This is a genomic window from Streptomyces sp. NPDC104367, assembly GCF_055583825.1.
In genome coordinates this window covers 56,992-171,913 of record NZ_JBVJND010000024.1, presented here as the reverse complement: position 1 = coordinate 171,913, position 114,922 = coordinate 56,992, and the positions used below count along the sequence as shown (strand labels likewise).

General features: G+C 73.3%; 94 protein-coding genes and 1 pseudogene (1 of these 95 cut by a window edge). 43 read left to right on the top strand and 52 right to left on the bottom strand.

Annotated features, from left to right (window positions below):
* Positions 1 to 239 precede the first annotated feature (239 nt).
* Genes ACZ619_RS31495 through ACZ619_RS31485 form a run of 3 tightly spaced genes read left to right on the top strand, consistent with a single transcriptional unit; the run spans position 240 to position 4,163 of the window.
* Entirely contained in the window at positions 240 to 1,325 is a 1,086-nt protein-coding gene (locus ACZ619_RS31495; protein WP_469606097.1) for a homoserine dehydrogenase, read from the top strand.
* Positions 1,318 to 2,763 (top strand): aldehyde dehydrogenase family protein, encoded by a 1,446-nt coding sequence (locus ACZ619_RS31490; protein WP_469606094.1) that lies wholly within the window; start codon positions 1,318 to 1,320, stop codon positions 2,761 to 2,763. The genes ACZ619_RS31495 and ACZ619_RS31490 overlap by 8 nt, the downstream gene beginning before the upstream one ends.
* The gene (locus ACZ619_RS31485) at positions 2,760 to 4,163 is read left to right on the top strand and encodes an aspartate ammonia-lyase (RefSeq protein ID WP_469606091.1); all 1,404 of its coding nucleotides are present in this window, start codon (positions 2,760 to 2,762) and stop codon (positions 4,161 to 4,163) included. Before ACZ619_RS31490 ends, ACZ619_RS31485 begins: the two co-directional genes overlap by 4 nt.
* Here ACZ619_RS31485 and ACZ619_RS31480 read toward each other — a convergent pair.
* The 4 genes from ACZ619_RS31480 to ACZ619_RS31465 form a co-directional block, all read right to left on the bottom strand.
* Entirely contained in the window at positions 4,147 to 4,584 is a 438-nt protein-coding gene (locus tag ACZ619_RS31480; protein ID WP_469606089.1) for an Lrp/AsnC family transcriptional regulator, read from the bottom strand. The two genes, ACZ619_RS31485 and ACZ619_RS31480, sit on opposite strands and share 17 nt — an antisense overlap.
* A gap of 97 nt (positions 4,585 to 4,681) precedes the next feature.
* The gene (locus tag ACZ619_RS31475) at positions 4,682 to 5,479 is read right to left on the bottom strand and encodes a cyclase family protein (RefSeq protein WP_469606086.1); all 798 of its coding nucleotides are present in this window, start codon (positions 5,477 to 5,479) and stop codon (positions 4,682 to 4,684) included.
* Positions 5,476 to 6,945, bottom strand: a complete 1,470-nt coding sequence (locus tag ACZ619_RS31470; protein WP_469606084.1) for an amino acid permease — start codon at positions 6,943 to 6,945, stop codon at positions 5,476 to 5,478. Before ACZ619_RS31470 ends, ACZ619_RS31475 begins: the two co-directional genes overlap by 4 nt.
* 192 nt (positions 6,946 to 7,137) lie before the next feature.
* Positions 7,138 to 7,599, bottom strand: a complete 462-nt coding sequence (locus ACZ619_RS31465) for a hypothetical protein (protein ID WP_469606081.1) — start codon at positions 7,597 to 7,599, stop codon at positions 7,138 to 7,140.
* A gap of 270 nt (positions 7,600 to 7,869) precedes the next feature.
* Between ACZ619_RS31465 and ACZ619_RS31460 the strand changes: the two genes are divergently transcribed.
* Positions 7,870 to 8,622 carry an IclR family transcriptional regulator gene (locus ACZ619_RS31460; protein ID WP_469606079.1) on the top strand — a complete coding sequence of 251 codons (753 nt, stop codon included), beginning with the start codon at positions 7,870 to 7,872 and terminating at the stop codon, positions 8,620 to 8,622.
* Positions 8,623 to 8,640: 18 nt separating this feature from the next.
* Here ACZ619_RS31460 and ACZ619_RS31455 read toward each other — a convergent pair whose 3' ends face one another.
* Entirely contained in the window at positions 8,641 to 8,811 is a 171-nt protein-coding gene (locus ACZ619_RS31455; RefSeq protein WP_469606076.1) for a hypothetical protein, read from the bottom strand.
* A 149-nt stretch (positions 8,812 to 8,960) separates the two neighbouring features.
* Positions 8,961 to 9,224 (bottom strand): SHOCT domain-containing protein, encoded by a 264-nt coding sequence (locus tag ACZ619_RS31450; protein WP_469606073.1) that lies wholly within the window; start codon positions 9,222 to 9,224, stop codon positions 8,961 to 8,963.
* Between the two features lie 207 nt (positions 9,225 to 9,431).
* Here ACZ619_RS31450 and ACZ619_RS31445 point away from each other — a divergent pair, with 207 nt between their 5' ends.
* The 5 genes from ACZ619_RS31445 (at position 9,432) to ACZ619_RS31425 (ending at position 15,657) form a co-directional block, all read left to right on the top strand.
* On the top strand, positions 9,432 to 9,857 hold the full coding sequence (locus ACZ619_RS31445; RefSeq protein WP_469606071.1) for an HIT family protein: 426 nt from the start codon (positions 9,432 to 9,434) through the stop codon (positions 9,855 to 9,857).
* Between the two features lie 120 nt (positions 9,858 to 9,977).
* Positions 9,978 to 11,099, top strand: a complete 1,122-nt coding sequence (locus ACZ619_RS31440) for a sugar ABC transporter substrate-binding protein (RefSeq protein WP_469606069.1) — start codon at positions 9,978 to 9,980, stop codon at positions 11,097 to 11,099.
* 40 nt (positions 11,100 to 11,139) lie between these two features.
* A complete protein-coding gene (locus ACZ619_RS31435) occupies positions 11,140 to 11,919 on the top strand; it encodes an ATP-binding cassette domain-containing protein (protein ID WP_469606067.1) in 780 nt (259 codons plus the stop codon).
* Positions 11,910 to 13,130, top strand: coding sequence for a sugar ABC transporter permease (locus tag ACZ619_RS31430; RefSeq protein ID WP_469606064.1), 1,221 nt, complete (start codon positions 11,910 to 11,912; stop codon positions 13,128 to 13,130). Before ACZ619_RS31435 ends, ACZ619_RS31430 begins: the two co-directional genes overlap by 10 nt.
* A gap of 130 nt (positions 13,131 to 13,260) precedes the next feature.
* Positions 13,261 to 15,657, top strand: a complete 2,397-nt coding sequence (locus ACZ619_RS31425) for a SpoIIE family protein phosphatase (RefSeq protein WP_469606062.1) — start codon at positions 13,261 to 13,263, stop codon at positions 15,655 to 15,657.
* A 100-nt stretch (positions 15,658 to 15,757) separates the two neighbouring features.
* Here the strand turns inward: ACZ619_RS31425 and ACZ619_RS31420 are convergent, their stop codons facing one another.
* The 3 genes and pseudogenes from ACZ619_RS31420 to ACZ619_RS31410 form a co-directional block, all read right to left on the bottom strand.
* The gene (locus tag ACZ619_RS31420; RefSeq protein ID WP_469606060.1) at positions 15,758 to 16,669 is read right to left on the bottom strand and encodes an alpha/beta fold hydrolase; all 912 of its coding nucleotides are present in this window, start codon (positions 16,667 to 16,669) and stop codon (positions 15,758 to 15,760) included.
* A gap of 204 nt (positions 16,670 to 16,873) precedes the next feature.
* A complete protein-coding gene (locus ACZ619_RS31415; RefSeq protein ID WP_469606057.1) occupies positions 16,874 to 17,530 on the bottom strand; it encodes a glycerophosphodiester phosphodiesterase in 657 nt (218 codons plus the stop codon).
* Positions 17,531 to 17,666: 136 nt separating this feature from the next.
* A pseudogene (locus ACZ619_RS31410) lies at positions 17,667 to 18,147 on the bottom strand (LLM class flavin-dependent oxidoreductase); the annotation flags it as partial.
* 52 nt (positions 18,148 to 18,199) lie between these two features.
* On the opposite strand from ACZ619_RS31410, the gene ACZ619_RS31405 reads away from it, so the two are divergent.
* Positions 18,200 to 18,958, top strand: a complete 759-nt coding sequence (locus ACZ619_RS31405; protein ID WP_469606055.1) for a TOPRIM nucleotidyl transferase/hydrolase domain-containing protein — start codon at positions 18,200 to 18,202, stop codon at positions 18,956 to 18,958.
* Between the two features lie 129 nt (positions 18,959 to 19,087).
* Positions 19,088 to 19,513 carry an ArsR/SmtB family transcription factor gene (locus ACZ619_RS31400; protein WP_469606053.1) on the top strand — a complete coding sequence of 142 codons (426 nt, stop codon included), beginning with the start codon at positions 19,088 to 19,090 and terminating at the stop codon, positions 19,511 to 19,513.
* 4 nt (positions 19,514 to 19,517) lie between these two features.
* On the opposite strand, the gene ACZ619_RS31395 is transcribed toward ACZ619_RS31400, so the two are convergent.
* Positions 19,518 to 20,552: an LLM class F420-dependent oxidoreductase gene (locus tag ACZ619_RS31395; protein WP_469606050.1), complete on the bottom strand. Its 1,035-nt coding sequence runs from the start codon at positions 20,550 to 20,552 to the stop codon at positions 19,518 to 19,520.
* A gap of 226 nt (positions 20,553 to 20,778) precedes the next feature.
* On the opposite strand from ACZ619_RS31395, the gene ACZ619_RS31390 reads away from it, so the two are divergent.
* Positions 20,779 to 21,951 carry a right-handed parallel beta-helix repeat-containing protein gene (locus tag ACZ619_RS31390; protein WP_469606047.1) on the top strand — a complete coding sequence of 391 codons (1,173 nt, stop codon included), beginning with the start codon at positions 20,779 to 20,781 and terminating at the stop codon, positions 21,949 to 21,951.
* Positions 21,952 to 22,133: 182 nt separating this feature from the next.
* Entirely contained in the window at positions 22,134 to 23,174 is a 1,041-nt protein-coding gene (locus ACZ619_RS31385; protein ID WP_469606044.1) for a C40 family peptidase, read from the top strand.
* 7 nt (positions 23,175 to 23,181) lie between these two features.
* Here ACZ619_RS31385 and ACZ619_RS31380 read toward each other — a convergent pair whose 3' ends face one another.
* Positions 23,182 to 23,844, bottom strand: a complete 663-nt coding sequence (locus ACZ619_RS31380) for a response regulator (RefSeq protein ID WP_469606120.1) — start codon at positions 23,842 to 23,844, stop codon at positions 23,182 to 23,184.
* A gap of 7 nt (positions 23,845 to 23,851) precedes the next feature.
* Positions 23,852 to 25,111, bottom strand: coding sequence for a sensor histidine kinase (locus tag ACZ619_RS31375; protein WP_469606042.1), 1,260 nt, complete (start codon positions 25,109 to 25,111; stop codon positions 23,852 to 23,854).
* Between the two features lie 302 nt (positions 25,112 to 25,413).
* Between ACZ619_RS31375 and ACZ619_RS31370 the strand changes: the two genes are divergently transcribed.
* From ACZ619_RS31370 to ACZ619_RS31360, 3 genes are read left to right on the top strand one after another with little or no spacing between them, the layout of a single operon-like run.
* Positions 25,414 to 25,644: a hypothetical protein gene (locus ACZ619_RS31370; RefSeq protein WP_469606039.1), complete on the top strand. Its 231-nt coding sequence runs from the start codon at positions 25,414 to 25,416 to the stop codon at positions 25,642 to 25,644.
* Positions 25,641 to 26,390 carry an ABC transporter ATP-binding protein gene (locus ACZ619_RS31365; RefSeq protein WP_469606036.1) on the top strand — a complete coding sequence of 250 codons (750 nt, stop codon included), beginning with the start codon at positions 25,641 to 25,643 and terminating at the stop codon, positions 26,388 to 26,390. Before ACZ619_RS31370 ends, ACZ619_RS31365 begins: the two co-directional genes overlap by 4 nt.
* A 5-nt stretch (positions 26,391 to 26,395) precedes the next feature.
* Positions 26,396 to 28,912, top strand: a complete 2,517-nt coding sequence (locus ACZ619_RS31360) for an FtsX-like permease family protein (RefSeq protein WP_469606118.1) — start codon at positions 26,396 to 26,398, stop codon at positions 28,910 to 28,912.
* Positions 28,913 to 29,353: 441 nt separating this feature from the next.
* Here the strand turns inward: ACZ619_RS31360 and gndA are convergent, their stop codons facing one another.
* Complete coding sequence (gene gndA / locus ACZ619_RS31355) at positions 29,354 to 30,793, bottom strand: NADP-dependent phosphogluconate dehydrogenase (protein ID WP_469606034.1); 1,440 nt, start codon at positions 30,791 to 30,793, stop codon at positions 29,354 to 29,356.
* 167 nt (positions 30,794 to 30,960) lie between these two features.
* Here gndA and ACZ619_RS31350 point away from each other — a divergent pair, with 167 nt between their 5' ends.
* Together ACZ619_RS31350 and ACZ619_RS31345 are read left to right on the top strand one after the other, a co-directional pair.
* Positions 30,961 to 31,599, top strand: a complete 639-nt coding sequence (locus tag ACZ619_RS31350; RefSeq protein ID WP_469606031.1) for a M23 family metallopeptidase — start codon at positions 30,961 to 30,963, stop codon at positions 31,597 to 31,599.
* Positions 31,600 to 31,645: 46 nt separating this feature from the next.
* A complete protein-coding gene (locus ACZ619_RS31345; RefSeq protein WP_469606029.1) occupies positions 31,646 to 32,602 on the top strand; it encodes a glycoside hydrolase family 26 protein in 957 nt (318 codons plus the stop codon).
* A gap of 22 nt (positions 32,603 to 32,624) precedes the next feature.
* On the opposite strand, the gene ACZ619_RS31340 is transcribed toward ACZ619_RS31345, so the two are convergent.
* The 8 genes from ACZ619_RS31340 to ACZ619_RS31305 are packed head-to-tail and all read right to left on the bottom strand — an operon-like array spanning position 32,625 to position 40,866.
* Complete coding sequence (locus ACZ619_RS31340) at positions 32,625 to 34,034, bottom strand: zinc ribbon domain-containing protein (RefSeq protein ID WP_469606026.1); 1,410 nt, start codon at positions 34,032 to 34,034, stop codon at positions 32,625 to 32,627.
* Positions 34,031 to 34,591 carry a phage tail protein gene (locus ACZ619_RS31335; RefSeq protein ID WP_469606023.1) on the bottom strand — a complete coding sequence of 187 codons (561 nt, stop codon included), beginning with the start codon at positions 34,589 to 34,591 and terminating at the stop codon, positions 34,031 to 34,033. Before ACZ619_RS31335 ends, ACZ619_RS31340 begins: the two co-directional genes overlap by 4 nt.
* Before the next feature lie 28 nt (positions 34,592 to 34,619).
* On the bottom strand, positions 34,620 to 36,581 hold the full coding sequence (locus tag ACZ619_RS31330; protein WP_469606021.1) for a putative baseplate assembly protein: 1,962 nt from the start codon (positions 36,579 to 36,581) through the stop codon (positions 34,620 to 34,622).
* A 6-nt stretch (positions 36,582 to 36,587) separates the two neighbouring features.
* Positions 36,588 to 37,037 (bottom strand): GPW/gp25 family protein, encoded by a 450-nt coding sequence (locus ACZ619_RS31325; RefSeq protein ID WP_469606019.1) that lies wholly within the window; start codon positions 37,035 to 37,037, stop codon positions 36,588 to 36,590.
* Positions 37,038 to 37,077: 40 nt separating this feature from the next.
* Positions 37,078 to 38,991: a VgrG-related protein gene (locus ACZ619_RS31320; protein ID WP_469606017.1), complete on the bottom strand. Its 1,914-nt coding sequence runs from the start codon at positions 38,989 to 38,991 to the stop codon at positions 37,078 to 37,080.
* Positions 38,985 to 39,713: a CIS tube protein gene (locus tag ACZ619_RS31315; protein WP_469606015.1), complete on the bottom strand. Its 729-nt coding sequence runs from the start codon at positions 39,711 to 39,713 to the stop codon at positions 38,985 to 38,987. The genes ACZ619_RS31320 and ACZ619_RS31315 overlap by 7 nt, the downstream gene beginning before the upstream one ends.
* 21 nt (positions 39,714 to 39,734) lie before the next feature.
* Positions 39,735 to 40,157, bottom strand: a complete 423-nt coding sequence (locus ACZ619_RS31310; protein ID WP_469606012.1) for a phage tail protein — start codon at positions 40,155 to 40,157, stop codon at positions 39,735 to 39,737.
* A 34-nt stretch (positions 40,158 to 40,191) separates the two neighbouring features.
* Positions 40,192 to 40,866, bottom strand: coding sequence for a hypothetical protein (locus tag ACZ619_RS31305; RefSeq protein WP_469606010.1), 675 nt, complete (start codon positions 40,864 to 40,866; stop codon positions 40,192 to 40,194).
* 643 nt (positions 40,867 to 41,509) lie between these two features.
* On the opposite strand from ACZ619_RS31305, the gene ACZ619_RS31300 reads away from it, so the two are divergent.
* On the top strand, positions 41,510 to 43,609 hold the full coding sequence (locus ACZ619_RS31300) for a DNA polymerase III subunit gamma/tau domain-containing protein (protein WP_469606008.1): 2,100 nt from the start codon (positions 41,510 to 41,512) through the stop codon (positions 43,607 to 43,609).
* A 443-nt stretch (positions 43,610 to 44,052) separates the two neighbouring features.
* Here ACZ619_RS31300 and ACZ619_RS31295 read toward each other — a convergent pair whose 3' ends face one another.
* From ACZ619_RS31295 to ACZ619_RS31280, 4 genes are all read right to left on the bottom strand, one after another.
* Positions 44,053 to 44,205, bottom strand: coding sequence for a DUF6760 family protein (locus ACZ619_RS31295; RefSeq protein WP_469606006.1), 153 nt, complete (start codon positions 44,203 to 44,205; stop codon positions 44,053 to 44,055).
* Positions 44,202 to 44,681, bottom strand: a complete 480-nt coding sequence (locus tag ACZ619_RS31290) for a hypothetical protein (RefSeq protein WP_469606003.1) — start codon at positions 44,679 to 44,681, stop codon at positions 44,202 to 44,204. Before ACZ619_RS31290 ends, ACZ619_RS31295 begins: the two co-directional genes overlap by 4 nt.
* The gene (locus ACZ619_RS31285; RefSeq protein WP_469606000.1) at positions 44,681 to 45,124 is read right to left on the bottom strand and encodes a phage tail protein; all 444 of its coding nucleotides are present in this window, start codon (positions 45,122 to 45,124) and stop codon (positions 44,681 to 44,683) included. The genes ACZ619_RS31290 and ACZ619_RS31285 overlap by 1 nt, the downstream gene beginning before the upstream one ends.
* A 62-nt stretch (positions 45,125 to 45,186) precedes the next feature.
* Positions 45,187 to 46,770 (bottom strand): phage tail sheath subtilisin-like domain-containing protein, encoded by a 1,584-nt coding sequence (locus tag ACZ619_RS31280; RefSeq protein WP_469605998.1) that lies wholly within the window; start codon positions 46,768 to 46,770, stop codon positions 45,187 to 45,189.
* Positions 46,771 to 47,132: 362 nt separating this feature from the next.
* Between ACZ619_RS31280 and ACZ619_RS31275 the strand changes: the two genes are divergently transcribed.
* The 4 genes from ACZ619_RS31275 (at position 47,133) to ACZ619_RS31260 (ending at position 56,854) form a co-directional block, all read left to right on the top strand.
* Positions 47,133 to 52,313 carry a hypothetical protein gene (locus ACZ619_RS31275; RefSeq protein ID WP_469605997.1) on the top strand — a complete coding sequence of 1,727 codons (5,181 nt, stop codon included), beginning with the start codon at positions 47,133 to 47,135 and terminating at the stop codon, positions 52,311 to 52,313.
* 91 nt (positions 52,314 to 52,404) lie between these two features.
* Positions 52,405 to 53,880, top strand: coding sequence for an eCIS core domain-containing protein (locus ACZ619_RS31270; protein ID WP_469605994.1), 1,476 nt, complete (start codon positions 52,405 to 52,407; stop codon positions 53,878 to 53,880).
* Positions 53,881 to 53,979: 99 nt separating this feature from the next.
* Positions 53,980 to 55,413: a hydrolase gene (locus ACZ619_RS31265; protein ID WP_469605992.1), complete on the top strand. Its 1,434-nt coding sequence runs from the start codon at positions 53,980 to 53,982 to the stop codon at positions 55,411 to 55,413.
* 4 nt (positions 55,414 to 55,417) lie between these two features.
* Positions 55,418 to 56,854, top strand: coding sequence for an RICIN domain-containing protein (locus ACZ619_RS31260; RefSeq protein WP_469605990.1), 1,437 nt, complete (start codon positions 55,418 to 55,420; stop codon positions 56,852 to 56,854).
* A gap of 4 nt (positions 56,855 to 56,858) precedes the next feature.
* Here ACZ619_RS31260 and ACZ619_RS31255 read toward each other — a convergent pair whose 3' ends face one another.
* The 3 genes from ACZ619_RS31255 to ACZ619_RS31245 form a co-directional block, all read right to left on the bottom strand.
* A complete protein-coding gene (locus tag ACZ619_RS31255; protein WP_469605987.1) occupies positions 56,859 to 58,826 on the bottom strand; it encodes an ATP-binding protein in 1,968 nt (655 codons plus the stop codon).
* The gene (locus tag ACZ619_RS31250; protein WP_469605984.1) at positions 58,823 to 59,482 is read right to left on the bottom strand and encodes a Pvc16 family protein; all 660 of its coding nucleotides are present in this window, start codon (positions 59,480 to 59,482) and stop codon (positions 58,823 to 58,825) included. Before ACZ619_RS31250 ends, ACZ619_RS31255 begins: the two co-directional genes overlap by 4 nt.
* Before the next feature lie 127 nt (positions 59,483 to 59,609).
* Entirely contained in the window at positions 59,610 to 60,260 is a 651-nt protein-coding gene (locus ACZ619_RS31245) for a helix-turn-helix transcriptional regulator (protein ID WP_469605982.1), read from the bottom strand.
* 378 nt (positions 60,261 to 60,638) lie between these two features.
* Between ACZ619_RS31245 and ACZ619_RS31240 the strand changes: the two genes are divergently transcribed.
* Positions 60,639 to 63,377, top strand: a complete 2,739-nt coding sequence (locus tag ACZ619_RS31240; protein ID WP_469605979.1) for a LuxR C-terminal-related transcriptional regulator — start codon at positions 60,639 to 60,641, stop codon at positions 63,375 to 63,377.
* A 25-nt stretch (positions 63,378 to 63,402) separates the two neighbouring features.
* On the opposite strand, the gene ACZ619_RS31235 is transcribed toward ACZ619_RS31240, so the two are convergent.
* On the bottom strand, positions 63,403 to 64,638 hold the full coding sequence (locus ACZ619_RS31235) for an amidohydrolase (protein ID WP_469605977.1): 1,236 nt from the start codon (positions 64,636 to 64,638) through the stop codon (positions 63,403 to 63,405).
* Positions 64,639 to 64,700: 62 nt separating this feature from the next.
* Between ACZ619_RS31235 and ACZ619_RS31230 the strand changes: the two genes are divergently transcribed.
* Positions 64,701 to 65,783, top strand: coding sequence for an Lrp/AsnC family transcriptional regulator (locus ACZ619_RS31230; protein WP_469605974.1), 1,083 nt, complete (start codon positions 64,701 to 64,703; stop codon positions 65,781 to 65,783).
* A gap of 96 nt (positions 65,784 to 65,879) precedes the next feature.
* Here the strand turns inward: ACZ619_RS31230 and ACZ619_RS31225 are convergent, their stop codons facing one another.
* Both ACZ619_RS31225 and ACZ619_RS31220 read right to left on the bottom strand, forming a co-directional pair.
* Positions 65,880 to 66,809, bottom strand: a complete 930-nt coding sequence (locus ACZ619_RS31225; RefSeq protein ID WP_469605972.1) for an MIP/aquaporin family protein — start codon at positions 66,807 to 66,809, stop codon at positions 65,880 to 65,882.
* A gap of 120 nt (positions 66,810 to 66,929) precedes the next feature.
* Complete coding sequence (locus ACZ619_RS31220) at positions 66,930 to 67,595, bottom strand: SDR family NAD(P)-dependent oxidoreductase (protein ID WP_469606116.1); 666 nt, start codon at positions 67,593 to 67,595, stop codon at positions 66,930 to 66,932.
* Positions 67,596 to 67,984: 389 nt separating this feature from the next.
* Here ACZ619_RS31220 and ACZ619_RS31215 point away from each other — a divergent pair, with 389 nt between their 5' ends.
* Both ACZ619_RS31215 and ACZ619_RS31210 read left to right on the top strand, forming a co-directional pair.
* Positions 67,985 to 68,416, top strand: coding sequence for a hypothetical protein (locus tag ACZ619_RS31215; RefSeq protein WP_469605970.1), 432 nt, complete (start codon positions 67,985 to 67,987; stop codon positions 68,414 to 68,416).
* A gap of 98 nt (positions 68,417 to 68,514) precedes the next feature.
* Entirely contained in the window at positions 68,515 to 68,793 is a 279-nt protein-coding gene (locus ACZ619_RS31210) for a hypothetical protein (protein WP_469605967.1), read from the top strand.
* Here ACZ619_RS31210 and ACZ619_RS31205 read toward each other — a convergent pair.
* The 4 genes from ACZ619_RS31205 to ACZ619_RS31190 form a co-directional block, all read right to left on the bottom strand.
* Entirely contained in the window at positions 68,775 to 69,443 is a 669-nt protein-coding gene (locus tag ACZ619_RS31205) for a hypothetical protein (protein WP_469605965.1), read from the bottom strand. The genes ACZ619_RS31210 and ACZ619_RS31205 overlap by 19 nt on opposite strands.
* Before the next feature lie 84 nt (positions 69,444 to 69,527).
* The gene (locus ACZ619_RS31200) at positions 69,528 to 69,938 is read right to left on the bottom strand and encodes a DUF7144 family membrane protein (protein WP_469605963.1); all 411 of its coding nucleotides are present in this window, start codon (positions 69,936 to 69,938) and stop codon (positions 69,528 to 69,530) included.
* 91 nt (positions 69,939 to 70,029) lie between these two features.
* A complete protein-coding gene (locus ACZ619_RS31195; RefSeq protein WP_469605960.1) occupies positions 70,030 to 70,773 on the bottom strand; it encodes a DUF4232 domain-containing protein in 744 nt (247 codons plus the stop codon).
* A 161-nt stretch (positions 70,774 to 70,934) separates the two neighbouring features.
* Entirely contained in the window at positions 70,935 to 71,663 is a 729-nt protein-coding gene (locus tag ACZ619_RS31190) for a DUF6445 family protein (RefSeq protein ID WP_469605958.1), read from the bottom strand.
* Between the two features lie 250 nt (positions 71,664 to 71,913).
* On the opposite strand from ACZ619_RS31190, the gene ACZ619_RS31185 reads away from it, so the two are divergent.
* Positions 71,914 to 72,642, top strand: a complete 729-nt coding sequence (locus tag ACZ619_RS31185; RefSeq protein ID WP_469606113.1) for a DUF4142 domain-containing protein — start codon at positions 71,914 to 71,916, stop codon at positions 72,640 to 72,642.
* Between the two features lies 1 nt (position 72,643).
* Here ACZ619_RS31185 and ACZ619_RS31180 read toward each other — a convergent pair whose 3' ends face one another.
* Positions 72,644 to 74,335, bottom strand: coding sequence for a glycoside hydrolase family 13 protein (locus ACZ619_RS31180; protein WP_469605956.1), 1,692 nt, complete (start codon positions 74,333 to 74,335; stop codon positions 72,644 to 72,646).
* Positions 74,336 to 74,538: 203 nt separating this feature from the next.
* On the opposite strand from ACZ619_RS31180, the gene ACZ619_RS31175 reads away from it, so the two are divergent.
* Complete coding sequence (locus ACZ619_RS31175) at positions 74,539 to 75,507, top strand: LAETG motif-containing sortase-dependent surface protein (protein ID WP_469605953.1); 969 nt, start codon at positions 74,539 to 74,541, stop codon at positions 75,505 to 75,507.
* 105 nt (positions 75,508 to 75,612) lie between these two features.
* Here ACZ619_RS31175 and ACZ619_RS31170 read toward each other — a convergent pair whose 3' ends face one another.
* The gene (locus tag ACZ619_RS31170) at positions 75,613 to 76,575 is read right to left on the bottom strand and encodes a nucleoside hydrolase (protein WP_469605950.1); all 963 of its coding nucleotides are present in this window, start codon (positions 76,573 to 76,575) and stop codon (positions 75,613 to 75,615) included.
* Between the two features lie 102 nt (positions 76,576 to 76,677).
* Positions 76,678 to 76,890 carry a hypothetical protein gene (locus ACZ619_RS31165; protein WP_469605948.1) on the bottom strand — a complete coding sequence of 71 codons (213 nt, stop codon included), beginning with the start codon at positions 76,888 to 76,890 and terminating at the stop codon, positions 76,678 to 76,680.
* A 1,056-nt stretch (positions 76,891 to 77,946) separates the two neighbouring features.
* Between ACZ619_RS31165 and ACZ619_RS31160 the strand changes: the two genes are divergently transcribed.
* On the top strand, positions 77,947 to 78,714 hold the full coding sequence (locus ACZ619_RS31160; RefSeq protein ID WP_469605945.1) for a hypothetical protein: 768 nt from the start codon (positions 77,947 to 77,949) through the stop codon (positions 78,712 to 78,714).
* 7 nt (positions 78,715 to 78,721) lie between these two features.
* Here ACZ619_RS31160 and ACZ619_RS31155 read toward each other — a convergent pair whose 3' ends face one another.
* The 3 genes from ACZ619_RS31155 to ACZ619_RS31145 form a co-directional block, all read right to left on the bottom strand.
* Positions 78,722 to 79,567 carry a TIGR03943 family putative permease subunit gene (locus ACZ619_RS31155; RefSeq protein WP_469606111.1) on the bottom strand — a complete coding sequence of 282 codons (846 nt, stop codon included), beginning with the start codon at positions 79,565 to 79,567 and terminating at the stop codon, positions 78,722 to 78,724.
* Complete coding sequence (locus ACZ619_RS31150) at positions 79,564 to 80,568, bottom strand: permease (RefSeq protein WP_469605943.1); 1,005 nt, start codon at positions 80,566 to 80,568, stop codon at positions 79,564 to 79,566. The genes ACZ619_RS31155 and ACZ619_RS31150 overlap by 4 nt, the downstream gene beginning before the upstream one ends.
* Positions 80,569 to 80,688: 120 nt before the next feature.
* The gene (locus ACZ619_RS31145; RefSeq protein WP_469605940.1) at positions 80,689 to 82,032 is read right to left on the bottom strand and encodes a helix-turn-helix domain-containing protein; all 1,344 of its coding nucleotides are present in this window, start codon (positions 82,030 to 82,032) and stop codon (positions 80,689 to 80,691) included.
* Positions 82,033 to 82,192: 160 nt separating this feature from the next.
* Here ACZ619_RS31145 and ACZ619_RS31140 point away from each other — a divergent pair, with 160 nt between their 5' ends.
* From ACZ619_RS31140 to ACZ619_RS31130, 3 genes are all read left to right on the top strand, one after another.
* Entirely contained in the window at positions 82,193 to 82,351 is a 159-nt protein-coding gene (locus ACZ619_RS31140; RefSeq protein ID WP_469605937.1) for a hypothetical protein, read from the top strand.
* A gap of 147 nt (positions 82,352 to 82,498) precedes the next feature.
* Positions 82,499 to 83,263, top strand: a complete 765-nt coding sequence (locus tag ACZ619_RS31135) for an NPP1 family protein (RefSeq protein ID WP_469605935.1) — start codon at positions 82,499 to 82,501, stop codon at positions 83,261 to 83,263.
* Between the two features lie 201 nt (positions 83,264 to 83,464).
* Positions 83,465 to 85,438: a YncE family protein gene (locus tag ACZ619_RS31130; RefSeq protein ID WP_469605934.1), complete on the top strand. Its 1,974-nt coding sequence runs from the start codon at positions 83,465 to 83,467 to the stop codon at positions 85,436 to 85,438.
* On the opposite strand, the gene ACZ619_RS31125 is transcribed toward ACZ619_RS31130, so the two are convergent.
* Together ACZ619_RS31125 and ACZ619_RS31120 are read right to left on the bottom strand one after the other, a co-directional pair.
* Positions 85,428 to 86,510, bottom strand: coding sequence for a hypothetical protein (locus ACZ619_RS31125; RefSeq protein WP_469605932.1), 1,083 nt, complete (start codon positions 86,508 to 86,510; stop codon positions 85,428 to 85,430). The two genes, ACZ619_RS31130 and ACZ619_RS31125, sit on opposite strands and share 11 nt — an antisense overlap.
* Before the next feature lie 88 nt (positions 86,511 to 86,598).
* Positions 86,599 to 87,681, bottom strand: a complete 1,083-nt coding sequence (locus ACZ619_RS31120; protein ID WP_469606108.1) for a PP2C family protein-serine/threonine phosphatase — start codon at positions 87,679 to 87,681, stop codon at positions 86,599 to 86,601.
* A 257-nt stretch (positions 87,682 to 87,938) separates the two neighbouring features.
* Between ACZ619_RS31120 and ACZ619_RS31115 the strand changes: the two genes are divergently transcribed.
* Both ACZ619_RS31115 and ACZ619_RS31110 read left to right on the top strand, forming a co-directional pair.
* Positions 87,939 to 88,379 carry a hypothetical protein gene (locus ACZ619_RS31115; RefSeq protein ID WP_469605930.1) on the top strand — a complete coding sequence of 147 codons (441 nt, stop codon included), beginning with the start codon at positions 87,939 to 87,941 and terminating at the stop codon, positions 88,377 to 88,379.
* Positions 88,380 to 88,623: 244 nt separating this feature from the next.
* Positions 88,624 to 89,532, top strand: coding sequence for a hypothetical protein (locus ACZ619_RS31110; protein ID WP_469606105.1), 909 nt, complete (start codon positions 88,624 to 88,626; stop codon positions 89,530 to 89,532).
* Between the two features lie 295 nt (positions 89,533 to 89,827).
* On the opposite strand, the gene ACZ619_RS31105 is transcribed toward ACZ619_RS31110, so the two are convergent.
* On the bottom strand, positions 89,828 to 91,192 hold the full coding sequence (locus tag ACZ619_RS31105; RefSeq protein WP_469605927.1) for an aminotransferase-like domain-containing protein: 1,365 nt from the start codon (positions 91,190 to 91,192) through the stop codon (positions 89,828 to 89,830).
* 73 nt (positions 91,193 to 91,265) lie between these two features.
* Here ACZ619_RS31105 and ACZ619_RS31100 point away from each other — a divergent pair, with 73 nt between their 5' ends.
* Both ACZ619_RS31100 and ACZ619_RS31095 read left to right on the top strand, forming a co-directional pair.
* Positions 91,266 to 92,054 carry an alpha/beta fold hydrolase gene (locus ACZ619_RS31100; RefSeq protein ID WP_469605924.1) on the top strand — a complete coding sequence of 263 codons (789 nt, stop codon included), beginning with the start codon at positions 91,266 to 91,268 and terminating at the stop codon, positions 92,052 to 92,054.
* Between the two features lie 84 nt (positions 92,055 to 92,138).
* Entirely contained in the window at positions 92,139 to 94,085 is a 1,947-nt protein-coding gene (locus tag ACZ619_RS31095; RefSeq protein ID WP_469605923.1) for an FUSC family protein, read from the top strand.
* Between the two features lie 66 nt (positions 94,086 to 94,151).
* Here ACZ619_RS31095 and ACZ619_RS31090 read toward each other — a convergent pair whose 3' ends face one another.
* A complete protein-coding gene (locus tag ACZ619_RS31090; protein ID WP_469605921.1) occupies positions 94,152 to 96,209 on the bottom strand; it encodes a PhoX family protein in 2,058 nt (685 codons plus the stop codon).
* A 253-nt stretch (positions 96,210 to 96,462) separates the two neighbouring features.
* Between ACZ619_RS31090 and ACZ619_RS31085 the strand changes: the two genes are divergently transcribed.
* From ACZ619_RS31085 to ACZ619_RS31075, 3 genes are all read left to right on the top strand, one after another.
* Entirely contained in the window at positions 96,463 to 98,580 is a 2,118-nt protein-coding gene (locus ACZ619_RS31085) for a VWA domain-containing protein (RefSeq protein ID WP_469605919.1), read from the top strand.
* A gap of 157 nt (positions 98,581 to 98,737) precedes the next feature.
* Positions 98,738 to 100,453: a methionine--tRNA ligase gene (metG, locus tag ACZ619_RS31080; RefSeq protein ID WP_469605916.1), complete on the top strand. Its 1,716-nt coding sequence runs from the start codon at positions 98,738 to 98,740 to the stop codon at positions 100,451 to 100,453.
* 145 nt (positions 100,454 to 100,598) lie between these two features.
* Positions 100,599 to 102,089 (top strand): polysaccharide pyruvyl transferase family protein, encoded by a 1,491-nt coding sequence (locus tag ACZ619_RS31075; RefSeq protein WP_469605913.1) that lies wholly within the window; start codon positions 100,599 to 100,601, stop codon positions 102,087 to 102,089.
* Positions 102,090 to 102,196: 107 nt separating this feature from the next.
* On the opposite strand, the gene ACZ619_RS31070 is transcribed toward ACZ619_RS31075, so the two are convergent.
* Positions 102,197 to 103,549, bottom strand: coding sequence for a pectate lyase family protein (locus ACZ619_RS31070; protein ID WP_469605911.1), 1,353 nt, complete (start codon positions 103,547 to 103,549; stop codon positions 102,197 to 102,199).
* A 171-nt stretch (positions 103,550 to 103,720) separates the two neighbouring features.
* Here ACZ619_RS31070 and ACZ619_RS31065 point away from each other — a divergent pair, with 171 nt between their 5' ends.
* Positions 103,721 to 104,197 (top strand): hypothetical protein, encoded by a 477-nt coding sequence (locus tag ACZ619_RS31065; protein ID WP_469605909.1) that lies wholly within the window; start codon positions 103,721 to 103,723, stop codon positions 104,195 to 104,197.
* Positions 104,198 to 104,314: 117 nt separating this feature from the next.
* Here the strand turns inward: ACZ619_RS31065 and ACZ619_RS31060 are convergent, their stop codons facing one another.
* The 3 genes from ACZ619_RS31060 to aspS form a co-directional block, all read right to left on the bottom strand.
* The gene (locus ACZ619_RS31060) at positions 104,315 to 105,268 is read right to left on the bottom strand and encodes an intradiol ring-cleavage dioxygenase (RefSeq protein ID WP_469605907.1); all 954 of its coding nucleotides are present in this window, start codon (positions 105,266 to 105,268) and stop codon (positions 104,315 to 104,317) included.
* A gap of 211 nt (positions 105,269 to 105,479) precedes the next feature.
* Complete coding sequence (locus ACZ619_RS31055) at positions 105,480 to 106,394, bottom strand: intradiol ring-cleavage dioxygenase (protein ID WP_469605905.1); 915 nt, start codon at positions 106,392 to 106,394, stop codon at positions 105,480 to 105,482.
* A gap of 143 nt (positions 106,395 to 106,537) precedes the next feature.
* Positions 106,538 to 108,301: an aspartate--tRNA ligase gene (aspS, locus tag ACZ619_RS31050; RefSeq protein WP_469605902.1), complete on the bottom strand. Its 1,764-nt coding sequence runs from the start codon at positions 108,299 to 108,301 to the stop codon at positions 106,538 to 106,540.
* Positions 108,302 to 108,458: 157 nt separating this feature from the next.
* Between aspS and ACZ619_RS31045 the strand changes: the two genes are divergently transcribed.
* Positions 108,459 to 110,678 (top strand): SpoIIE family protein phosphatase, encoded by a 2,220-nt coding sequence (locus ACZ619_RS31045; RefSeq protein WP_469605900.1) that lies wholly within the window; start codon positions 108,459 to 108,461, stop codon positions 110,676 to 110,678.
* On the opposite strand, the gene ACZ619_RS31040 is transcribed toward ACZ619_RS31045, so the two are convergent.
* The 3 genes from ACZ619_RS31040 to ACZ619_RS31030 form a co-directional block, all read right to left on the bottom strand.
* Positions 110,675 to 111,715 carry an AI-2E family transporter gene (locus tag ACZ619_RS31040; RefSeq protein WP_469605898.1) on the bottom strand — a complete coding sequence of 347 codons (1,041 nt, stop codon included), beginning with the start codon at positions 111,713 to 111,715 and terminating at the stop codon, positions 110,675 to 110,677. The genes ACZ619_RS31045 and ACZ619_RS31040 overlap by 4 nt on opposite strands.
* A 141-nt stretch (positions 111,716 to 111,856) precedes the next feature.
* Complete coding sequence (locus ACZ619_RS31035; protein ID WP_469605895.1) at positions 111,857 to 112,834, bottom strand: pirin family protein; 978 nt, start codon at positions 112,832 to 112,834, stop codon at positions 111,857 to 111,859.
* Between the two features lie 282 nt (positions 112,835 to 113,116).
* The gene (locus tag ACZ619_RS31030) at positions 113,117 to 113,593 is read right to left on the bottom strand and encodes an SseB family protein (protein WP_469605892.1); all 477 of its coding nucleotides are present in this window, start codon (positions 113,591 to 113,593) and stop codon (positions 113,117 to 113,119) included.
* Positions 113,594 to 113,768: 175 nt separating this feature from the next.
* On the opposite strand from ACZ619_RS31030, the gene ACZ619_RS31025 reads away from it, so the two are divergent.
* Positions 113,769 to 114,922, top strand: the 5' portion of a protein-coding gene (locus ACZ619_RS31025) for an acyl-CoA dehydrogenase (RefSeq protein WP_469605889.1). The gene runs 673 nt beyond the window's last position; only the first 1,154 of its 1,827 coding nucleotides appear in the window; it begins with the start codon at positions 113,769 to 113,771; its stop codon lies off the right edge, out of view.

The following is a 114,922-nucleotide window of genomic DNA, read 5'->3' as shown; positions in this document are numbered from 1 at the left end:
CCCAGGTCATCCGTTCGACAGGGGGACACAGTCATGCCGGGCCCGGAGGCCAGCGGCCCCATTGCGGAGCCGCGAAGAACATAACGGGGGCGGGGTGGGTGCAGGGCGGGTGGTGCGGGGGCTGTGCGGATCGGCGGTGGGATTGGGCGTTTCGGCATGGCTGTGCTGACGCGGACGCGCGTGAGGCTGTGCGTGGCCGGGCCGCCAGGTGGGCGGCGCCGCTGGAGAAGGAGGACCGGATGACCCGATACGACCTCGCGCTCATCGGATTCGGCGGCGTGAACCGTGCGCTCGCGGAGCTGATCGCCGATCGCCAGGACGCGCTGGAGGCCGAACTCGGCTTCACGCTGCGGGTGGTGGCCATCACCGACCTGCGGGCCGGTTCCCTGGTCCGCACGGACGGGGACGGCATCGACCTGGCGCCGCTGCTCGCCGTCGCCCCCGGGGAACTGGACTTCTCCCCGCTGGCCGGCGGCGACCCGGAGCCCCGCAACGAGTGGGTGATCCGCGAGGTGCCCGCCGACATCGTGGCCGAGGCGACCTTCACCAACCCCGCCGACGGCGAACCCGCGCTGTCGCACGTGCGGTGGGCGATCGAGGCCGGCAAGCACGTGTGCACCACCAACAAGGGACCGGTCGCCCTGCACTGCCGGGCCCTGCGCGACCTGGCCCGGCGGCACGGCGTGTGCTTCGAGTTCGAGGGCACGGTGATGTCCGGCACCCCCGTGCTGCGCACCGCCCGCCGGATGTTCGGCGGACTGGCCGTGACCGGCTTCGAGGGCGTCCTGAACGGCACCTCCAACTACGTCCTGGGCCGCCTGGAGTCGGGCCTGTCCTTCGCGGACGCCGTCGCCGAGGCCCAGTCCCTCGGGTACGCGGAGGCCGATCCGACCGCCGACATCGAGGGCCACGACGTCCAGCTGAAGGTCATGATCCTCGCGAACGAGGTGCTGGGCGCCGACCTGACCCGCGCGGACGTGCCCTGCACCGGCATCTCCGCGCTCACCGCCGAGGACGTCCGGCGGGCCGCGGCCGAGGGGCTGCGCTGGAAGCTGGTCGGCTCCGCCGTCCGGCGTCCCGACGGCACCGTCGAGGCGCGGGTCGCCCCGGTCGCGCTGCCCGGAGGCCACCCCCTCGCCGGGGTCACCGGCCCCGTCAACACCGTCGCCTTCCACACCGACCTGCTGAGCACCGTCACCGTCGGCGGCCCCGGCGCCGGACGCACCGAGACGGCGTACGCCCTGCTGTCGGACGTCATCGGCATCCACGAGCAGAGCGGCACCACCGTCGGCGCCATGCCCCTCCAGGAGGCCCACCGTGGCTGACACCGCCCTGAGCACCGCCCTGAGCACCGAACTCCCCTCCCCCGCACAGGTCGGCGACGGCATGGCGCCCGTGCGCAACCCCTACACCGGCGAGATCATCGGCTCCGTCTGCCTGACCCCGGCCGGCGCGGTGGACGACGTGCTGCGGCGGGCCCGTACCGGCCGGGCCACGGCCCGCCGGCTCTCCCGGGCCGCCCGCGCGGCGGTGCTGGACGGCGCGGCCCGGCTGATCGAGGAGCGGGCCGAGTCGTTCGCCCGGCTGATCACCGCCGAGGCGGGCAAGACGCTGGTCCAGGCCCGCAAGGAGACCGGACGCGCCGTCAACACCCTGCGGCTGTCCGCCGCCGAGGCCCGCCGCAACGCGGGCGAGGTGGTGCCGTTCGACGCGTACGAGGGGTCGGAGGGCCGGACCGGCTGGTTCACCCGCGAGCCGCTGGGCGTCATCGCGGCCGTCACGCCGTACAACGACCCGCTGAACCTGGTCGCGCACAAGCTCGGTCCGGCGATCGCGGGCGGCAACGCGGTCGTCCTCAAACCGTCGCTGCTCACCCCGCTGTCCGCGCTGCGGCTGGTCGACACGCTGGTGGAGGCGGGGCTGCCGGAGGAGGTGGTGACCGTGGTCAACGGCGGCGCCGAGCTGGGCGCGGCCGTGGTGGCGGCGCCGGACGTGCGGATGGTGTCCTTCACCGGCGGCTTCCGCACCGGCGAGGCCATCGCCCGGACGGCGGGCCTGAAGAAACTCGCGATGGACCTCGGCGGCAACGCGCCCGTCCTGGTGCTCGCGGACGCCGACCTCGACGCGGCCGTGGACGCGTGTGTCTCCGGGGCGTTCTGGGCGGCCGGGCAGAACTGCATCGGCACCCAGCGCATCCTCGTCGAGCGCGCGGTGTACGAGGAGTTCCGGGACGCCTTCGTCGAGCGGACCCGGCGGCTGCGGGCCGGGGACCCGGCGGACGTGCGCACCGACGTCGGACCGATGATCAGCGAGGCGGCGGCCGCCGCGGCCCAGGCCACGGTCACGGCCGCGCTCGCCGAGGGCGCCCGGCTGCTGTGCGGGCACGAGCGGGACGGCGGTGTGTACGCGCCGACCGTGCTGGAGAACGTGCCGGGCACGTCGGCGCTGTGGCGCGAGGAGGCGTTCGCGCCGGTCGTCGTGGTCCAGCCGGTGGACTCCTTCGAGGAGGCCGTCGAGCGGGCCAACGAGATCGACTTCAGCCTGCACGCGGGGGTCTTCACCGGCTCGCTGGACCGGGCGATGGCCGCGGCCGACCTGCTGGAGGCGGGTGGCGTGATGGTCAACGACTCCTCCGACTACCGCTTCGACGCGATGCCGTTCGGCGGCTTCAAGTACGGCAGCATGGGCCGCGAGGGCGTGCGCTTCGCCTACGAGGAGATGACCCAGCCGAAGGTGGTCTGCCTCAACCGGGAAGCGGCGTGAGCGGGCCGGCGGCCGGTTTCCGGATCGAGTCGGACGCGCTGGGCGACGTACCGGTGCCCGCCGGGGCCTACTGGGGCGCGCACACCGCGCGGGCCCTGGAGAACTTCCGGGTCAGCGGGGTCCCGGTCGGCGCCCATCCCCATCTGGTCCGCGCGCTGGCGCGGGTGAAGCACGCGGCGGCGCTCGCCAACGGTGAGATCGGGGTCCTGGAGCCGCACAAGGTGCGGGCCGTCGCGGCGGCCTGCCGGGCCCTCGCGGAGGGGCGTCACCACGACCAGTTCCCGGTGGACGTCGTCCAGGGCGGCGCGGGCACCAGCACCAACATGAACGCCAACGAGGTGATCGCGAACCTCGCGCTGGAGCACCTGGGCCACGGGCGCGGGCGCTACGAGCACCTGGACCCGCTGGACGACGTCAACCGCTGCCAGTCCACGAACGACGCCTACCCCACCGCCCTGCGGATCGCCGTCAGCGCGGCCCTGGCCGAGCTGAGCGCCGAACTCACGCTTCTCTCCGCCGCGTTCGCCGCCAAGGGGGAGGAGTTCGCGACGGTCGTGAAGGTGGGCCGCACCCAGTTGCAGGACGCCGTGCCGATGACGCTGGGCCGGGAGTTCGCCGCGTTCGGCGTCACGCTCGCCGAGGACGTCCGGCGGATCGGCGAGACCCTGCCGCTGCTGGCCGAGACCAGCCTCGGCGCCACCGCGATCGGCACCGGCATCGCCGCCGAACCGGGCTACGCGGAGGCGGCCGTACGGCATCTGCGGGCGCTGACCGGACTCGACCTCACGCCCGCCGCCGACCTGGTGGAGGCGACCTCCGACACCGGGGTGTTCCTGCTGGTGTCGGGGGTGCTGAAGCGTACGGCGGTGAAGCTGTCGAAGGTGTGCAGCGATCTGCGGCTGCTCGCCAGCGGGCCCCGCGCGGGCCTCGCCGAGATCAGCCTGCCCGCCCTCCAGGCCGGTTCGTCGGTGATGCCGGGGAAGGTCAACCCGGTGATCCCGGAGATGGTCAACCAGATCGCGTTCGCGACCGCGGGCGCGGACGTCGCGATCACCATGGCCGCCGACAACGGGCAGTTGCAGCTCAACGCGTTCGAACCGCTCATCGGGCACCTGCTGTTGCAGCACATCGGCTGGCTCACGCACGGCTGCGAGGCGCTGCGCACCCGGTGCGTGGCGGGCATCACCGCCAACCGGGAGCACCTCGCGCGCACCGGCGCCGGCACGGTCGGCGCGGTGACGGCGCTCGCGCCGCGCATCGGCCACGAGGCCGCCGCCGACGTCTCCCGGGAGGCGGCGCGGACCGGGGCGGACGTGGTGGACGTCGTCGTACGGCGGGGGCTGCTGGACCGGGAGGGCGCGCTGCGGCTGCTGGCCGCGGGCCTCACCGGGGCCGGCTGACCACCCGGGACAGCGCCAGCGCCGTCACCGTGTCCCGTACACCGGGCATCTGGGCTATCTGCTCCCAGATGCCCTGTACGCGTTCCAGGGTGGCCGCCTCCACGCTGACCAGCAGGTCGAACTGGCCGCTGAGGACGTCGCAGGAGACCACCTCGGGGATGCGTCTGAGGGCGGCGAGGACGTCGCCGCCGCGCATCCGGTCCTCGCGGTAGACCATCACGTGCGCGGCGACCACGTGGTGGTCCGGCCCGTGGGAGGGACGGACGATCGTGTAGCCGCCGATGTGTCCCTGCCGCTCCAGGCGCTCGACGCGCTGGCGCACGGCGTTGCGGGACAGCCGTACCCGCTGGCCCAGTTCGGCGTGCGAGATCCGGGCGTTGCGGGTGAGTTCGGTGATGATCTGCTCGTCGATGGCGTCCATGGCGCGGTCCGTCTCCTCACGGTTGTCCGGACGGGTCCTTCAACAGCGAAGGCTCTGGCGGCCGGGTCGGCCGCCGGAGCCGGTCGCGGGCGGTGGTTCAGTCGGCCTGGTGCAGGGCGAAGACGCGGGCGGGGAAGCCCGAACCGCCCTGCGGCTTGGGCCAGGTGGCGACGATCAGCGCGCCCGCCTCCGGTACCCGGTCGAGGCCGGCCATCAGCTCGATCTGCCAGCGGTCCCGTTCCAGGACGTAGCGCTCCAGGCCGAAGTCCCCTGCGGAGGTGGCGAGTCCGGGGTCGGTGTCGGTCTGCTCGTGCCCGATCGCGGTGACGCCGGCCTCCTCGAAGAGGTACGTCAGGACCTCGGCGGACCAGCCCGGGTAGTGGCTGACCCCCGCCGCGTCCTTGTTGGCCATGGCGGCCGGGTCGGGCCAGCGGCGGCCCCAGCCGGTGCGCAGCGCGACGAACGACCCTTGCGGGACACGGCCGTTGCGCGCCTCCCAGGCCGCCACGTCGGCCAGGGCCGGTACCGCGTCCGGGTCGGTCTCGACGCGCTCGGTGATGTCGAGGACGACGAGCGGCAGGATCATCTCGTCGACGGGTATCGCGTCCAGGGGCCGGGCGCCGTCGACGAAGTGCACGGGCGGGTCGACGTGGGTGCCCCACTGCCCGACGAGCGTGTACAGGTGCACGTTGAAGCCGTCGCCGCGGGACATGTCGAAGGGCATCTCGCGCTTCTCGTCCGGGAAGGCCGGGAAGTGCGGCTGGCCGGGGTGGAAGGCGTGCGTGAGGTCGGTGCGGACCGTTCTGTCGATCAGCTCCCGGTGCAGGGCCCACAGGGGCGGTTCGGGGGCGGCGGCGGGGGTGGTGGCCGCGGCGGTGTCCGGGTGCGATGTCATGCGTGCCGGTCCTCTGTTTCGACGGTGTTCTCGACCGGCCGGGTGCGGCGGCCGTGGCGGAGCCAGTGGTAGAGGTAGCAGCCCGCGACGAACGGGATGCCGAAGTACAGGGCGGTCGCCTGCGCCGGGTCCAGGGCGATGCCGACCAGCGAGGCGAGGCACAGGACGAAGGCGAGGACGGGGACGACCGGGTAGAGGGGCGTGCGGTAGGGCAGCGTGGCCGGGTCGCCGCCGTCGCGGACGAAGGCCCGGCGGTGGAAGAACTGGGCGGCGACGATGGACATCCAGACGCCGACGGCGGCGAACCCGGCGATCGACACCAGCACCAGGTAGACGGTCTCGGGGGCCGCGACGCTGCTCACCAGGGAGGCGAGGCCGCCGAGCATGCTGAGCGCGAGCGCGGTCAGCGGGATGCCGCGGCGGGTGAGCCGGCGCAGCGCCTCGGGGGCCTGCTTCTCCTCCGCGAGGGAGAACAGCATCCGGGCGCAGGAGTACAGGCCGCTGTTGCCGGCCGACAGCAGCGCCGTGATGATCACGAAGTTCATGGCGTCGGCGGCGTAGGGGATGCCGAGCGAGGAGAAGACGGTGACGAAGGGGCTCTCGTCCAGGCCGACCCTGTCGTACGGGATGGTCGCGGCGATCACCGTGATGGCGCCGACGAAGAAGACCAGCAGGCGTACGACGGTGACGCGCAGCGCCTTGGGCACGGCCTCGGCCGGGTTCTCGGTCTCACCGGCGGCGACGCCGATCAGCTCGGAGCCGGAGAAGGCGTAGAACGCGGCGAGCACGGTGACCAGGACGCCGGAGAAGCCGTTCGGGAAGAGGCCGTCGGGGGTGTCGAAGTTCTGCAGCAGGAAGGGGTGCGAGCCGCCGTCGGCCAGCGGGTGGAAGCCGAACAGGGCGGCGCCGCCGAGGACGATGAGGGTGACCACGGCGACCACCTTGACCAGCGAGAACCAGTACTCGGTCTCGCCGAAGACGCGGGCCGAGAAGGCGTTCACGCCGAAGACGACGGCCGCGAAGACCACGCACCACACCCAGACGCCGACCCCGGGGAACCAGCGCTGCATCAGCAGTCCGCACGCGGTGAACTCGGAGCCGAGGGCGACGGCCCAGGTCAGCCAGTACAGCCAGGCGGTGGCGAAGCCGGTGGCGGGGCCGATCGCGCGGGAGGCGTAGACGTGGAAGGCGCCGGAGACGGGGTAGGTGACGGCGAGTTCGCCGAGGCAGGCCATCACCAGCCAGACGACGAACGCGCCGACCAGGTAGGCGAGGACGGCGCCGAGGGGACCGGCCTGGGAGACGGTGAACCCGGAGCTGAGGAAGAGCCCGGAGCCGATGACCCCGCCCATCGCGATCATGACGAGGTGGCGGGAGCGCATGGTGCGGCGCAGACCGTCGGAGGGCGGCTGGGGAGCGGGTTCGGCGGCGGCCGGAGGGTTCTCCGGTACGGCTGAGACGGACACGGCGGTCTCCTCTGCGGAGCGGGGAGGGGAGGCGGGGGCGGGGCGTGGGGGGCGATCGGCAGGGCATGGCTGAGGGGTTCGGGCCACTTTCGGGGACGAGGGGTGCGCGAGGGGGTGGCCGCGCACGGGTGGGAGCGGTCGTCCGGTGCGGACGACGGGCTCGGGGGCCGTCGGAAGCGGGCGGCGCCGGGGTCAGCCCCGGGTGACGAGGTCCATGGGGGCGGAGAGCTCGATCACCGGGACCTCCCAGGGGTGGACGTCGGTGAGGCGGGCGAGGAGCAGGGCGAGTTCGTCGTCGCCGGCCGTGGCGTCGACGTAGGTGGTCACGGCGAGCGTCGAGGAGAGGAAGCGTCCGCCGACCGAGCCGAGGGTGGGCTGGGCGCCGGTGCGCACGCTGAAGCTCTCCACGCCGAGGGCGACCTCGAAGACGTCGCCGTAGACGCCGAAGTCGCCGAGTTCGGGCGAGGCCTCCAGGACCCGCAGCAGCGGGGCGAAGGACTCGTCGGCGCGCAGTACCTCCAGGTCGCCCGCGGCGCACGCGGCCAGGGTCTGCGCCGGGACGGGCCAGTGCACCTTGATCGCGCGGACCGTGCGGCGCCGTACGGGCCCCCGGTCCGGTGCGGCGGCTTCGGGCGTGATCGTCGTCGTGGCCATGCGTCTTTCCTCGTCCTCGGCGTTCGGCGGCGGCTGGTACGAGGATGGTAGGCGTGCATTAAATGCACGGCAAGATGCAGATGCTGCACATTCCATGATCTCTTGGGAGGGCGCTAGAGTGCGCAGCGGCAGGTCACGGGGATGGTGACCCCGGCGGACGCGGGTGTCGGCACGGCGGAGGAGCGCGTGGACCCGAGCGGGAGCGCAAGCGGGAACTCGAACGCGGGCCCGGGCGCGAACTCAAGCGTGAACTCAAGCGCGAACTCAAGCGTGACGAAGGGCCTGGACGTCCTGTCGGCGCTGGCCGGCGGCACGGCCGGCGGCCGGCGGCACGGCTCGGCCGTGTCCGTCTCGGAGCTGGCCCGGCGGATGGGACGCGACCGCAGCCAGCTCTCCCGCACGCTCACCGCGATGGCCGCGGAGGAGTTCGTCGTCCGCGACGACGCCTCGGGCGGTGTCACCCCGCACTGGCGCCTCTACGCGGCGGCCCGGGACCTCACCGCGCACCGGCTGCGCACCGACGGGCTCACCGCGCTGGAGGGCATGGCCGCCGAGACCGGCGAGAGCTGCTACCTGGGCGTCCTGGTGGGCGACACCACGGTGACCATCGCCGAGCGGGTGCCGCCGGGCAGCCGCCAGCTCGGCTCCTGGATCGGCCGCCCCTACCCGGCCTACTGCAGCGACTGCGGCCAGGCGCTGCTGAGCGACGCCGACGACGACGAGGTCGCCGCGGTCTTCGCCCGCACCGAGTTCGTCCGCCACGGCCCCAACACCCCGACCGGCGTCGACGACTTCCTGCGCAGGCTGGAACTGACCCGGCAGCGCGGCTACTCCGTCGTGGACGAGGAGGCCGAGCCCGGCCTCTACTCCGTCGCCGTACCGGTGCGCGACTTCACGGGCGAGGTCGTCGCGGCCGTCCAGGTCGTCGGCCCCCGCCGCCGCCTGGAACCCCGCACCCTGATCTGCGCGACCGCCGCCCTGCGCTGGGGCCGTCACCTGGAGACAGCGCTGCGCGGGGCCTAGCGAGGGCCCCGCGTCCGGTCAGGTCCGGCCGAGGAAGCGGATGAGCGCCGCGGCCACGCGCCGGGCCGTCCGCCCGGCCAGGGACTGGGCGACCGTCTGGTTCACCTTGCGGAAGTACTCGTCGTCCGTGAGAGTGCCGGCGACCCACCGGCGCCCCGACTCGATGACCGCCTGCTCACTCTTGATCATTTCATCTCCCCCCGACTCGCCGTCACTCCGCGGCGCACCCGTGCGGCTCTGGAATATTCATCCTGTTCAGCCGTGAGGGGGGCGCACGGAAGCGCGGAACAGGCTCGGAAATCCCATGACACGCCACCTTTCTCTTGCCGAGACCGCGCTCAGTTCCTGGAGGGCCGGGGGCCGGTGTCGCGCAGGACGGTCAGCCGGCGGTGGTACTCGTCCTCGTCGATCTCACCGCGGGCGAACCGCTCGGCGAGCAGCCGCTCGGGAGGGGGCACGTACGGTTCCCGGCCGCCGGGGCGGGTCAGGGCGCGGAAGAGGACGACGGCACCGGCGACGACCAGCGCCCAGAACAGGATCGTGCCCGCCGACATGAGGAACCAGCCCCATCCGCCGACACCGTGGCCGTACCAGAACATCATCGCCGTCCACCTCCCGGGGGAGTTGCCGCCACCGATCACATCCTGCCTCCGCGGGCCAAAAAGGTCAGGGGCCGGACGGCCCGGGACCGGGGGCCGATGCGCCCCGGCCACGACCGCCGACCGGGCACCGCGGGCGGCCGCGCGGCGCACGTACGGCCCGGGTCCCCGTATCCGGGCCGCACAGGCGGGCAGGGGATACTCGCCCTCATGCCGACGCTCTTTTCCCGCATCCTCGCCGGAGAACTGCCCGCCCGATTCGTCTGGCAGGACCCCGAGGTCGCCGCGTTCCTCAGCATCGCCCCGCTGACCCCCGGCCACACGCTGGTGGTGCCCCGGCGGGAGGTGGACCAGTGGACCGACGCGGACGGCGAGACGCTGGCCCGCTGCGTCACCGTGGCCCAGGCGATCGGCCGCGGGGTGCGGCGGGCCTGGGACGCGCCCCGGGCCGGACTGGTCATCGCCGGGTTCGAGGTGCCCCACCTGCACATCCACGTCGCCCCCGCCTGGGGTCTGGGCGACTTCGACTTCTCCCGTGCCGAGGTCGAGAAGGACGAGTCCGCGCTCGACGCCGCGGCGGTGCGCCTGCGCACGGCCCTGCGCGAACTCGGCTTCGCCCACAACGTCGCGGACTAGCCACCCGGCGGCACGACTGCCCGGCTGCCCGGCTCCGGGTGACTACTCCGACGCCGAGCGTCCAGTATGGGGTGAACGGGAGGATGCTCCCGCTTCGTCGGCATACCTGAGGAACCGGTCATGGGTCTCGGTGTCGGGCCTCCGGGCGGGAGGCGCAGGTCTCTCGCCCGTGCGTGCGCCGCGGTCGCCGTCGGCGGCGGGCTGGTGCTGAGCGGGGCCTGCGGCGGGAGCGGCGGGAGCGGTGGCAGCCGGGCCGACCGTCTCAGCGTCGGTGTGCTGCTGCCGGGCGGCGGGGGCTCGCGGTTCGGGCAGTTCGACCGGCCGCTCATCGAGAAGAAGCTGAAGGAGCTGTGCCCGCACTGCCCGGCGGCGGTGGTCGCCGCCACCGCCGATCCGGCGACCCAGCGGGAGCAGCTCGACGCGATGATCACCCGGGGCGTGAACGTCCTGATCGTCGCCGTCGTCGACCCCGCCGCCCTGCGCTCCTCGATCCAGGCGGCCCACCGGGCCGGCATCCCGGTCGTCGCCTACGACCGGCTCGCGCAGGGCCCGGTCTCCGGTTACGTCACCTTCGACGGCGCGCAGGTCGGCAGGCTCCAGGGCGAGGCCCTGCTGAAGGCGATGGGCCCGAAGGCGGACGGCGGCCGGATCGTCATGGTGAACGGCGCCGCGGTCGACCCCAACGCCGGCTGGTACGAGCGGGGCGCGCTCTCCGTCCTGCGGGGCAGGGTGCGGATCGGCAAGTCGTACGACACCGCCGGCTGGCGCCCCGAGAACGCCTACACCGACATGACCGGCGCCATCGCGGCCCTCGGCGCGCACGGCATCGACGGCGTCCTGGCCGCCAACGACAGCCTCGCCGGCGCCGTGGTCTCCGCCTTCAGGGCCGCCGCGGTCCGGCCGCTGCCCCCGGTGACCGGGCAGGACGCGGACCTGGCCGCCGTCCGGCGGATCGTGGGCGGCGAGCAGTACATGACCGTCTACAAGCCCTACCGGCGGGAGGCCGACGCCGCCGTGGAGATGGCCGTCGCCCTCGGCCGGGGCGAGCCGGTCCGCCGGATCGCCACCGGCACCGTCGACAGCGCCACGGACAAGAACATCCCGTCCGTCCTACTGCCCTCCGTGCCGGTGGAGGCGGGCAACGTCAAGGACACTCTGGTGAAGGACGGTATGTACACGATCGATCAGATCTGTACGCCTAGACTCCGGTCCGCCTGCGACAAGGCCGGGCTCACCCGCTGAGCCCGCGCACGGCGCCCCGGCGACGGAAGGAGGTGGTCCCGTGGTCCAGCCGCTGCTGGCGCTGCGCGGTGTCTCCAAGCGGTTCGCCGCCGTCCGGGCGCTGGTCGACGTCGACCTGGAGGTCCGGGCCGGTGAGGTGGTCGCCCTGGTCGGCGGCAACGCGGCCGGGAAGTCCACGCTGGTCAAGGTGGTCTCGGGGGTCGGCCCGCCGGACGAGGGCGTCATCGAGTGGGAGGGCCGCCCGGTCCGGATCAGACGCCCGCACGACGCCCGGGACCTGGGCATCGCCACCGTCTACCAGGACCTCGCGATGTGCGGGAACCTCGACGTCGTCGGCAACCTCTTCCTCGGCCGCGAGATCCGGCGCCACGGCGTCCTCGACGAGGTCGAGATGGAGCGCCGCGCCCGTGAGCTGCTGCGGACCCTGCCCATCCCGATCCCCGACGTGCGGGCGCCGCTCGCCTCCCTGTCCGGCGGCCAGCGGCAGGTCGTCGCGATCACCCGCTCGCTCCTCAGCCCGCCCCGGCTGCTGCTGCTCGACGAGCCGACCGCCTCCCTCGGCCTCGAACAGACCGACCGGTTCCTCGACCTCGTCGAGGAACTCCGCGACCGGGGCACCGGGGTGCTCCTCATCAGCCACAACATGGGGGACATCAAGGCCGTCGCCGACCGGGTCGCCGTACTGCGCCTCGGCCGCAACAACGGCCTGTTCAACGTGAGCACGACCTCCCAGGAGCAGATCATCGCCTCCGTCACGGGCGCGGCGGACCACTCCGGCCGGCCCCGCCGCCCGGCCGACCCGGAGGAGACATGGCCGTGACCGGCGGGCCCGGCGGCGGGCACCGGGCACGGCTTTGGGAGTACACGGACACGGCGCGCCGCAGGCTGCGCGAGGGCGGGCTCGGCCCGGCCCCGGTGCTGCTCGCCCTCGCCGTGATCTGGGCGGTCTTCCAGAGCCTGAACGCCAACTTCCTCTCGCCGCGCAACCTCTCCGTGCTCAGCGTGGACATCGTCGGCACCGGGATGGTCGCGGTCGGCGTCGTCTTCGTGCTGCTGATCGGCGAACTCGACCTGTCGGTGGGCTCGCTGGCCGGTCTGTCGGGCGCCCTGTTCGCGGCGCTGAACGTGAACCGGGGGATGCCGGAATGGCTCGCCGTGCTCGTCGCGGTGGCGGCGGGCGGGGCCGCCGGCGCCTTCCAGGGGTTCGTCTTCACCCGGACCGGGGTGCCCGCCTTCGTCGTCACCCTCGCAGGGCTGCTGGCCTGGAACGGCGTGATGCTCTACCTGCTGGGGCCCGAGGGTTCGATCAGCTTCGCCGCGGACGGCCTGGTCGCCATGCTCACCGGCCGCTACTTCGACACCCCGCTCGCCACCTACGGCCTGGCCGCACTGGCCTGCGCGGTGTACCTGGCCGTCGGCCTGCGCGAGCGCGGGCGGCGCGCCGCGGCCGGGATGCCCTGCCGGCCGGCGGCCGGGATCTGGGTCCGTACGGCACTGCTCGCGGCGGTCTCCTTCGCCGCCGCGTCCGTGCTCGGCCGCTTCCAGGGCCTGCCGCTGGCGCTCCTGCTCCTCCTCGCGGTCCTGGTCGCCTCCGACCTGCTGCTGCGCCGCACGGCGTACGGCCGCAGGGTGCACGCGCTCGGCGGCGGCACGGAGGCGGCGCTGCGGGCCGGGGTCGACGTGTCCCGGGTCCGGATCTCGGTGTTCCTGGTGTCGGGGGCGCTGGCGGCGGTCGGCGGCCTGTTCGTCGCGTCCCGGCTCACCTCGGCGACCCAGCTGCCGGGCTCCGGGATGCTGCTGATCAACGCCATCGCCGCGGCCGTCATCGGCGGCACGAGTCTCTTCGGCGGCCGCGGCTCGACCTGGTCCGCGCTGCTGGGCGTCCTCGTCATCCAGTCCATCGCCTCGGGCATGGCCCTCCTCGGCGTCCAGTCCGCCGTCCAGTTCGTGATCACCGGCGCCGTCCTGCTCGTCGCGGTGGTCTCCGACTCCCTGACCCGCCGGGCGGCGACGACCCGGGGACAGGCCTAGAGCACGCGCCGGGCGCGGGTGCCGGACGCGGGTGCCGGACGCGGGTGCCGGTTGATCGGAGCGGGACACGGCGGGATCCTGGAAAACGGGTGAGGGTACACCCGGAGCACCCGGAGCACCCGGAGGCACCATGGAGGGTCGCGTACCGGAGGACCTGGCGGTCGTCGTCGACGCCGGCGGGGCGATCGTGGTGTGGAGCGCGGGTGCCCGGCAGCTGCTCGGCTACGAGCCCGGCGAGGTCCTCGGCCGCCCCGCCCGGACCCTGCTCGCCGCCGACCTGCCCCCGTCCGCGCGCCGGCACCTCGCCGACGGCCACCGCTGGGCCACCGACGTGGCACTGCGCCACCGCAACGGCGACCGCGTGGTCGTACGGCTCCAGGGCACTCCCCTCGCGGACACGGGCGCCCGGCCGCTGTGGCTGGTGACCGGCGCGACGGCGGTGACCGTGCCCGGGCGCGACCAGCCCGGCGCGGCGGCCCTGTGGGACCTCACGCTCGCCCAGCTGCCGATGCCGGTGGCGATCTACGACCGGGAGGCCCGGCTCGTCGCCGCCAACGACGTCATGACCCGGATCATGGGCCGGACCGTGGCCGAGATGCGGGGCCTGACCCTCTGGGAGATCCAGCCCAGCTGGCCCTTCGACGAGTACGACCGCCTCCAGCGGCAGGTCCTGCGCACCGGGAAGACCGTCTTCCACGAGCAGCACGGGCAGGCGCCCGGGGAGACCCGGGAGCACTCCTGGTCGATGTTCTTCTCGCCGCTCAGGGACGAGGGCGGCGAGCTGTGCGGGCTGTCCGCGATCGTCTTCGACACCACCGAGCAGTACTGGGCCCGCCGCCATCTGGCCGTCCTCAACGACGCCAGCCTCCGTATCGGCTCCACCCTGGACGTGGTGCGCACCGCCGAGGAACTGGCCGAGGTGGCCGTGGCCGGGTTCGCGGACTACGTCACCGTCGACCTGCTGGAGTCCGTCGCCCTGGGCGAGGAGCCGCTGCCGATACCGCCGGGCCGGCCCGTCACCGTACGCCGGGCGGCGCAGCGGTCGGTCCTGTCCGGCAGCCCGGAGGCCGTGGTCGCCCCCGGCGACCCCGTCGTCTACCCGCTGGACACACCACCGCTGCGGGCCCTGACCGCCGCCCGCGCCACCCGGCAGAGCCCCAGTGACCCCGGGATGCGCGAGTGGATCGCCTCCTACCGGGCCCGCGCCGACGTCTACGCCCGGCTCCTGGTCCACTCCGTGCTGCTGGTCCCGCTGCGCGCCCGCGGCGTCACCCTCGGGCTGGTCCACTTCCTGCGGCACCGCACCCCCGAGTCCTTCAGCGAGGACGACCAGCGGCTCGCGGAGGAGATCGTCGCGCGGGCCGCGGTGAGCGTGGACAACGCCCGCCGCTACACCCATGAGCGCCGTACCGCCCTGGCGCTCCAGCGCAGCCTCCTGCCCGGCCGGCCGCCCGGCATGGCGGCGACCGAGGTGGCGTACCGCTATCTGCCCACCGGCTCCGGCGAGGACGTCGGCGGCGACTGGTTCGACGTGATCCCCCTGTCCGGCGCCCGGGTCGCCCTGGTGGTCGGGGACGTCGTGGGTCACGGCATCCGCGCCTCGGCCACCATGGGCCGGCTGCGGACCGCGGTGCGCACCCTCGCCGACGTCGACCTCGCCCCCGACGAACTGCTCACCCACCTCGACGACCTGGTCGTCCGGCTCGACCGGGAGCAGGGCGCCCAGGCGCGCGGCCCGGTGGAGGAGCCGTCCGGCGAGGTCGGGGCGACCTGTCTCTACGCCGTCTACGATCCGGTGACCCGCCGCTGCACCATGGCCCGCGCCGGCCATCCGCCGCCCGCGCTGGTCAGCCCCGCCGGCGCCGTCCACCTCCTGGACCTGCCGGCCGGCCCGCCGCTCGGCCTCGGCGGCCTGCCCTTCGAGTCCACCGAGGTGGAACTGGCCGAGGGCAGTGTGCTCGCCCTCTACACCGACGGTCTGGTGGAGACCGCCGACCACGACATCGAGGTGGGCCTCGGACTGCTGCGCGAGGCGCTCACCGGCCCGGCCGGCGCGCTGGAGGAGACCTGCGACCGGGTCCTGCGCACAGTCCTCACCGACCGTCCGGCGGACGACATCGTCCTCCTCCTCGCCCGTACCTGTGCCCTGGACACCGCGCGGGTCCGCACCTGGCAGCTGCCCCGGCACCCGGCGGCCGTCGCCGGGGCCCGCAAGATGGCCGGTCTGCAACTGGAGGCCTGGGGACTGGCCGACGAGGTCTTCGCCACGGAGCTGATCGTCAGCGAACTGGTCACCAACGCGGTCCGTTACGGCGACAGCCCGATCACCCTGCGTCTGATCCGCGACGCGGCCCTGATCTGCGAGGTCTCCGACGGCAGCAGCACCGCTCCCCACCTGCGCCGGGCCCGGGTCTACGACGAGGGCGGCCGGGGCCTGCTGCTGGTCGCCCAGGTCTCCGAACGCTGGGGCACCCGGCAGACCCCCAACGGCAAGACGATCTGGGCGGAACAGCCCCTCCCCGCGTGACTCACCGCCCCCCGCGGAGGCAACGGAGGGTGCGGCGGAGTTCCCCGGTCCGTTCCGGTCTCGTCGTCGTGGGGTGCGGTGTGGGGGTGGAGGTGGGGGGTCAGGCGTGGTGGGCGGGGGTGGGGGCGGTGACGTGGTTGACGGCCTCGGTGACCAGGTCGGGGCGGGAGAGGTAGATGTAGTGGTCGCTGCCGGTGGCGACGGTCAGGTCGCTGTGGGGGGAGAGGGCGAGCCAGGCGCGTTCGCCGTCGGCCCAGGCGCGCTCCAGGGCGGGGCCGTAGGTGGGGATCGACTGGGCCAGGTACGGCACCCCGTGGCGGATGACCCGCACCGGGATGTCACCGGCCGGGCGGACCTTCCCGTCGGAGAAGGAGAGCATCTCCGGGTTCTGGCCCTGGGCGGCCGCGAGGTACCCGTCGCGGGCGTCGGCGCCGGGGCCGGTCGCGTCCGGGGGGACGATGCGGGTGAGGTCGGCGGCCATGGTCGACGGGGTCGCGTCGAGGAGGACCAGTCCCTTGACCCGGTCCCGGTGGTCGGGGGCGTAGCGGGCGGCGATGAGTCCGCCGAGGGAGTGGCCGACCAGCACGACGGGCCGCCGGCCGGCCACCCGGTCGAGCACCGAGGTCAGTACCTCGCCGGTGCTGTCGATGGTCTGCGGACCGGCCGGCGCGTCGCTGCCGCCCTCGCCGAGCCGGTCGTAGGAGCAGACCCGGCCCTTCGCGCTCAGCGTCTTCTGTATGCCGCTCAGGTTGTCCAGGCCGTCGCCGAGCCCCGCCATCAGCACGACGACCGGCCGGCGGGGCGCGAGCGCTCCCGTGCAGGACACGTTCACCGAACGGTCGCCGACCTCGATCCTCCCGGTACCGGTGAACAGGCCGTCGCTCCGCTTCGCGACGGGGGCCGCCGCGGCCGACGCCGCCTGCGGGAAGCCGAGCAGTGCGGCCCCCGTCACGGCACAGAGCGCGGTGGTCGCGACGGCGGCGGTGGCGGCGGACCTGAGGGTGCGGAACACGGGGGTCTCCAGACGATCGGGGGAACGGCATCGGAAGCCGGAGGCCGCACCGCACACCGGGCGGGGCGTCCTTTCTGGCGATGCGTCAGAGACTAGGTTCGGCGGCCACACCCGCCCCAGCAGGCTGACTCCCCTTCCTGTCGGGGGGTTTACCCCACCTCCGCCGGGGGGGGTGGGTGAACCCGCCGCGGGGACGGCGTCGGGTCAGGCTCCGGCGCAGGTGCGTACCAGCCCCTCGACGTCGTTGCTGATGAGCGCGTCCACACCCCAGGAGAGCAGCTGCGCACGGCGGTCGGCGCCGTCCACCGTCCAGCAGCTGACCAGGATCCCCCGCTCGTGCCAGGCCGCCACGCCCGCCTCGGACAGGAAGAGGTGCTCGGGGTTGAAGTACTGCGGGCGCACCGCGGCCAGCACGTGCCCGGCCGGCGGCTCGGTGCCGTACCAGCTCAGGAACAGGGTGACGTCCTCGTCCACGGCCCGGACCGCCGCCATCGCGCGGGCCGCGCCGCAGAACATGGCCGGCCTGCCCGCCAGTTCCGCGTGCGCCGCGAGCGCCACCTCGGGGTCACCGGTGTCCAGCACCAGCGGAAGGTCCGTCGCCTCCAGCGCCTCGGCGAGCGTGGGTATCTCGGCGGTGTGCGAACGCAGTTGGGCCAGGGTCAGGTCGGCGATCCGCTCGGCGCTGCCCCACAGCCGGCGCAGGTCGTCGCCTTGGTGCAGGACCACCACGCCGTCGGCCGTCCGCCGCAGGTCCACCTCGATCGCGTCCACTCCGGCCTTCTCGGCCAGCCGGACCGCCTCCAGCGTGTTCTCCATCGCGCCCCACGAGTCACCCCGGTGCGCCACCGCCAGCACGCTCATGCCGCTGCCTCCTCCGTCTCGCTCACCGCGTAGGACCATGCCCGTCCCACCGCCACGCACACCCGTTCGCCGGACGGCGGCGGCCCCGGTCACCGCACCACAGACGGCATGGACGACGAGCGGGAGAACACCGCGGCTACGCCCTCCGGACAGTCGGTGACCATGCCGTACGGGCCCCGTCCCGGTCCGGCTTGCCGATGAGTTCGTCGGCGACCCAGCGGGCGACGCCGTCGGGGAAGGGGGCGGGCAGGCCGAGGACGATGTGGCCGAAGCCGGCGGCGAGGGCCTCGGCGATCGCGTCCCGGGTGGTCTCGGGGCGGTCGTAGGAGACCGGGAGGTGGACGGAGCGGGTGATCTCGGCCGGGTCGCGGCCGATCTCCGTGCAGTAGCGGTCGAGGAGGGCGCCGCGGCGGACGCAGTCCTCGATGTCGCCGCCCGGGATGTTCCACAGGTCGGCGTGTTCGGCGACGACGCGCAGGGTGGCCGCGGACCGGCCGCCGATGAGGATCGGCGGGTGCGGACGCTGGACGGGCCTGGGGGTTGGCGAACGCTCCGGTGAGGTGGTGGTGGGTGCCGTGGAAGTCGAAGGGCTCGGCGGCCGTCCACAGGCGGCGGACGGCCGCCGATATTCCATGGCGTCGGCCCCGGCCGCGGGCGGAGACTCGTCCCATGGCGGACATGGGGGCGTTCGGGGCGGCGGTCGGCCGCTGGGCGGCCGGTGGTGACCACGGCGACGACGACGGCCATGGTGGACGCGCTGGGCGCGGTGGGCGCGCTGGGCGCGGTGGGCGCGCTGGGCGCGGTGGGCGCGCTGGGCGCGGTGGACGCACTGGACGCGGTGGGCTCGGTGAAGACGGGGAGCGTGCGCGGGAGCTGGCCGTACGGCTGGGCGTGCGGGGTGCCGTGCTGCTCGAAGGGCCCAGTGATGTCGCCGCCGTCGCCGCGCTGGCCGCTCGACGCGGGCGGGACCTGGCGGCCGAGGGGATCTGCGTGCTGTCGATGGGCGGTGCGATGAACGCCGCCCGGTACGCCCGGCTCCTCGGACCGCCCGGACTGGGCCTGCGCCTGACCGGGCTGTGCGACGAGCGCGAGCGCGGCTACTACGCCCGCGGCCTGGAGCGGGCCGGCGCCGCGCAGGAGGAGTTCTTCGTCTGCGCCGCCGACCTGGAGGACGAGCTGGTCCGCGCGCTCGGCCCGGCCCGGGTCATGGAGCTGGTCCGGGCCGAGGGCGACGAACGCCCGCTGCACACCTTCCTCAACCAGCCCGCCCAGCGCGGCCGCACCGCCCAGCAGCAACTGCGGCGGTTCTTCGGCACGACCGCCGGACGGAAGATCCACTACGGCCGGGTGCTGGTCGAGGCGCTGGACCCCGACCGCGTCCCCGCACCGCTCGACGGACTGCTCGACGGGCTGCCCACCCGTCTCTGACCGGCCCCGTCGCGCGATGCACGGTCCGTCGCCGGTCCGGTCCGCGCCGTAGCATGGGCCGATCCGCCGCGCGCCATGACGGAGGACGGCACCCGAACCACCGACGTTCCGACGCACCCAGGAGTCACCGTGGCCCGCCCTCGCAGCACTCCGCGGACGGTGGAACACCCCGCCCTCGTGGACGTCACCCTGCAACAGGTGCTGGAGGCGCTGGCCGACCCGGTGCGCCGTACGGTCGTCTCGCAGCTGGCCGGTGCCGGGCGGGACATCAGCTGCGGCCACTTCGACGTGCCCGTGTCCCGCTCCACGCTGACCCACCACTTCAACGTGCTGCGGGAGGCCGGACTGATCCGGCAGTACTACCAGGGCACCACCAAGATGAACACGCTCCGCGTCGACGAGATGGAGCAGCGCTTCCCGGGACTGCTCCCGGCCCTGGTGACCGCGTCCGCCGCGGAGACGTCCGCCGCGGAGACGTCCACCACGGAGACGTCCGTCGCGGAGACGTCCGTCGCGGAGACGTCCGCTGAACCCCGGGAAGCGTCCGCCCCCTGAGGCGCTAACCGGCCGTCAGGCCCAGCGCCTCCGCCACCGCCCGGTACCCCGGCAGCGGATCGGTCCCCGCGCCGGCGTCGGCACCGGCACCGGCGTCGGCACCGGCACCGGCACCGGCGTCGTCCGCGGTCAGCAGTTGCAGCGTCACATGGTCGGCCCCCGCCTCCAGATGCGCCCGCAGCCCCTTCGCCACCTCGGCCGCCCCGCCGTGCACGATCAGCGCGTCGAAGAGGCGGTCGCTGCCGCCGTCCGCGAGGTCGGCGTCGTCGAAGCCCAGGCGCCGGAGGTTGCCGACGTAGTTGCGCAGGCCCAGGTAGCGGCCGAGCGTCGGGGCGCCGATCGCGCGGGCCCGGGTCCGGTCCGTCTCCAGGACCACCTTCTGCTCGGGGGCGAGCAGCGTTCCGGCGCCCAGGATCTCGCGGGCGCCGCGGGTGTGCTCCGGGGTGACGAGGTAGGGGTGCGCGGCCGCCGTGCGGTCCCGGGCCAGGCGCAGCACCCGTGGGCCGAGGGCCGCCAGCGCGCGGCGCCCGACCGGGACGCCGCCCCGGTCGAGGACGTCGAGGTAGTCGTCGAGCGCCTGGTACGGCCGGACGAACTCCCGGGTCGCCTCCGGGTGACCGGCGCCGATGCCCAGCAGGAAGCGGCCGGGGTGGCGTTCGGCGATGCGCCGGTAGGAGCGGACGATCCGCTCGGCCGGGTTGGACCAGATGTTCACGATGCCGGTGGCGACGACGAGGCTCTCCGTGGCGTCCAGCAGCCGCTCGGCCTCGGTCAGTTCGGGGTCGGTCACGTTGCCCAGCCAGAGGGTGCCGTAGCCGAGGCGTTCCAGTCCGACGGCCAGGCCGGGCTCGGTCCTGTCGTGCCGCCACACACCGAAGGCGCCCAGATCGAGATCGATCCCGCCGGTGGTCCCGCCCGGGGTACTGCCGGTGGTCCCGCCCGGCGTCCTAGCGGTGGTCCCGCCCGGGTTCCCGCCGACGACCTCTCCCGGGTTCCCGTCTGCCGTCCTGCCTGCCGTCCCGCCGGTGATGTCGGTCATGACAGGGGCAACCCGGCGGGCCGGGACCCTTATTCCGATCGCCATCGAAATAAGGGCCGGAGTGATCCGGTCCAAACGGAAGGCACAGTCACAGTTGATCACACTCATGAACTCTTTTTATATACATGACTATTGACGCGCCCACGACACCATCCCTAGCTTCACTCAGGAAAGCGCTTTCCGCATCCGTGTGCACCTGCCCCCTGGAGACGAACGGAGACGAACGATGCATGTGAGGCCAGTCATCGCGTCCATAGGTCTGATCGCCGGCACGCTCGTCGCGCTGTCCGGCACCCCCGCACAGGCCGCGTCCACCGTGCTGTACGTGTCGCCGAGCGGCACCGACAGCGCGGCCGGCACCCAGTCGGCACCGACCACGCTCACCTCGGCGATCAGCCGCATCGCCTCCGGCGGCACGATCTACCTGCGCGGCGGGACGTACAGCTACTCGTCCACCGTGACCATCCCGGCCGGCTCCGACGGCACGTCGAGCGCGCTCACCACCCTGTCCGCCTACCCGGGCGAGACCCCCGTGCTCAACTTCTCGGCACAGAGCGAGAGCTCCTCCAACCGGGGCATCCAGCTCTTCGCCAACTACTGGCACCTGTACGGCCTCACGGTCGAGTACGCCGGTGACAACGGCATCTACGTCGGCGGCAGCAACAACGTGATCGAGCGCGCCGTGACCGCGTACAACCGCGACACCGGCCTCCAGCTCGGCCGGATCTCCTCCAGCACCGCCAGCAGCGCCTGGCCCGCCAACAACCTGGTCGTCAGCTCCGAGTCGCACGACAACGCCGACAGCGACGGCGAGGACGCGGACGGCTTCGCGGCGAAGCTGACCACCGGCACCGGGAACGTGTTCCGGTACGACGTCTCGCACAACAACATCGACGACGGCTGGGACCTGTACACCAAGACCGACACGGGCGCCATCGGTCCGGTCACCATCGAGTACTCGCTCTCGTACGGCAACGGCACGCTGAGCGACGGCAGCCAGAGCGGGGACGGCGACCGCAACGGCTACAAGCTCGGCGGCGACGACATCGCCGTCAACCACGTCGTCCAGCACGACATCGCCTACGGCAACGGGCACCACGGGTTCACGTACAACAGCAACCCGGGCACGATGACGATCTCGAACAACGTGGGCATCGACAACGCCGAGCGCAACTTCAGCTTCGACAAGGGCACGTCGGTGTTCCGGACCAACACGTCCTGCCGGTTCAGCGTCGACGGGTCGAACGACAAGACCGTCGGCGACGCCGACAGCACCAACCAGTTCTGGACGGGTACCAACGGCTCCCGGTGCTCCTCCTACTCGGGCAGCCTCGGCTGGTCCTTCGCGTCGAGCGGCAAGCTGAACGTCACCTTCGGCGGCACGGTCGTCAACCCGTAGCCCCCCACCGCCGCAACCAGGGGCCGCCGCGGTGAGCGCCAACGACCCCTGGTTGCACGGGCGTGGCCGGATCTTTTTCATGCTGAGATTTGAACTGATCATAAGAGAGTCATTAATGTCTGATACTCGTACCTCTAGTTGACCCCTTGCTCGACTCTTTCGTTCGGAAGGAGCCCACCTCCGTGGCGTCCCACCGTCGTCCCAAGCAGCCGAGCCGCGCTCGCGTCACTGTGCTCACCACCGCGGCGGCAGCCGCCGTGGTCCTCTCCTCGCAAGCGGCCGAGGCCGCGCCCGCGGCCAAGCCGAAGAAGGACGAGGTCAAGTCCCGGGTCGACAAGCTCTACGAGGAGGCCGAGCAGGCCACCGAGAAGCTCAACGGCGCCAAGGAGCGGCAGGAGAAGCTGCAGAAGCAGATATCCGCGCTCCAGGACTCGGTCGCACGCGGCCAGGACGAGCTGAACGACCTGCGGGACAGCATCGGCAGCATGGCCACCGCCCAGTACCGCAGCGGCGGCCTGGACCCCTCCCTCCAGCTGTTCCTCTCCTCCGACCCGGACAGCTACCTCGACAAGGCCTCCACGCTCGACCAGTTGAGCAGCCAGCAGGTCGAGACGCTGAAGAAGATCCAGGCCAAGCAGCGCGAACTGGCCCAGGAGCGGCAGGAGGCCACCGACAAGCTGGAGGACCTCGCCACCACCCGCACCGAACTGGCCAAGAAGAAGAAGGAGGTCCAGGGCAAGCTCGCCGAGGCGCAGAAGCTGCTCAACAGCCTCACCGCCGCCGAGAAGGCCGCCCTCGCCGCCGAGCAGGAACGCGCCAGCCGCTCCTCCAGCGCCCGCGTGGACCTCGGCAGCGACACCTCCGCCACCGGCAGGGCCGCCGCCGCGTTCGCCGCCGCCAAGACGAAGATCGGCACGCCGTACGTCTACGGCGCCACCGGCCCGTCCTCCTTCGACTGCTCGGGCCTGACCTCCTGGGCCTACGCGCAGGCCGGCGTCTCCATCCCGCGCACCTCCGAGTCCCAGTCGACGATCGGCACCAAGATCTACTCGACCTCGGACCTCCAGGTCGGCGACCTGGTCTTCTTCTTCAACGACCTGCACCACGTGGGCCTGTACGCGGGCAACGGGCAGGTTCTGCACGCCCCGCGCACCGGCACCGTCGTCCGCTACGAGTCGATGAGCACCATCGGCGGACCGTTCATGTTCGGCGTCCGCGTCTGACCCCGGGTCAGCGGGACCTGACCCGGGCGCCCTCCAGGTAGTGCAGGACCGCCGCCACCCGGCGGTCCACCCGGTCGGCGGGCGACAGGTCGAGCTTGGCGAAGATGCTGCGGATGTGCTTGTGGACGGCGCCGTCGGTGACGACGAGGCGTTCCGCGATCGCCGAGTTGCCGAGCCCCTCCGCCATCAGCGCCAGCACGTCGCGCTCACGGGGGCTGAGGCGTTCCAGGCGGGTGTCCTGCCGGGTGCGGGTGAAGAGCTGGGCGACCACCTCGGGGTCGATCGCCGTGCCGCCGCCCGCCACCCGGTGCAGGGCGTCGAGGAACTCCTCGACCCGGCCCACCCGTTCCTTGAGCAGGTAGCCGAGTCCGCCGACCCCGCCGGTCAGCAGCTGGGTGGCGAAGCTCTGCTCGACGTAGGCCGACAGCACGAGGACGGCGAGCCCGGGGTGGCGGCGCCGGGCCTCGACGGCGGCGCGGATACCTTCGTCGGTGTGGGTGGGCGGCATGCGGACGTCGAGGACGGCGATGTCCGGGCGGTGCGCGTCGATGGCCTCCAGCGCCCCCTCGGCCGTGCCCGCGGTGGCGGCCACGTCCAGTCCCTCGGCGCGCAGCAGCAGGGCGAGGCCCTCGCGGAGCAGGGGGTCGTCCTCGGCCATCACGATCCGCAGCGGCGGGTCACATTCCACAGGGCAGTTCCACTTCCAGGGTTGTCGGGCCGCCCGCCGGACTGGTCAGGCGGAGGGTGCCGTCGTGGGCCGCGACCCGGCGCCGGATGCCGGTCAGCCCGGACCCCCCGGCCGGGTCGGCCCCGCCCCGGCCGTCGTCCGTGACGGTCAGGGCCAGCAGGCCGCCGCGGGCCCGGACGGCGACCGTCGCCCGTCGCGCGCCGCTGTGCCTGGCGACGTTGGTCAGGGCCTCGGCGGCCACGAAGTAGGCGGTGGCCTCGACGGAGGCGGCGCACCGCTCGGGCGCGTCGACGTCGATCCGGCACGGCACCGGGGAGTCGGCGGCCAGCCCCGACAGGGCCCCCGCGAGCCCCCGGTCGTCCAGCACCGGCGGCAGGATGCCGCGGGAGACCGTGCGCAGTTCGGCCAGCGCCTGCTCGGCGGCGGACTGGGCGCGCTCCAGGATCTCGTCGGCGCGGGACGGGTCGCGGGCCACCTGGCGGCGGGCGGCGCCGAGCAGCACGGTGACCGAGACCAGCCGGTTCTGGGTGCCGTCGTGCAACGCCCGCTCGATGCGGCGCAGTTCGGTGGCGTGGGCGTCCAGGGCGGCGGCGCGGGTGGCGGTCAGTTCGGCGACCCGCAGGGACAGGTCCTGGTCGGGTCCGGCGGCCAGCAGACGCCGTCCGGGATCCGCCTGGAGCCGGGCCATGGCCGGGGTCAGCCCCAGGATGACGGCGAGGGCGCCGACGCCGGACATCGACACCGCGAAGGCGTCCGCCCAGGAGTGCGCCACGCCGTAGCCGAAGGAGGTGGCGGTCAGGTCCGCGGGGGCGAACCGCCAGTACAGCGGGAACGCGGTGTCCCGTACGGCGGACAGCGGCAGCCACAGCGCGGCCAGCCCGAGGAGCAGGCCGAGGGAGGCGTGGCGCAGCAGCCAGCGCAGTTCGCGCCGGGTGGTGGGGTCGTCGAGGGCGGCCCGCGGCCGGGCGGGCGGCGGGTCCGGGGCGACGACCTCGGGCCCGCGCCGGCCGAGCCGCTCGCGTTCCCGCCCGGCCAGGGCGTGCAGCGCGCGCAGCACGAAGGGCGCCAGGAGCAGGCCGGCGCCGAGCGGCGCGGTCACCGCCGTCACCGCGAGCAGGAGCAGCAGGGCGAACGCCTGGACGGCCGTACCGGCCCCGCCGGCCAGCTCGGCCAGCGCTCCGCCCGCGGCCCGCAGGGTCCGCGCGGCCACCGCCCCGCCCCCCTCGTCCCGCCCCTTCGCCCCGGCCACCGGCACTCCTTCCCGCTCCGCTGCTCGCTGCTTCCCGTGTCACCGGGAACCCCCCGACGGCCGGGACGCCCGGCGCCCGGGACCCGCGCAGCCCGGTGCTCCGGGCTCCGAGCGCCCTGGACGCGCGGGACTCCGACGCCGACGACCCTAGGGCGTGAAGGCGGTGCGTCGGCTCTCCGGGCGCGGAAAGTACAGCCTGCTGTACCTCGGACCGGGTGGTCTGCGGGATCGGCCGAGGGGGGTCGTGGTCCGTAGCGTCGCTGTCCGTAAGGCAGGACGTCAGCCCCGAGCCGGAGGTTCCCGTGGCCAGCACCGATCCCTACCGCCTCACCAGCCCGCCGCCGGGCGCGGAACCGGGCGGCGGTACGGACCTCACCCGCGCCCTGCTGTGGTCCCTGGTGGTCCTCAGCGCGGGCGCCGACATGGCGGCCTCGTACACCGGCGGCCCGTCCTGGCTGAACGTGGTGTGCGGTGCGGTGACCCTGCTCGGCTCGGGCACCCTGGTGGCACGCCGGCTGCGAGGCCGCCGATGAGCACGGCCGCGGCGGACACCGCGCGGCGCGCCCCGGCCATCGCGCTGGGACACGTCGCCAAGACGTACGCGGGCGGGGTGCGGGCCCTGGACGACGTGTCGCTGACCGTGGAGCACGGCACCTTCCTCGCCGTGATGGGACCGTCCGGCTCCGGCAAGAGCACGCTGATGCACTGCGCGGCGGGACTGGACTCGCCGACCTCCGGCAGCGTCCGCGTCGACGGCCGGGAGATCTCCGGGCTGAACGAGACGAAGCGCACCGAACTGCGCCGGGAGCGCGTCGGGTTCGTCTTCCAGGCCTACAACCTGATCCCGTCCCTCTCCGTCGAGGACAACATCACGCTCCCACTGCGGCTGGCGGGCCGCCGCCCCGACCGGGACTGGATCGCCGCCCTCGTCGAACGCGTCGGACTGACCGACCGACTGCACCACCGCCCGGCCGAGTTGTCCGGCGGCCAGCAGCAACGGGCCGCCTTGGTGAGGGCGTTGGCGGCCCGGCCGGCCGTCGTGTTCGCCGACGAGCCGACCGGCGCGCTCGACCTGCGCAGCGCCCGCCAGGTGCTCGACCTGCTCCGCGCCCTCGTGGACGACCTCGGCCAGACGGTCGTGATGGTCACCCACGACCCGGCCGCCGCGGCCCGCGCGCACCGCGCGCTGGTGATGGCCGACGGCCGGGTGGTCGAGGCCGTCGACCGGCCCGTGGCCTCGCAACTCGCCGCGCGGCTGGCCGCGTTGGGAGAGGGGTGACCGCCGTGCTGCGCTTCGCCCTGCGGATGGCCGTCCACCGGATCGCCTCGCTCGTCGCCGTGGCCTGCGCGGTCCTGGGCGGCGCCGCCCTGATCACCGCCACCGGGGTGCTGGCCGAGTCCGGGCTCCGCTCCCAGCTGCCGCCCGGCCGCCTCGGCGGCGCGGACGTCGTGGTCGCGGCCGACCAGGAGTACCACGTCTCCGGGGACCTGCCGATCGCGCTGCCCGAGCGCGCCACCGTCCCGGCCGCCGTCACCGCCCGGCTGGCCCGGCTGCCCGGCGTCACGGCCGCGGTCGGCGACATCGGCTTCCCGGCCGCCCTGACGGACGCCGGCGGCCGGCTCGTACCGGTCGCGGGCGAGGACCCGGCGACGGCGGGCCACGGCTGGTCCTCCACCAGGCTGCTGGCCGCCCCGCGGGTCACGGGTCACGCCCCGGGGGGCCCGGCCGAGGTGGCGGTGCCCGCCTCGACCGGACTGGCCGTCGGCGACGAGGTGCACGTCGTCGCGAACGGCCGTACGGCGACGGTGTACCGCGTCTCGGCGCTGGTCGGTTCCCCGGACGCGGGCGTCTACTTCACGGACGGCAGGGCGGCCCGCCTCGCCGGCCGCACCGGGCGGGGCACCGTCGACCTGGTCGGCCTGCGCACCCGGCCCGGGAGCACGGCACAGGTCGCCTCGGCGGCCCGCGCGGCCGTCTCCGGCACCGGGCTCAAGGTGCTCACCGGCGCCGACCGGGGCACGGCCGTGGCCCCCGGGACCGGTGCCGCCCGCTCCCTGCTGGTCCTGCTGTCCGGCTCGCTCGCCGGGATCGTCCTGATGATCACCGGGTTCGTGACCGCGGGCGCGCTCGGCGTGGCGATCGCGGGCCAGCGCCGGGACCTCGCGCTGATGCGGGCCGTCGGCGCGACCCCCCGCCAGATCCGGCGGCTGGCCGCGGCGCAGTCGACGGCGGTGGCGGTGGCGGCCCTGGCCCCCGGCACCGCCCTCGGCTACCTCCTCGCCGACCGCTTCCGCGCCCTCCTGGTCCACCACGACGTCCTGCCCGCGCAACTCCCCCTGGCCTTCGGCCCGTTCCCCGCCCTGGCCACGGCCGTCCTGCTGCTCGCGGTGGTACGCCTCGCGGCCCGCTGCGCGGCCTGGCGCACCTCGCGCCTGCCGGCCACCGAGGCGGTCGCCGAGTCCCGCAGCGAGCCCCGCACCCCGTCCAGGTCCCGTACGGTCACCGGTCTGCTGCTGATCTGCGCCTCCGGCGCGCTCGCCTTCGGCCCCCTGCTCCAGCGCACCGCGATCGGTGCCTCCGCCACCTCCATCGCGGGCATCGTCGCCGCGACCGGCCTGGCCCTGGCCGGGCCGGAGCTGGTCCGCCGGGCGGGCGAGGCGGCCGTACGGCGGCTGCGGCCCGGTGTCTCCGCGCCGACCTGGCTGGCGACGGCGAACGTACGGGCGTACGCGCAGCGCGTCACCGGGGTCGTCAGCCCGCTCGCCATGGCCGTCGTGTTCGTGCTGACGTACACCCTCGCGCAGACCACGGCGCTGGCCGCGACCGAGCGGGACACCGGCACCGGGACGCTCGCGCAGTACCGGCTGAGCGCGCCGGCCCTGGGCGGGCTGCCGGCGGACACGGTGGCGGCGGTGCGGCGGCTGCCCGGGGTGCGGGCGGCGGCCCCCGTCGGCACCACCACCGTGGTCTGGCCGTACCGCCGGTTCGGCGACACCGAGACCGAGTCGGCCTCGGCGACGGTGCTGACCCCGGCCGCGCGGGACGTCCTCGACCTCGGGGTGCGGGAGGGCGGGCTGGCCGGGCTGACGGGTGCGACGGTCGCGGTCAGCAGCGAGGTGGCCGGACCGCGCGACGCCGGACTCGGCGCCCGCGTCCGGCTGTTCCTCGGCGACGGGGCACCGGTCGAGGCCCGGGTCGTGGCCGTCTACGACAAGGGGCTCGGCTTCGGCCCGGTCGTCCTCTCCCACGACCTGGCCGCCGGGCACACCACGTCCGGCCTCGACCAGAGCGTGCTGGTCCGCACGGACGGCACGGCGACGGCCGCCCGCACGCTCACGGCGGCCGCCGCCGCGCACCCCGGGCTCGCGCTGTCGGACACGGCCGCGCGGGCGGGCGCGGACACCCCGCCCGAGGTGTGGGTGAACCTGGCCGTCGTCGTCGTGCTGCTCGGCTATCTGCTGCTGAGCATCGCGAACCGGCTGGTCGCGGCGACGGCCCAGCGCCGGACGGAGATCGCCGCGCTGCGGCTGGTCGGTACGACGCCGCGGCAGGTCCTCGCGATGATGCGCCGGGAGGCCGGGGTGATCGCGCTCGCCGCGCTGGTGTCGGGCACGGTGCTCTCCGCGGTGCCGCTGGCGCTGCTGGGCCAGGGCTTCCTGGGCCGGCCGTGGCCGGCGGGGCCGGGGTGGCTGGCGCCGGCGGCCGCGGTGACGGTGATCGTCACGTCGTACGTCACGATCGAGCTGCCGACCCGCCGTGCCCTGCGAACGCCTCCGGCGGAAGCCGTCCGAGCCCCGTGAGGGCCGCGGGGAACTGCACGACCGGCCACGACGGCACCGCGGGCCGCTGAGCACCACAGCACCATGCCGGTCCGCCGTGGCTCGCCGCGCAGTTCCCCGCGCCCCCAGAAGGACACCTCCGGCCGACCGAGGTTGCACGGGTGCCGCCTGACAGGGCCGAACCGCGGCACCCGTCCTGAGACCACGGGGAACTACGCGACCGGCCACGACGGCGCCACGGGCCGCTGAGCACCACAGCACCATGCCGGTCCGCCGTGGCTCGCCGCGCAGTTCCCCGCGCCCCCAGAAGGACACCTCCGGCCGACCGAGGTTGCACGGGTGCCGCCTGACAGGGCCGAACCGCGGCACCCGTCCTGAGGGCGCAGGGAACTGCGCGACCGGCCACGACGGCGCCACGGGCCGCTGAGCACCACAGCACCGTGCCGGTCCGTCCCCGCGCGCCTAGAAGGACACCTCCGGCCGGCCGGACGCAGCCCACTGGGTGTGGAAGGTGCCTTCCCGGTCCGTCCGCCGGTAGGCGTGCGCGCCGAAGTAGTCGCGCTGGCCCTGGAGGAGGGCCGCCGGGAGGCGCGGCGCGCGGAGGGTGTCGTAGTGGGCGAGGGCCGCCGAGAACGCCGGGACCGGGATGCCGCGGCGGGCCGCCGACGCGACCGTCTCCCGCCAGGGGACCTGCGCGTCGGCGATCTCGCGCGCGAACTCGTCCTGGGCCAGCAGGCTGACGAGGCCGGGGTCGGCCCGGTAGGCCGCGCGGATGCGGTCGAGGAACGAGGCCCGGATGATGCAGCCGCCCCGCCAGATCCGGGCCACCGCGCCGAGGTCGATCTTCCAGCCGTACTCCGCGGCCGCGTCCTGGATCATCGTCCAGCCCTGGTCGTAGGCGATGACCTTCGACGCGTACAGGGCGTGCTCGACGCGGGAGGCGAACCGGTCGGCCTCGGTCGCGCTGAGCGGCGGGGTCGTGCCGCCCGGCAGCCCGGCGTACGCGGCGCGCAGTTCACGGCGTCCCGAGGCCGCGCGGGCGAACGTCGCCTGGGCGATCGTGGTGACCGGCGAGGAGAGGTCGAGCGCGGTCTGCACGGTCCAGCGCCCGGTGCCCTTCTGGCCGGCCGCGTCGGCGACGACGTCGACGAAGGGCGCGCCGGTGCCGGCGTCGGTGTGCGAGAGCACCTCCGCCGTGATCTCGATGAGGTAGGAGCCGAGCCGGCCGGCGTTCCACTGCCGGAAGACGTCCGCGATCTCGGCCGGCGTGTACCCGCCGACCTGGCGCAGCAGGTCGTACGCCTCGGCGATGAGCTGCATGTCGGCGTACTCGATGCCGTTGTGGACCATCTTCACGAAGTGCCCGGCGCCGTCGGCGCCGACGTGCGTGGCGCACGGCTCGCCGTCCACCTTCGCGCTGATGTCCTCGAACATCGGCCCGAGCACGGCGTACGACTCGGCGGAGCCGCCCGGCATGACGGACGGGCCTTCGAGCGCGCCCTCCTCGCCGCCGGAGACGCCGACGCCGACGAAGTGCAGCCCCTTCGCACGCAGCGCGGCCTCACGACGGCGGGTGTCGGCGAAGTGGGCGTTGCCGCCGTCGATGACGATGTCGCCGGGTTCGAGGAGCGGCACGAACTCGTCGATGACGGCGTCGGTGGCCGCGCCCGCCTGCACCATGATCATGATGCGGCGGGGGCGTTCCAGGACGGCGACGAACTCGGCCGCGGTCCCGGCGCCGACGAACGTGCCCTCCTGCCCGAACTCCTCGATCAGCGCACGGGTGCGGGCGGGGGTGCGGTTGTGGACGGCGACCGGGTAGCCGTGCCGGGCGAAGTTCCGGGCCAGGTTGCGGCCCATCACTCCGAGGCCGGTGACACCGATGGCTGCGGATGCGGTCACGGGGGGACTCCGTTCTGCGGACGAACGCTGTGCCCGGAGGTACGGGCCGGCGGTGGGCGTCCGTTCAGCCGGGCCCGGCACCGGCCGCCGGACCCGAACGGGCGAAAGTCGCGGCGACGGGCGTGTGGGGCCGCCCTCCGGCGAGCGGATCGTCCGAGGATCCGAAGATGCGAACGGATGATCCACGACTCCTGGGCGCCGCCCTCGTCCTGCTCCTGACCGGCGCGTTCCTCACCGTGCCCGGACGAGCCGTGGCCCACCCCCGCCCCGAGCGGTGCGCCTTCGGCACCCCGAGCACCCCGCCCTCCGAGCGGCGCGGCGCGGACACCTGGACCGCGCCCACCGTCCGCTACTGGCTCTCGGCGAGCTACTCCGCCAGGGGGCCCCGCTGGCGGCACCGGCACACCGGCCAGGACTTCGCGGTCGACACCGGTACTCCGGTGTACGCGGTCGGACCCGGCGTGGTGGTGACCGCGTCCTGCGGGGACGGCTTCGGCAACCAGGTCGTCCTGCGCCACCCGGACGGCTACTACACCCAGTACGCGCACCTGTCCGTCATCAACGTCCGCGCCGGCCGGCACGTCGTGACGGGCCAGCGGCTGGGCTCCGCCGGGTCGACGGGCAACGCCTCCGGGCCGCACCTCCACTTCGAGGTCCGCACCGGCCCCCACCCGGACTCGGCGGTACCGCCGCTGCCGTGGCTGCGACGGCACGGGGTCCGGGTCCAGGGCCCCGACGGTCCGGCGCTCACCCGGCCCGCCGCACCGGCACCGCCCGGGCCGCCCCTCGCACAAAGTTCGAAGTGACGCACACCGGGCACACCGGCGCCCGGCAGCGGCAAGACTGCACCCCATGGCTTGTCTGAGGCTCGTCCTCGTCACCGTGCTGGTCGCCCTCCTGCTGTTCCCCGTCTCCCGCCCGGAGACCCCGCGCCCGGCCGCGCCCGGACCCTTCGGGGCGTACGTCGGATACGGCGCGCAGGGCGTGCGGCGGGTGGCCGCGCTCGGGGACTGGCTCGGGCACGGCGAACCCCGGGTCGGGCACACCTACCTGCCCGGGGACGTGTGGCGGAACATCGAGGGCGCCCCGGACTTCGTACGGCTGTGGGCGCGCTGGCGGCGGGCCGGACCGGACCGGCTCCTCGTCCTGAACGTGCCGATGCTGGCGGGGACCGAGGACCACCTGCCCGACGCCGAGGTACGGCGCCGGCTCCGGCTCGGGGCGGCCGGGGCGTACGACGGCCACTTCCGGGCGCTGGCCCGGCGGCTGGTGGCGGTCGGCGCCCCGGACACCGTCGTCGTCCTCGGCTGGGAGATGAACGGGGTGACGTACACCCACCGCTGCGGGCCGGACCCGGCGGCCTGGAAGGCGTACTGGACGCGGATCGTGACGGCGATGCGGGCGGTGCGGGGACAGCGGTTCCGGTTCGACTTCGCGCCGAACCGGGGGCGGGACGCGATCCCCTGGACCGAGTGCTACCCCGGGGACCGGGTCGTGGACGTCATCGGCATGGACGCCTACGACTCCCCGCGCGGGACCTCCTTCGAGGAGCAGGTCACCGAGCCGTACGGGCTGGCGGCCCAGGTCGCGTTCGCCCGCGCGCACGGCAAGCCGGTCTCCTACCCCGAGTGGGGGCTGTACGAGAACGGGGACGACCCGGTGTACCTGCGCGGGATGCTGGAGTGGTTCGCGAGCAGCCGGCCGCTGTACCAGACGATCACGGACTACTGCCCGCACGGCGTGTGGGGCTGCCGGGGCAACCCCAGGTCGACGGCGGTCTACCGGGAGCTGATGGGAAGCCCCGGGTAGGGGCTTCCCCGGCGGCGCCCGGTCAGTCGGAGCTGGCGGTCGACGGGCCGAAGAACTCGATCTCGGCGATGGCCACCTGGGTGTCGGCCGAGGCCTGGTACGAGGACTCGATGGTGAAGCGGACGGACTCGACGTTCGCCGCGCGGAAGCCGCGGGACTGGCCGCCGAGCATCTGGTCGAGGGTCAGCTCGCGGTTCTCCGTCCTGCCGTCGGCCGTCTTGATCGTCACCTTGATCCGGTGCGGCAGGGCCGACTTCTTCAGCTGCTCGTTGTGGGTCGACTCGCCCGAGGTGATGATCACGTTCAGCAGGCGGGTCGGCTCGTCGAAGCGGGCCTCGATCCACTCGCCCTCGCCGCCCTGCGTCACACCGGGGCCCCACCAGGTGTTGTTCAGCTTGTCGAAGGCCAGGTCCGGCTTGTGGCCGGCGTACGAGCGGGACGCCTTGACGCTGTCCGGGGAGACCTGGGCGCGCTTGGCGAAGTGGTCGCGGGTGGCGCTGACCGCCTTCGGCGTGTTGACCGCGAGGACCGTGACCACGGTGAGGATCAGGGCGACGCCGATCCAGGTCAGGACGCGGTCGAAGGTGCGGCGCAGACGGGGGCGGTCGCCGGCCCAGGGGGTCTCCCTGCGGCGCCAGTCGAAGAGACGGCGCCACCAGGGGCGGTGGGCCGGGAGGGCGTCGGGGCCGTCGCCGGCCATGGGCATGGCGCAGCGGGTGCAGAAGTGGCGGTCGGTGCGGTTGGGGGTGGAGCACCAGGGGCAGGGGATGCCGCCGTGGGCGCCGAGGTCCTCGCCGGGGGCGCGGACGGTCTGGGGGCGCTGCGGGGTCGGGCGGCCGGGGAGGACCGGGGCGACCGAGGGCTGCGGGGTGGGGGCGGGCTCCGAGTCCTGCACGGGGACGAGCAGCCGGCGGGCCCGGTCGTGCGCGTCGTCGGGGGCGGACGTGGGGGTGGCCTGCCTGGTGGGAGTGGTGGGGGCTTCGGAGCTGAGCGGGTCCGTGCCGGCGAGCGGGGGCTGTTCGCGCAGGTCCCCGCGCCCCTGGAGGGTCGCTGCCGTGGCCGCCGCCTGCACGTCCTCGTGTTCCTGGCGGGGCGCCGTCGCCGCCGTGCCCAGCGGGGTGCGGGGGAGGCCGACGCTGCCGTCCCGGCCCGCGAAGGCGTCCCAGGCCGGCGGCGGGGTCGGGGCCGGGGTCGGCGTGGGGACCGGGGCCGGGGCCGGGGTCGGCGTGGGGACCGGGGCCGGGGTCGGGGTCGGCGTGGGGGCCGGGCCGGGCATCGGCGTCGGCGTCGGGGTCGGCGTCGGGGTCGGCTCGGGGGCGGACGCGGTGTTGGCTCTGCTGGCCCAGCTCAGGACCCCTCCGCAGGCTTCGCAGAAGGACTGGCCCGGTTCGGCGACCGTGCCGCACTCCGTGCAGTTCCGGTTGGTCGTCATCGCTGGGGGGTCCTTTCGGCGGACGCGGTCACCTGGACCGTGTAAGGCATGTGAGCGGGGCGGGCGGCGGCCACGAGGTGTTCCAGACGGACCTCGTCGGCGGGGGTGGGAGCGGGGAGCGCGAGGTGGACGTGCAGGTGCGGGCGCGGAGTGCCGGGGAAGGCGCCGAGCGGACGCGCGGTCCAGCTGGCGCCGCCGCTCTCCGTGATCTCCGGTGTCACGCCGAAGGCCAGCCGGACCGTCTCCGACAGGCCGAGGCGGGTGCCCCGGATGCGGTGCAGGTAGGCCGCCGCCGCGACGGCGGCCCGGAGCAGCGGTTCCGCTTCCGTGCCGTCCGTCTCCGCGCCGACCCAGGTGCCCAGCCACTCCGCGAAGTCCAGCGGGGCCAGGGCCGGGTCGAAGTAACTGGGCAGGCAGTCCAGGACGTTCGGGATCGGGGCGATCACGTCGTCCAGGCCGGCGACGAAACGCAGCGCGAGATCGTCGTCGGCGAAGACCGCCGGGAGCATCGGGGCGATGGGGACGGAGGAGCCCAGCCCGTCGATCGAGCCTCTCAACGGACGTCTCCTGTCACAGGGGCGGGTCTCATTCGCCGATCACCCGGACCCGGTGGTCGTAGGAGAAGACCAGCGACGGGGCCTCCAGGTCGATGCGGTCCGTCGGGTCGCCGCGCTTGCCGGTGAGGGGGTCGGCGGGGTGCAGGATCACCTCGTCGACGAGCTCGACGCCGGGCACGCGCTGGAGCACCGCGAAGACCTCGCCGGACTGCACCGGGCGCCCGAACGGCCAGCCTTTGCCGTCCGCGCCGCCGGTCAGCGGGTCCAGGTGGCGGTAGAGGGCGTCGTGGGCCTGGCGGCGGACCCGGTCGACGTCCACCCCGCGGAAGGCGTGCACGGTGGCGACGACGGTGACGCCCTGGTAGAAGGGCGGTCCGACGGCCAGCCGGGTGCCGATCAGACGGCGCTCGTCCAGGTAGCGGGTGATCCGGTCCAGCAGGGCGTCACCGGGCACCAGCTGCTCGAAGCGGAGCCGGCCGCCGGGGTCGGCGACGGCCTGGGGCACCACCAGCACCCTTACCGCGTACGCCCCGTGCTCGCCCTCCTCGCCCTCCAGGCAGGTGATGCGGGCGGTCTCCGGGGCCGCGCGGCGGGCGAGTTCCTCGTAGTCGCGCAGGGTCACGGCCCGCTCCTGGGCGCGCAGCGTGATCGGGGCGCGGACCTTGGCCTCGGCGACCGTCTCGCCGTCCACTCCGCCGCGCGCGGCCTCGCGGTTGACGACCTCCGCGACGTACGGGATGGAGGAGCGCAGGATCTGTACGGCGCCGCGCGCCACGTTGCCCTCGCGGCCGCCGCCGGTGCGGTAGCGGCGGGCGCGGATGACCGCGCCCTTCGGGGCCACCGCGCCGTACTGGCGCAGCGAGCCGTCCGGTTCGCGCACCGCGGGGCCGAAGGCGATCTCGCCGGTGGTCGCGTCGAGGGTGATGTGCCGGTCGGCCGGTCCGGAGGCCCCGAAGTGCGGGACGACCTGCCAGTCCAGCCAGCCGGCCTCGCCGTCGTGCTCGGCGGTCTGGAGCAGCAGCGGCGGGGTGTCGCCGACGACCGGGTAGTGCGCCAGCCGCAGCCGCTGGCCGGGCAGGCCGGTGGACTCGCCGAGCGCCTCGTCCTCGACGGTCTCCGCGTGCACCGTCGCCGTGGTGCCGCCGACCGTGCAGGCCTCGACGAACCGGATGGTCGGCGAGGTGGTGTAGAAGGGCTGGTCGTTGTGCGGCTCGACGACCCGGCAGCGCAGCCAGCTCGCCTCCAGGCCGCCGTTGCGCGACAGCACATGGCCGCCGGGCACGTGCAGCACGACCTCGCCGGGGCGGTTGAGGCCACCGGTGCCGTCCCGGTCGACCTCGCACTCCTTCCAGCCGTCCTCCGTCCACGCCTCCCACACCAGCGGCGGCTGCCGCGGGTCCACGCCGACACCGTCGACCCGGCTGTCCAGGTCGAGGGCGACCGCGCAGTGCGGGACGGCCGCGGACAGGCCCAGCAGCATGCAGTCGCCCGGGTTCGGGGACTCGGTGAAGCAGAGCAGGTCCTTGCCCTCGGCGAGCTCGTGGGTGAGGTCGACGACGGCCGAGCCCTCCTGCTGCCGGAGCAGGTGCCGCAACTCGCTCGGCACGATGGTCAGTTCGCGCTCGGTCGCGAAGACCACCGCCTCCTGCGTCTCGGTGCGGCGGGTCGCCACCTCCGTGCCGACGGGCACCGGCACCGGTTCCTCCTGGGCCGCCGACAGCCAGAGGGTCACCTCCGTGCGGGCCGCCGACGGCGGGAACAGCGTGATGCCGACCAGGTCCAGGAAGGCCAGGTGGTTCTTCTCCGGGACCCGGTTGAGCCGGTACACGATCTGGTCGGCCATGTGCGCGACCGTCTCCACGAGCGTGATGCCGGGGTCGGAGACGTTGTGGTCGGTCCACTCCGGGGCGCGCTGCTGGATGTAACGCTTGGCGTCGTCGACGAACTGCTGGAAGCGTCGGTCGTCGAGGTTCGGGGAGGGCAGGGCCATCGGGGATCAGCGGTCGCTTTCCGAGGAGTCCGGGAAGTCCGGGGAGGAGGGCAGGTCCGGCTCGTCGTGGGAGGGGATGACGTAGAACGGGAAGACCAGGCTGCGCGGGTTGTTGGTGCCGCGGATCGAGTAACGCACGTCGATCATCAGCACGCTGGGGTCGGCGCCGGTGGTGACCTCGACGTCCTCGACCTCGATGCGCGGCTCCCAGCGGTCGAGGCTGACGTGCACCTCGTGCTGGATGCGGCCGGCGGTCTGCTCGTTGACCGGGGCGAAGACCAGGTCGTGGATGGCGCAGCCGAACTCGGGCCGCATCGGCCGTTCGCCGGGGGCGGTGGACAGGACGAGACGGATCGCCTCCTCCACCTCCTTCTCCCCGCTGACCAGGGCGATGCCGCCGGTGGGGCCGATCCGCAGCGGGAACGACCAGCCGGATCCCACGAATTGTTCTGCCATCAGACCCGCACCCGCCTCTCGGGGAAGACCTCGTGCCCGCTCACGCCGGTATCACCATCACGGTCAGGCCGGCCATGGTCAGGTTGCCGAGCACCGGCACCTGGGGCGCCGTGATCGCCACGGTGGCCAGGGAGCCCAGCGCCAGCGGGCCGTTGGCCCGCAGCGACGCGGCGCCGGTCGCCATCATGTTCAGCGCGGCCGCGTTCACCGAGACGACGCCCGCGGGGGACTTGATGTCGACGAGTTCCGCGCTCTGGATGGACAGCGGTCCCCCGCTCCGGAGACTGAGCGCGCCCCCCGCCTTCAGGGACAGGTTGGCGCCGGCCTCGACCGACACCGACCTGGTGCCCTTGATGGAGACGGTGCCCTTGCTGTCCACGGTGACCTCGGTCTTCTGCCGGTCCAGGAAGACGGTGAGCTTGTCGTCGCCGCTGGCCAGCCGGACGCCCTGTTTGCCGGTCCGCATGTCGAGCAGGTCCATGCGGTTGCCGACGCGGTCGGAGATCGTGTGCCGGGTGGCCCGGCCGCGCATGCCGTCGTGCAGCGGCACGTCCTTGACCCTGGTCGGCTTGTCCTTGCCGTTGTAGAGGCCGCCGATGACGTACGCGTGGTCCAGGGCGCCCCGGTCGAAGGCGACCAGCACCTCGTCCCCGACGTCCATCGGGAAGACCCCGCCGCCGCGGACACCGCCCATCTGCACGGTCCGCGTCCAGTCGCTGACGTAGGTGTCGTCCAGCCACGGGAACTTGAGCTTCACCCGGCCCTGCTGGAGCGGGTCCTGCACGTCGGTGACCAGCGCCTGGGACACGCTCAGCTGCCGGTCGGCGCCGGCCTCCCCGCTGCCGCCCGAGGCCACCCCGTACAGCGAGCGCCACTGCCGGCCGCTGACCGTCACCCAGGTCTCGTAGTGCTTGGCGTCGGCGAAGACGTGCCGGACCGAGGTGACCGTGTACTTGCCCTCGAAGGGGTCGCCGACGTCCGAGAGCGCCACCGGGACGCCCGGCCGCAGCTGCGGGTTGCCGCGCACGACGACCTCGACCTCGGCGAACCCGGACGACACGTCGGTGGAGAGGGCGTCGGCCGCGAACTTGACCTCGGACTGCTTGTCGTAGGGGGTGCGGGTCTCGACCAGCTTGGCCGCCGGGAACTTGCCGTACGCCTCGCTCGGGGTGGTCCCGATGCTGTACGCCTTCTTGTCGCTGCCGACCGTCGACGTCGCGGTGAGCGTCTTCTTCGTCGTCACGTCCCAGCCGCGGGACTCCACCTTGGCGACCTGGTCGGCGGCGGTGACCGCGGTGCGCAGCCGCAGGATGTCGTGGCCTGCCTCCAGGACGAAGGGGCTCTTGTCGCCGTCCGTGCTCGGCGGCGGCGCCCCGGAGGCGTCCTTCGGGTTGACGAACTGGAACTTGCCCTTCGCGTCGACGGACATCACCATCTCGTTCTCGTCCGCGAGCCTGGCCAGGAACTCCCAGTCGGTGACGTTGCTCTGGCTGATGAACTCGTAGACGGTCTTCGTCGAGTCGATCCGCCCGATCGGCACCCCGTCCTGACCCGCCAGCTTGCGGGCGATGTCGGAGGCGGTCTGGTTGCGGTACGCGACGATCCGGCGCTGGCGCATCAGCCGGAAGCCGTTGTCGTAGCCGCGGACCACCACATAGCTGCCGGTGCCGTCGTACTCGGCCTCCATCGCGGTGACCTCGCCGGTCAGCAGAGGCCCCGCGGTGTTCTCGCCGTCGGACATCGGGGTGAGCACCACCGGGCTGCCGAACTTGACACCCAGCTTGCCGAGCAGCTTGCGGTCCTTGTCGCGGAAGGTCAGCTGGAAGGCGGCGGGCACCCCGACACCCTGGTCGACATGGGCCTCGACCAGGGCGGAGGCGAACTCCGACTTGGAGTCCAGCTCCTTCCCGTTGACGGAGACCTTGATGATGTTCGAGTAGGCGTACTTCACCATGAGTGCCGCACCTCCTCGGCGGCGGGCAGCACCAGTTCCGTACCGGTGGGCAGGTGGTTCGGGTCGTCGATCCCGTTCGCGTCGGCGATCGTCCGCCAGGCCGACGCGTCGCCGTACTCGCGCCAGGCCAGCGCCTGGAGCGAGTCCCCGGCGACGACCCGGTGCACGCGCTGCGCGGTGAGGGCGCCCGAGGTCGGGTTCTGCCCCGGCGTCTTGGTCGGGATCTCCTGGAGTTGCAGACTGCACGTGGCCCGGATCGGCACCCCGCTGGTCCCGAACAGGGTGTAGGAGGCGTCGACGGAGGCGACGTACGCCGTGAACCGGGCCGTCGAGAAGGAACCCCACTCGAAGACCACCCACGGCGGCGACGGCCGCTTGTTCGCGATGCTCATGCTGGTGACCTCGCAGCAGGTCATCAGCGACTCGACCTTCTTCAGGACCGAGTTGGAGGTGGGCTCGTCGGACGAGTCCAGGAAGATCTCCACGCCCATGTGCCGCGGGTGCGCGCCGAGGAACTCCGGGAGCGGGCCGTCGCGTTCGATGGGCGCGTAGGACGACTTCCAGTCGGCGCGGCGGCCGATGCTGAGCTGCGCCGGGTTGAAGTCGAAGCTGAAGGACTTGATGAGAGCGCCGGGCGTGCGGCTGCCGCTCGGCGGGGGCTGGTGGATCTCCAGGGTGGCGCGCACGAGGCTCTTGCCGGCGCCCCGGCTGCTACTGGCCATCTGTCTGGGCTCTCGTCTCTCTCAGTCCGTGAATCCGTGGTGGGTGATCTCCAGGACCTCGGTGGCCACGGACGGGCTGGCCGGGTCGAGTGAGGGGCCCTGCCAGCTCACGGGCAGCACGTCGAGGAGGCCCCAGCGGGCGACCTCGGAGCCGTCGGCGCGGAGGGCGGTGATCTGCGCGGTGGGTCGCTTGATCCCGGTCTGCACGGAGGAGATCCACTTCGCGACCTTGCCGGTGTCCGGGGTCAGCGGCCGCGTCAGGCGGATGTTGGAGAAGGTGACACGGGTGGGCAGCTGCCACACGAAGCCGTTGTTGCCGCCCTCCTGCCGCCGCTCGATCTCCACCTGCGACGACAGCCCCTCGCACCCGTTGAAGTAACCGAGGCTCTCACCGTCGATCGAGAGGCTGAACCAGATCGTGGTTCCCGGGTCCTGGCGAGCCATCGGAGGCCTTTCTGTGGAGGGGGGTGGGCGGGGTTCAGGGACGGAAGTCGCGGAGCTTTCCGACGCGTTCGCGGTCGCGGCGCAGTTCCGTGCGCACGTGCCGGGTCACCCGGTCGATGATCCGGTGGACGAGCGCGTCGACCTGGAACTCGGTGAGGTCCCGCGGGTCGAACCCGCCGTCCGCGATCGCCTGGTACCCCGGCGGCGGGGCGTCCTGGGCGGTGGCGGCGGCGTACGTGGGCGGTGGCGGCGGGGGCGGCGGCGGAGGCGGTGTCTCGGACCTGGTGACGGGCGCCGGGGGGAGGACCGGGGTCCCGCCGGAATCGGCGCTCTTCTTCAGGGACTTGGTGCCACCGGCGGCGGTCGGGAGGGACAGCGGCGTGGAGAGCGCATCGCGCTGCACGGTGGGGAGGTTCAGCGGGGCCACGGGGAGCGGGGTGGCCGCGGAGTAGGCCGTGGTGGCGGGGCGCAGGGCCACGGGCGCGGACTTCACGGCCCGCTGCACGGGCAGCGCGGAGAACACCGGAGCCGCCTGCGGCACCGGGGGCGCGGCGGGCAGCGGGAAGGACGGCGGCAGGGGCGGGGCCGCCTGGGGGGCGGAGGTGAACTGCCCGGCGGCGGGCGGCAGTACGGGGGGTGCAGCGGGCGGAACGGAGGGGGAGACGGCGGACGGCGCACGGCCGCCCCCTGTCGCGGGCGGAACGGTCATGGGTGCTCCGAGACCGAGGCGGGGTGGGGTGTTGGCGGCGGGCGTGGACGCGGGAGTCGACGTGGGCGAGGACGGGGCGGACGGGCCGGACGGGCCGGACGGGCCGGACGGGGGCGCAACGGACCGCTGCACGGACGCGGTGGGCGACGCCGGTCCCTGCCCCTGCGCACGCTGCCGCGCTGCCGGGACGTCCGCCGCGGAACCGGCCGGGGACACCGGCTTCCCGGCCGCCCGCCGCTGCACGGACGGCGGCATGGCGACGGGGGCGCCGAGCCCCGGGCGGGGTGCGGCGGGGGCGGCGCCGCTCGCCGCGCGCTGGACCGGAGCGGCGGGGGCCCCGGGGGCGGCGGGTGCGGCTCCCTCGGCAGCACGCTGGACGGGCGCCGTGGGAACGGCGGGAGTCGTGCCCTCGGCCGCGCGCTGAACAGGCGCGACGGGGGCCGCGGAAGCGGTGCTCTTCGCGGCCCGCTGGACGGGAGCCACCGGAGGGGCGGGTGCGGCGGGTGCCGTGCCCTCGGCAGCACGCTGGACGGGCGCCGTGGGAACGGCGGGAGTCGTGCCCTCGGCCGTACGCCGGACCGGAGCGGCGGGAGCCGTGCCCTCGGCCGCGCGCTGAACAGGCGCGACGGGGGCGGCGGAAGGGGTGCTCTTCGCGGCCCGCTGGACGGGCGGGGTGGCGGACGGGCGCGGGGCCGACGTGGCGCCCGGTGCGCCCTGGCCGGGCTCGCGCGGCGGCTTCGCCGCGTCCGGTACGGCGGTGGGCGCGGCCCCGGTTGCCGGTGCCGGCGCCGGGGACGCCGTCTCCCGTACACCGGTTACGCCGGTGTCGACGGCGGCCGGGCTCTCCGTCGCCCTCCGCTGCACGGGAGGCCGCGGCTCCGGGCCACCGCTCGCGGAGGAGGCGGGTCGGACCGGGGGCGGGGTACCGGCGGGACCGGCGGCCGTCCTGCGCTGCACCGGCGTCGCCGGGGAAGCCGGAGCGGCCGGAGAGGCCGGAGAGACCGGAGAGGCCGGAGAGACCGGGGCGGCCGAGGAGCCGCTCACGGTCCGCCGCTGGACGGGCTGGACGGGCTGGACGGGCTGGACGGGCTGGACAGGCTGGACAGGCTGGACAGGCTGGACGGGCTGGACAGGAACGGGAGCGGACGTGGGCGCGGGCGTCGGCGCGGAAGCCTGGGCCTCGGAGGAGCCGCCGACGCTCGGAGACGCGGCGGAAGCTGAAGGCGCTGAGGACGCTGAGGGCGCGGAGGGTGCGGAGGGCGCCGTAGGTGTTGCCGGGGAGGCCGGTGTGCCGCTGCCGCTGCCGCTGCCGCTGCCGCCTGGAGCATCGCTCGTGGTCCGGCGCTGGACGGGGGCGGGACCGGAAGCAGGGGCGGGACCGGTGGCGGGAGCTTCGGGAGAGCCGCCCGCAGCGGAGGGTGCGGGAGGCGCCGTGGGCGTCGCCGAGGAGCTCTCCGTGCGGTTGCCCGAAGCGCCGCCCGCGGTCCGCCGCTGCACAGGGGCGGCGGGCGCCGCGGGGGAGGTCCGGGTGTGGGCGGCCGAGGTGCCGCTCGCCGTCTTCCGCTGGACGGGAGCGGAAGCGGGAGTCCCAAAGGAGGAGCCGCCGGCCGGAGCGGAGGGCGGCGTGGGCACGGGCGCGGAAGAAGGGGTCGCAGGGCCGGTGGCCGCGGACGGCTTCGGCGCCGGTGCCGTACCGCCGCCGGAACCCTTCACGGGCGGAGCCTGCGTCCCCGGACGGACCGCCGGACCGTCCGCGGACGCGGATCGCTGTACGACGGCGGGCGCGGGAGCGGAGCCGCGGCCGGGGTCCACACCCTGGACCGCGCGCGGAGCCGCACCGGACGCGGGGCCGCCGTCGCCACCCGTGCCGGACCGGCCCCCGCTCACGTCCGCCGGTGCCGACGTCACGGCCCCGGTCGCCGCGGTCCCGCTCCCCGCTCGGTCACCCTCGCCGGAGGGCGGCGTCGCCGTGCTCTCGCCGGCCAGGGTCCTGGGCGCCGACGGGAGCGTGCGGCGTTGCACGGCCGTCGCCGGGGTGTTGGCCGGCGCATGCGTCAGCGCGCTGCGGCGAGGCGCGACCGGAGGCGCCGGCGCGACCCGGGGGCCGGTGGCCGGAGCCGGTGCGGAGGGGGCGGGCTGGGGCGACCACGCCAGCGGTACCGCGGCCGGTCGCGAAACCGGAGCCGGTGCCGGGGAGGCGGTCGCGGAGGTGGCCGTCCGCTGGACGGCGGACGGCGCCGCCCCCTGCGAACCGGCCGGGGCGGACGGCGGGGACACCGGCGCGCCGCCCGTGCCCCGTACCGCACCGGCGCCACCGGAACCGGCCGTCCGAGCCGCGCCCGCACCGCGCCGCCCGCCCAGCGAGACCCGCTGCACGGGCGGTACCGGCGAACCCGTGGACGCCGTCCCCGGACCCGCCGTCCCGGCCGGAGCCGACGGAACACCCGGCGCGGCGGGGCCGGAAGCAACCGGACCCCCGGTCCCGGAGGTACCCGACGCGGCCGGACCCACGGACCCGGGGGCGCCGGGAGCGGCGGAACCGGCCGGTGCGGCCGGGCTCCCGGGCCCGGTTGCCCCCGGCGCCGAAGGACCGCCGGACGCGGCCGAACTCCTGGACACCGTGGGGCCGGACGCCGTGGGGCCGGACGCGGCCGTGCCGCCCCGTGCCGTGGGGCCCGGCGTCCCCGCCGGGCCTCCCACGGGCAGCGCGCGCAGCTGGACCAGGGGAACCTTCGGGCCCTGACCGCCCGTCGGAGCCCCTGGAAACGCCGGGCCGGACAGGCCGGCCGGGCCCGCCGGGGTCACCGGACCCGCCAACGGGAGGGAACCCGCCGGGCGTTCGAGGCCGGACACGGCCCCCGCGCCCGTCATGCCCGTGATGCCGCCGCCGGTCAGGCCCGCGCTCGACGCGCCGTCCAGCACGGCGTGCGAGCGCGTGCCCATGAAGGACGGGTTCTGCCAGGTAGGCAGCCGTCCGGCGAAGCCGTGGTCCGCGACCGGTCCGCCCGTGGCCAGCGCACGCTGGATCGGCGGCAGCCCGGTCCAGGCAGCCGCCACCACGGGACGCGGCGCCTCGGCGGCCGCCCCGGCGGAGACCTCGGCGGAAGCGGAGGCGGAGGCCTCGGCCCCCGCCCCGGTCTCCGGTCCGCGGCCCCGTCCTCGTACCCGATCCCACAGACCCACCGATCAGCCCTCCGCTCTGGTCACCAGAGAGGCGATCTCGGTCGTGAAGCGGCGGCGGTCCGCGTGCTCCAGGTCCAGGATGTCCTCCAGGCTCCAGTGGAAGTGGTAGGCGACGTACGCGATCTCCTCGTGCAGCCGGTCGGTCGCGTACGTCACGATTCCCCCAGGCGGCTCCCGCCGAGTTCCACCTCGAAGGGCTCCGAGCAGTGCGGGCAGTTGACCGCGGCCCGGGTGTGGCCCTCCGCGTTGATCTGGCGGTAGAAGTCCTGAAGGAACGCCAGGTCGGAGGCGAACATGTTCTCCACGATGCCGTCGTGGATGAGGGGGAGCGTGCCGAGCCGGGTGATGACCCGGCCCAGCAGCACCACCGACAGGAACGCGGGGTTCTCCTGCACCCGCACGTCCCGCAGCGGGATCAGCTCGTCCCGCGCCGTCGACAGCCGCATGACACCGTCGCGGTGGACGGTGCCCTGCTCGTCGACGTAACCGCGAGGAAGCTGGAACGGGAACTCCGTGCGCAGCACCTCGCGGGGCGCCTCCTGCTGCGGGGGCGCCGCCGTCACCTCGGGCGCGAGCGGCGCGCCGAGGCTCACGGCCGCGCCGCCCGCTCCCCTGCCGGCCGAACGCCTCATTACTCGATGACCAGTTCTTCGAACGTGATGGTCACGGACTCGGTCAGCGCGGCCGCCTCGCCCGCCTTGACCGTGCTCGTGTCGATCTTGCTGCACCAGGCGTTGCGCAGGTTGTAGCGCTTCACCGGGGTGTTCTGGAAGTCCATCATGATGATGGTGGCGTTCTTGCGGGCCGTGGTCATCTGGCCGTTGATCGACTCGTTGATCCACTGGGTGAAGGACGACGACTGGGTCATACCGCGCACGACCGTGCAGGTGCCGTTCTTCTTCACGCCCGGCAGGTTGCGGACGTGGTTCTTCCCGTCCGGCGTGTTCTGCTGGTAGGTGATGACGTCCTGCTCCATCGACAGGCCGCTGACCTCGGCGAGGTACTCGACCATCACGCCGTCGATCTGCAGGCCGAAATTATGTGATGTGAGGGCGTCACCCGGCTGGAGACTCATCTGTTACTGCCCGTTCTGCTCAAAATGCCTGACATACAAGGGGGTTGGAGGCCTCGGCCCCGCTACTCCTGGAGCTCGCCGCTGCCGCTGGAGAACTGCGCCAGCCGGAAGATGACGAACTCGGCGGGCTTGACCGGCGCGATGCCGATCTCGCAGATGACGCGGCCGACGTCCACCGACTCCGGCGGGTTGGTCTCCTCGTCGCACTTGACGTAGTACGCCTCCTCGGGCCGCTGCCCGAACAGCGCGCCACTGCGCCACTCGTTGACCAGGAAGGCGGAGATGTTGCGCCGGATACGGGCCCAGAGGTTGTGGTCGTTGGGCTCGAAGACCACCCACTGGGTGCCGATCAGGATCGACTCCTCCAGGTAGTTGAAGTACCGGCGGATGTTCAGGTAGCGCCAGGCCGGGTCGGAGGACAGGGTGCGGGCGCCCCAGACGCGGATGCCGCGGCCCGGGAAGGCGCGGATGCAGTTCACGCCGATCGGGTTGAGCAGGTCCTGCTCGCCGCGGGTGATCTGGAGCTCCAGGTCGACCGCGCCGCGGATGACCTCGTTCGCCGGGGCCTTGTGGACACCGCGCTCGGCGTCGTTGCGGGCCCAGACGCCGGCCACGTGACCGGACGGCGGGACCAGCCGGGACTGGCCGGAGGCGGGGTCGAAGGTCTTGATCCAGGGGTAGTACAGGGCCGCGTACTTGGAGTCGTAGCCGGCCGTCTCCTGGCGCCAGACCCGGATCTGGCGGGCGTTGAGGCTCGGCGGCGGGTCGATGACCGCGACCCGGTCGCCCATCAGCTCGCAGTGCGCGATCAGGCCGAGCTGGACGGCCTTGACGGCCTCCAGGTCGATCGCGCCGCGCTGGTAGGCGGCCATCAGGTCGGGCACCGCCACCATGGACACCTCGTCGACGGCCTCCAGGCCGCCGAAGCCGGTCCGGTCGGCCGAGTCACCGAGGTAGGTGGCCGGGCCGGGGTGCGAACCGGTGTCCGCGACGGGGGACTTGGCCGTCGGGGCCGGGGTGGGGGCCACCAGGGCCACCGTCTGGTTGTCCGGACGGGCCAGCTGTGCGGCGGGCGCGGCCTCGGTCACGGTGATGAGCTTGGAACGCTCCTTCACCTGGGTGACGACGTAGTTGCGGCCGCCCTTCTTGGCGGTCACGTCGAAGGACTCGACGGGCTTGCCGCCGTCCTTGACGACCAGCTTGAAGCGCTCGGAGGGACCGTCGCCGTCGGCGTCGGCGACCTCGACACTCAGGTCACCGGAGGCCAGGGCGCTCACACTGAAGGTGCCAAGCTGCTTGGCCTCACCGGGCGGCAGCGCGGCGGGCGCGGCGGAACTCCCGACGGCGGCGGGGGACTTGGTGTCCTCACCGGCGCCCTCGGCGGTGCCGCCGACACGGACGACGTAGGCGGCGGTGCCGCCGTTGTTGAAGAAGCCGTAGACGGAGTGCGCGAGGTAGTACCCGTCGGTGAACTCACCGAAGGCCGCGACGTACTGCGTCCAGTTGGTCACCAGGGTCGGCTCGTTCAGCGGACCGGTCGGGGCCAGGCCCACGAAGGCCGCCACCGAGGTGCCCACCCCCTCGATGGGACGTGAGCCGCTGGCCACCTCCTCGACGTAGACGCCGGGCGACAGGTAGGACGGCATGCTCTGCTCTCCTCGGGGTACGAGACAGGAACGCTCTCCACCCTCGCGCGCGAGGAGGCCGGCCGAAACGTCCGCCGGTACCCGGGCCGGGGCACACCCGTTGCCCCCAAGGGCAGCCCCGGGGGCATCCGCTCGCGATACGACGCTGGTCACCGGGGTGTGATCATCTCAAACACCGTTCGTTCACCGTCCCGTCCGGCGTCCTTCCCCTTGTGGCCCCCTCCTGGTCACGCGTTACCCTGCACGGCCAGGCGGGCTGCCTCCCGCCGCAGGCGCCCGCACGCGCCACCAGGACGACGCGGACGGGGCCCTCCGGTCCCGCTGGGACGAGAGGGCGCGGGATGCGGCGGACACGGAATCCGGTGTCGGGCGACGGCGTGACGGGCGGTGCCCGGGAGAAGCGCCCCGGCCGGCACGGGGCGGACGGCCCCGCCCGCGAGCAGCCGTCGGCGCCGGGCGGCTTCCAGCACGCCGCCGTGGAGATGCTGAACCTGCAGCGAACGGCGGGCAACGCCGCGGTGGCCGGCCTGGTCGAGGGCGGCCGGCAGCCCGCTCCGACCCGTACCCCGCCGCCGGTGCCCACCACGGCTCGGCAACAGCGGCCGCTCACCCTGCCGCCGTACCTGAGCGCGATGACCTCGGCGGGCCTGTCCACCGCCTCCGAGCTGACCGGCCACACCTTCGTCACCGAGGAGGTCACCCGGGTCACCGGGCAGACCGGCACCGAAGTGGACACCATCCAGTCGGAGCTGGCGGGACGCCCGGAGACCTTCTACGGCCGCGGGCGGGCCTTCGCCGTGCCCGGGCCGAAGGGGACCTCGTACGACGTCACCGTCTGCATCCGGCCGCGGGACGGGGAGGACGCGGCCGCCCTGTCGTTCGCGGACACCGCCCAGGGCGAGGACGCCGACACCAAGGTCGACCATCTGCACAACTCGGCGGGCACGATGGCCGCCGACACGGTCCGTACCCGCCAGTGGGGCACCAGCGCCTCCGGCACCGTGCTGGTCCCGACGCCGGCGCCCGGTGTCCTGGCCGGTGCGCAGATCGCCGCCGGAGCCGCCCTGACCTCCTCCCACGACATGCACGACACCCGTACCGTGTCCGAGCCCCGGACCTTCCGCAGCGGCGGCGGCACGGTCACCGCGCGGCGGCGGGTGAGCTACGTCGTGCGGATCAAGCAGCACGGCGCGCGGGGCCGGCACATCGCCAGCGGCGACGGCGGCCTGGTCATGCGGGTCCCGCACGAGCACCTGGTGCCGCACGGCACCGCACGGCCCGTCCCCGGGCCGGAGCTGAGCGAGGAACAGGCCACCTCCGTACGGCAGTCCGTGTCCATGGCGGCGATGGCCGTGGAGGACTCCGGCGGCCCGCACGGCGGCGGAGGCGGCCTGTTCGACACGGTCGCCTCGGTGCTCGCGCCCTGGGTGACCGCGCCCGGCGCGCCCGGCCGGGCCCGGCTGTTCGCGGCCACCTCCAGCACGACCGTGCTCCAGGACCTGCCGCGGCTGCTGGCGGGCTGGGTGCCCAGCGAGGACCTCCAGTCCAAGGACGGCAGCTCGGCCAGCGCGTACCGGATGCGCGCCGACATCGTTTCCCTGGCCCCCGGCTGGGGCGCGGGGCAGACCCAGCTGCGCACCCACCAGCAGAGCGCGCACGGCGCGGGCCGTACCGCCTCCAAGGGCAGCAGCGCCATGGCCGGCGCCGGTCCCGCGGTCGCCTTCGGCCCCCCGGGCACGCCGGTCGCCCGGTTCCAGGGCCTGGGCTCCGCCGCCCTGAAGAGCGCCCGCTTCTCGTCGTCCGACCAGACCGTGGCCACCCGCAAGGGCGCCGAGATCCGCGGCAACAAGGTGCTCTACCTCGGCCGGGTCCGGCTGACCGTCCAGGGCCTGGGGCCCGCGTCCCCCGCCCAGCGGGTGCACCCCGCGCTGCGCACGGCCGAGCACACCCTGGACAGCTGGGTCAGCCTGAGCGCCCAGGAGGCCCAGCACATCGGGCTGCCGCTGCCGGACGGCGCGACGGCGGACCCGCTGTACCGCAAGCCCACCGAGACCGCGCCCGACGGGACCGAGCGCGAGACCGAGCGCCATCTGCCGTTCGGCGCCGTGGGCAACAGCGTCTCCCTCACGCACCTGGACGTGCGCCCCCTCGTCGAGGCGCTGGAGCAGATGTTCGCGTCCAGTCCCGAACTCAGCGGCTACCTGCCCGACTTCGCCACCGGTGACCGGATCCGGGGGGAGGCCCCGGACAAGGACGAGGCCGAGGCGCGCATGCGCAACTACCGGGAGCTGGTCACCGTGCTGTCGGAGGCCAACCTGCGGGCGAAGAAGAACCAGCTGCTGGGGGCCGGGGTGCCGGTGCGGCTGCGCCGGAAGACCACGATGCACTCCCACGACGTGCAGATCCGGGTGCGCGGCCGGGTCGGCGAGCTCACCTATCTCGGCGACACCGACAACTGGCTGGTGCGCAGCAGTTCGGGCGTCGCCTCGGGCGGGCAGACCGGCCGGGCCACCGGCCGCCGGGCCGGTGTGCAGGGCAGTGCCAACTTCACGCTGATCCCGGGCGCGCTGTCCTTCGGCGTCGTCGCGAACGCCGCGGTGGAGAGCGCGCGCCGGGTCCAGGGCGGGCCCGCGGTCCGCAACGACTCGCTCAACAGCGGTGACGTGAAGACGAGTACGTTCGGCACCCGGCTGATGCTCGACGCCAAGATCACCATGACCACCCGGGACCGCACCCTCAAGCGCTCCCTCACCCCCGGCAGCCCGGGCCGCGAGCAGCCCGAGGCCCGGGCCGTCGCCTCCCTGGGCGACCTGGACGCCGAGGAGCCGCAGCACTTCGACGGGACCACGCAGGGGCAGGACGTGAAGCTGAGCACGCCCGCCGCGCTCACCGTGGGCGCCGACGAGCACCGCAGGGCGACCGGGCGGCGGTCCAGGCCCGCCAGGTTCCATCTGCCCTCCCAGGCCACCGGCATCAACGACATGCTCACCCGGGCGCCCGGCCTGGACGGCGAACGGCAGGTGCGGGACTGGGACTTCGTGGAGACCGTCGGCGACGGCAGGCAGTTGCAGCGGCTCGCCTACCAGCTGCTCGCGCAGGCCGCGCGCAAGGGCGACCGGGACAAGCCCGGCGACACCGCGTACGAGGCGGAGGGGCTCGCCCCGCGGCTCGCGCTGGAGGAGCGGCTCGGCCCGGAGTCCATCACCTCGGCCCTGCGGCAGGCGGTCGGCACCGGCTGGGTGGTCGGCGACCTCAGGCACGCCCGGCGCATGGCCGCGCTGAACGGCGCCGTCGGCACCCGGCTGGCCCTCACCAACCCGCGGGTCCTGCACCGCAGGCCGGAGCAGAGCGGGGTGGGCGGGGCCGGTGTCGAGAACATGGTCCTGGGCGGCCACCAGGCGTCGGGGCAGCACGCGGCGACGAAGACCAAGGCGGTGACCTTCAACGGCACCGGATCGGAGCGCGGCGACGGGTGGTCGCTGGCCGAGAGCGTGTCGCCCGCCTTCGGCGCGTCCACGACCACCACCGACACGTCGACGATCGGCGGCACGATCGAACGCAACTCCGTCCATCCGCGCTCCCGGCCGCTCTACCTCGTCCAGTGCGACCTGTCCGCGTGGATGGTGGCCGAGGTCACGGTGAACGGCCACGGCCCGTACGCGAGGTCGCAGCGGCTGACGGTGCCTGGCTCCGTCGGGCTCTGGCTCACCGAGCCGCAGCTGCGCAAGGCGGGCCTGCGGACGCCGGAGGAACGGGCCCGGGAGCAGGAGCGGGCGCTGGCAGAGACCGCGGCCAAGTGGGGGCCCGCGCCGAAGGACGGCAAGGCCACGAAGAGCGCGGAGAAGGCGACGGACCCGAAGGACCCGAAGGGCAGGCTTCCCGAGCGCGCGGCGGAGGGGTCCGGCGGCCGGGAGTCGCGGGTCGCTCCGCCCCCGGCACCGCGGGACGTGTCCGGCGTGCCGGGGCTCGCCGCCCACCTCCCGCTCGGCGCCGGCCTGGTCGGCGACCTGCCCGACTTCGTGCCGCTGCTGGGCCGGCTGCGCGCGGCGGTCCCGGACCGCAAGCTCGCGGAGGAACTCCTGCCGACGCGGGTGCTGGACGACCGGTTCGAGAACGTGCAGCGGCTGCTGCGGGTGCTGGACCAGGACGGCGCGGTCGGGCTGCTCGCCGGGGCCATGGACGGCGGCGTTCCCGTCGCGCTGCTGCGCAACAGCTCCGTCCCCGGCCGCCGGGCCACCTCGTACTGGGCCGTCTTCCACGTCCGCCGCACCGGAGCCGGCACGGTGGACGGCCCCTCCGGCAACGACCGGGAGATGGAGTTCGCGACCGTCGCGTACTCCCAGCGCGCGACGAGCAGCCAGGAGAGCAGCACCAGCGGGGTCGACGCCTCGCTGACCGGCGCCGGCAAGCCGCACGACGACCTGATCGGCAGCGCGGGCGCCGTCGCGGGCCCCGGCGTCGGGAAGAACACGGCGACCAAGCGGGCCGCGGGCGCCCGGACCCAGACCGGCCTGCGCACCATCGTGGACACCGAGCCCGACTCGGTGAACGTGCGGGTCCCCTTCAAGGCGGAACTCGAACTGCGCTCCGCCGACGGGCAGCTGGCGTCGGTGGACCTCGACGGGTCCCTGCTGCACCGCGCGCTGGAGAACGACCTCAGGGCGCTCGCCCGGGCCCGGCCGGAGCGCGCCGCGGCCCCCGCCCGGGCCAGTGGGAACCCGAGGCCCGACGCCACCCCGGCCGCCCTGGACGCATGGCGTGCGGACGGCGCGGAACTGCCCCTGGAGTGCCAGGTCAACGGCTTCCGGGGCGCACCGCAGATCCGGGACCTGATCGGCCGGGCCATGGCCCAGGCGCACGTCGGCGGCGGTTTCCGCAAGGCCGGGAACGCGGCCCACTACGCCCAGCAGGAGGCGGTGTCCACCGAGTGGCTCACGGCGGCGCTGCCGCTGCTGGCCTCGGCCGGCGCCCAGCTGCCGCCGGTGCACGTGTCCGGGGTCGAGGGCCAGGACATCTCCTGCTCCCTGCACGCGCGGCTGCGCGAGGGCGAGATCCTCGGCCGGAGCGACAAGATGACCTTCGAGGCGGTCGCGCAGAGCGGTCCGGAGGGACGTCCGGCGGCCACGGACGCGCAGCACTCCTCCCACCACGGCCGGTCCGCGCGGATCATGGGCGGCGAGGGCCCGGTCCGCGCCGACTACTCGGGCATGAACAGCGTCCCGATCACCTACGGCCGGGACGGCGGCCCCACCGACGCCGCGGGCAGCGCCGCCGGCACGGTGCCGTTGCGCAAACCGAAGGCCGCCTCGATGCTGGTGCAGTTCACCCTTCAGGTCCGGGCCGTGGCCCAGGTGCGGCACCGGCACACCGGAGCGCTGCGGGATCCGGCGCGGGCGGTCGGGGTGCAGGACTACACGCTCACCTACCCGGTGGTGATCCGGATGCCGGAACCGGCCCTGCGGCGGATGACCACCGCCGCGCGGGGCGGCCACGCGCCGGCCGACCCGCACGACGTGCTGGCCCCGGCGGACGGAGAGTCCTGAGACGTTGCCCCCGGGACTGCCCGAACGCTCCTTGTCCGCCCGGTCCCGTCCTCGTAGTTGTGGATGAGCGTCCGTCGCCGAAAGGTAGTTCATGCACGCGCAGGAGGAACACGACCAGGCCGGCCGCCCGCGGGTCGTCCGCCGCCCGGCGGAGCGGGAGGCGTCCGCCGACGCCGGCCGTACCGGCGCGACCGGCGCCGCGGCGGAGCTGCTCGCTCTCCAGCGGACGGCGGGCAACGCGGCGGTGACCCGCACCGTCGAGGCGTCACGCCACCGGCACGACGCGAGCTGCGGCCACACCCCGGCGGTGCAGCGGCAGACGGCCGGCGAGGAACTCCACGAGCACGGGGCGGGCTGCGGTCACACCACGGCGGTGCAGCGCAAGGCCCTGGTGCACCGGGTGATCGAGTCCCCCGGCCGGAGCATGGACAAGTCGCTCCAGTCGGAGATGGAATCCCGGTTCGACGGCGCGGACTTCAGCGGCGTACGGGTGCACACGGGTTCGCTGGCCGAGGAGTCGGCGAAGGAACTCGGCGCCAAGGCGTACACCACAGGCCCCAACATCGTGGTCGGCGACACCATGACGAAGGAGGACTGGGCCCACGAACTGACGCACTACAACGATCAGTTGCAGGGCCCCGTGCCCGGCACGGACAACGGTGCCGGGGTGCGCGTCTCCGACGTCAACGACTCGGGTGAACGCCATGCGGTGGACAACGCGCGCAGGGTGATGAACGGTCCGGCGCCCCAGGTGCAGCGGATGCCGGCGGACGCCGGGACGGGCGCCGCCACGGCCCGGGTGCCCGGTGCCGCGGGCCCGGTGGCGGTGCAGCGCACACTGAGCAGCGAGTTCGTGAACGGTGTCCGCGAGCAGCTGGGCATCACGGAAGGCACCGTGAAGATCGTCAAGGTGCCCAAGGGCGTGGCCGCCAGCAAGAAGTTCGGGGAGTACGAGCCGGGGTACGTCATCGGCCTGTCCGGCGCCGAGCTGGAGGAGAGCGTGGCGTCGCTCAACGGCCGCCAGGACGGGGACACCCCTGCCAGCGACGTGGTCGAGCAGGCCGGCGGCGGTGGCTACCTGCGGGAGTCCGGCATCATCCTGGTCAACGCCGATCCGCCCGCCAAGTACACCTTCGACCAGGTCGTCCAGCACGAGATGGGGCATCTCAAGCAGGTGCAGGCCGGGTTCGACGTCGACATGGCCGGCGCCAAGCGGGCCCTGGTCGAGTACCACAACATCCTGGTGAACGAGAACCGGTTCCTGACCGAGATGCGCCAGGAGTACACGGACGCCGACAACACCCTGTCCAGCAAGGCCAGGGAGCAGGCCGAGGCCAACGAGGAGACGCGTCCGTTCACGCCGTTGAGCAACCCGTGGACGTCGATGTCGCGCTACGTCGCGGCGCACGGGGGCGAGTCCCAGCAGAGCCTGCTGAGGGCGATCGAGGCCGAGCTGGCGGATCCGAAGTACGACGAGAAGGCCGGCAAGGGAAAGTTCGCGCCGACCCTGCGAGCGAAGTTCCAGCGACGCACGGCGACGATGTACTGGAACCACATGTTCTCCTAGGCCCGGGGCCGGGCGGCGCCCCAGCACTGCCTCTTGGGGCACCGGAGCTGCCCCGATGCCTCCTGCGCGGGCTCGGTACTCGGCGCTACCGTCCGGACGGTGAGCCTGTGGACCTCCCTGGAACCCGCCTCCGCGACCGTCGATCCGGGCGGCAGCACGCGCGTCCGCCTGCGGCTGCGCAACACCGGTGACGTAGTCGACGAGTACCACTTCGAACCGGTGGGGCCCATCGCCCCCTGGACGGAGATCGAGCCACGGACGCTCCGCCTCTATCCGGGGACCACGGGCACGGTCGAGCTCACCTTCTCGCCGCCGCGGACCCCGGACGCGACGGCCGGCCCGAACCCGTACGCCGTGCGCATCACGCCCACGGAGCACCCCGAGGCCGTCACCGTCCCCGAGGGCAACATCACCATCACGCCCTTCACCGAGGTCCGCGCCGAGCTGGTGCCGCCCACGGTCAAGGGACGCTTCCGGGGCCGCCCCAAGCTGGCCGTCGACAACCTGGGCAACACCAAACTCACCGCCTCCATCAGCGGCTACGACAACGGCGACCAGCTGTCGTACGACATCCACCCGAGCAACGTCCAGATCGAGCCCGGCCGCGCCGCCTTCGTCAAGGCCACCCTCAAGCCCCGGCGGATCATCTGGTTCGGGCCCAAGGAACAGCGGCCGTACCAGCTCACCGTCCAGCGGTCGGGGGTCAATCCACAGCCTGTGGACGGGACGTACATCCAGCGCGGCTTCCTGCCCCGCTGGCTGGCCACCCTCTTCGGCACCCTCCTCGCCCTCGCCATCACCTTCGCCCTGATCTGGTTCAACTACAAACCGAACTTCAAGAGCCTGGCGACGGAACAGGTCCAGGAGGCCGGCGTCAGCTCCATCGCGCCGAGCCCCTCGGTCACCCCGACCCCGCCGCCGGCGCCCAGCGTGACGCCGTCGTCGGCGCCCGTCGCGGACACCGGGAACTCCGGCAGCGGCGACGGAGGAGGCGGTGGCGGCGGCGGCGCCGCCGCGACGGCCACCGTCACCGCCAAGCCCAAGGCGGACACGGCCGCGACCGCCGTGAACCGGCTCGCCTCCTCCGACCCGGCCGGACGGCACGTCTGCTACCGGTCCTTCGTCCAGGGCACCGGCTGGCAGAAGCCCGTCTGCGACGGCACGATCTCCGGCACGGTCGGCAAGAACCTCCCGATCAAGGCCATCAACGTCGCGGTGTACGGCGCCCAGGGCACGGCGGGCAACGCCTTCGTCTACGACTCCCAGTCGACCAACGGCCAGGGCAAGTGGAACCCGAACTGGACGGCGATCGTGGCCGACGGCAAGGACAACTACATCGGCAGCACCAAGAAGGACGACCCGTACCTGGAAACCTTCACCATCAACGTGGGCTCCGGTCAGATCTGCGGCTACGCCCAGGTCCACAACGTGGGCTGGGGCGACCAGGCCTGCAGCGACGCCCGCCCCAACCTGCTCACCCTGGGCACCTGGGACAACACTCTCTGGCTCGAAGCCTTCAAGCTGACGGTGTGACACGATGACTCTCTGGACCTCCCTCGAACCCGCCTCCGCGACCGTGGACCCCGGCTCCACGACCCGGGTACGGCTGCGGCTGCGCAACACCGGTGACGTGGTCGACGAGTACCACTTCGAACCGGTGGGCCAGCTCGCCCCCTGGACGGACGTCGAGCCGCGCTCGATCCGCCTCTACCCGGGCACCACCGGCACGGTGGACCTGACGTTCTCGCCGCCGCGGACCTCCGACGCGACGGCCGGCGCGAACCCGTACGCCGTGCGCATCACGCCCACGGAGCACCCCGAGGCCGTCACCGTCCCCGAGGGCAACATCACCATCACGCCCTTCACCGAGGTCCGCGCCGAGCTGGTGCCGCCCACGGTCAAGGGACGCTTCCGGGGCCGCCCCAAGCTGGCCGTCGACAACCTGGGCAACACCAAACTCACCGCCTCCATCAGCGGCTACGACAACGGCGACCAGCTGTCGTACGACATCCACCCGAGCAACGTCCAGATCGAGCCCGGCCGCGCCGCCTTCGTCAAGGCCACCCTCAAGCCGCGGAAGATCATCTGGTTCGGGCCCAAGGAACAGCGGCCGTACCAGCTCACCGTCCAGCGGTCGGGGGTCAATCCACAGCCTGTGGACGGGACGTACATCCAGCGCGGCTTCCTGCCCCGCTGGCTGGCCACCCTCTTCGGCACCCTCCTCGCCCTCGCCATCACCTTCGCCCTGATCTGGTTCAACTACAAACCGAACTTCAGGAGCCTGGCGACGGAACAGGTCCAGGAGGCCGGCGTCAGCTCCATCGCGCCGAGCCCGACGCCCAGCGCGCCGCTCGCCGCCGCGCCGGAGCCCACCCAGTCCCAGGTCGTGCAGCAGCCGGAGAACGACACCAGCGGGCAGTCGGACACGCAGGCGGGCGGCGGCGAGCCGTCCCCCTCGGCGACGAAGAAGAAGACGCCCAAGCCGGTCGTGCCGGCCCTGAACATCCTGCTCCGCAACACCACCACCAAGAAGTGCGCGGACATCCCCGGCTACGACAAGGGCACCAGCAACGGCCCGGTGCGCGAGTACACCTGCAACGAGACCACCTCCGACAACCAGTTGTGGAACCTGGAGGTGCTCTACCCCAAGGGCGGTCCCGGCAGCGCGGCCCTCTTCCAGATCCGCAACGTCAAGGACCAGCTCTGCATGGACCTGCCCGGCGAGGGCTCGGCCCGGCTGTCCGCGCCGATCACCGAGTTCGAGTGCAAGGGCACCAAGGCTGACAACCAGCTCTGGTGGATCGACAAGCAGGCCAGCGGCGCCTACTGGATCCGCAACTTCGCCAGCAACAACCTCTGCCTGGACGTGGCCGGTTTCAGCACCGGCACCAACGACACCAACCTCACCCTGTACTACTGCTCCAACACCGACGACCAGGAGTGGCAGATCGTCCACCCGTCGTCGGACGACTAGCGGTTCACCAGGTGCCCGGTACCAGGCGGCCGGCCTTGCGGTACTCGCGGCGGGCGCCCTCCAGGAGGTCGGCCGCGGTGACGAGGTCCCCGCGGCCGGCGGCCAGGTAGGCGGCGGTGACGACGGCGCTGCGGATCGAGCCGCCGGCCAGCTCGAAGTCACGGGCGAGCGGGCCGAGGTCGAGGGGCTCCTCGCCCGGGACGTGGGCCAGACCGTGGCGCCACAGGGCCAGCCGCTGCTCCTCGTCCGGGAACGGGAAGTCGATCACCAGGTCGAGGCGGCGGGTGAAGGCCTCGTCGATGTTGGCCCGCAGGTTGGTGGTGAGCAGCGCGATGCCGTCGAAGGCCTCCAGGCGCTGGAGGAGGTAGGCCGACTCCATGTTGGCGTACCGGTCGTGGGCGTCCTTGACCTCGGAGCGCTTGCCGAAGACCGCGTCGGCCTCGTCGAAGAGCAGCACGGCGTCGGTGCGGTCGGCCTCGGTGAAGATGCGTTCGAGGTTCTTCTCGGTCTCGCCGACGTACTTGTCCACGACGGAGGAGAGCTGCACCACGTAGAGGTCGAGGCCGAGTTCGGCGGCCACCACCTCCGCGGAGAGCGTCTTGCCCGTGCCCGACTCGCCGGCGAACAGGCCGAGCACCCCGCGGCCCCGGCCGCCGCCCGCGCTCAGCCGCCAGTCGCCCAGCACCCGGTCGCGGTGCCGGGCCCGCAGCGCCAGTTCGCGCAGTTCGGTGAGGGGGCGTTCGGGCAGCACCAGGTCCCGCCAGTCGACGGCGGGCCGGATACGGCGGGCGTGCTGCTCCAGCCCGGAGGCCGACTGCTGGCGGGCGGCGAGCCGCACGTGCGCCGCGGTCAGCGGCGTACCGTCGAAGGCGGCCAGGTCCCGGGCCGCCCGCGCCGCGCGGACCAGCCGGTCGCCGCTGAGGTGGTACGGGGCGACGGTGGCCGCGAGATCGAAGCCCGTGGCGTCCGGCAGGGCGGCCGCCCAGGCGTCCAGGGCGGCGGCGCGCCGGGAGGGCACCTCCAGGACGAGCGGGTCGGTGTGGTCGCACCACTGGGGGTCGTAGGGCCTCGGGCTGGTGACCAGCACGGTGACGCCGTCCGCCGCCACGCCCAGCGCCCGTACCAGCGGGCCGGGTCTGCCGGAGCCCGCGTCGACCAGCAGCGCGCGCCCGGTGAGCCGGGCCTCGCGCAGCACCTGGGGGACGTGCTCCTCGGAGCCGGCGTAGTGCAGTGCCGTCAGGCCCGCGCGCCGCAGCGCGCCCGTGACGCAGCCGAGCGCGTCGCCCTCCCGCCGCTCCCGCAGATAGGCGAAGAGCGGCCCGGCGCCGATCCGCCCGGCCAGCAGCCCCACGAACTCCTCGTCGGCGGGTTCGCCGTCGCCGGTCACCGTCCGCAGCAGGCCCGTCAGCGCCTCGTCCGGGGTGTCGTCGCCCAGGAGGTGGGCCAGCACCCGGTCCGGGACCCGCAACGAGCGGCTGAGGAAGGGGCGTTCGGGCTCCTCGACGGTGACGAGGCCGAGCGTGGCGAGCGGGGCGGTGGAGTGGAAGCGGGCGCGGGCCTCGGCGTGGTGGGCGGGGACGCCGCACAGGTCGAGGGCGAGGCCGACGGTGGCGCGGCGGCGGCCGACGTCGTCGTTGAGGTAGCCGTAGAGCGGCTCGAAGGTGCGGTCCAGGTCGGGGGCGAGGGCGAGGAGCAGGAGCGTGGTGTCGAGCGGGGTGAGGCGCAGGCGGGCGGCGAGCGCGGCCAGCCGGTCCGGGAAGTCCTGCTCCAGGTCCGGGAGTTCGGCCGCCGTGCCGGCCGGGTCCAGCAGATGCCAGACCGCCTCGTCGGAGAGGTACAGGCCGCGCAGCGGGTCGCCGGCCGTGGGATCGTCGGCCGAGCGGTGCGCGACCAGGGCCGCGACCCGTTCGCGCAGGCCGTCGAGGCGGGCCAGCAGCGGGGCGGCCGGCTCCAGGGAGACGTCCACGGTCACGCGCGGGTCCCCCGGGCGGCCTTGGCCTCGGCGATCTGACCGGGCCGGTGGGCCCGCTGCTCCAGCACCGGGGCGTCCTCGCCCACCCCGTCGCGCACCCGTACCGCGGCACCCTCGGTGACCGGCGGACCGGCGTCGTACTCCGGGTAGGCCGGGAACGGAGCCGTGAACACCACGTCCAGGGAGGGCTTGAGCTCACCGCCGAGCGCGGACCAGATCTCCGCCAGGGAGCGGGCCTCGCTCTGGATGCCGGCGACCGACAGGGGCACCGTCAGCCCCAGTTCGCGCAGCGAGCCGGACAGTTCGCCGGCGTGGATCAGCTCTCTCGGGATCAGCGTCGCCAGTACCGCGCTGATCAGCCGGTGTTCGTCCTCGGGCCGCTTGGCCCACGCCGTCACCAGGTACGACAGCCGGAACCAGCGCGGCGGCTGGCGGCGCCTGACCACGACGTCCCGTTCGTCACGGATGTCGATGTGCCCGCGCTGACGCCGGTTCACATCCTCACGGATGTCGTACAGATAACAGTTGATCACCGGGCCGTTGCGGCGGGCCGCCCAGTCCCGGGTCGGGGCGTCGAAGGAGACGTCGATGCCGGAACCGGTCAGCGCACCGCCGGTCAGCAGCTTCTCCAGCACCTGGTCCACTTCGTGGATCACGCCGTACTCACCACCTCATGGACCTGTCCGCACTCGTTTCCCATCCTGCCCTCCACCCCGCCCGCGGCCGCAGGAACGGCCGGGCAGACCCTGCTGCCCGCGGGTCCGGTGTCGGATGCCCGTTCGATCAGATGTAGCCTTCCCTGAGGGCATGGGCCACGGCGTGGGCCCGGTTGCGCAGATGCAGTCGGGTCGTCAGCCCGTGCATGACGTTCTTGACGGTGCGCTCGGAGTAGGACAGCTTGCTGGCGATCTCACCGGTGTCGAGTCCCTCGGCGACCAGCCGCAGTACGTCCACCTCCCTGGCGGACAGCCCGGAGGCGGGCGCGCCCGGCCGTCCCGCCGCGCTCCGGTGCAGGGTGCCGACCTGGTTGATGAGCCGGCCCAACAGGTCGGCGGGCAGGTCCCCGTCGCCCCTCGCGGCCGCCAACACGGCCTGTACGAGCCGGATCTCGGTGGCCTCGTGGCGCCATACGATGGCACCGACCCCGCATTCGATGACATCGAGCAGTTCGGTCTCCCGCAGCGCCCCGACCACGAGCACGGCCCGCGCCCCCTCGCTGCGCACCACCCGGCGCAGCCGGGTCAGTTCGGGCTCGTCGAGGCTGTCACTGATGAGCAGCGCCACCGTGCCCGGCCCCGTCTCCGACTCCTCGCGCAACTCGATCTCCGGGTGCCGCCGCAGCTGGCTGATCGCGCCCTCGCGGGAGATCGGGTCCGGCGCGTACACGGTCACTGGCGTCCGCCCGACCGCAGCGAAAGAGCTGTTGCTGACCAACCGCTTCCCCTATGTGCACGTGCCCGTCACCCCTGAGGGAACCGTGACGGGCGGGATTACCCCAGCCTGGTGTGACCGAAGGGGCAGTGACAATCGTGGAGCACCACGACAGGGACCACGAGAAATGGGAGCGCGCTGTGGAGGGTGCCCCGGGCGGCCGAGGGGCCGCGGGCCGGCGGACGCCGTTCGCGCCCCTTTGGCGATGGAGGCGGTGACCCCACATTCTGGGGGCGCGCACCGCGGCGAGCGTGACCGGCCCGTATCGAATGTGCCGCCTCGGCAACAAACCCCGCGCGGACCCCTGCCCCCAAGAACTTCTCCCGTTCCCGCTCCCTCTAACCCCCCGAAACCGAACCAGTGCACCGCGAGGAGCCAGGAATGACCTGCTCGTCCTCTGAACTCGCCGACGCCGCAGCCCTGTTGGCGGAGGAAGCCGACCGCGCGAGAGCCGGCAACGGCCGCCTCGTGCTGCTCCGCGGTGCCACCGGAACCGGCCGGACCAGCGTCCTGGAGGCCGCGGCCCGGCAGGCCACCGCCCTCGGCATCCGCACGCTCCGCGCCCGCTGCTCCCTCACCGACTCCGCCATCTCCTTCGCCACCGTCCTCCAACTCCTCGGACCCGTGCCCGAGTTCGCCGATCTCGCGATCGACGGCGACGAACGGTCCACCGCCGCCGGGCTCTGGCGGGTGCTGCGCGCCTACGCCGAGGACTCCGCGCTGCTGGTCACCGTGGACGACGTCCACCTCGCCGACGCGGCCTCGCACCGCTGGCTCGTCGAGTCCGCCCGGCACATCGACCGTTTACCGATCCTCCTCGTGGTCAGTGAGCGCAGCCAGTACGACCTGGACCCGCCGGCCCCCGGCTTCGCCCACACCATCCCGCCGTCGCTGATCCGCAGCCACACCCTCGCCCCGCTCGCCCCCGAGGCCGCCGCCGGCCGCGTCCGCGCCGCCTTCCCCACCGCGACCCGGGAGTGGACCGAGGACTGCGTGCGGGCCGCCGCCGGCAGCCCGCTGCTGCTGCGCGCCCTCCTGGACGACCTCGCCGGGACCCGGCACACGGCGGTGCCCACCACCACGGCCGCGCTGTACCCGGGCGCCTACCCGGCCGCCGTGCGCTGGTGGCTGGACAGCGCGGGACCCGCGACCACCGAGGTGGCCCGCGCCCTCGCCGTACTGGAGGAGGACCGGGACCCGGACACCGCCCTGCCCGCGGACGACCTCGGCGCGCTCCTCGCCGAGCTGGCCGCCGCCGACCCCACCCGGGTGGCCGGCTGGCTGACCGCCATGACCAACCTCGGCCTGCTCACCGAGGGCCCCGACGGCCACCCCCGCTACACGCACCCGCTGCTGCGCGACGCGGTGCTCACCGGGCTGCCCGCGTCCCGGCGGCGCGCCGTGCACCTGGCGATCGCCGAGGCGATGCTGCACCAGGACGCCCCCGTCGAGTCGGTGGCCCGGCAACTCCTCGCCACCGGCCCGGTGCAGGCGCCCTGGGCACTGCCCCTGCTCCAGGACGCGGCCGAACTGGCGCTCTGCGACGAGCGCCCCGACGACGCGGTCGGCTATCTGCGCCGCGCCCTGGAGGAACCCCTCTCCGACGACCAGCGGCAGCGGCTGCTGACCGAGCTGGGCTCCCTGGAGTACGCCGCGCCCCGCTCCTCCGCGGCGATCCCCCGCCTCGCCGAGGCGCTCCGGCTGCCCGCCGCCCCGCAGGACCGGGTGCGCGCCGCCGTCGCGCTGGGCACCGCGCTCAGCGGCCGCGGCCGCACCCGCAAGGCCGTCGAGATACTGCGCTCGGTGGACGGCGAACTCGACGGCCACCCCGACCTGGCCCGCACCCTGCACACCGCGACCGCGCTCCTGTCCGACCAGGACCAGGAGGTACGGCAGGAGGTCTACGGCCGGCTCTCCGAGGCCGCCGAACGCACCCCCGAACTGGTTGGCCCGGCCGGCCGGGCACTGCTCGTACGGCACGCGGCCGGCGCGGGCCTCGTCTCGGCCCGGGACGCCATGCGCAGCCTGCGCGCCCTGCTCGCCGAGCCCAACGACCCGCTCACCGAGCCCTTCCTCGTCGGCACGGCGGCCACGGTCGCCCAGTGGGCCGACGAACTCGACGAGGCCGACCGGCTGGTGGACCGGGGCCTGGCCGGGCAGCGCCCCGACCTGCTGCACCCCATGCACCAGGCGCTGATCAACAGCCGTACCGACATCGCGGCGGCCCGCGCCGACTACGCCCACCTCACCGACTTCCCCGAGTCCGTCACCCCCACCAACACCCACGCGCACACCCTGATCGCCCTCGTGGACACCGGCCGCACCGCGCAGGCCGAGCGGCTGGTCGCCGGGATGGACCTGCGGGAGTCACCGGAATCCTGGGAGCTGAACCGGTTCCTCTACGCGCGGGGAGTGGTGCGGGCCGCCGCCGGTGACCCGGCGGGGGCGCTGCACGACTTCCTGGAGTGCGGCCGCCGCCAGACCGCCCGCGAGGTGATCAGCCCGGTGGTCACCCCGTGGCGGTCGGCCGCCGCCGAGTGCCGGCTGGCGCTCGGCCGCCCCCTGGACGCCATCGCGCTGGCCGAGGAGGAGCTGCGGCTGGCCCGGATCTGGGACACCCCGCGCACGGTGGGCCGGGCCCTGCGCGTACTCGGCACCGCGACCGGCGGCCGCCGCGGCCTGGAACTCACCGAGGAGGCCGTACGGCTGCTGCGCGACGGCGGCCCGGCCGGCACCGAACCGGTCCTCGCGCTGATCGCGCTGGGCCGCCAGCTGACCGCCGCCGGGGAGGCGAGCCGGGCCCGGGACCGTCTGCGGGAGGCCGCGGGACACGCCGAACGGCTCGGTGCCGTACGGCTGTCGGAACTCGCCGAACGGGTGCTGCGCAAGGGCGGCGCCCGCTCCCCCCGACGCCGTACCGGCGCCGCCTCGCTCACCGGCAGCGAGCGCCGGATCGCCGAACTCGCCGCCGAGGGACGCACGAACGGGGAGATCGCGGCCCTGCTCCATCTGGCCCGCCGCACCGTGGAGACCCATCTCACCCACACCTACAAGAAACTGGGCATCCGCCGGCGCGCGGACCTGCGCCCGGCGCTCGACCAGCACACGCCCCGCCCGTAGCGGCCGCCACCGGGTCCCCGGCGGGTCAGGGGGCCAGCCAGTGGCCGGCCGCCGCGAGCAGCGCCCGTACGCCCGTCTCGACGGTCGGCTCCGGGACCGGGGCGAAGCGCGGGGAGTGGTTGGAGGGGATCTGCGGCGGGATGCCGTCACGCACCAGGGCGCCCAGGTCGACGCCCTCGTAGAGCTTGTGGTCGGCGCCGCCGACGAACCAGAACACCGACGGCGCGTCCAGGGCCGTGCCGAAGGCGCCGAAGTCCTCGCTGTTGGGGACCGGGGACGTCAGCTCGAAGGTGAGCCCCGGGAACTCGGCGGCCAGCGCGGTCTGCACCGCCCCGGTCGCCGCGGGGTCGTTGTGGGTGACCGGGAAGGAGTCGATGGTGACGATCTCCGGCTCCCTCGGCGCCCCGGAGGCGGCGGCCTCGGCGCGCACGATCCGCTCCACCGCCGCCAGCACCCGCTCCCGGACGGCCGCCGTGGTGGACCGTACGTTGATCTTCAGCTCCACGGTGTCCGGGATGATGTTCTCCTTGGTGCCGCCGTGGATCGACCCGACCGTGACGACGGCCTGCTGACCGGCGGCCACCTCCCGGGAGACGATCGTCTGAAGCCGCATCACCACCGCCGCGGCCAGCACCACCGGGTCGACGGTCGCCTCCGGCGTGGAGCCGTGACCGCCCCGCCCGAACAGCGTCACCCGCATGCTGTCCGCGCCCGCCATCAGCGCCCCCGCCCGGGTCCCGACCAGCCCGGCCGGCGCGCCCGCGACATGCTGGGCCAGACACACGTCCGGCCGCGGGAACCGCTCGGCGAACCCGTCCGCGAGCATCTTCGGCGCCCCGCCCACCTCCTCGGCCGGCTGGAACACCACGACCGCCGTCCCGCGCCACGCGTCCCGCACCGCGGCCAGCTGACCGGCGGCCCCCAGCAGCCACGCCACGTGCATGTCGTGCCCGCAGGCGTGCATCACCCCGTCGGTCCTCGACGCGTACGGCAGCCCGGTCTCCTCCCGCACCGGCAGCGCGTCCATGTCGGCCCGCAGCAGCACGACCGGCCCGTCCCCGTTGGCCAGCACCCCCACCACCCCGGTGCCGCCGACGCCCTCGGTGACCTCCCAGCCCTGCTCCCGCAGCCGCCCCGCGACCACGCCGGCGGTCCGCTCCTCCTGGAAGGACAGCTCCGGGTGCGCGTGCAGGTCCTCGTAGAGCGCCCGCAGCTCGGGGAGCCGCTCGCGCAGGCCGGTCAGGAGGGGGCTGGTGCTCATGACGTCGTCTCCAGGGGTGGGTGGGTTGCTTGCCCGTCGGGTCCAGGATCAGGATCGGGCCCGTGACCGAACTTCGCTCCACAACGCCGGAAAACGACGCCCACGGGTCCCCGCCACCGGATTCCCGCGCCGGTGCCGGCTTCGCCGAGCTGGACCTGGCCCTCGTCGACGCCCTCCAGACCGCCCCGCGCGCCCCCTGGACCCGGATCGGCCGGGCCCTCGGCGTGGACGCGACCACGGTGGCCCGCCGCTGGACCCGGCTGCGGGACTCCGGCCTGGCCTGGATCACCGGCTACGACGCGGCCCGCACCGCGACCGTCGGCTACGTCGAGGTCCGCTGCCGTCCCCGTTCGGCCGCCGCGGTGAGCGCGGCCGCGGCCCGGCTGCCCTGGGTGTTCAGCGTCGAGGAGACGGACGGCACCCACGAGCTGTTCCTCAGCGTCGTCGCCACCGACCTGCCCACCCTCGGCCGGGCGGTGCGCGAGGGGATCGGCACGCTGCCGGGCGTGCGCGCCGTCCGCACCCGGCTGGGCATCACCCAGTACGGCGAGGGCAGCGACTGGCGCACCCGGGCCCTGGAACCGGCCGACCGGGCGGCCCTCGGACCGCCGCGGACACACGGCCGCACCACCGGGTACAGCACGCACATGTACGACCGTCCGGCCCCCGAGGACCAGGCCCTGCTGGCGGCGCTCGCCGAGGACGGCCGGCTCGGCTGGACCGAACTGGGCGCCCGCACCGGCACCGGCGAGCACGCCGCCCGGCGCCGGCTGGGCCGGATGCTCCGCGAGGGCACGGTGACCATCCGCTGCGACCTGGCCCGCCCGCTGGCCGGGCTGTCCGCCGCGCTGGTCTACCGCGCCCGCGTCCCGCACGGCGAACTGGACCGCACGGGCGGCGCGCTGGCCCGGATGGAGCAGGTCCGGCTGTGCGCGTCCGTCAGCGGACCGCACAACCTGCTGCTGGGCGTGTGGCTGCACGGCCTGGCCGCGGTGGGGGTCTTCGAGTCGCAACTGGCGGAGCGCTTCCCGGCGCTGGAGATCGCGGACCGGTCGGTGGTGCTGCACTCGCCGAAGCGGATGGGCCGGCTCCTGGACGAACGGGGCCGGGCACGGGGCCGGGTGCCCTTCGGCCTGCCGGAGTAACCGGGCCGGGCGGGCACCCGGCGCGCCCGGCGGACCCGGAACCGAGGGCATCGCCGGCACACGCCCGGCGATGCTCCGTACCCCGTACCCCGTTCCTCAGTCCGTCGGCCTGGTGCGGCCCGGTTCCGGCAGTTCGCCCAGCTGGAGCCGGGCGTGCAGGGTGTCGCCGATGAACAGGTCGTAGATCAGCACACCGATCACTCCGCCGATCAGGGGACCGACGATCGGGATCCACCAGTAGCCGCTGAACCACGCCCCGTCTCCCGGGAACGCGTAGCTCTTCCACCCGGCGAACCAGGTGAGCAGCCGCGGCCCGAAGTCACGGGCGGGGTTGATGGCGTAGCCGGCGTTCGCGCCGTAGGACATGCCGATGGCGGCGACCACGAGACCGATGACGAACGGTCCGAGGTTGGAGCCGACGGCCGTGTTGCGCAGGTCGATGACCGCGACGACCAGCATCACCAGGAAGGCCGTACCGACGATCTGGTCGATCAGCGGCCCCCAGGTCCCGCCGTGGAAGTACGGCGCCGGGAAGGTGGCGAAGATCGAGAAGGTCGCCTCGGTCTTCCCGTTGACCTTGGGCGGTTCGGACGCGGCGTCGAACGCGTTGATCGCGTCGTGGTAGACGAGATAGACCAGCGCGGCCCCGGCGAGCGCGCCGAGCACCTGGGACACCCAGAACGGCACGACCTTGACCCAGGGGAACTTGCGCCGCACGGCGAACGCCAGGGTCACCGCCGGGTTCAGGTGGGCGCCGCTGACGCCGCCGGCCACGTAGATGCCGAAGGTGACGGCCAGGGCCCAGCCCCAGGTGATCAGGAGCCAGTCGCCGGCGGCCAGGAAGATCGTCGTGGGGGTGGCCGCGCGGCCCGACCCGGGCAGTGCCGCGACCGCCATCGCCACGACACCGCAACCGAAGGAGATGAGGACGAAGGTCCCCAGGAACTCTGCCAGGCACTCGCCCAGCAGGCCGCCGCGGCGCCTGAGCGTGGACGGCTTGAGGAGAGGAGGTATTTCCACAGCCATTTACTGGCCCCCTTTGAGGAGCAATCAGGCCGAACACCATCTTGACGCACAAATGATGTTTACGCAGAGCGGCCCGACCGGGGTCCTGACGGGCGCGGGCCGGGGGCGCGGGCCGGGGGCTCAGCCCTCCAGGTCGTCGGCGTAGTGCCGGAACCCGTGCCGGTCGCGGTGCATCCCCCACAGCGTCTCGGCGAGCACCTCGGGGTCCTTGCGGGCGTGCCCGGCGACGATCGCCCCGGGGATGACCAGCTGCCCCACGTGGATGCCCTCGCCCGCGAGCCGGTCGTGCAGCAGATGCCCGTACGCGCTCTCGGCGGCGAAGGCGATGGAGGTCCCGGCCCGGTCGGGGTGCGGGATGACGGCGGTGCCGCCGTTGACGAACAGGATCGTCCCCCGCCCCAGCTCCCGCATCCCCGGCAGCACCTGCTGCACGGCGGCGACCGGCCCGTACACCGAGAACTCGACCGGCCCGACCAGATCGGCGTGCGTGGTCTCCAGCACCGGCCGCATGAAGTCCGGCTGCGGTACGGGGCTGTACTGGAGGATCTCGACGGTCCCGAGTTCCGCACCGGCCCGGCCCAGCGCGTCGGCGAGGGCGAGCGGATCGCGCACGTCGGCGGCGAAGGCGCGGGCCCGGACGCCGAGCCCCTCGATCTCCCGGGCGAGGGCACCGAGCCGGTCCGCGTCCCTCGCGACGAGCGCGACGTCGTACCCCTCCCGTCCGAACCGCCGCGCGACGGCGGCCCCCAGTCCGGGCCCGGCCCCCACGATGGCCACACAACTCACGACGCTCACGACTCCCGGCACTGGGACGACGGCCTTGCACCTACCACTTCACACGTACCCGCCCCCTCCGCCAGCTCCGCGCTCGGCACACGGTCCGTCGCCCCTGGACCGAACGGCGTCACGACCTCAGGAACGGCCTGCCCGGTCCGGTCGTGGCCCCCGCCCCACGCCCGGCCGTCATCGGACCGCCGAGGCCACCGGTGATCGCCGGTCGCTTCGTGTTCTCGCCCGTGTGGACAGCGCGTTCCCCCGTCCGTCATGCTGCGCGTGGCGTGAGGGGGCTGGAAGTGACGGAGCAGGCGCAGGTCGGGGCAGGGGCGTTGGGGAATGTCCGTTATCGACTGACGGCGTTGCAGCGGCTGTTGTCCGTGCTACCCGCCCTCATCGTCATGACCTTTCAGTTCCTGACCTTGCTGGGTGGGGGACTGCGCGGGCCCGGTTCTCCGCCGGTGCTCATGTGGGCGGTCATGTGGGGTGTCCTGGTGCCCCTGGGGGTGGCCGTCTCGTGGAACGCCGGGATCACGCTCACGCCGTCGGTGGCCGAGGTGCGCGCCTTCCGCCGCAGAACCATCCCGTGGTCGAACGTCCAGGCCGTCCAGATCGAGTCCCTGATGGGCAACCGGACCGTGGTGATCTACGAGGCGGGCGGCCGCCGCACCCGTCTGCGGGCGCCGATCACCGGTTTCCTCACCTGGGACGACGCCTTCGAGGCGAAGTTCCACACCATCGGCAGATGGTGGCTGGAGCACCGCGGCCCCGACTGGGTGCCGATCCCGCCACCGGGCTCGCCGTGGGGCAACCCGTACCTGCCTCCCACGTAGCCGGAGACGAGGACGGAGAACGGGACGGAGAACGGGACGGAGACGGAGACGGATCCTGACGACTCCGTCTCGTCATCCGAGCACCGCACCATGAGGCCATGCGAGTGGTGATGGCGCTGACGGCGCTCGGACTGGTGCTCGGAACGGTCTCCGCGGTGAGGCACGCCCGCGGGGGCCGGTGGCTGCGGGCGGCCGAGGTGTTCCTGCCCGCCCTCGGTGTGAACGTGATGCTGTTCGGCGGTGTGGACCGGGGCGTCACCGCGCTCTGCCTGCTGGGAATCCTGCTGATCGGCGCCGGGCTCTGCGCCGAGGTCCTCTCCTGGTGGCGCAACCGGGCTCGGGAGCGGGCCGGGCGGGCTCAGTCCTCCGGGGGCTGAGCCTCCATCAGGCGTTCCGCGATGTCGTCCGCCCAGGTCTGGGCCCAGTGGCGCAGGCCGTCGACCGAACCGGCGTCGAGACCGTGGGCGGTGAACTCGCGGTCGTCGATCCAGTCCGTGGCGGTGAGGCGGGACTGGAGGTCGCCGAGGTCGAACGTGTCCCGGGCGTGCCGGCGGCCCAGGTCCTCCAGGTCGGGCAGGGTCCAGCGGGCCGCGGCGGCGTGCACGACCAGGAGGTCGCTGGGCAGGCCGCGGTCGGTCAGGGCCCACACCCGCATGCCGACCACGTCCTCCAGGGAGAGGACCGGGCCGAGATCCGTGCCGGCCGGCGGCTGCCAGAGGGCCTCCTTCAGGATGTCGACCTCGCACTCCTCCTCCGTGACGGCGTCGGTGACGACGAGCCGCGCGGAGAGCGGGTCCGGCTCCCGGACCACGACGTGCCAGCCGCGTTCGCGCAGACCGGACGCGACCGACCCGGCGATCATCCGCATGGGCGCCGGATGCTGGGTGGCGACGTCCAGGGTCCGCCCGGCCCGGTCGACCAGACCGTGCGCCAGGGCCGCGTGGTCGCCGCTCAGGACCAGGGGGTAGACGGCGCCGACGGACAGCACGTCGGGCAGCAGGCGCCCGTGCAGCTCGGTGACGTTCACGTGACGGTCGGTGTCCCGGGTGCCGGCGGATGTGACATGGGGCGATTATCGCCGCCGGCCCGGGCGCTGTCGTCCAGAAGCGCCCTAGGACTTCACCGGCTCGTACACGGCCAGCGCCCAGATCACGAAGAAGTCGACGGCGATCATGATCAGTGACCAGAGCGGGGCGTACGGCAGGAAGAGGAACTGGGCGACCATGCTCACCGCGGCCATGAAGATGCCGAGCATCCTGGCCCAGCCGGCGCCCTTGAGGATGCCGGCGCCCGCGACGGCCGCGATCACGCCCAGGATCAGCAGGATCCAGCCCCAGCCGGTGAGGTTGATCTTGTAGACGTAGTCGTGGACACGGGCGTACACGTCGTCGGCCGCGATCGCGGAGATGCCCTGGAGAACGGCGAGGACGCCGTTCATCAGCAGCAGGATCCCCGCGAACACGACCCCGCCACTGGCCCACCCGCCGCCGCGGGCGGGTGCCGGATGCGTCTGCTGGCTCATGGGTACGACGATCCGGGCCCGCCCGGCCCGGCACCACGGGGCCTGCCCCGAACGGGTGAGCCCCGGTCCCCGGTCCCCGGCGGCGCGGGCGTCACTTGCCGACGGGGCCGACGTACGTGCCCGGGTGGGTCGCGCCGTCCTGGAGCACGATGGGGCCGTTCTGCCAGGGCAGCTCGTAGGAGGTCCGCTGGTCGGGGGCGGTGACGTACACCGTGCTCGGCGAGAACGCGTCGGAGTCGTCCGACTCCAGGTAGGTGATCGTGAAGTGGGCGGCGCCGCCGGCGGCCAGGGTGACCCGCTGCGGGGTGGCGCTGGAGCGGGTGAGCGACCACCGCTTGCTGCTGTCGGTCAGGTCGACGCCCGGGAAGCCGTACAGGGTGCAGGTGCGGCCGCTCTTGTTGGTGAGCGACACGACGGCGGACTGCTGGTCGCCCTCGACCGCGGCGGCGGCCGCGTCGCCGACGGCCCAGGTGGCGCTGAGCTGCGAGGCCTGGCAGGCGGAGACCGAACCGCCCGCGGCGGAACCGCCGGACGAGGAGGAGGAACCACCGGCGGAGGAACCGCCGGAGGACGAGCCGCCGGAGGAGGACGAGCCCGACGTGCTGCCGCTGCTGCCGGTGGCGGTCCCCGAGCCGGTGCTCCCCTTCGACGCGGCGGCGGAAGCGTCCGTCGAGCCGCTGTCCTTGGCGTCGCCGGCGGCCGGGGCGGCCGTGCCGCCGTCGGCGGTGACGGAGCCGGTCGCACTGCCGTTGCACGCGGTGAGCAGGGCCATCAGCGCGGCGGCACCGGCGAGGGCGACGGCGGAGGTGCGGCGGCGGGTGCGAAGGTTCGACATGAGGTTCCCCAGCGGCTGGTCGGCTGCCCGGCTCCCTGCCGGACACTTCCTTCGATGCCGCCCCGGACGGGGAAGTTCGGAGCCCGCCGTCACGAGCCTGTCGTGGTCGTGTCACGCCCGCTGTTACGGAACCGGCCGTCGCTCACGCAACCGGTCGCCGTTCACGCCATCCAGAAGAAGACCGCCGTCATCCGCTTCTCCTCCAGCGTCCGGCCGGCGTAACCCGTCGCGCTGTGCACGAGGTTGGCGTTGTAGAGGAGGAGGCGGTTGTAGCGGTGCGGGACCCGCACGTCCTCCTCGAAGTGGTCGCCCGGGACGAACCGTGTGCCGAGCGCCTCGACGAGGTTGTTGTGCGGGGCCTGCACGACGTTGCCGCCGAGCCGGCCGCCGGGCAGCGACTGCCGGTAGAACGCGGTACCGCAGTCCTTGGCCACGCCGGGGTTGAGGTAGAGCACCGCCGCGTACCGGCACAGCGCCCGCGAGTCCGTGTGCGGGCGCGGCTCGCTCTCGCCCTCGCCGACCACCTGGACGCAGTTGTGGTTGAGGGTGCCGCCGCCGGGCGCCTGCTGCACCCAGAGCTTCCCGGCGCCGGTCGCCTGCCGCACCAGGCCCTCCACGACGGCGAGTTCGGCCGGCTCCAGGCCGGGCATGGTGCGCAGCCCCGGCCAGGTCTCCGAGGTGTACGGGTATCCCCGGACCCAGTCGTCCTTGGCCAGGCAGCGCTCCCGCACGGCGTCCGCGTCGGGCAGGACGCCGTCGAACACCCAGTAGTCACGGCCCCTGGTGGGCTTGCGGTAGGGCAGGACGGGCAGCGCGGCGGGACCCCGGGGAGCCGCCGCGCCGGGCAGCCGGGGGACGCGGGGGGCGTGGGGGGATGGCTGTGGGGACATACGGCGAAGCTAGTCCGCACCTTTGTCATGGCCACACTCGCCAGGGGAAGTCATCACCGTCCGCTGGCCAAGACATGGGAAGCGGACGCCCCGGGCAGGGCAAGGCCTCACAAGTTCTTTGCCAAATCAAAAGGTTTCCGGCGCTTCCCGGCACGTACTTCTCTGCGTCCGACCCCCGCCCAGCGCGCGGGACCCCGAACGGCAGGAGGCACCGGTGCTCTTTTCCCGGAACGCGACGGGAGTGCTCGTCGTGGGCGGAGCCCTCAGCATGACCCTCGCGGCCCTCGCCTACCCGAGCATGCTCGGTGTGAACACCGTCTCCAGCGACACCACACGAGTGATCGCCAACACTCAGTGGGGCCCCCTGACCGAGGGCGACCGGGACTTCGTGGTGAAGGTGCGCGCGGCCGGACTGTGGGAGTACCCCGTGGGCCAGCTCGGTCTGCAGAAGGGCCAGTCCAAGGCCGTCATCACGGCGAGCAGGCACCTGATCGACGGTCACGCGGCGCTGGACTCCACCTGCCGCAAGATCGCCCCCATGCTCAACATCACCATCCCGGACCAGGCCTCCCCGCAGCAGCAGGGGTTCGTGAACACCCTGTCCGCGGACACCGGCAAGAAGTTCGACACGGACTTCGCCAACATCCTGCGCGTGACCCACGGCTCGATCTTCAACACGATCGCGAAGATCCGCTCGACCACCCAGAACACGCTGGTGCGGATCCTGGCCGACCAGGCCAACGCCACGGTCCTCGACCACATCACGGTGATGGAGCAGACCGGCCTGGTCGACTTCCCGTCGGTCCTCTTCCAGGAGACGACCGCGCCGAAGCTGCCCGCCTCCGACCTGACGCCGCCCCCGCCGGCCGCGGGTCAGCCACAGGTCGTCCTCACCCCGCCGGCGAACAGCACGACCAGCCCGCCGGCCCTGCCCGGGGAGGCGGGCGGCGCGGCCGACCCGAGCCCCAGCGCCGGCTGAGTCAGGCGCCCAGCCACACCGTGGTGTCGGGCGGCAGCGTGCCGTCGTGCGGCAACGGCGCGCTCGCCAGCAGCACTTCGCCCGGCGGCAACGGCAACGACGCGTGCGCCACGTTCGTGACGCACCGCCAGCCCTCCGACCGGGCGAAGTGCAGCACCCCGTCCGGCGCGTCCGCCCAGGTCAGCGTCTCGCCGTCGAGCAGCTTGCGGCGCAGCCTGAGCGCGGTGCGGTACATCTCCAGGGTCGAGCCCTCCGTACCCGCCTGTGCCTCGACGGCGTACGACGCGAACCACGCGGGCTGCGGCAGCCAGGCACCGCCGGACCCGAAGCCGTACGACGGGCCGCCCGTCGTCCACGGCAGCGGCACCCGGCAGCCGTCCCGGCCCTTGCGGACCCGGCCGGTCTGTTCCCAGACCGGGTCCTGGAGGACCTCCACGGGCAGGTCGGCGGCCTCCGGCAGACCGAGCTCCTCGCCCTGGTAGACGTACGACGAGCCGGGCAGCGCCAGCATCAGCAGGGTGGCCGCGCGGGCCCGGCGCAGCCCCCGGGCGGTGTCGAGCGAGGGCTCCCGGCCGCCGGACAGCAGCCAGGCGTCGGCGTCCGTGCCCGGCTCCAGCATGAGCCGGGAGGCGTGCCGTACGACGTCGTGGTTGGAGAGCACCCAGGTGGCGGAGGCCCCGGCGCTACGGGCGGTGGCGAGCGAGCCGGTGATGACCTCGCGGAGCGCGGCCGCGTCCCAGGGGGTCTGGAGGTACTCGAAGTTGAAGGCCTGGCCGAGTTCGTCCGGGCGGGCGTACCGGGCCCGGCGGGCGTCCGGGACCCAGGCCTCGGCGACGGCGGTGCGGGGCGGGCTGTAGGCGTCGAAGATCCCGCGCCAGTCACGGTAGATCTCGTGCACCCCGTCGCGGTCCCAGTAGGGGTGGGTGCCGGGCGGTACCCGCTCCAGCGCCTCCTCGCCGGTCGCGCCCAGCTCCGCCACGTCCCTGAGCGGCTCGGAGAGGTCCTTCACCAGGGCGTGGGCCACGTCGATCCGGAAGCCGTCGACGCCCCGGTCGGACCAGAAGCGCAGGGTGGCGCGGAAGTCGGCGCGGACCTCCTCGTGCTCCCAGTTGAGGTCGGGCTGCTCGGGGGCGAAGAGGTGCAGGTACCACTCGCCGTCCGACACCCGGCGCCAGGCGCTGCCGCCGAACACCGACTCCCAGTCGGAGGGCGGGAGTTCGCCGTGCGTGCCGCGGCCCGGCCGGAAGACGTAGCGCTCCCGGGCCGGGGAGCCGGGGCCGTCCCGCAGCGCCTCCTGGAACCAGGGGTGCAGGTGCGAGGTGTGGTTCGGGACGATGTCGACGATCACCTTCAGCCCGAGCCGGTGCGCCTCGGCGGCCATCGCGTCGAAGTCGTCCAGGGTGCCCAGCCGCGGGTCGACGTCCCGGTGGTCGGCGACGTCGTAGCCGCCGTCGGCGAGTTCGGAGGGGTAGAAGGGGCTCAGCCACAGGGCGTCCACACCGAGCGCGCCCAGATGGGGGAGGCGCCGGGTGATGCCCGCGAGGTCACCGAGCCCGTCGCCGTCGGCGTCGGCGAAGCTGCGCGGATACACCTGGTAGATCACGGCCTGGCGCCACCAGTCGGGGTTCCTGGAGGAGAGGTCGACCACGCGCGTTCCTTTCGGACGGGAGAAACCAACCTGAAGCCTGTCCATATTGCCGAGAAAGGGAACCTTCGCACCGCCCGGAGGGGATCGTTCCCTGTGTGAGGGAACTGTGATGAACTGCCAACGCCCCCTGTATCGGCGCAGGTTGACATGGTTCGACGCACCCAACCACCATGGGCGCACGCCGTGGCACATGTGACCAATGAGTCCGGTGTTTCTTCGCATTCCGCGAGCTCCGAGATGGGATACCCATGTCCATATCCAGACATGTCACCGCGCGCCGCCTACTGGGGACGGGCGTCGCGTCGTTCGCCCTGTGTGCCGCGTCCGTCGCCGGAGCCTCCGGCGCCTGGGCCCACGGCAGCCCCGGCGGTGACGGCTGGAAGTCCGGCGGCCAGTACAGCCCCGGCACCGGGGCCGGCACCCCGACCGGCACCGACAAGTGCCAGTTCTCCATCGACGGGTCGCACTTCTACGACTCGGTGAAGGTCGACGACCAGAACCTCAAGGTCACCGACGACGGCAAGGTCCACATCAAGGTCCGCGCCGCCGGTGACGCCGCCTCCTGCACCGCCTCGCTCGCCTCCTACCTCGCCCACGGCGCCACCTTCGCCACCTCCGGGCAGCAGGTCTTCGTCGACTTCGACTCGGTGACGGTCAAGCAGGGCCGGACCGACTCCCTCGACATCTCGGTCCCGGACGCCGGCTGCTTCGCGCAGATCGACCTCTACCGGGGCGCCGTGAAGTTCGACGGCAAGAAGGACGCCAACGACGGCTTCGAGCACGGCGACCTGCCGGCCGGCCCGGACCACACGGTCATCAAGGACAAGCTGATCGCGTCCTGGAACGGCGGCACGAAGGACTGCACGAGCACCGAGTCGTCCTCGCCGTCCCCGTCCCCGAGCGCCTCCGAGTCGCAGTCCACCCCGGCCGAGCCGTCCACCCCGGCCGCGGAGTCCTCCACCCCGGCGGCCTCGGAGAGTTCCTCGACCGCGACGGCCACCGCGTCCGCGTCCGCGCCGGCCTCGGCCTCCGCCTCGGAGTCGGCCACCGCCCCGGCGTCGGCCCCGAGCACGGACTCCGGCAGCGGTGGCGGCGACCTCGCCCACACCGGCGCCGACTCCAGCACGGGCTACATCGCCGGCGGCGCGGCCCTGCTGCTGGCCGGCGGCGGCGCGCTCGTCGTCGCGACCCGGCGCCGCAAGGCCGCCCGCGCCTGATCCCCGCACGCGTACGCCCCAGCCGCCACGGACGGCTGGGGCGTACGTATGAACGGACCCGGCGCAGTCCCCCGGGGTCCGGGCGCCGCGCGTGCGGCAGGGTGCTCAGCCGGCGACGGTGTCCAGGTACAGCCGCACGTACCGGGCCACGTCCACGTCCAGCGCGACGTCCACCAGGGCCTGTTCGCGGCTGCCGCCGTGGATCTCGGCCTCGCCGGGGCGGGGGCGGCGGTCGACGACGGTCTGCCCCCGGGCGGCGCCCGGCGCGAGGGAGACCTCGACCGGGAGCCGACGGGTGGTCAGACCGCCCGGATCGGCCACGGCGCACACCGCGCCGGCGTCACCGAGACCGCCGTCCGGGTCGTCGCCGTCCGGGTCCGGGGCGGCGGGCCGGTGCGCGAGCAGGTCACCGGCGAGCCGGGCACCGGGTTCCGCGCTCGCGCGCAGCCGCCGTACCTCCGCGCCCGGCACCACCACGCGCTGGAAGACGTCGAGGCCGTACATGGTGATCGGCACCCCGGCGGTGAGCAGCACCGCGGCGGCCTCGGGGTCGTGCCAGACGTTGAACTCGGCGACCGGGGTGGCGTTCCCGGTGGCCACCGCGCCGCCCATGAACACGATCCGCTCGATGTTGCGCGTCACCTCCGGGTGAGTACGCAGCAGCAGGGCGATGTTGGTGAGCGGTGCGGTGGGGACGAGGGTCACCGGGCGGGGCGAGGCGAGGATCTCGCGGCGCAGCAGGGTGACGGCGTCGACGTCGACGGGGCGCCTGGCGGGCGCGGGCAGCCCCAGGTCGCCCATCCCGTCCGCACCGTGCACGTGCCGGGCCGACCGCGCCGCCTCGATCAGCGGCCGCTCGGCCCCCCGCGCGACGGGAACGTCCCCGGCGCCGGCCCGCTCCAGCACGGTCAGGGTGTTCCGCACCACCCCGTCCACATCGGTGTTCCCGGCCACACAGGTGACGGCCCGCAACTCGATCCCGGGATGCCGCACGGCGAACAACAGGGCGAGGGCGTCGTCGACACCGGTGTCGCAGTCGATGATCACGGGGATGGGCTGGGTGGTCACAGGGACTCCTTCCGTCAACCGTGACCTTATGGCGTCCCGCCCGCGGACGTGCCGGACGGGCCCTCCCCCCGGAGTGGGAGAGGGCCCGTCAGAGGTCGGCCGTCAGGGGAGAACGGGGGTGCCGCTGTTCGTCGCGCTGGGCGACGGCTGGAGGTTCACCTCGACCCAGGGGTTGCCGTCGACGGTCCCGCAGTCGAGGGTGGCCGGGTGGGTGCTGTTGACCTCGGTGCAGGTGATCTCCCAGACCTGCCCCGAGGTGGTGACGACGTCGATGTCGATGGGGGAGCTGCCCTGGCTGTGGGCGTTGATCGACACCCCGCAGACACCCGCCGGATAGTCGGCGTGGGTGCTGAGGTCGGTCCACAGGAAGTCCTGGGCCGAACCGGTGCGCAGGTCGCGGATGCCGGCGTAGGTCCGTCCGCCGCTCAGTGCGGCCCGCAGCTCGAAGTCGCTGGAGTCCTGCTGGGCATCGATGTCCGCACAGGGCCCGGGAGGACCGCTGGGCCCGGGAGGGCCGGAGGGACCCGTGGAGCCGGAGGGTCCGGGAGGGCCGGAAGGGCCGGGAGGGCCGGACGGACCCGTGGAGCCGGACGGCCCGGGAGGACCGGAAGGACCCGTGGAACCGGACGGACCGGGAGGACCGGAAGGACCGGGAGGACCGGAAGGGCCCGTGGAACCGGAGGGACCCGGAGGGCCGGAGGGGCCGGGAGGACCGGACGGACCGGGAGGGCCTGAGGGACCCGGAGGGCCTGACGGGCCCACGCACTCGCCGCCGCCACCGCCACCGAGCCTCGGGTGGTGGCTCGGCTTGCACTCGTCCCCGCCGCCGGACTTCCTGGCGGTCGAGACACCCGTGGCCTGGGTGCCGGTGGCCGCGACCGCGGCCACCGGGGCGATCACGCCGGCCGCGAGGACCAGTCCGAACGAGGCCAGCATGCCGGCCTTGCCGAATCTCTTCCGGGCCCATGGCCCGTAACGGGACGTCCTGCGCTGAGGACTCATGGGAAGCTCCTTCACTCGAAGCAGTCCGGGTGTCGTCCCGGACTCCTGTGCGAGAGTGACCCGAGCGCGGACGTGTGTCGTGCATCACAGGGCGGCCACGCCGACTTGTCGCCGGATCGGATCAGAGAACCTTCAGCCGGTCGTGTACCCGCGACGCACCCCGCTGCCGATGCCCTCCCGGGCGTCCCCGGGCCTCCCCCGTGCGGTCCTGTGCGGCCCGTTCGCCCCTTCGCCCCTTCGCCCGACGGCAGGTTCCGCCTCGCCCGCGGGTCTCACCCGGACGGACCGGAGCGGTGGTGGGCGGAGGCGGGGGGTGGTGGCGTGGGAGCACTCGATCCGTTGCCGCTGTCGTTCGGGGAGGGCTCGTCCATGAGAGTCACCGCCGCCGGTCTCGCCCTGACCGGCCTCGTCGCCGTCTCCGCCTGTACGGCCGGACCGACGCCGGAGTCGTCCGCCGCCGTCTCCTCCCCGACCGCCGCCGAGCGGCCCGCCCCGGCCAGCCCCGCCTCCCCCGGCACCCCGGTGCTCACCGCCGACCAGGCCCGCGCCGCGCTGATCGGCGAGGACGACCTGGGGGTGCCGTGGACGGCGACCGACGGAACGGCCGTGTGGCGGGACGCGTTGCTGAAGGGGACCACCGCCGCGCCCGCGTGCCAGCGGTTCCTCGACGCCCTGTACGCCGACGAACTGCTCGGCGAGGAGCGCGGCCCGCACGCCGTCACGACCCTCGACGACGGCGACGACGAGGCCCAGCTGCGCTACCAGGTGGACGCCGGCCGCTCCGCCGACGTGGACCGCGCCCTGACCTGGCTGCGGTCGCTGCCCGCCGGCTGCGGGCAGTTCGCCGCGCAGACGACCCGGTACGGCGTCCAGTCCGTCCGGGTCGCCGACGCCGGACTGCCGGCCTTCGGCGACGCGCGCCAGGGACTGCGGGTCACCGTCACCGGACAGGCCTCCCCCGGCAACGACCCCACCGTCCTCACCCTGGACGTCGCCGTCGTCCGGGTCGGCGACGACGCGATCGTCCTCACCGCCGGCGCTCTCGGCACCCTTCCGTCCGACGCCACGGCACAGGCCCTGGACGTCGGCGTCCAACGGCTCGCCCAGGTCCGGGAGAAGGGCCGCGCCCAGGCCTGAGCGGCGGCTACGACGTCGTCTCGTACGGGTCCGACGGCTGCTTCACCGTCTTCAGCGACCTCGCGTCCAGCACCGGCGGCCACGCCGCGTCCGAGCCCAGCGCGCCCTTCGGGTGCCAGGTGCCGGTGACGGTCACCCAGGTGTCGGCAGGCGGCGCGTCCTCGCCCCTGATCACCACCTTGCTGGTGGTCGCGTCGGCGGCGCAGCAGGTGACCATGAGCCGGGTCAGGTACCAGGTGCCGTCGTCCGCGCCGTGCGTGACGAACCCCGTCATCCGGACCGTACGGCCCGTCAGCGAGCGCCCGCTGTCGTAGACCGCCCGCGAGCTGAACTCGGCGAGCGTCAGCTCCACCGGGTTCCCGGCCGGCAGCGCCGCGAAGGTCCCGACCCCCTGCGCGGCCCGCTGCGCCGCCTCGCGCTCCGCGCTGTACGAACCGAGGGCGGGGGGCGGGAAGAGCAGCAGGGCGACGGCGGGCAGGGCGAGCAGCCAGGCGATCCGGGGACCGTGGTGGGGGTGACCGTGATGACCACCGTGGTCGTCCCCGGTGACTGCGGTGTCCTCGGCGTGATCGGTGTCCTCGGAGTGTTCGGTGTCGTCGGTGTGATCGGTGTCCTCGGTGTGTTCGGTGTCGTCGGTGTGTTCGGTGTCCTCGGCGTGATCGGTGTCCTCGGTCGTGCGGGTGCGCAGGGCCGCCGTCGTGATGCCCAGGAGGATCAGCGCCGTGCCCGAGACGATCAGGTACGGGCGCAGGGACGCCTGGACGTACCTCAGGTACAGGTCGCCGAAGAGCGTGATCCGCAGGGCCGCCGCGCCGACCAGGCAGAGCAGCAGCGGTCCGCCGTACCGCCTCACAGCAGCCACCCTCCCACCAGGACGCTCGCGGACAGCGCCACCACCCAGGTCGCCGCGGAGAAGCGGAGGGCGAAGCCCCGGCCGAAGGTGCCGGCCTGGAGGGCGATCAGCTTCAGGTCGACCATCGGGCCCACCACCATGAACGCCAGCCTCGCCGTCGCCGGGAACGCGCTGAGCGAGGCGGCCACGAAGGCGTCGGCCTCGCTGCACACGCAGAGCACGACGGCGAGCAGCGCGAGCAGCGGTACGGCCGTCCAGGCGGAGCCGGTGAAGACGTCGAGGACCGACCGGGGCACGGCGATGTTGAAGGTCGCCGCGGCCGCCGCGCCCAGCACCAGGAAGCCGCCGGCGTGCAGGAAGTCGTGCTGGAGGCCGCTGAGGAAGGCGCGGAGGCCGGTGGCGTGGGGGGTGCTGGGGCGGCGGGGCGGGCGCAGCCAGGCCTCGCGGCCGAACCGGGCCCACAGCCACCCCATCACCACCGCCGTGCCGAGCGAGGCGAGCAGCCGGGCCGGCACCATCTCCGGCCGGCCGGGGAACGCGATCGAGGTCGCCACCAGCACCACCGGGTTGATCGAGGGGGCCGAGAGCAGGAACGCGAGGGCGGCGGCCGGGGCGACCCCGCGGCGCATCAGACTGTCGGCGACCGGGACGGAGGCGCACTCGCAGCCCGGCAGGACGACGCCTGCGGCGCCCGCGACGGGGACGGCGAGGGCCTGGCTGCGGGGGAGCAGGCGGGTGAACACCCGTTCCGGGACGAAGGCGCCGATCGCCGCGGAGACGACGGTGCCGAGCAGGAGGAAGGGGACGCCCTGGACGGCCACCGCCGTGAACACGGTCCACCAGGCGGCCACCGGCGGGGTGTAGAGGTCCAGGGCGAGGGTGGGGCCGAGGACCGACACGACGGTGGCGATGGCGAGGAGGGCGGCGCCGCCGAGGACCACGTGGACGACGGCCCGCGTCAGAAGACGCAGGCCGTCGGCGACTGTCCTTGGGCTGTGCACCCCGGGGACGTTAGTGAGGCTTGCTGTCGCCCGCCCCTGAGCAGGCTGTGCGTCGGGTGCGGCCCGGTGCGGGCGTCACAGCGAGGCGTCACAGCGAGGCGTCACAGCGGGGGCTGGGCGTCACAGCGGGGGCTGGGCGGGGGCCGGGCCCAGTGTCGTGGTGCCCGGAGCGGTGCGGTGCCCCAGGCCGGTGCGGTAGGCGTCCAGGGCCGCCTCCACCCGGCCCGTGCGGCGCAGCAGGTCCCCCAGCAGGCGGCAGAGGTCGGCGAGGTCGCCCGCCGCGCCCGCCCGTTCCAGCAGGCTCAGCGCCCGTACGTAGTGCTCCTCCGCCGCCTCGGTGTCCCGGGCGTCCTCGGCGATGATGCCGAGCAGGCGGTGCGCGGCCGCCGCGTGCACCGCGCCGCGCTCCGAGGAGAAGTCCCCGAGCACGTCGTGCAGGAGCCCGGCCGCCTCCTCGGACTTGTCCCGGCGGTGCAGGACGTCCGCCAGTTCCACGGCCGCCTGGCTGCGGTAGAGGGCCGCACGGGTCTCCGAGAGCATCGCGAGGGCCTCGCGCAGCTCCGCCTCGGCCCGCTCCAGCTCGCCGTCCTGGGCGTAGACGTAGCCGCGCATCCAGTGGCAGTTGGCGAGTTCGGTGCGCAGCTGGAGCTGGCGGTACAGCTCGGCCGCCTTGGCGAGGGAGGCGTCGGCCTCGGCGACCCGGCCCTCGGCGAGCAGGGTGCGGGCGACGGAGCGGTGCATGCGGGCGATCAGCGCGGGATCGCCCGCCTGCGGGGCCAGCGCGAGGGCGAACTCGGCGGCCTGGGCGGCGCGGGCGTGGGCGCCCATGTCCATGTAGGGGCCGATGACGCTGGCGTACAGGAGCAGCAGCGCGTCCGGGTCGTGCAGGCCGCCCCGGTTGAGCTCGTCGAGCGTGGTCTCCAGGAGGTAGACGGCGTAGCGCAGTTCACCGGCCAGGTAGTGGCTGACGGCCCGGCCGCGGATCGCCGGGACGCGCGCCGGCAGCGGCTCGTCCGTCAGCCACAGCTCGGCCCGCTCGAAGAACTCCCGCGCCTCTCCCAGCTCGCCGGTCTCCATGGCGCACTCGCCGAGGCCGAGCAGTGCGGTGGCCTGCTCCACGACGAGCCCGTGCGCCTCCGCCTCCTCGAAGAGCGACCGGTACAGGGCGGCCGCCTCCTCGGCCTCGCCGGTGGCGAGGGTGCGCTGGGCCTCGGTGAGCCGCAGCCTGAGGTCGGTGGCGAGACGGGCCGGGCGCCCGCTGGCCAGCTCCTCGAAGCCCACGCCGAGCCGCCCGGCGATGTGCCGCAGCGCCTCGTCGGAGGCCCGCACCCGCCCGGCCTCCAGGGTGGAGATGTAGGCGGGTGTGTAGGCCGGTTCGGCCAGCTGTCGCTGGGTCAGCCCCCGTTCGGTGCGCAGTTGCTGCACCCGCCGCCCGACGGTCTCCGGATCGTCCCGTTCACGCATCCTGACACTCCCCCCAACTCCCCCTGAACCCCTTGCCGTTGAGCTTCGAATACCCCTAGGTTAAACGGCGAGTTAAACGCGCTTAAGCCGCCCCTGTCGTTGCGAGGTCGCCGTGCTCGGACGCACATCAGCACGCCCTGCCGCACACCACCGGTCCCGGATGCGCGCGATCGGCGGGACCCCCACCGCGAGAAGCCTCGGCGCCGCCGTGCTCACGGTGGCCGCGCTCATCATCGCAGCCAACGCGGGCCCGGCCGGAGCGACGGACGACAGCCCCGCCGCCACCGCCCCGGCCACGGCCGAGCACAGCCCCCGCTGACGCGGGCCCCGGGACGGCCCGTTCGGCGAAATGCCGCCCTCCGTTTGGTAGAAAGCCCTTCCCATCGGGGGCCTCGGACCGCCAGTCTCTCTCCGACCCGGATGTCATGTCCGGGGCGAGCAATGGACCGTCGACTGGAGCCCCCCGATGTCCCCCACCAGGACCCGCCGACTCGGCCGCGCCGCGGCCGTCGCCGGCAGCGCCGCCGTGCTCACCCTCGCCCTGCCGTTCAGCGCCTCCGCGGGCGTGCTGCAGAACCTCCCCGAGAACGCGACCACGTTCCAGAAGTTCTTCGAGCCGCTGTACGACTACGACACGGACAGCTGCTACCCCGCCGCCGCCATCGACCCCGACGGCAACCTCAACGGCGGCCTGAAGCCGACCGGTTCGGTGACCGGCAGCTGCCGCAGCGGCCATCTGGACCACGCCAACACGTATTCGCGGGCGAAGTGCAACAACGGCTGGTGCGGAATCATCTACGCCAGCTACTTCGAGAAGGACGAGGCCTCCCCGGGCATCGGCCACCGCCACGACTGGGAGTGCATCGTCGTCTGGGTCAAGCAGGGCGCCGACTACCCGTCGTACCTGTCCGCCTCCCAGCACGGCGACTTCGAGACCGAGGCGGTCGCCGACGTCCCGATGAGCGACCAGCGCGTCCAGGTCGTCTACCACAAGGACGGCCTGAGCACCCACGACTTCCGGTTCGCCAAGTGGGGCGAGACCCCGGAGAACGACGACGGCGCCTGGCACCAGGAGAACCTGCTCACCTGGGACAACATGGCCTCCAACCTGCGCGACATCCTGAACGCCTCCGACTGGGGCGACGCCAACCTCCCGCTCCAGGACGCGAAGTTCGACGACCACCTGAACAAGGCCAAGCCGAGCGCGATCACCTTCGACGCCTACGCCTGACCGGCCGGCGCACGGCCGCCGGCGACACCCCCCGTACCGCCGGCGGCCGTACACCACGCTCCGCCGGTGAATCCGTGTGCCACTTGTCAGTGGCATGACCTACTCTTCGTTGCGTCAGCCACACACGGCCCTCAGGCGACACACATCGCGGGCCGCGTTCCGTGGCGCCCACTTCATTCGATCCGGGGGGTTCGAATCAGCGTGCGTATGCGCACCGTCACGGCCGCCACCGCACTGGCGGTCCTCTTCAGTTCGGCGGCCCTGGCCGCCACGCCGGCCTTCGCCGACACCAGCGCGCTCCTGCCGGTCAAGTCGACCGGTGCCATCGTCGTCGACGGCGCTCACCAGCAGGTCTTCATCAGCGACCCGAGCAACGGCAAGATCGTCGTCACCGACTACGCGGGCACCGTGCTCAAGCAGCTCACCACCGGCCTGTCCGGCGTCCGCGGCCTCGAACTCTCCGCCGACTCCGGCACGCTCTACGCGGCCGTGCAGGACCTGGACCAGATCGCCGTCATCGACACCGCGACGGACACCGAGACGACCCGCTACGACGTCGGCGACAAGCCGCTGAGCGTGGCCCTCGCGGGCGGGAAGCTGTGGTTCGGCTACGGCGGCGCCGCGGCCGGCGACATCGGCTCGGTCGACCTGACGAGCGACCAGCACGAGGTCACCCTCGGCCAGGCCGGCGGCTGGTACTCGGCACCGGTCCTGGACGCGGCCCCCGGCTCCGCCACCCTGGTCGCGGGCCAGCTCGGCCAGAGCCCGGCCACGATCGCCTCGTACGACGTCTCCTCGGGCACCGCGAGCAGGCTGGCGAGCACCACCGACGCCGGCGAGAACCTCCGCGACCTGGCGGTCACCCCCGACGGCCAGGACGTCGTGGTGGCCAGCGGATACCCGTACTACCACCAGGTGTTCAAGACCGCCGACCTCGACGAGGACGGCAAGTACACCAGCACCAGCTACCCGAACGCGGTCGCCGTCGCCCCCGACGGAACCGTGGCGGGCGGCAGCGACGCCTCCTACAGCCCGGACGTCTACATCTTCCGCCCCGGCAGCAGCGAGGCCGTCCGCGACTACGAGCTGCCCAGCACCGGCAGCTCCAGCGGCTCCGACGAACTCGCGAGCGCCGGCCTCGCCTGGACGCCCGACGCCGCCGGCCTGTTCGCGGTGACGTACAACAGCAACGGCGCCTACTCCCTGCGCAGGTACGACGGCCCGGCCAAGGCGGCCACCTCCGTCACGGTGAACGCCCCGTCGACCGCCACGCGCGCCAAGAAGCTGACGGTCACCGGCAAGCTCACCTCGACCACCGCGCTGCCGGCCGGCACCCAGGTCAAGGTCGTGCGCACCGACCTGGAGTCGCCGAGCGGCAAGACGCTGCCGGCCGTCACCGTCAAGGCGGACGGCACCTTCTCCTTCACCGACACCCCGCCGGCCGGCGGCAAGGTGACCTACAAGGTGTCCTACGCGGGCGACGCCGACCACGCGGCCTCCTCCGGCAAGGACGCCGTCACCGTCTCCCGCGCGAAGCCGACGCTGACGCTGAACAACAACGGCAAGGTGTACGCGTACGGGAAGGACGTGAAGTTCACGGCCCACCTCGGCACGACGTACAAGAACCGCACGGTGGAGATCTGGGCCGACCCGTTCGGCTCGGACAAGCCCGACAAGCTGGTCAAGTCCGGGAAGGTGAACTCCTCCGGCGACCTGTCGGTCGTCCTGGACCTCAAGCGCGACACCAAGGTCACCGCGAAGTTCGCGGGCGACGCCCGCTGGCAGCCGCGCTCGGTGTCCAGCACGGTGGGCGCGAAGGTCAGCATCTCCCTGTCGGCCAGCCGGCAGTACAAGACGAAGAGCGCGTGGGGCCACACGTACTACTTCTTCCACAAGACCAAGAACCCGCTGTTCACCACCAAGATGCCGTACTACAGCGGCCGTTCGCAGCGGTTGGACTTCCAGGTCTACTACCAGGGCAAGTGGTACGCGGCCGACTCGCAGTACTTCGGGCTGTCCAGCAGCGGCCTCTCCAAGGTCGAGATCACCGGCGACCACAAGGAGGACGTCGGCTGGCGCTTCCGCATCCGCGCCGACTACATCAACGGCTCCTCCGGCGACACCGTCAACTCCACGACGTACGGCGGGTGGAAGTACTTCACCTTCACGAGCTGACGCTCAACTCGTCCGAAGCTGACGTCCGAAGCTGACGGAGGTGCTCCTGGACGTTCTCCAGGGCACCTTCCCGGCGGCCCGGCACCCTGAGTCTCAACTCCGCGAGCGCGGGTCCCAGTTCACGGGCCCGCGCCGCGTCCTTGATGGCGCCCCACTGGTGGTGGGCGCGGTCCGCCGCCGCCTCCACCTGCGGCCCGTCGGCCGGCTGGCCCGCGGCCAGCCGGTCCCTGGCCACCCTCAGCCAGGTCCGGCAGCTGCGCGCCGCGTCCCCCGCGAACATCGCGAGATCGGCCCGCACCTCCGACCAGTGCAGCGCCTCCTCGGAGGCGGGCCCGTGGGCCCGGGCGGCGGCCTGCTCCCACCGCGCGGCGAGCGCGTCCGCCTCCGCGTACCGCCCGCCCCGCACCGCCTCGCTGATGGCGTCGTGCGGGTCCCCGCCGTCACCGGCGTACGTACTGAACAGCACATCGCCCAGCACCTCGGCCCCGAGCCGGGCCAGCACCTGCTGGTGCAACTGCTCCATGGGCGGCCGGTGCCCGCTCCTGAGCACCGTCGCCACGGCCTTCATGTACGCCGGCGACGCCACCTCCCGCCGGGAGGGCGGAGGTGCGACGCGCCCGTGCACGGCGTTGTTGCGCCCGCAGTCCAGCGGCGCCGTCCGCAGGTGCGCCCAGGTCTCGTGGTCCGCGTGCAGGTCGAGGACCAGCGTGGTCGCCCCGGCCGGGCGCAGCCGCAGCTCCTCGCGGATCCAGTGCCAGGGCAGCGCGGTGTACCGGACGGTGGCGGCGGTGGTCCTGGCCAGCGCCAGGTGCGGCAGCCGCTGCCTGCGGTCCAGGTGCAGCTGCCCGGTGACGAACACGGTCAGCGGGCCGGGGGCGGCCGCGGCGGCCCGCAACCGCGTCAGCACGGCCTGCGGCTCCAGCGGGTCGGCGAGTTCGACCACGTTGGCGGTGTCGGTCCCGGAGAGTATCGCCGGGGGCACCGCCGCCAGCACGGGGAGCACGGAGGCCGCGTCCACGAGCCGCCCCCTGCCGTTCGGCGAGGCCGCGATCAGCAGCACGGTTCCGGGCATCGGCCCTCCCCCTCTGTTCCCCGGGTTCACTTGCGTCAGATACGTCAGTTACGTCAGCACGTTAACGGCTGCGCCTGCAAAGCGGGGGTCACGGGACGGGTTTGGGACGGGATGGGGGTGTTGCCCCGACCGCTCTGCGGATCGCGAAGATCGTGGTGTCGTCGGAGAGGCGGCCCCGGCTGTGGCGGATCACGCCGTCGCGGACGTGGGCGACCAGGCGGGCCGGGTCGGTCACCGGGGCCCGGGCCACCTGGTCGGCCAGGGCGTAGAAGCCGCCGTCCGCGTCCCGCGCCTCCGTCACCCCGTCGGTGGTGACGAGGAGGGTCTCGTCCGGCGCGACGGTGACCGTGAGCGTCGGCGGGGAACCGGTACCGGCCGCCAGGTCGCCCATGCCGAGGGGGAGGCGGTCGCCCGGCGGAAGGGAGCGCACCCCCGCCGGGCCCACCGCCAGCGGCGGCTCGTGACCGAAGTTGATCAGCTCCACGGCCTCGGCGGCGCCCGGCGGGAAGCCGAGCAGCACCGCCGTGGCGAAGCGGTCGCCGTCGTCCCGGCCCAGGGCCACCGTGTGGCCGCGGTGCCGCAGCATCCGGGTCTCCAGCCGGTCGGCCACCGTGGCCAGGTCCTTCTCGTGGTATCCCGCCTCACGGAACGTGCCCAGCAGCGCGGCCGCCGCCTCCACCGCGCCCAGCCCCTTGCCCTGGACGTCCCCCACCAGCACCCGGGTGCCGTGCGGCCCCGGCTGGATGTCGTAGAAGTCGCCGCCCACCCGGGCCTCGGTGTCGGCGGCGAGGTAGGCCGCCGCGTGGTCCAGCCCCGCCCACCCCGGCGGCAGCGGACGCAGCACGGTACGGCGGGTGGTCTCGGCGACGTCCAGCATGTGCAGCATCCGCTGCTCGCCGCTCAGCCGGACCGCGCAGGCCATGACGGCCAGCAGCCCGGCGCAGGCGACCAGGAGGAACTCGGGCAGGCCGGCCTGGTACCGGCGGGGCCAGACGCTGTCCACGGCGACGTAGTCGAGGGCCGACAGCACGGCGAACCCGGCCGTCGCCCACACCCCGCAGATCGCCGCGGCGATCCCGGGCACCAGGACGAACCAGGAGACGATCCGGAACCGTTCCGCGGTGTTCAGGTCGAGGACGGTGATCCCGGCCAGCAGCAGGAGCGGCGGCATCCACGCGACGCTCCGGCCCCGCACCCGCAGCAGGTCCCCGCGGCGCAGCGGGTTCTGCCACCGCCGCAGGGCCGGGTGGTCGGTCACGAGAGCCAGCGAAGCACGGGCCGGGACGCGCCGCACGTCGTGGGCGGACGGGCGGGGACCGGGAGCGGCCGCCAGGAGAGCGGCGGGGAGAAAAGCGTGCGGCCGACTTGCCACGGGGTACCCGCAGGTGTGCTCTGGAAGGTGGGGGGCGAGGAGAGAGGAGCACTCCCATGGCGCACGCGGCACCCACGGCCGGCGGCATGCCCCGCAGCGGCCGTGCGCCCAACATCTTCAGCGCCCGGACGCACGCCAGGTCCCTGGTGGCGGTCCCCGTGCTGACCGGGCTCGTCTACGGCTACTGGACCGCCGCCATCAGCCGCGACGGCGGGCCCGTCACCGGCTGGAACCTGGTGCTCGGCTTCGCGAGCACCATCGTCTTCGCGGCCCTGCTCTGGGCCGTCATGACATACGCCCCGAGACTGCCCCGGGAGCTGCACGCGGCGGCGTGGGCGTCCTTCGTCGGTATCGCGTTCGGCTTCATGTACAGCCAGTCCGGCGAGTCGGTCCTGCGGTCCACGGTGATGGCCCTGGCGACCGCGGCCGTCGTCTTCGTCCTGGCGTTCTACCGCTTCTACACCCACGAGGACGCGGCCGGACACCGCATCCGCTGACCTCTCCCGCACCCGGGCCCCGGCCGCAGCGGCCGGGGCTCCGGTACGCCCGAATGCAGTCGTCCCGCTCGCCCGGGCGGTGCCGAGGGGATTGGCTGGAAGCGTGACCCCTGTGCCCACGCTGCCGCCGCCCGTGCCCGCCGGGTCCGTGCGGTCCGTGCGGTCCGTGCGGTTCTCGCGGGCCCGGCGGGCCTCACGGGCCTCGCGACCCGTCCGGCCGTCGTGGCTGCGGCTGCGGCTCGCGCTGTCGACGCTGCTGATCGCGCTGTCCTGCACGCTGGCGCCGTTCGGCGCGCTCGCGGCCTGGGCGGCGTACGGGCTCGCGGACACCGGGCAGTACGTCGACACGATGGCGCCGCTGGCCGACGACCCCGACGTCCGGGACGCCGTGGCGGACACCGTCGGGGACGGCATCATGCGCGAGGCGGACGTCGGCCTGCCGATGCGCGGCACGGTGGCGCCCTTCGTGCACGAGGCGGTCCGTTCCTTCATGCAGACCGAGGCGTTCCGGCTGGCCTGGGACGCGGGCAACCGGGCCACCCACGACGCCGTGCTGCGCGCGCTCCAGGACGAGCGCGAGGAGCCGGTGACCGTGGACCTCGCCCCGGTCACCGCCCAGGTCAAGGACCAGCTCACCCACGACCATGTGCCGCTCGCGGCCCGTATCCCGGTCCAGCACACGGCCGTCGCCGTCCTCCCGGCCGACGGACTGGACCGGCTCCGGAAGGGGTTCCACGTGCTTGAGGTCGCCGGCTTCTGGCTGCCCGTCGCCGCCGTCGTCTTCGCGGTCGCCGGCATCGCCCTCGCCGCCCACCGCAGGCGCGCCGTCACGGCGACCGCGCTGGGCACGGCCCTGGGCGGTGCCCTGCTCGGCCTGGCCCTCGCGGTGGGCCGCAGTCTCACCCTGGCCGACCTGCCGTCCGGCGTCCCGCACCCGGCGGCGGCCGCCGTCTACGACGCCCTGACGTCCACCCTGCGCACGGTCGCCTGGCTGCTGTTCGCGCTCGGGGTCGCGGTGGCCGCGCTGGCCCGGCTCGGCCACCGCGTCCGCCGCCGGCCGGCCGAGGTGCGCGAACCGGCCGCCGGCCAGCCCGACTCCCCCGCCCTCAGGACGGATTCGCAGCCCCCCGGCCGGAACATGCCCGTCCCCTGAGCCACGCCTCCCCCACACCACGCACAGCCACCCGCCCACGACACCCCACCGGACCGGCAGCCCGGCCACCACGACACCCACCGGACCGGCCGTCCGGCTGCTACGACACCCCGCCGGACCGGCCGCCCGGCCACCACGACACCCCGCCGGACCGGCCGCCCGGCCACGCCCCGGCCGGAACATGCCCGTCCCCTGAGCCGCACCTCCCCCCACACCACGCACAGCCACCCGCCCACGACACCCTGTCGAACGGGCAGCCCGGCCACCACGACACCCCACCGGACCGGCCGTCCGGCTACGGCGTCCCGTCGGGCCGGTCGTTCGCCAGGGGGGCGCGCGGTCCGCGTGCCGCGAGGGCCGCGAGGGTCCGCAGCGCCCCGGCCAGTTCCGGCTCGGCCGCCGACGCGAGCCCGAGCCGTACCGCGTCCGGCGTCCGCCGGGGGTCGACGCGGAAGGCGGTGCCGGGCGTGACCGCGATCCCGCAGGCGGCCGCGGCGGCCGTGAAGTCGTCCGCCCGCCACGGCGCCGGCAGCTCCCACCAGGCGAAGTACCCACGCGGATCGGCCCGTACGGCGAACCCGGCCAGCGCCTCCCGGACCAGCCCCTGCCGCCGTACCGCCTGTTCCCGCTTGGCCGTCACCAGCCGTGCCACGGTCCCGTCGCCGATCCACCGCACGGCCGCCTCCAGCGCGAACGCCCCCGCGCTCCAGCCGCCCGAGCGCACCGCGGCCGCCACCTGGGCCACCCGCTCCCGCGGTACGACCGCGAACCCGGCCGTGAGCCCCGGCGCGACCCGCTTGGAGAGCCCGTCGACGAGGTGCACCAGCTCCGGGGCGAGTGCGGCGAGGGGCGGCTCGGCGCCGTCGTGCAGGAACGACCAGACCCGGTCCTCGACGACCGGCAGCCCCAGGTCCGTGACGCACCGCGCCAGTTCGAGGCGACGCCCGGCCGTCGTGGTCACGGACGTCGGGTTGTGCAGGGTCGGCTGGAGGTAGAGGGCGCCGAGCGGGGCGGACCGGTGGGCGGCCAGCACCGACTCCGCCACCGGCCCCTCCGCGTCCGTCTCCACCGGGACGAGCGTGACGGCGAGCCGCCGCGCGACCTCCTTGACCAGCGGATACGTCAGCGGCTCGACGCCGACCCGGCCACCCGGCCCGACCAGGGAACCCAGGGTCGCGGCGACCGCCTGCCGGGCGTTGCCGGTGAACAGGATCCGGCCGGGGTCGGGCCGCCAGTCCCCGGTGGCGAGCAGCGCGGCGACGGCCTCCCGCGCCTGCGGGGTGCCGTCGGCGGGGGTGGTGCGCAGGGCGTCGGTGAGGGCGTCGGGACGCAGCAGCGGCGCGAGAGCCGGCGCGAGCAGCTCCGACTGCCCAGGCGCGGAAGGGTAGTTGAGCTCCAGGTTGACGGGCGCGGCACCGTCCTCGACCAGGGCCCGGCCCTGCGGTGCGACGGCCGAGGCGCGGACGAAGGTGCCGCGTCCGACCTCGCCCACCACCAGCCCGCGCCGCACCAGTTCGGCGTACACCCGCCCGGCGGTGGAGGCGGCGATCCCGTGCCGCCGCGCGAACGCCCGCTGCGCGAGCAGCCGTTGGCCGGCCCGCAGCCGTCCGCGCGCGATGTCCAGCGCGATCCGGTCGGCGATCCCACGGAAGTCGTCCACGCCCCCACCCTCATTGCACCGAGGGCAAAGATCTTATTGCACCGAGAAGTCGCGGCGCCCTAGGGTCGATCACATGACCCCCTTCCTCGCATACGACGACAAAGGCCCCCAGAACGCGCACACCCCGCTGCTCCTCGTCCACGGCCACCCCTTCGACCGCACGATGTGGCACCCGCAGCTGACCGCCTTCGCCGCCTCCCGCCGGGTCATCGCCCCCGACCTGCGCGGCTACGGCGCCTCCCCCGTCACCCCCGGCAGCACCCCGCTCTCCCGGTTCGCGGCGGACCTGGAGGAACTCCTCGACGCGCTGGGCGTGACGGACTGCGTCCTCGCCGGTCTCTCCATGGGCGGCCAGATCGCGATGGAGTGCTACGACCGCTTCGGCGCCGAGCGGGTCCGGGGCCTGGTCCTGGCGGACACCTTCCCCGACCCGGAGACCCCCGAGGGCAGACGTGCCAGGAACGCGACGGCCGACCGGCTGCTGGACGAGGGCATGCGCGGCTACGCCGACGAGGTCCTGGACAGGATGGTCGCCCCCTACGCCGACCCGGCCGTACGGGCCCACGTCCACCGCATGATGACGGCCGCCGACCCCGAGGGCGCCGCGGCGGCCCTGCGCGGCCGGGCCGAACGCCCCGACTACCGGCCCCTGCTGGCGAAGGTCACGGTCCCCGCCCTGGTCGTCGTCGGCGCGGACGACGAGTACACCCCGGTCGGCGACGCCGAGGCCATGCACGCCCTCCTGCCCGACTCCGCCCTCCACGTCGTCGACGCGGCCGCCCACCTGCCGAACCTGGAACGCCCCGAGGAGTTCAACCGGGTGCTGGGGGAGTTCCTGGCCCGGGTGGACCAAGCCCCGTGATCCGGCGCCGGGCCACCGGCACCGAGCGCCGCGCCCTCCTCGCGGACATCCCGCTCCACCAGCGAAGTCACCGATAATGGGCGCATGTCCCGAGAGTTCCCCATCGGCCTCACCCCTCCCGACTGGCTGGTGCGGAACCTCCGGCCCGAGCAGGCGGCGCCCCTCAACTGGGCCGCCCTCGCCCGCGCCGCCCTCGCCATGGCGCTCCCGCTCGCCGTCGGACTCGCCGTCGGACAGCCCGCGTACGGCGCGCTCGCGTCGATGGGCGCCCTGTCCGGGGTCATCGGCGACACCGCCGACGCCTACCGCATGCGGATCCTGAACATCGCGGTCCCGCAGCTGTTCGGCGCCATCGGCGTCACCCTCGGCTCCCTGGTCTACGGCCAGGGCTGGCTGACGGTCGCCGTCGTCACCGGCATCGCCCTGCTCTCCGGGATGATCTCGACGATCGGCGCGGTCTCCTCCGTCTCCGGCCTGCTGCTCCTGCTCAACTCGGTGATCGGCGCGGGCCTGCCGCTGCCCGGCCCCTGGTGGCTCACGCCGGTGCTGATGACCGGCGGCGGCCTGCTGGTCCTGCTGCTCGCCCTGCTGGCCTGGCCGTTGCGCTCGGGCGTACCGGAACGCTCCGCGGTCGCCGCCACCTACCGCACCGTCGCCGACCTGCTCGCCGCGAGCGGCACGGCCGACGGCGAGACCTACGACCGCGCCCGGCACACCGTCACCCAGTCACTGAACCAGTCGTACGACCTGATCCTGGCCCGGCGGGCCCGCTACCGCGGCCGCAACCGCGAACTCACCCGCATGCTGGCCCAGTTGAACGCGATCACCCCGGTGGTGGAGGCCGCCCCCGCCGCCCGGCTCGCCGGGCGGCCGCTGCCGCCCGAGGTCCCGGCGGCGGTCCTGCACATCGCCGAGGCCATCGAGACCGGCTACACCGGCCCCATAGGGCTGCGCCTGCCCGAGCCCGCCAACGAGACCGGCCGGGCCGTCGACCACGCCCTGCGGCACGTGGCCGAGGTCGCCACCACCCCCGACATCGACCCGCGCGGCATCGACGACCGCCTCGGCCGCCCCGCCGCCCTCGGCATCCGCACCGCCCGCGCCGCCCGAGGCGTCGTGCTCTCCGCCAACTCCTGGCGCTACGGCATCCGGCTCGCCCTGTGCATCGGCATCGCCCAGGCCCTGGTCTCCCTCATCCCGGTCCCGCGCTCCTACTGGGTCGCCCTCACCATCACCTTCGTCCTCAAGCCCGACTTCGGCTCGGTCTTCTCCCGCGCACTGCTGCGCGCGCTCGGCACGGTGGCCGGCCTGGTGGTGGCGGCGACGGTCCTCACCGTGGTACCGCGCGGCTGGTGGGACGTACCGGTGATGATGGTCCTGGCCCCGCTGATCCCGGCCCTGACCCCCCGGGGCTACGGCTTCCAGACCGCCGCCATCACCCCGGTGATCCTCCTCCTGTCCGACGTGCTGAACCACCAGGGCACCGCGCTCCTCCTGCCCCGCCTGCTCGACTCCCTGACGGGCTGCGCGATCGCGCTGATCGCCGGCTACCTGCTGTGGCCGGAGAGCTGGCGCACCCGCGTCGGCGACCGGCTCGCCGACGCGGTGGCGGACACCGCCGCGTACGTGGAGCTGGCCTTCGAGGCGGGCGCCGACCCGGCCGCCCGCGCCCGGATGCGCCGCCGTCTCTACCGCGACCTGTCCGTCATCCGTACGGAGTTCCAGCGGGCCCTGAGCGAACCCCCGCCCACCGGCCGCCGCGCAGCCGCCTGGTGGCCGCTCGTCGTCGCCGTGGAACGCATCGTCGACGCGACGACGGCGGCCCGGGTCCGGGTACGGCACGGAGCGCCGCCCCCGGCCCGGGCCGAGGTCGGCCAGGTCGTCCTGCAACTGCGCGAGCTCGCGGAGGGCGTCCGCGAGGCGGAGACCCTGATCGCGGTCCGCACGGACCTCACCGGGCCACCGGACAGCGTCCTGGAACCCCTCCGCCAGGAGGTGGCGGCGGCGAGATCGATCGCCTCACCCCACTGACCCCGCGGCCCCCGCCGCCCCGCCGCCTCCGCGGTCCCACTGCCCCCGCCGTCTCCCGCGGGCGTCTCACACGCCGATGTCGCGCCCGTCCTCGCGCCACACGGCGACGACGGCCGACCGCACGATCCTCCCCGGCCCGTCGGGCCAGGTGCTCGCGGGGCTCTCCACACTCGCGCCGGTGATCTCACCGGGGTGCTGCACGGCCACCAGCACCCGCCGGTCCTGCACCAGCGGACCGCAGGTCTCGGCACCGGTCGGCACGGTCAGGAACTGCTTCAGCTCACCGCGCCGGGCGCCCTTCGTGGCCACGCCGAACAGCCCGTCGTGCGAGCCGAGCTGGTTGCCGTCGGTGGAGATCCACAGGTTGCCGTGCGGGTCGAAGGCCACGTTGTCCGGGCAGGAGATCGGGCTGACGCCGTCCTTCGGGAACCCGGCGAAGTAGGTCGACGGGTCCTGCGGGTCGCCGGCGACCAGGAACAGCGACCAGGCGAACGCCGTGCTGTCCGCGCGGCCCCGGCGCTCGGTCAGCTCCAGAACGTGCCCGTGCTTGTTGCCGTTGCGCGGGTTGGCCTCGTCGGCGGCGGCGTTCGACCCGACGCCGCGGTTGGTGTTGTTGGTGAGGGCGACGTACACCTTGCCGGTGTGCGGGCTGGGCTCGATGTCCTCGGGCCGGTCCATCTTGGTGGCCCCGGCCTTGTCGCCGGCGAGCCGGGTGAAGACGTACACCTCCTCGGCGCTCATCCCCTCCACGTGCGACACCGCACCCTTCGCGGTGGCGGTGGCCAGCGGGATCCACTCCCCGCCGCCGTCGAACTCCCCGTCGGCGGGCAGCTTCCCGGTCCCGTCGATCTCGGCGGCGGGCGAGTCCCCGGTGAGCCGGGCGACGTACAGGGTGCCCTCGTCGAGCAGCGTGGCGTTGTGCTCCCGGGCGGCCCGGCCGTTCCCCTTCCGCATCCTCTTGCTGCCGACGAACTTGTAGAAGTAGTCGAACCGCTCGTCGTCGCCGGAGTAGACGACGGGCCGCCCGTCCTCGGTCAGCCGGACGGTCGCCCCCTCGTGCTTGAACCGGCCGAGCGCGGTCCGCTTGCGGGGCGTGGAGTCCGGGTCGTACGGGTCCAGCTCCACCACGTACCCGAACCGGTGCGACTCGTTGGGCTCCTGGGCCACGTCGAACCGCCGGTCGAACCGCTCCCACTTGCGCTCGGTGGCGCCGGTGCCGAGCCCGTACCGCTTGTCGGTCGTCCGTGTCCCGCCCGCGAAGTACTGGTTGAAGTTCTCCTCGCCGTGCAGCGTGGTGCCCCACGGGGTGGTCCCGCCGGAGCAGTTGTTCAGGGTCCCGAGCACCTTGCGCCCGGTCGGGTCGGCGGAGGTCCGGAGCAGCGCGCCGCCCGCGGCCGGCCCGGTCAGCTCGAACTCGGTGGTGGCGGTGACCCGGCGGTTGAGCGGATGCCGCGGTACGGCGGTCAGCGCGCCGGTCCGCCGGTCCTCCTCGACCACGACGACACCGAGCCCGTGCGCGGCCCAGGCCACCTCCACCTGCTGCCGGGTGGGGGCGGCGGCGTCGTAGCCGCGGAACATCAGCACCTCGTCGGTGTACTCGTGGTTGGCGACGAGGATCTGCCGCCGGTGCTCGCCGGGGAGCGGCAGCAGCGCGAGGAAGTCGTTGTTGTACCCGAACTGGCCGGCCTGCGCGGCGGCGGTCTGGTTCTCCGGGTCGAAGGCCGGGGCACCGCGCAGGATGGGCTCGCCCCAGCGGACCACGACGTTCTGGCCGTAGCCGTCGGGGACGGTGACGGTGTCGGCGGTGTTGGGGGCGACGGAGGTGAACCGGAGCCCACGGGCGCCGCCGGCGGGTTTGGACGCGGCGGCGGGTTCGGACGCGGCGGCGGGTTTCTGCGCACCGACGCTCATGCCACCTGCGGCGACGGCCACCACGGCGGCGGCCCGCACCACGCTCCGCCTGCTCACCGCCTCGGCGATGACGTCACCGACGTAGGCGTTCGAGCTGGTGTTGGGCACCTCGTGGAAGCAGGCGTCACCGCAGCGGAAGCGGCAGGTGAGCGAGGACCGCCCACCGGGATGCGAGTGGGCCGGGGTCCCGACGATCGGCAGCAGTTCGCGCACTTTACTCTCCCCTTGCAAGCTCTTGGTGTGAGCGTGACGTTAAGGGGGTGGCTGTGCACCGGAGGAGCCGCCGCATGAACGAAAGATGAACTACACCCGACCGAGGGGAAGTTGACAGCGGGCCTGGACTCGACCGCGGTGTGCTCGACGGGAGTCATCGCCCCTTCCCAAGATCGCAACCTGGGGCCGCTAACCTTACGTGTCCGTCCTGGCCAGTGATTGACGGCTACAACTCACGCGAAGGGTTGCGCACATGGGCATTCTCACTCTCCTGCGGAACGCATTCGGCAGGTCGCGAAAGCCGCGCCCCGCCGAGGCAGAGGGTGCGGACCAGCTCCCTTCGCAGCCGTCGGCTGCGGTCCCCGAACCCCGCCCGGCAACATCCGGATCCGACGAACACGAACTGGTCTCGGCCGCGTTCAACAACGTCTCGGTCCCCAAGCAGACGTCCCGAACAACAGAACCGGACCTCACCACCCCCGCCCCCGAGGCGGAGGCGGAGGCGGAGGCGGAGGCGGAGGCGGAGGTAGCGGCCGAGGCGGTGACCGAGGCCGCAGCAGAAGCCGAGCCGAAGACCACGGCCGAGGCCGAGGCCGAGCCGAAGACCGCCACGGAAACCGAAGCCGAGCCGGCGACCGAGGCTGAGGCGGACGTCGCCCCGGAAATCTCGGCGGAGGCCGGGACCGCGACTGAGCCGACGGCAGAGATCCCGGCTGAGACCGAGACCGAAGCGAAGGCAGAGGCCGAGGCCGAGCCGGAGACGGCCACGGAAACCGAAGCCGAGCCGGTGGCCGAGAGCGCGACCGAGACCAAGACCGAGGCTGACGCCGAGCCGGAGGCCTCGTCGGAGGCCTCGTCGGAGGCCGGAATTGCGGCCGCGGCCGAAGCGGAGACGGGGACCGAGGCCGCCACGGAAGCCGAGGCGGAGGCACTCGTCGAGCCTGCGGCTGCCGCCGAAAGCACCCCGGCGACCGAGGCTGAGCCGGAGACCGAGGTCCAGGCCGGGGCTGAGATTCAGGCGGAGCCCGAGGCCGAGCCGATCACGGAGCCCGAGGCCACGCCCGCCGCGGAGGCGGTCACCGAGCCGACGGTCGAAACCACGGCCGTCGCCGAGCCCACCGCCGATGCCACCGAACCCGAGGCCGAGCCGGTCACGGAGGCGGTCGCCGAGCCGACGGTCGAACCCGCGCCCGCCGCGGAAACCGGCGCCGATGCCACCGAGCCCGAGGCCGAAGCCACGACAGCCGAAGCAGAGCCCGAGGCCACGCCCGCCGCGGAGGCGGTCACCGAGCCGACGGTCGAAACCACGGCCGTCGCCGAGCCCACCGCCGATGCCACCGAACCCGAGGCCGAGCCGGTCACGGAGGCGGTCGCCGAGCCGACGGTCGAACCCGCGCCCGCCGCGGAAACCGGCGCCGATGCCACCGAGCCCGAGGCCGAAGCCACGACAGCCGAAGCAGAGCCCGAGGCCACGCCCGCCGCGGAGGCGGTCACCGAGCCGACGGTCGAAACCACGGCCGTCGCCGAGCCCACCGCCGATGCCACCGTCACCACGGAGGCCGAGGCCACGACGGCCGAACCGGTCGCCGAGCCCGTCGCCGAAGCGATCGCCGAGCCCGTCGCCGTGGCGGTAGCCGAGGGCGAGGGCGAGGGTGACGTCGGCTCCGCCGGACTGCCCGCGGCCGCCGACGGCGAGTCCGCCCCACAGGCGACCTCACCTGTCCAGGAGACCGGAACGGGTGGTGCGGGTGGGCAAACCCCCGCCGCGGCCGCCCTCACCAAGGCCTCCCTCATCGGCACCCACGCCACCACCTACCTCGTCCTCGACCGCTCCGCGAGCATGCGGCCGTACTACAAGGACGGCTCCGCCCAGGCCCTCGCCGACCAGACCCTCGCCCTCGCCACCCACCTCACCCCGGCCGGCACCACCCCCACCGTCCACGTCGTCTTCTTCTCCACCGAGGTCGACGGCACCACGGACCTCACCCCGGCCTCCGCCGACAACGCGGTCGACGAGGCGCACGCCGGCCTCGGCCGGATGGGCCGCACCAGCTACCACGCCGCCGTGGCCGCCGTACTCGCCCACTACGACGAGCACGCCGCCCCCGGCACCCCCGCCCTCGTCGTCTTCCAGACCGACGGCGCCCCGGACGCGAAGACCCCGGCCACCCAGTCCCTCACGGACGCCGCGAAGTCGCACCCGTCCCTCTTCTTCTCCTTCGTCGCGTTCGGCGAGCACGAGAACAAGGCCTTCGACTACCTCCGCAAGCTGAAGTCCGACAACACGGCGTTCTTCCACGCGGGCCCGACCCCCCTGGAGCTCACCGACGCCGAGCTCTACGACGGTCTCCTGATCGACTGGCGCCCGTAGCGGCCCGGGGCGCACCCACGCCCCGCCCGCGCCCCCGTGCCGCCCGCTTCTCACCCCGTAAAACGGGAAGCGGGCGGCATACACATGTCGGCTACGATTTCAAGGTTCACACCTGTAGGAACCATCTGCAGCAACAGCGACCTGGGAGCAGCCCCCGATGGCTCGACACCTCATCACCAGCGCCCTTCCGTACATCAACGGGATCAAGCACCTGGGCAACATGGTGGGGTCCATGCTCCCGGCGGACGTGTACTCCCGGTACCTCCGCCAGCGCGGCCACGAGGTCCTCTACATCTGCGCGACGGACGAGCACGGCACCCCGGCCGAGCTCGCGGCGAAGGAGCGGGGTCTCCCGGTCGACGCGTTCTGCGCCCAGGCGCACGACGCCCAGAAGGCGGTCTACGACGGCTTCGCGCTCGCGTTCGACTACTTCGGCCGCAGCTCCTCCGCCGAGAACCGCGAGATCACCCAGCACTTCGCCCGCAGGCTGAACGAGAACGGCTTCATCGAGGAGCGGGCGATCCGCCAGGTCTACTCGCCCGCGGACGGCCGCTTCCTGCCCGACCGCTACGTCGAGGGCACCTGCCCGCACTGCGGCTACGACAAGGCCCGCGGCGACCAGTGCGAGAACTGCACCCGCGTCCTGGACCCGACCGACCTGATCGACCCGCGCTCGGCGATCTCCGGCTCCACCGACCTGGAGGTCCGCGAGACCAAGCACCTCTTCCTCCTCCAGTCCAAGCTGGAGAACGAGGTCCGCGAGTGGGTCGCGAAGCACGACAAGGACTGGCCGCAGCTGGCCTCCTCCATCGCCCACAAGTGGCTGACGGAGGGCCTGCACGACCGCGCCATCACCCGTGACCTGGACTGGGGCGTGCCGGTGCCCGCCGACACCTGGCCGGAGCTGGCGGCCGAGGGCAAGGTCTTCTACGTCTGGTTCGACGCCCCGATCGAGTACATCGGCGCGACGAAGGAGTGGTCGGACCAGGACCCGGAGAACCGCGACTGGAAGTCGTGGTGGTACGACGTGGACAGCAGCGTGCGCTACACGGAGTTCATGGCGAAGGACAACGTCCCGTTCCACACGGTGATGTTCCCGGCCACCGAACTCGGCGTCCGCGAGCCGTGGAAGAAGGTCGACTACGTCAAGGCCTTCAACTGGCTGACGTACTACGGCGGCAAGTTCTCCACGTCCCAGAAGCGCGGTGTCTTCACGGACCAGGCCCTGGACATCCTCCCCGCCGACTACTGGCGCTACTTCCTCATCGCCAACGCCCCGGAGTCGGACGACTCGTCCTTCACCTGGGAGCACTTCACGGCGACGGTCAACAAGGACCTGGCCGACACCCTGGGCAACTTCGTCAACCGGGTCCTGTCCTTCTCCCGCAAGCGCTTCGGCGACGACGTCCCGGCCGGCGGCGAGCCGGGCGAGGCGGAGGCGAAGCTGGGCGGCCAGATCGCCGACCTGCTCGCCGAGTACGAGGCCCAGATGGAGGCCCTCCAGTTCCGCAAGGCGGCCGCGGCCCTGCGCGCCCTGTGGTCGGCCGGCAACTCCTACCTGGAGGAGAAGGCCCCCTGGCTGGAGATCAAGACCGACAAGGACGGCGCCGCCCTCACTCTCCGCACGGCGATGAACCTGATCCACCTCTACTCGGTGGTCTCGGAGCCCTTCATCCCGTCGACGGCGAAGACGATGCGCGAGGCGTTCGCCCTGACCGGCGACACCGCCACCTGGGTCACCGCCGACGAGGCGAGGTCCCTGACCGCCGTCCCCGCCGGCACCCCCTTCACCGTCCCCCCGGTCCTGTTCGCCAAGCTCACGGACGAGGACCTGGAGACGTACAAGGAGCGCTTCGGCGGCACGGACGCCTGACCCGCCCCACGGACACACGCCGAAGGCCCGGCAGGAGACACCCCTCCCGCCGGGCCTTCGGCGTGGGGTAAGCCTCAGGAAAGAGGCGGATAATCCTCTTACCCTTCCTTCACCTGGTATTTACCTGCGAGATAGTGTGCCGTTCGTGAAGCGAATCCTGATCCGTTCCGGAAAGAGCCCGTTTCGTGTCGCCAGTCCAACGGAGTTCATCCACCAGGACCTGATCGGCACGAACACCGGCAATCTGCTCTTCAGCGACTCGGCGCACAAAATGCTGTCCACCCCGGACACCGAGGTGACGTCCAACGGCATCCGCACCGATCCCTCCGCCCGCCGGGCCGCGGAGATCAACGAGCAGTACGACGTCTTCGTCGTCCCGCTGGCCAACGCCTTCCGCCCGACGTTCCAGACCTCGCTGGACCGGCTCTCGGCGCTCATCGAGCAGCTCACCATCCCTGTCGTGGTGTTCGGCGTGGGCGCCCAGGCCCCCGCGGACTACGACACCGACTGGCTGAAGCCGATGAACGACTCGGTCCGCCGCTTCGCCCGTGCGGTCCTGGACCGCTCCGCCTCGATCGGCGTCCGCGGCGAACTCACCTCGGACTACCTCAAGGGCCTCGGATTCAACGACATCGACATCATGGGCTGCCCCTCGATGTTCCTGTACGGCGACACCTTCCCCGAGATCCGGGCCACGGAGATCACCAGCGCCTCGCGCATCGCCCTCAACCTCTCGCCGAACGCGATACCCGTGGGGGACATCTCGGGCATGGCCCAGTACGCCTGGGAGCACTACCCCGATCTCACGTACTACGCGCAGAACACCGTCGACGCGGAACTGCTGCTGTGGGGCGACACCACGCAGGAGTCCGGCCACACGGCCCCCTTCCCGCTCCAGCTCAGCCACGCCCTGCTCCAGGAGAACAAGGTCCGCATGCCGCTGGACCCGGCCACCTGGATCAACGAGCTGCGCGGCTACGACTTCGCCTACGGCACCCGGATCCACGGCAACATCGCCGCCCTGCTGGCCGGTACCCCGAGCGTGGTCCTCACCCACGACTCGCGCACCCAGGAACTGTGCCGCTACTTCGACATCCCGTACCGCCCGCTCACCGAACTGAGCGCCGACACCGACCCGCGCGAGCTGTACGAGAACGCCGACTTCTCCGCGATGATCAAGGGCCACGGTGAGCGCTTCGAGCGGATCACCGCCTTCCTCGACCGCAACGACCTTCAGAACACCTACACCCACGGCGACGGCGGCGCCGCCTTCGAGGCCCGGCTGGCCGCCCTCGACCTGCCCGCGTCGATGCCGGTCTGGGACGGCGGGGACGACGGCCAGATGCGGTACCGGATCAGCCGGCTGCGGGAGCGGATCACCGCGGCCGACACCAGGGCGGCCCGGCACGCCAAGGAGAACAGGGAACTGCGCGACCGGCTGGCCACCGCCGAGAAGAAGGCCGCCGAGACGCGGCGCAGTGTGGACGCCCTGCGCAGGGAACTGACCGCCGCCACCAAGCTGCTGTCCACGATGGAACGCCAGGTCAGCGGCATCGACAAGCGGGTCATGGTCCGCATCGGACCGGCCCTGCGCCGCCGCGTCCGCCGCTCGAAGTCCAGGGCCCGCCAGGACTGACCGCCGGCCCGCTCCTGCGTCCCCGGCCCCGGCCCCGGATCCACCGCACGGATCCGGGGCCGGCGCACGCCCGCCGCCCTGCGTGACAGCGGGGCCGCTGAAGCTTCTCAGCTCGTGGTCAGCACGCCCGCGCCCGCCGACTTCGCGAGTTCCGTGGGGAGGTTCTTGGCGCTGGACTCCAGGCCCGCGGTCAGGGTCGGGGCCCAGTTCACCGTTGTCTTGATCTTCTTGGAGTTCGCGGCGTTGTAGGCGGCGACGAGGTCGGTCGTCGTGCCGTTGACCAGGTTGCCGCTGCCCGCGACCGAGCCGGTGCCGTCGCCGCTGAGCAGCTTGGAGACCTTGATGGAGCTGGGCACGGTCCAGTAGTTGTTCTGTGCCACGACCTGCGCCTTGGCGCGGGAGTTGATGCTGTACTGGAGGTTGTAGCCGTTCAGGGGCGTCACGTCGTAGACGTTGTTGTAGATGTGGACCTGGCCGACGCGGGTCAGCGGGGCGCGCTGGACGATGCCCTTCCAGACGTTGTGGTGGAGGGTGACGCGCAGCTTGCCGCTGGGCTCGCTGTCGCTGCTGCCGATCAGCATCGTCTTGTCGTGGCTGGTAAACTGGTTCTGCTCGACGGTCACCAGGTCCGAGCTCTTGGTGATGTCGAGTTCGCCGTCGTGGACCTGGTACTCACGACCGAAGTACTTCGGGTTGGTGCTGTCGAAGTGCCCGGCGTCGGTGAAGGTGTTGTGGTCGGCCCAGACGTGGGTGGCACCGCGCAGGGTGACCGAGTCGTACTCGGAGTTCCAGTTGCCGTCGTCGCCGTCGGTCGGGTCCCACTGCGGGAAGCAGTCCTCGGTGTCGGAGAACGTCAGGTTGCGGACGATGACGTTGTCGACCTTCTGGATCTGGAGCATGCCGCCGGTGATGCCGGCCTTGCTGCCGGGCACGCCGACGATCGTGGTGTTGGCGGGCACCTTGAAGACGATGTTCGCGGCCTGCTTCTTCTGCGCGGCGGCGCGTGCCGTCTCCTGCGTCCCGGAGGGCAGCTCGGAGCTGCCGTACGTCGACGGGTCGAAGGCCTTCAGGTACGAGCTGAGCGTGTAGCCGGTGCCGGCCGCGTAGTCGGCGCAGGCCAGCTTCGTGCCGGAGTCGTCGGTGTTGGCGTCGATGGTGCCCTTGACCTTGATGATGCGCGGGGTGGTGTCGGAGACCGACCCGAGCGCCTTCACCAGCTGGGCGCGGGTGGAGACGGTGAAGGTGTGCGCCGAGTCGGCCTTCGCGCCGCCGGTCGTGCCGGTGCCGGAGGACGCCCAGCCGTCCTTGGCGGCGAGCGTCTGGTGGTAGAGGTCGGCGGCCGAGGTGGCGTTCGCGTTCAGCACGAGGGCACCGGCCCCGACCCCGGCCGCCACGACGGCGGCGGAGACGACGAGGGTACGGCGCTTGCGAAGGGACCGGCGGTGAGAAGCAGAGGCCACGGGGGAAGTCCTTACGTACATCCGGAGCGCGTCCGGAGTGCTGGGCAAGCCCGCGTCGGCGGGCTTCACTCCTCTGTGGTTGTGGAGATCGAAAAGGTTGCCGTGAATTTCTCGTGGCGTCGGACCGCCCCCGACAGCCGCATGTCCACGACACATCCGTATGGTTTCGTCATGGCAACCCCTGATCTCATCCCGATCGCCTACGAGCCGCACGGCCGTACCGACGCGATCGGCCGTTACGCCGACGGACAGTTCCTGGCGTCGGTCACGTACGCCTTCCCCGAGGGGTTCCGGCTCGACGAGGGCTGGGAGGAGCGGAAACGCCTGTACGCGGTGCTCCACCTCTTCGACAAGGACGGCCACTACCGTGACTCGCAGATCTGGTGCGCGGGCAGCTGGGCCGAGCAGCGGCTCGACCCCGACGGCGCCGACTCGGTGCTGTCCCGCGCCCGGGCCCGGCTCGCGACCATGCTGCGCAGCCTGCCCCGGCGGACGTACACGGACATCTCGATACGGCAGTTCCAGCTCACCGTGGACGGCGTGTTCTTCGGCCTGGTGGCCAAGGAGGACGACGACGGCCCCTGGGCCGAGCTCTACCCGGACAACCTCGGCTTCGGCGAGCCGTGGGACGGCCGCTACGACACCTGACCGGCACGGCCGTCCGCTCGCCGCACGGGCGGTCGGCGGATCCACGGCACAGCGTGGGGCGCCCGGGACGTCAACCGTCCCGGGCGCCCCTGTCACGCCGGGTGGAGCCGCGAGGGCTCAGGAGGAGGCCGAGGCCGAGGGCGAGCCGAAGTTCATCGACGCCATGGTGTCGTTGTCGTTCGTCTCGGCGGGGTCGACGCCGACCGTGATCGAGCCGACGAGCCCCGCGGCGAGCCGGTTCCTGCGCACGTAGCGGATGTCCAGGAGACCGCCCTTCGTGCCGCTCCCGTCGTAGATGATGTCCTCCGAGAGCTTGGTCATCGTCGTCTCGTTGGTCGAGTACGGCGCGATCGCCTGGGAGTCGTCGACGATGTCCTGGTCGATGAAGAACTGACCGGTGTGGCAGACGTGGCCGCCCACGTACTCCCGGTCGGAGTTCCACTTGCCGTCGACGTGGACCTTGGCGTGGATGTGCACGCAGCGGCCCGAGTACCAGCCCGGCACGATGGTCCGGAACTCGACGAAGCCGTCCCGGTCCGTGCGCTGGGTGCCGCGCAGGTAGGTCTTGTCGTCCGTGTTCTGCTGGTGGATCGAGGCGCTGGGGTCGATGCTGGGCATGGCGGTCGGGCTCTCCGTGGGCGCAGCGCTGGAGCCGGATCCGCCGTTGGCCGACTCGCTGATCGACTCGTAGCCCGAGTAGGTCCCGACGGCGTCGCAGTGCCAGATGTCGACGGCCGCGTCCCGCAGCGGCCGGCAGGTCTCCGAGTCGACCACCTTGACCTTGAGGGTGAGCGGGATGCCCTCGCGGTCCTCGGTGACGTCCTTGCGGAAGATGTCGAGGTCGAGGTAGTAGGGGCCCTCGGTGGTCTCCGAGGTCAGGGTGTAACAGGTCTCCGACGTGCTCGTGGAGCTCGCGGACGACTTCTTCTTGGGTTCGTCCGCCTGCGCGGCCAGGGCCAGACCGCCGCCCAGACCCACGGCGGCGACCGCTCCCGCGCCCACCACGACGACCTTGCGGCGCGTCACGTCGTTCTTGTGTTTCGGCTCTTCGGCCGACCGGTTGTCCGTCATGGCCGGGAAACGTAGAAGACCAGGCTGGTAGAAGTGGGGGAGAACGCTTTGGATTTCATGTCTGTGCAAAGCACCGCCGAAATCGCGGCGAGGATCACGCCATTTCTCAGAAAAATCGCTTGAAAGGCTTGCCTTACTTTAGCCCGGTAGATGTCGGAAAAATGGCGGCGGGCCCTGAACGATCCCGTTCAGGGCCCGCGTAAGGGGTATGTCAGCCGTCGTTCGTGTCGCTCGGCTCGACGCCCAGCGTCAGATGGCCGCGGACGCCCCGGTCGATGTGGTGGTGGTCGTACTTCAGGTAGAGCAGTCCGCCCGCGTGACCGTTGTCCGGGTAGATCGAGTCACCGTCGAGGGTGGTCCGGGTCGTGGTGTTGCTGGCGTAGGGCTCGACCTCGGCCGACAGGAGCACCGACGTCTCGTCGAAGAAGAGCTGGCCCGTGTGGCAGGTGTGCCCGCCCTCGTAGCCCGCGTCCGTCCACTCGCCGTCCACGTGCACCTTGACGTGGATGTGGACGCACCGGCCCTGGTACCAGCCGGGGAACACGGTCTTGAAGGAGACGTGCCCGTGGCGATCCGTGTGCCAGGTGCCGCGCAGGTAGCGGGTGTCGTCGGTGGGCTCCTGGTGGCCGCCGCCACCGCCCGGCGGGGGCCCGGTGGGGACGTCGGTCGGCACGTCGGTGGGGGCGTCGGTGGGCGGGGTGCCGCCACCGCCACCGCCGCCGCTGCCCACCGCCTCGTACCCGGAGTAGACGCCCGACGCGTTGCAGTGCCAGATGTCGACGGCCGCGTTCCTGAGCGGCCGGCAGGTCTCCGCGTCGATCACCTTGAGGGTGAGGTGCAGGGGGATGCCCTCCTGGTCCTCGGTGACGTCCTGGCGGAGCTTGTCGGCGTCGATGTAGTACGGGCCCTCGACCAGTTCGGAGGTGAGCGTGTAGCAGGCGCCCTCCGAGGCCGAGGCGGCCGCTCCGGCGCCGTCCTCCGCGCTCGTGCCGTCGGTCGCGGCGAAGGCGCTGCCGACGCCGACCGCGGTCACGGCCACACTGCCGGCCGCGAGGACCGTACGGCGGGCCAGTTTCCTTTTTTCTTCGGGAGACGGCGAATCCATGGGGGTGTGGGTGTCTGTCATGGACAGGGACCGTAGGCAAGCCGCAGCCTGTGGGAACATCGGAGAGAGCTGTGAATTATCTGGAACAAGGGAAAGGCTCGAAACCGACGCCGGTTTCGAGCCTTTCCCTTGAATGCCCTGCTTATGCCCTCTTTCCGCAGGCCTTACTTCGGCTGCGGCTTCCGGACGGAGAGGTGCAGCTCGCGCAGGCGGGCCTCCTCCAGCTCGGTCGGCGCGCCCATCATCAGGTCCTGGGCGTTGCCGTTGAGCGGGAAGGCGATGGTCTCGCGGATGTTGGGCTCGTCGGCGAGGAGCATCACGATGCGGTCCACGCCGGGGGCGATGCCGCCGTGCGGCGGGGCGCCGAAGCGGAACGCGCGGAGCATGCCGGCGAACTTGTCCTCGACGGTCTCCCGGTCGTAGCCGGCGATCTCGAAGGCCTTGAGCATGATCTCGGGCTCGTGGTTCCGGATCGCGCCGGAGGACAGCTCGACGCCGTTGCAGACGATGTCGTACTGCCAGCCCAGGATGTCCAGCGGGTCCTGGGTCTCCAGGGCCTCCAGACCGCCCTGCGGCATGGAGAACGGGTTGTGCGAGAAGTCGATCGCGCCGGTGTCCTCGTCCTTCTCGTACATCGGGAAGTCGACGATCCAGCAGAACCGGAACACGCCCTCCTCGAAGTGCCCGGCCCGCTTGGCGGCCTCGACCCGCACCGCGCCCATGATCTTCGAGACCTCGTCGAACTCGCCCGCGCCGAAGAACACGGCGTGACCGGCGGCCAGCTGGAGCCGCTTGGTCAGCTCGGCGACGTTCTCCTCGGTGAGGAACTTGGCGATCGGGCCGGACAGCGAGCCGTCCTCGGCCACCCGGACCCAGGCGAGGCCCTTGGCGCCCTGCGAGACCGCGAAGTCACCGAGCTGGTCGAAGAACTTGCGGGGCTGCGCGGAGACGTCCGGCACCGCGAGCGCGCGCACGTGCTTGCCGGCGAAGGCCTTGAACTCCGAGCCCTCGAAGATGTCGGTGATGTCGACGAGCTCCAGCTGGGCGCGGAGGTCCGGCTTGTCGGAGCCGTACTTCAGCATCGCCTCGCGGAACGGGATCCGCGGGAACGGCGACGTCACGGGGCGGCCGTTGCCGAACTCCTCGAAGAGCTCGGTCATGAGCCGCTCGATCGGGCGGAAGACGTCCTCCTGCTCGACGAAGCTCATCTCGACGTCGAGCTGGTAGAACTCGCCGGGCGAGCGGTCGGCGCGGGCGTCCTCGTCGCGGAAGCAGGGCGCGATCTGGAAGTAGCGGTCGAAACCGGAGATCATCAGCAGCTGCTTGAACTGCTGCGGGGCCTGCGGCAGGGCGTAGAACCGGCCAGGGTTCAGACGCGAGGGCACCACGAAGTCACGGGCGCCCTCGGGGGAGGTCGCCGACAGGATCGGGGTCGCCATCTCGTTGAAGCCCAGCGCCGTCATCTTGTGGCGGATGGCCGAGATCACGGCCGTACGCAGCATGATGTTGCGGTGCATGCGCTCGCGGCGCAGGTCCAGGAAGCGGTATTCCAGCCGCCGCTCCTCGTTGACGCCGTCCTCGGCGTTGATCGTGAACGGCAGCGGGGCGGCCGCGCCGAGCAGCTCGACCTCGCCGACCTCGACCTCGACCTCGCCGGTGGGCAGGTCGGAGTTGATGTTCTCGGCGCCGCGGGAGACGACCTTGCCGTCGACCCGTACGGTCGACTCCTTGCTCAGCTTGTCCAGCGCCTCGTAGGCGGCCGTGCCCGGACGCGCCACGAGCTGGGTGATGCCGTAGTGATCGCGCAGATCGATGAAGAGGATGCCGCCCAGGTCGCGCCGATTGTGCAGCCAGCCACTCAGCCGGACGTCGGTGCCGACGTCAGAGGAGCGGAGCTCGCCGCAGGTGTGGGACCTGTACCGATGCATCGTGGTTCATCCAGCCTTCGCGGATCGGGGTGGGATTTCAGCCTGGTGTTTCACGTGAAACACCACCCAGCGTACCGGGCCCCTCAGGGCCGCCTCTCCCGATTACCGGGTCGATGATCGGTGGCATTTTCCGATCCGGTCTTCTTAAAGTGGGGCAATGCGAACTGGCGAGCCCCTGCCCGCCGTGGAGGACGTCCTCGCCGCCCTCGCGACCGGGCTGTGGCACTGGGACACCGCCACCGGCCTGGTCACCACGGACGCGGAGGCCGCCCGGCTCATCGGGCTGCCGGCCGAGTCGTCCGTCCTGTCGGAGTCCCTGGTCCGGTCCCGTTTCCACCCGGTCGACTGGAACGAGAACACCAGCATCACCCGGCTGGCCGCCGTCGAGGGCACCCTCGCGGAGGTCCGGCTGCGGGTCATGGACGAGCGGGGCCGGCTGATACGGACCGTGCGCAGCCGTTTCAGACCGGTCTTCGACTCCAAGGAGCGCGTGTACCGGGTCACGGGCACCCTCCAGGAGGTCACCGAGCCGACCCCGGGCACCGCCGCCCGGCATCCGGTCACCGGTGACTGGCGGCGCTCCCGGGAGGCGTTCCTGCTGGACGCGGGCCGGGCGCTGGCCGAGGCGCGGTCCACGGAGGAGGTGCTGCGGGTCGCCGCGGGCCTGTCGATGCCCGGGTTCTCCCCGGACGGACTGGCCGTCTTCAGCGCCAAGGGCGACCAGCTGGTGATCATCGGCCACCACGGGCAGCAGCTCGGCGACGACAGCCCCTTCACCAGCATGCCGCTGGAGACGGACTACCCGGCGGCGGAGGTGGTGCGGACGGGCCGGGCCGTCTATCTCTCCTCCCCCGAGCAGTACAGGTCCCGCTACCCGGTGATCTGGCCGCTGGCCGAGCGCTTCCACCGGGAGTCCTGGGCCTTCCTGCCGCTGACCGTGGCCGGCCGGACCATGGGCGCCTGGATGGCGGGCTTCGCCTACCCGGTCTCGTTCACCCCGGACGAGCGGTCCGTGCTCACCACGGTGGCCCGGATGCTCGCCCAGGCGCTCTCCCGGGCCGGCATCGCCGACTCGGAGCGGGAGCTGACGGACGGCCTCCAGCGCTCCATGCTGCCGACGCTGGGCCCCGAGATCCCCGGCATGGAGGCGGCCGCCCGCTACATACCGACCGGCGGCGGACTCCAGGTCGGCGGCGACTGGTACGACATGATCCCGCTGCCCTCCGGCCGGTTCGCGCTGGTCATCGGGGACGTCCAGGGCCATGACGTACGGGCCGCGGGGCTGATGGGCCAGCTCCGGATCGCGCTGCGCGCGTATGCCTCCGAGGGCCACCGCCCGGACGCGGTCCTCTCCCGGGCCTCCCGCTTCCTGCACGGCATCACCTACGACGAGGAGATCGCCGACCTGCGGTTCGCGACCTGTCTGTACGTCGAGGCGGACCCGGCCACCGGGGTGCTGGAGATCGCCCGCGCGGGACATCTGGACCCGACGATCCGGATGGCCGACGGCACGGTGCTGCGGCGGCCGACGGCGGGCGGGCTGCCGCTGGGCATCGACCCGGACGCCGACTACCCGACGACGCGGTTCGCCCTCGAACCCGGCGAGACCATGATGATCTGCACCGACGGTCTGATCGAGACCGGCGGCCACGACATCGAGACGGGCTGGCAGCGGATCCGGGCGACCCTGGAGGAACACGACGGCGACCTGGAGAAACTGGCCGACGCGCTGGTCCAGGCCGTGCACGGCCCCTCCTCCCACCACACCACCGGGCCGCTGGCCGACCGCCGCGAGGACGACATCGCGCTCCTGCTGCTCTCCCGGCCGGGCGCCGGGCGCGGCGAGGAGCCCTTCGCGCCACGGCCCCGGATGCGGCGCACGCTGCTGTCGGTGGGCCAGGACGAGCCCGAGCGGATCGCCGAGGCCCGCCAGCAGGTGCGCGAGCTGCTGCACGACTGGAGCTCGTCCGACCAGGTCGACTCGGCGGTGCTGCTGGTCTCCGAGATGCTCACGAACGTCCTCGTCCACACCGACGCGGACGCGCTGCTGCTCGCCGAGGTCGCCGGCGCCGCGCCCGGGCGCCGGCTGCGCATCGAGGTCACGGACGCGGGCGACGACCTCCCGCACAAGCGACGGCCCGGCGAGCTGGCCTCCTCCGGCCGCGGCCTGGTCCTGATCGAACTGCTCGCGGACGCGTGGGGGGTGGACCCGCGCGGCGAGGGCAAGAGCATCTGGTTCGAGCTGTACGAGAGCGAGAACGAGAACGAGAGCAAGGACGGGGACGGGGAGAGGGACAGCGGCAGGGACGGGGACGGGGACGGGGAGAGGGACGGCGGCGGGAGCGCGGGCGTGGGCGAGGGCGCGGGCGCGGGTTAGTCGCCCGGGGCCGGCGCGTACCGGCCGCGCAGTTCGTGCACGACGCCGAAGGCGGCCGCGGTGAGCGGTACGGCCAGCAGCATGCCGAGGATTCCGGCGACGGAGGCTCCGGCCGTGATGGCCAGCATCACCACCGCCGGGTGCATCTGCACGGTGCGGCTCTGGATCATGGGCTGCAGCACATGCCCCTCCAGCACCTGCACGGCGAGGACGACGCCGAGCGCCCACAGGGCGATGACGAAACCCCGGTCGGCGAGGGCGACCAGCACGGCGACGGCACCGGAGAGGAAGGCGCCGAGGTAGGGGATGTAGGCGCCGACGAAGACCAGCGCGCCGAGGCCGACCGCGCCGGGCACCTGGAGGATCAGCAGGCCGATGGTGATGCAGACGGCGTCGATGAGGGCGATCAGGGTCGTACCGCGCATGAACCCCTCGATGCCCTCGAAGGCGCGGCGGGCCATGGCCTCCAGCACGTCGGAGCTGCGTCCGGGCGCGACGGCCCGCAGGGTGTCCACGAAGAGGTGGGAGTCGCGCAGGAAGAAGAAGACGAGGAGCAGCGCGAGGACGGCCATGGCGATGCTCTCGCCGACCACGCTGACCCCGCTGATGACGTTGGAGGCGGCCGTCCCGCCGAACTTGCCGAGCAGTTCCCGGGCGCTGCCCGCCAGGTCTCCGAGGGAGGTCCCGGCGGCGCCGAAGTGCTCGGCGACCGACCGCGCGGCGTCCTTCAGCGAGGCGACGATCTCGTCACCGGTCTCGACGAGCGCGGCGACGACGATGTAGACGGCTCCGCCGACCACACCGACCACGGCGACACAGGTCAGCCCGGCGGCGACGGAACGGTGCACGCCGGCCGCCACGAGCCTGCGGTACAGCGGCCCGAGCAGCGCGGTGCCCAGCAGCGCGAGCAGCACGGGCGTCACCGCGGTGCGGAACTCCGAGCAGAGCCGGATACCCACCCAGCCGACGCCCGCGGCCAGCAGCAGCACGGCACACCACGCGGCGAACCGGCGCACAGCCTCGGGCAACAACGACACCCGACCAGCCCACCACACCCCCACCCGCCCGTCCCCCCGCACACGCCGACCGGGTGACTCTCCCGTGGGCGGCGGCGCGGGACGGGAAGCGGGAAGAGGCCCGGCGCGGGGATGCGGCAGGCCTCTTCGGGGTGGGGTGGGTCAGGACCGGGGGCCGGACTCCGTCATGCCGTGCACCGCCGGGACCGTGCCGAGGCGGCCCTTCTGGAAGTCCTCGAAGGCCTGCATCAGCTCGTCCTTGGTGTTCATGACGAACGGGCCGTAGTGGGCCATGGGCTCACGGATCGGCTGCCCGCCCAGGAGCACGACCTCCAGGTCGGGCGTGTGCGAGTCCTGCTTCTCGTCCGCGCGGACGGTCAGCGAGGAGCCGGCGCCGAAGACGGCGGTCTGGCCGAGGTGGATCGGACGGCGCTCCGCGCCCACCGACCCCTTGCCCGCCAGCACGTACGCCAGCCCGTTGAAGTCCTCGCGCCACGGCAGCGTGAGCTCGGCACCGGGCGCGAGCGTCGCGTGGATCATCGTGATCGGCGTGTGCGTGATGCCGGGGCCGGCGTGGCCGTCGAGGTCGCCCGCGATGACGCGCAGCAGCGCACCGCCGTCGGGGGACGCCAGCAGCTGGACCTGGCCGCCGCGGATGTCCTGGTAGCGCGGGGCCATCATCTTGTCCTTGGCGGGGAGGTTCACCCACAGCTGGAGGCCGTGGAAGAGACCGCCGGACATGACCAGGGCCTCCGGCGGCGCCTCGATGTGGAGGAGACCGGAACCGGCCGTCATCCACTGGGTGTCGCCGTTGGTGATGGTGCCACCGCCGCCGTTGGAGTCCTGGTGGTCGAAGACGCCGTCGATGATGTAGGTGACGGTCTCGAAGCCACGGTGCGGGTGCCACGGCGTGCCCTTGGGCTCACCCGGCGCGTACTCCACCTCACCCATCTGGTCCATCATGATGAACGGGTCGAGATGACGGTAGTTGATCCCCGCGAACGCCCGGCGCACCGGGAAGCCCTCTCCCTCGAAACCGCTCGGCGCGGTCGTGACGGCGAGCACGGGTCGGGCCACGGCATCGGCCGAGGCGGCCACTCGGGGCAGGGTCAACGGGTTCTCGACGGTCACTGCAGGCATGTTGGCTCCTCCTTGTGCGCCCAGTTTAGTTGAGCGTTGAACTTTCTGCCACCCCCAACACCGCCGGCGCGCGGAGCATTCCCCCACGGGCGGACGGCGCGGATCACCGGGCGTACCGACGGAACGGACCGCACCCGGCCCCGGCCGGGCAACAGAACGCCGCCGGTCCCGGAGGGGCCGGCGGCGGAGAAGACGAAGAAACGGTTCCCGCTCACGCGGGGCACAGTAGGCGAGCCCGGCGGGCGGACGGGGACATTCAGGGGTACGACCGGACCGCGGCCGTCAGCCGTACATCCGGCGCATCGCGAACTCGACCATCTGCTCGACGGCCTTCGAGTCGAAGACCATCCGGTGCTCGCCCTCCATGTCCAGGACGAAGCCGTAGCCGGTCGGGAGCAGGTCGATGACCTCCGCACCCGTGATCACGAAGTACTTGGACTCCTTGCCCGCGTACCGACGCAGTTCCTTCAGCGAGGTGAACATCGGGATCACCGGCTGCTGGGTGTTGTGCAGTGCGAGGAAGCCGGGGTTGTCACCGCGCGGGCAGTAGACCTTGGAGGTGGCGAAGACCTGCTGGAAGTCCTCGGCGGTCACCTGACTGGTGGTGAAGGCGCGCACCGCCTCCGCGAGGGACGGCGGGGACGGCTCGGGGTAGAGCGGCGGCTGCTGGCCGTAACCGCCGTGGCCGCCCGGCATCTGCTGCTGGGCGTACTGCTGCTGCGCAGCCCCACCGTCCATGGACTGGCCGTATCCATACATGCGCGCAAGCCTACCGAGACCCGGGGCGCGCACGAGAAGGTAGACCCTTCTCACACTTGGACCGATGGGGGTTGCGTCTTATTACCGGCGGGTAGCATCATCGGAGCTACTCGTTGGTATGTGAAACAGGCGCGAGGAGTCAGTGCCTCGCCGATCCGGATACGGAGCAGTCACCATGGGGCACTACAAGTCCAACCTCCGCGACATCGAATTCAACCTGTTCGAAGTGCTCGGGCGCGACAAGCTGTACGGCACCGGCCCGTTCGGCGAGATGGACACCGACACCGCGAAGAGCGTCCTGGAGGAGCTGACCCGGCTCGCCGAGAACGAGCTCGCGGAGTCCTTCGCCGACGCCGACCGCAACCCGCCGGTCTTCGACCCGGAGACCAACACCGCGCCGGTCCCGGCCTCCTTCAGGAAGAGCTACAAAGCCTTCATGGACTCCGAGTACTGGCGCCTCGGCCTGCCCGAGGAGATCGGCGGCACCACCGCCCCGCCGTCGCTCATCTGGGCGTACGCGGAGCTGGTCCTCGGCGCCAACCCGGCCGTGTGGATGTACTCCTCCGGCCCGGCGTTCGCCCGCATCCTCTTCGACGAGGGCACCGAGGAGCAGCGGAAGTGGGCGCAGATCGCCGTGGACCGCACCTGGGGTTCGACCATGGTGCTCACCGAGCCCGACGCGGGTTCGGACGTGGGCGCCGGCCGCACCAGGGCGGTCCGGCAGGAGGACGGCTCCTGGCACATCGAGGGCGTGAAGCGCTTCATCACCTCCGGTGAGCACGACATGGAGGAGAACATCCTCCACTACGTGCTGGCGCGGCCGGAGGGCGCCGGTCCCGGCACCAAGGGCCTCTCCCTCTTCCTCGTCCCCAAGTACCTGTTCGACGGCGACTCCGGCGAGCTGGGCGAGCGCAACGGCGTCTACGCGACCAACGTCGAGCACAAGATGGGCCTGAAGGCCTCCAACACCTGCGAGATGACCTTCGGCGACCGCCACCCGGCCAAGGGCTGGCTGATCGGCGACAAGCACGAGGGCATCCGCCAGATGTTCCGGATCATCGAGTTCGCCCGGATGATGGTCGGCACGAAGGCCATCTCCACGCTCTCGACCGGCTACCTCAACGCGCTCGAGTACGCCAAGGAGCGCGTCCAGGGTCCCGACCTCGCGAACTTCATGGACAAGTCCGCGCCCAAGGTCACCATCACCCACCACCCCGACGTGCGCCGCTCGCTGATCACGCAGAAGGCGTACGCCGAGGGCATGCGCGCCCTCGTCCTCTACACCGCCTCGGTCCAGGACGCGATCGCGGTCAAGGAGGCGGCCGACGA

Excerpts from the sequence above, each read along its gene's own strand:
- ACZ619_RS31290 (WP_469606003.1), bottom strand. The coding sequence starts at position 44,681 with ATGAGGCGTTCGGCCGGCAGGGGAGCGGGCGGCGCGGCCGTGAGCCTC.
- ACZ619_RS31350 (WP_469606031.1), top strand. The coding sequence starts at position 30,961 with ATGCGAACGGATGATCCACGACTCCTGGGCGCCGCCCTCGTCCTGCTC.
- ACZ619_RS31210 (WP_469605967.1), top strand. The coding sequence starts at position 68,515 with ATGCGAGTGGTGATGGCGCTGACGGCGCTCGGACTGGTGCTCGGAACG.
- ACZ619_RS31145 (WP_469605940.1), bottom strand. The coding sequence starts at position 82,032 with ATGCGTGAACGGGACGATCCGGAGACCGTCGGGCGGCGGGTGCAGCAA.
- ACZ619_RS31160 (WP_469605945.1), top strand. The coding sequence starts at position 77,947 with ATGAGAGTCACCGCCGCCGGTCTCGCCCTGACCGGCCTCGTCGCCGTC.
- ACZ619_RS31415 (WP_469606057.1), bottom strand. The coding sequence starts at position 17,530 with ATGAGCGTGCTGGCGGTGGCGCACCGGGGTGACTCGTGGGGCGCGATG.
- ACZ619_RS31135 (WP_469605935.1), top strand. The coding sequence starts at position 82,499 with ATGTCCCCCACCAGGACCCGCCGACTCGGCCGCGCCGCGGCCGTCGCC.
- ACZ619_RS31475 (WP_469606086.1), bottom strand. The coding sequence starts at position 5,479 with ATGACATCGCACCCGGACACCGCCGCGGCCACCACCCCCGCCGCCGCC.
- ACZ619_RS31325 (WP_469606019.1), bottom strand. The coding sequence starts at position 37,037 with ATGGCAGAACAATTCGTGGGATCCGGCTGGTCGTTCCCGCTGCGGATC.
- ACZ619_RS31305 (WP_469606010.1), bottom strand. The coding sequence starts at position 40,866 with ATGACCGTTCCGCCCGCGACAGGGGGCGGCCGTGCGCCGTCCGCCGTC.
- ACZ619_RS31330 (WP_469606021.1), bottom strand. The coding sequence starts at position 36,581 with ATGGCCCTGCCCTCCCCGAACCTCGACGACCGACGCTTCCAGCAGTTC.
- ACZ619_RS31175 (WP_469605953.1), top strand. The coding sequence starts at position 74,539 with ATGTCCATATCCAGACATGTCACCGCGCGCCGCCTACTGGGGACGGGC.
- ACZ619_RS31430 (WP_469606064.1), top strand. The coding sequence starts at position 11,910 with ATGGCCGTGACCGGCGGGCCCGGCGGCGGGCACCGGGCACGGCTTTGG.
- ACZ619_RS31095 (WP_469605923.1), top strand. The coding sequence starts at position 92,139 with ATGTCCCGAGAGTTCCCCATCGGCCTCACCCCTCCCGACTGGCTGGTG.
- metG (WP_469605916.1), top strand. The coding sequence starts at position 98,738 with ATGGCTCGACACCTCATCACCAGCGCCCTTCCGTACATCAACGGGATC.
- ACZ619_RS31365 (WP_469606036.1), top strand. The coding sequence starts at position 25,641 with ATGAGCACGGCCGCGGCGGACACCGCGCGGCGCGCCCCGGCCATCGCG.
- ACZ619_RS31395 (WP_469606050.1), bottom strand. The coding sequence starts at position 20,552 with ATGACCGACATCACCGGCGGGACGGCAGGCAGGACGGCAGACGGGAAC.
- ACZ619_RS31215 (WP_469605970.1), top strand. The coding sequence starts at position 67,985 with ATGACCTTTCAGTTCCTGACCTTGCTGGGTGGGGGACTGCGCGGGCCC.
- ACZ619_RS31045 (WP_469605900.1), top strand. The coding sequence starts at position 108,459 with ATGCGAACTGGCGAGCCCCTGCCCGCCGTGGAGGACGTCCTCGCCGCC.
- ACZ619_RS31035 (WP_469605895.1), bottom strand. The coding sequence starts at position 112,834 with ATGCCTGCAGTGACCGTCGAGAACCCGTTGACCCTGCCCCGAGTGGCC.
- aspS (WP_469605902.1), bottom strand. The coding sequence starts at position 108,301 with ATGCATCGGTACAGGTCCCACACCTGCGGCGAGCTCCGCTCCTCTGAC.
- ACZ619_RS31450 (WP_469606073.1), bottom strand. The coding sequence starts at position 9,224 with ATGATGTTCTGGTACGGCCACGGTGTCGGCGGATGGGGCTGGTTCCTC.
- ACZ619_RS31085 (WP_469605919.1), top strand. The coding sequence starts at position 96,463 with ATGGGCATTCTCACTCTCCTGCGGAACGCATTCGGCAGGTCGCGAAAG.
- ACZ619_RS31115 (WP_469605930.1), top strand. The coding sequence starts at position 87,939 with ATGGCGCACGCGGCACCCACGGCCGGCGGCATGCCCCGCAGCGGCCGT.
- ACZ619_RS31120 (WP_469606108.1), bottom strand. The coding sequence starts at position 87,681 with ATGCCGCCGCTCCTGCTGCTGGCCGGGATCACCGTCCTCGACCTGAAC.
- ACZ619_RS31405 (WP_469606055.1), top strand. The coding sequence starts at position 18,200 with ATGGCGGACATGGGGGCGTTCGGGGCGGCGGTCGGCCGCTGGGCGGCC.
- ACZ619_RS31125 (WP_469605932.1), bottom strand. The coding sequence starts at position 86,510 with ATGCCCGGAACCGTGCTGCTGATCGCGGCCTCGCCGAACGGCAGGGGG.
- ACZ619_RS31140 (WP_469605937.1), top strand. The coding sequence starts at position 82,193 with ATGCGCGCGATCGGCGGGACCCCCACCGCGAGAAGCCTCGGCGCCGCC.
- ACZ619_RS31240 (WP_469605979.1), top strand. The coding sequence starts at position 60,639 with ATGACCTGCTCGTCCTCTGAACTCGCCGACGCCGCAGCCCTGTTGGCG.
- ACZ619_RS31195 (WP_469605960.1), bottom strand. The coding sequence starts at position 70,773 with ATGTCGAACCTTCGCACCCGCCGCCGCACCTCCGCCGTCGCCCTCGCC.
- ACZ619_RS31465 (WP_469606081.1), bottom strand. The coding sequence starts at position 7,599 with ATGGCCACGACGACGATCACGCCCGAAGCCGCCGCACCGGACCGGGGG.
- ACZ619_RS31310 (WP_469606012.1), bottom strand. The coding sequence starts at position 40,157 with ATGGCTCGCCAGGACCCGGGAACCACGATCTGGTTCAGCCTCTCGATC.
- ACZ619_RS31455 (WP_469606076.1), bottom strand. The coding sequence starts at position 8,811 with ATGATCAAGAGTGAGCAGGCGGTCATCGAGTCGGGGCGCCGGTGGGTC.
- ACZ619_RS31495 (WP_469606097.1), top strand. The coding sequence starts at position 240 with ATGACCCGATACGACCTCGCGCTCATCGGATTCGGCGGCGTGAACCGT.
- ACZ619_RS31320 (WP_469606017.1), bottom strand. The coding sequence starts at position 38,991 with ATGGTGAAGTACGCCTACTCGAACATCATCAAGGTCTCCGTCAACGGG.
- ACZ619_RS31190 (WP_469605958.1), bottom strand. The coding sequence starts at position 71,663 with ATGTCCCCACAGCCATCCCCCCACGCCCCCCGCGTCCCCCGGCTGCCC.
- ACZ619_RS31285 (WP_469606000.1), bottom strand. The coding sequence starts at position 45,124 with ATGAGTCTCCAGCCGGGTGACGCCCTCACATCACATAATTTCGGCCTG.
- ACZ619_RS31315 (WP_469606015.1), bottom strand. The coding sequence starts at position 39,713 with ATGGCCAGTAGCAGCCGGGGCGCCGGCAAGAGCCTCGTGCGCGCCACC.
- ACZ619_RS31425 (WP_469606062.1), top strand. The coding sequence starts at position 13,261 with ATGGAGGGTCGCGTACCGGAGGACCTGGCGGTCGTCGTCGACGCCGGC.
- ACZ619_RS31200 (WP_469605963.1), bottom strand. The coding sequence starts at position 69,938 with ATGAGCCAGCAGACGCATCCGGCACCCGCCCGCGGCGGCGGGTGGGCC.
- ACZ619_RS31225 (WP_469605972.1), bottom strand. The coding sequence starts at position 66,809 with ATGGCTGTGGAAATACCTCCTCTCCTCAAGCCGTCCACGCTCAGGCGC.
- ACZ619_RS31270 (WP_469605994.1), top strand. The coding sequence starts at position 52,405 with ATGCACGCGCAGGAGGAACACGACCAGGCCGGCCGCCCGCGGGTCGTC.
- ACZ619_RS31065 (WP_469605909.1), top strand. The coding sequence starts at position 103,721 with ATGGCAACCCCTGATCTCATCCCGATCGCCTACGAGCCGCACGGCCGT.
- ACZ619_RS31440 (WP_469606069.1), top strand. The coding sequence starts at position 9,978 with ATGGGTCTCGGTGTCGGGCCTCCGGGCGGGAGGCGCAGGTCTCTCGCC.
- ACZ619_RS31445 (WP_469606071.1), top strand. The coding sequence starts at position 9,432 with ATGCCGACGCTCTTTTCCCGCATCCTCGCCGGAGAACTGCCCGCCCGA.
- ACZ619_RS31180 (WP_469605956.1), bottom strand. The coding sequence starts at position 74,335 with ATGGACAGGCTTCAGGTTGGTTTCTCCCGTCCGAAAGGAACGCGCGTG.
- ACZ619_RS31030 (WP_469605892.1), bottom strand. The coding sequence starts at position 113,593 with ATGTATGGATACGGCCAGTCCATGGACGGTGGGGCTGCGCAGCAGCAG.
- ACZ619_RS31480 (WP_469606089.1), bottom strand. The coding sequence starts at position 4,584 with ATGGACGCCATCGACGAGCAGATCATCACCGAACTCACCCGCAACGCC.
- ACZ619_RS31235 (WP_469605977.1), bottom strand. The coding sequence starts at position 64,638 with ATGAGCACCAGCCCCCTCCTGACCGGCCTGCGCGAGCGGCTCCCCGAG.
- ACZ619_RS31055 (WP_469605905.1), bottom strand. The coding sequence starts at position 106,394 with ATGACAGACACCCACACCCCCATGGATTCGCCGTCTCCCGAAGAAAAA.
- ACZ619_RS31340 (WP_469606026.1), bottom strand. The coding sequence starts at position 34,034 with ATGACGACCAACCGGAACTGCACGGAGTGCGGCACGGTCGCCGAACCG.
- ACZ619_RS31345 (WP_469606029.1), top strand. The coding sequence starts at position 31,646 with ATGGCTTGTCTGAGGCTCGTCCTCGTCACCGTGCTGGTCGCCCTCCTG.
- ACZ619_RS31060 (WP_469605907.1), bottom strand. The coding sequence starts at position 105,268 with ATGACGGACAACCGGTCGGCCGAAGAGCCGAAACACAAGAACGACGTG.
- ACZ619_RS31280 (WP_469605998.1), bottom strand. The coding sequence starts at position 46,770 with ATGCCGTCCTACCTGTCGCCCGGCGTCTACGTCGAGGAGGTGGCCAGC.
- ACZ619_RS31100 (WP_469605924.1), top strand. The coding sequence starts at position 91,266 with ATGACCCCCTTCCTCGCATACGACGACAAAGGCCCCCAGAACGCGCAC.
- ACZ619_RS31390 (WP_469606047.1), top strand. The coding sequence starts at position 20,779 with ATGCATGTGAGGCCAGTCATCGCGTCCATAGGTCTGATCGCCGGCACG.
- ACZ619_RS31260 (WP_469605990.1), top strand. The coding sequence starts at position 55,418 with ATGACTCTCTGGACCTCCCTCGAACCCGCCTCCGCGACCGTGGACCCC.